This is a genomic window from Rathayibacter sp. VKM Ac-2929, assembly GCF_022815495.1.
GTDB classification, from domain to species: Bacteria; Actinomycetota; Actinomycetes; order Actinomycetales; family Microbacteriaceae; genus Rathayibacter; species Rathayibacter festucae.
This window is the reverse complement of record NZ_JALGRV010000001.1, coordinates 704,175-818,624: the sequence shown is the minus strand read 5'-3', so window position 1 is coordinate 818,624 and position 114,450 is coordinate 704,175. Positions and strand designations below refer to the sequence as shown.

Sequence of the window (114,450 nt, the reverse complement as noted above, 5' to 3'; positions counted from 1 at the left end):
GGTCCGGCCCCGCGCGAGTTCGGCAACACCTTCGTGCTCCCGCCGACGAAGGCGGAGCGGAAGGCGCTCGCGGCCGGTGCCGAGCCGCTTGAGCTGCACGTCCGCGACTACGGCGGGACCGGCGAGAAGATCGCGCTGCTGCTGCACGGTCTCGGCACCGACTCCCGCATCTGGTACGCCCTGGTGCCGACGCTGCACGAGCACGGCTACCGCGTCGTCGCGCCCGACCTCGCCGGGCACGGCGGCTCGCCGAAGTCGCCGGCCTACTCCGTCGAGCACTGGGCGGAGGACGTGCGCGCCTCGGTCCTGCAGTCGCCCGACCTGGTGATCGGGCACGGCCTCGGCGCCGTCGTCGCCGCGCGGCTCGCCCCGGAGTACCGCGCCGAGCGGCTGATCCTGCTCGACCCCGCCTTCTCCGACGCGAAGGGGCTGACCAGTGCCCTGCGCCGCGGCGGCTCGATCGCGCACGTCGAGAAGGGCGACGCCGACGAGCTGCGCCACCGCCACCCGATCTGGACCGACGAGCAGATCGAGCTCGACGTCTCGGCCCACGCGCTCTGGGACCCGGAGTCCGCCTCCGGCCTGACGGCGCGCGGCGCCGCCGAAGCGCCGGACGCCTTCCCGGTGCCGACGCTCGCTGTGCTGCCGGAGGACCCGCTGGGCCACTCCTCGCTCGGTGATGTGCTCGCCGACCACGGCGCGGAGGTCCGCACGATCCCCGGCGCGGGCGCCTCGATCCTCCGCGAGGACCGCGCGGCCCTCATCGCGGCGCTCGCCGACCGCCTCTAGCCTTCGGCGCCCGCAGGACGGAGGCTGAGCGTCCCGAACCAGCGGACCCGCTCGTGTTCGACGCACTCAGCCTTCGTCATGAGGACACCGGCCACCTGTGGAACGGAATCGACGAGTCGATCCGGATTCCGGGTCTCGATACGCCGCTCTGCGGCTGCTCGACCAACATGCCGGGGATGAGCGTCCGCTTCCCCACCGGCCGAGCCGCGCCATGCTGATCGAATAGCGCCCGCCGGGCGCGTATCGAGATCCACCCACCGGACGACCTCGGCCGCGCAGCTCGGGCCGAATCGTTCTCCGGCCTCTCAACCCTCCTCGGGACAGGACCGGGGCCCGTCGAGCGGCGTCGCGAGGACGATCCGCACCAGCGGACCTCCGTCGCGGTCCTCACCGGCGACGCGGAGCCCGATCTTCTCGGCGACGCGCTGAGAGGCGCTGTTCTCGGGATGGACGATCGCCACGAGGCGGTCCGCGAGGCCGCGCCGTCGAGCCGACTCGAGACAGGCGGTCGCGGCCTCCGTGGCGTACCCCCGCCCCTGCAGGGAGGAGCGGACGTGGTAGCCGACCTCCAGCTCGGGGATGCCGTTGACGCTCTGCCAGGTCAGGCCGCAGTCCCCCACGAACTCGCGGTCCATGGTCTCGATGACCCACAGCCCGAAGCCGTCGCGCTCGTAGTTGCGCCGGTTCCAGGCGATCCAATCGGCGGCGTCAGCGCGCGTCTTCGGGGCCGGGTAGTAGCGCATCACCTCGGGATCCCCGAGCAGCTCGGCCAGGAGATCCAGGTCCACCTCGGTCATCTCGCGGAAGCGCAGGCGCGCGGTGTCGAACGGCAGCATCGGCGCCACGCTACCGGTACGGCACGCTCCCGCAGGTCTCGATACGCCGCCGCCTGCGGCTGCTCCGCTCTGCGTCCAGAGGGATCGGAGGGCCGGACCGGGTGGGGGACGCGACCTGGAAGGACACTGTCCGACGTCCGTTCAGTCGTGTCCACCCGGCCCGGTGAAGTCATCCGACCGGATCGCGAGATTTGGAAGGAGACACGACACGGTAACCATCGCCGAGCGGTTCGGACCAGGGGGCGCGGGGATCGGCACGGAGAGCAGCTGCATCACGTCGGTCCTCGATCTCGCCGGTCGAGTCCGGGAGCAGAGCGCGGAGCCGTTGCTTCCCTGTTGATCGAGTAGCCCGCGGAGCGGGCGTATCGAGCGGAGGGGGCGCCTCCGACGCCAGCGCAGAGCGGGGAAGAGACCGACGTCCTTGGGTGGGAGGGTCTCGATACGCCCCTGCGGGGCTACTCGACCAGCATGTCTGCGGGCGACTCTTCCCAGTAGATCCACCGTGGTCAGAAGACGAGTCTGCAGACCCGTCCTGCTGGTGACGGCGGGTCTCGATACGCCCCTGCGGGGCTGCTCGACCAGCATGACGGGGCGCAGCCGCGTCCTCTCCCTCACCACAGAGACGCGAAGCGGCTTCGCTGCTGCGGCTGCTCGATCAGCGTGAGGCGCGAGCCGCGCGCGCGTCCTACTTCTTGGCCTTGGCGGCGGCCTTGGCGGCCTGCTTCGTGGCGCGGACCTTGGCCAGGGACTCGGGGGAGACGATGTCGGCGACCGAGCGGAACGAGTCCTCCTCGCCGTAGGCGCCGGCGGCCTCGCGCCAGCCGTCGCCCTCGAAACCGCGGCGCTTGCCGAGCAGGGCGACGAAGATACGAGCCTTCTGGTCGCCGAAGCCGGGCAGTGCCGTGAGGCGGGCGAGCACCTCGCGGCCGTCGGGGTCGTCGCGGGTCCAGATGGCCGAGGCGTCGCCGTCCCAGTCGTCGACGATCGCACGGCAGAGAGTCTGCACCCGGCCGGCCATGTTCGCCGGGTAGCGGTGGATCGCCGGAGGCGTCCGGGACAGCTCCGAGAAGCGGTCCTCGTCGAAGTCCGCGATCGCGGCCGCGTCGAAGGACGACCCCTCCTCGGCCAGGCGCTGCTCGAGCTTCAGCGGCCCCGAGAACGCCGTCTCCATCGCGACCTGCTGATCCAGCAGCATCCCGATCAGCAGGGCGAGCGGGTCGCGGGTGAGCAGCGCGTCGGCGTCGGCGTCGTCGGTGATGTGCAGGGCGGAGTCGGCGGTCATCCTCCAGGGATACCACGGACACCGGCGTCGCTGCCGAGCAGAGCGCGGACCGTCCGGTCGATCGTGCTCAGCGCGGCGGTCAGCTCGAGATCGCTCGCGCTGCCGTAGCCGAGGACCAGCGCCTCCTCCTCCGCGCGGTCGGCCAGGGCGTAGTCGTCGAGCGGAGCGACGAGGAGCCCCTCCGCCGCGAGTGCCGCGACGACCGCCCTCGCCGTGAGCGGCGCGGGCAGCCCGAGCACGACGTGCAGCCCGCCGTCGAGTCCACGCGCCGAGCCCCAGTCGATCGCCTCGGAGAAGTCGCGGACCAGCCCGCGACGGTGAGCGTAGCGGCGCCGCGAGCGGGTGAGGTGCCGCCGGAAGCCGCCGCCCGCCATGAACGCGGCGAGCGCCTCCTGCGTCGGGCCCGAGACGGAGGCGTCGCGCTCGGCGTCGATCTCCCGCACCGCCCCGTGCAGCCACGACGAGGGCGGCAGCGCCAGGTAGGCCACCCGCAGCCAAGGCGACACCGTCTTCGAGAACGAGCCGACGTGCGCCACTCCCCCGCCGCCGTCGAGCGACGCGAGCGCCGGCAGCGGTGCGCCGACGTAGCGGAACTCGCTGTCGTAGTCGTCCTCGATCACCAGCAGCCGCTCCGTCGCCGCGCGGCGCACCAGCTCGAGCCGGGCGGCGAGCGCCAGGCGCCCTCCGGTCGGGTACTGGTGCGAGGGCGTGACGACCACGACGTCCGCGCCGCTCGTCGCGAGCGCGTCCAGGTCGATGCCGTCCGCGTCGACCGGCACCCCGACGACCTCGTGGCCCTCCGCGCGCAGCCGCCGCCGCACCGCCGGGTAGCCCGGGTCCTCCACCGCGACCCGCACCGGCCGGCCGAGCGCAGCGGCGGCCGCCCGCACCAGCAGTGCGACGGCGTCCGCGGTCCCGCTCGTCACGAGGACGTCCTCCGCCTCGACGTCGATCCCGCGCGAGCGCCGCAGCTGCTCGGCGATCCGCGTCCGCAGACCCGCGTGCCCCGCCGCCGACGGCAGCTCCGAGGGCGGCGCCGAGAGCGCCGGCCGCCAGGCGGCCCGCCACTCCGGCCCGTCCAGATCACGCGTGTCCGGGCGCCCCGGCCGCAGATCCAAGCGGGCCGTCGCCGGCATCACCGCCGGCTCCGCCCGCGCGACCCGGGACCGGATCGGCACGACCACCCCGTCCGCCGCCACCGTCACCGCCGCGCGCGGATGCGCCACGAGGTAGCCCTCGCCGACCAGCTGATCGACCGCCGCGACGACCGACCCGCGCGAGACGCCGAGCTGCTGCGCGAGCACCCGGCTGGAGGGGATGGCGTCCCCCGCCCCGTAGCGGCCGTCCAGCACCGCCGCCCGCAGCGCCTCGGCCAGCCCCGAGCGGACCTCTCCGCGCTCCGGCACCCGCAGCAGCAGCGGCACCTCGAGATCACCGGACGCCATCGACTCCCCCGTTCTGGACCACTCGATCCGTGGCTCCCTGGTATTCTCGCAGATCCAGTGCGGACGCGATCCTCGGACCATGGACACCCTCGACACCACCGACCGCACCCGCGTCACCCGGCTCCGCGACCGCCAGGTCCTCGACCGCGGCGCCCTGGACGCCCTGCTCGACGAAGCGCTGATCGCGCACGTCGCCGTCGTCCGCGACGGAGCCGCGATCGTGCTGCCGATCCTCTTCGCCCGCGACGGCGACGACCTCCTCCTGCACGGCTCGAGCGGCGGCGGCCTCCTGCGCGAGGCGGCGCGCGGCTCGCTGCTCACCGTCGCCGTGACCCTCGTGGACGGCCTCGTCGTCGCCCGCTCCGCCTTCGACAGCTCGATGAACTACCGCTCCGCGATGATCCTCGGTCGAGCCGAGCCCGTCGAGGGCCCCGGCAAGGCCCGTGCCCTCGATCTGCTCACCGAGCGCTTCCTGCCCGGCCGCCCCGCCGAGACCCGCCCGAGCACCGCCCGCGAGATCGCCGCCACCCTCGTCCTCCGCCTGCCCCTCGCCGAGGCGAGCCTCAAGATCCGCGCCGCCGGCCCCTCCGACGACGACGCCCAGACCCCCGGCGTCTGGGCGGGCACCGTCCCCCTGGTCACCCGCACCCTCCCCGCGGCGCCGGCCCCCGGCTCCGCTCCCGAGCCGCCCGCGTCCGTGAACGCCTTCACCAGCACGGTCGACAGCACGGTGCCGCCCTTCCGCTGATCCCGCACCGTCCTGGGAGGACGAGTCTGCAGACCCGCCCCGCTGACGACGCGGGTCTCGATACGCCCCTCCGGGGCTACTCGACCATCATGGTTGCGCCCTTCCAGGGCTGCTCGACCAGCATGCTGGGGCCCTCCGCCGAGCACGAGGCGCGGGTGCGGTGCCTCGTCGCGGCTCCTGGCTCGGGTCTGGCGGGCGCGCCGCAGGCGCGCGGGAAGGAGCCGCGGCGAGGTACCGCACCCGCGCCGTCACGCAGTGACGCGCCCCGAGCCGCCCCCGCGCCGTCGCGAAGCGACGCGCCGAAGTGGACCCTACTTCGTGTCCTGCCTCGGGAACACGACCTTCTGCACCACGATGATCACCGACGCCGCCACGGGGATCGCCACGAGGGCCCCCAGCACGCCCGCGAGCGTGCCGCCCGCGACCGCCGCGATGACGACGACGGCGCCGGGCACGGACACGGCGCGGTTCATGATCCTCGGGCTGAGGACGTACGCCTCGACCTGCATGTAGACGAGGTAGTAGATCGCCGCGACGAGCGCCGTCACCGGCGAGGCGAGCAGGCAGGCGAGCGAGATGATGACGGCGCCCGAGATCGTCCCGACGAGCGGGATCAGCGAGCCGAGGAAGGCCACGCAGGCCAGCAGCGCCGGCACCGGGCCGCCGATGATCAGCAGCAGGATGAAGGTCAGCACGCCGTTGACCGCCGCGAGCGAGACCTGGCCCACGACGTAGCGGCCCACCGCGCCGGTGATCTCCTCGCCGACCTCGCGCGCCTTCGGGCGGTGGGAGGCGGGCGCGAAGCGGTACGCGACCGACTTCATCGAGCGCAGCGAGGCGAGGAAGTAGAGGGTGAGGATCAGCACGATGATCGCGCCGGTCACGCCGCTCGCGATGCCGCTGCCGACCGCGAGGATGCCGCCGCCGAGCGAGAGCAGGTTGTTCGGGTTGCCGATGAAGCTCTGCACGTTGCCGATGAGCGAGTCGACGTCGACGACACCGCTGAGCTGCCGCTCCAGGTCGAGCACCCACGGCTGCGAGGCGATGTCGGAGACGATCCGGGGAGCGCTCGTCACGAAGATGGTGAGCTGCTCGATCAGGATGGGGATGATGTAGAGGAGCAGCCCGGCGAAGATCAGCAGCACCGAGGCCAGCACGATCGTGATCGCCAGCGCGCGCGGAATCCTCTTGCTCTCCAGCCAGGAGACGAGCGGGTCGAGGCCGAGGGCGAAGAACAGGGCGACGAAGACGTAGGTGAGCACCGTGCTCAGCGAGACGACGAGCCCGCCGACCACGAGGGCGACGAGCACGCCGAGACCGCCGAAGAGGCCGATCCGGAACGAGCGGATGGTGAACTGCGGTCGCTCCGGGTCGCTCGACACCACGATGTCGGGTTCGACGACGGGCTGGGCCGGCGCGGCGGCACGCCGGCGGGAGCGGGCGAAGGCGCGCGGGGTGATCATGCGTCGAGCGTAGCGGGGCGCGGACGGCCGCCCGCGCCGCGGGAGAAGGCTTGACGGACGGGCGCCGGAGGGGTGGCCGGCCGTGTGGCCGGCGGCCCGCTCAGTGCTCGGGATCGTGCTCGTCGACGGCGGCGTCGTCGCGGTGCAGCTCGGCGTGCCGGTCCCACTCGGCGAGCAGCTGCTCGATCGCCGCGTGGAAGCGGGCGGTCGCGGCTCCGGGGCTGGTGTCGCCGAAGTAGTGGGCGACCCAGCGCTCGAGGCGCTCGACCGCCGCCTCGTCGTGCTCGACGCTCTCGAGCCGGGCGACGATCGCGGCCGCGTCCTCGGCGCGCAGCCACTCCGCATCGCCGAGGTAGCCGGACTCGTCGACCTCGGCCGCCGGGCTGATCGGCCGGGTGACCAGCAGCGGTCGGCCGGTCGCGAGCCGGTCGTAGACCATGGCCGAGACGTCCAGCACCGCGATGTCGGCGGCGAGCTGCCAGCCGAGCTCGGCGGAGGTGTCGTGCACGTGCCGGGCCGCCGGGTCCGCCGCGTTCGCCGCCGCGATCAGCGCGACGATCTCGCGGTCGGCGGCCCCGTACGCCGGATCGACGGCGCCGCTGCGCGGGTGCGGCCGGTAGACGAGGCGGTAGCGGGAGTCGGCCAGCAGGGCGCGGGTGAGCGCGACGCCGTGGGTGCGGATCGAGCCGTAGCCGGCGGCGGGGCGGTCGCCCTCCCAGGTGGGGGCGTAGAGGACCACCCGACGCCCGTCCTCGGGGTACGGGGTGCGGCCCGAGACGTGGTCCGCCTGCGGGCGGCCGATGGCGAGGGCGCGCTTGTCGAAGTCGAAGTCCCAGAGGACGCGGCGCAGGCGCGCGAGCGCGGCGTCGCCGGCGATGAAGCTGTAGTCGTAGGCCTTGAACTGGTTGGTCGTCATGTACATCTTGTCGCTCTCGCCGTGGTTGACGAAGACGTGCCAGCGGCGCCCGTAGCGCATCATCTGGAAGTTGCGCGCGTTCTGGTTGACGTAGAGGACGATCCGCAGCGGCTGCTCGTCGATGGCGGTCTCGAGGTCGGCGACGGAGCGCACGTGCGCGACCGGGATCGGGCTCTCGCGCAGCAGCGCCCGGGTGGCGGTGGCGTTCCGGGAGAGGAGGACGACCGGATGGGTCTTCGCGAGCTCCTGCAGCGGCGCGTACCACTGGCGCAGCTGGTAGAGGTTGATGTCGCCGTCGGCGAAGTAGACGCCGATCTCGAAGACACCGGGTGTCAGCGGCGCGCGGGCCGCGAGCTCGCGGGCGACGTCGCGGCGGGCCCGCCGCGCGGTCAGCAGGTCGCCGGCCACTCCGCGCGCCAGCGTCGCGTCCCGGAGCAGGCGGGAGAGGACGGCGCGGGGTGCGGGTGTCATCGGACCAGGCTACAAGCCGGGGTTGAGCATGCTGATCGAGTAGCCCGCGCAGCGGGCGTATCGAGATCCACCGTGGCCTGAAGGTCGGCTCTGCACACCGGCGTCCGTGGGACGGTGGGTCTCGATACGCCCCTCCAGGGCCACTCGACCAGCATGGATGGCACCGCGTGCTGACGGACGGTGGGTCTCGATACGCCCCTCCGGGGCTACTCGACCAGCATGATCTTCGGGGCTACTCGACCAGCAGGTGAGGGGCCGGGGTCACGCGCAGCCAGACGAACTGCAGGGGGGCGAGGCGGAAGCCCTCGCGGAGGTCGACGGCGATCTCGGTCACCAGGTCGACCGCCTCGGGGGCGAAGCCGCCGAAGCGCTCCGGCGCGACCTCCTGCGCCTCGTCGGAGACGTTGGCCAGGACGAGCACGGCCTCCCCGTCGCCGGGGCGCTGGTAGCCGAGCACGTGGTCGTTGACCGCGTCGAAGACCGTGAGCGCGTTGCCCGCGAAGAGGTCCGTCCGCTTGCGGATCGCGATCAGGTGCAGGAGCCCGCCGAAGATCTCGGCCGCGTCGGCCCCGGGGGTCTCGCGCTCGGCGTAGCGCTCCGCGGGCCGCCGCGGGCGGTTCACCCAGCGGGAGTCGCCCGCGGTGCTCGGGTCGTCCAGGTAGCCGTGGTCGTTCAGCTGTCCCACCTCGTCACCGAGGTAGAGCAGCGGGAGACCGCCGGTGCTGAGGGCGATGGAGTGCGCGAGCAGCACCCGGTCGATCCCGTACGGATCGCCGGCCTCGACGCCCGCGAGCGAGGCGGTCGTGCCGGACACCCGGCGGTCGCCGGTGCGCGGGTTCTCCTGGAACGGCACGCCCCGGGCGAAGGTCCCCTCGAAGCGGTCGGTGTAGAAGTCGTTGAGGAAGCGCCGGTGCCCGGCCGCGTCGATGCCGAGCTCGGCGGCGTCCTCGTCGGCGAAGGTCCAGCCGATGTCGTCGTGCCCGCGGACGTAGTTGACCCACGCCGTGCCGGCCGGCAGCGCGTGCCGCCGCTCGAGCGCCTGGGCGAGCAGCAGGACGTCGCGGGTCGCGAGCGCCTCCCAAGTCAGCGCCATCTGCAGCGGGTTGTAGGAGAGCTGGCACTCCTCGAGGTCGATGTACTCGATCACCTCGTCCGGGTGCACGATCGCCTCGGACTTGAACAGCAGCGACGGCGCCGCGAGCCGGCAGACCTCGTTGAACGCGCGCAGCAGCAGGTGCGCCTCGGGCTGCGACTCGCAGGTGGTGCCGAGCTCCTTCCAGATGAAGGCGACCGCGTCCATCCGCAGCGCATCGACGCCCTGGTTGGCGAGGAAGAGCATCTCGCCGGCCATCGCGCGGAAGACCTCGGGGTTCGAGTAGTTGAGGTCCCACTGGTAGCGGTGGAAGGTCGCCCACACCCAGCGGCCGTCCTCGAGCTGCACGAAGGAGCCGGGGTGGTCGTCGGGGAAGATCTCGCGAGTGGTGCGCTCGAAGGCGTCCGGCTGCTCGCGGTCGGGGTAGATCCAGTAGTAGTCCTCGTAGCGCTGCTCGCCGGCGAGCGCCTTCTGCGCCCACTCGTGCTCGTTCGAGGTGTGGTTGAAGACGAAGTCGACGACGAGCGCGATGCCGTGCTCGCGCAGCTCGGCCGCGAGCAGGCGGAGGTCGTCCATGTCGCCGAGGTCCGGGCGCACGCGGCGGTAGCTGGACACCGCGTAGCCGCCGTCGGACTCCCCCTCCGGAGCGTCGAAGACCGGCATCAGGTGCAGGTAGTTGAGCCCGATCTGGCGGAAGTACGGGATCTCGGCGCGCAGCCCCGCGAGGTCGCCGGCGAAGCGGTCGACGTAGCAGACGCCGCCGAGGGCCTTGTTCGAGAGGAACCAGTCCGGGTGCTGCCCGCGGGCACGATCGAGCGCGCGCAGGTCCTCCGGACGCTCCTGCCAGGAGGCCGCGGCGAGCTCGACCAGGGCGACGATCTGCTCGACGAGGTCGTCGCGACCCGCGTAGACCGCGGCGAGCAGGTCGACCAGCCGCGGGAGGCGGGCGTCCAGGCGCGACTGGAACTCGGGATCGGCGACCGGTCCGCCGAGGGCGTCCACGCGGGAGCGCACGTCCGCGATCAGGTCGTCGGGGGTGGGCACCGGCTCGTCCAGCACTGCACCGGGCAGAGCTGTCGAGGGGGGCTGCGTCGAATCGAACACCGTCGTCCTTCCGAGGGGCGTCCGCCCGGCGGGGGGCGGATTCCCCGATGCTAGACGATCGGGGGACGCCCGGCGACCGTCATGCGCAGCAGCGTCCGGCCTGCCAGAATGCGGCGCTCCCCGGGGTCGGCGGTCCAGCCCTCGCGCCAGCCGGCGAACCAGGCCCGGAGCGCCGGACGGTCGTTCCGCCAGCGCAGGCACTGGATCGCGGTCCACGAGCCGACGTAGGCGAGCGCCAGCGGAGCCGGCAGCGAGCGGCGGGCGAGCCACACCCGGTTGCGGGCGTTCAGCCGGTAGTAGTCGGCGTGCCGGGTCGGCTGGATCACCGGGTGCTGCGCGACGAGCTCGCCCGCGTACCAGGTGCTGCGCCCGGTGTCCCAGACCCGCCAGGCCAGCTCGATGCCCTCGTGCGCGTAGAAGAAGGGAGCGGCCCAGCCGCCGGTCTGCTCGAAGACGTCGCGGCGCAGCACCACCGCGCCCTCCCAGACCGAGAAGACGGGTCCGGAGCGGCGCGGGTCGCCCTTGAGGATGCGCGGGGTCCAGCGCCGGGGCGCGGGTGCGCCGTCGACGCTGTCGACCCGCGGCTGCACCATGCCGATCCGCCGCGGCGAGGCGAGCAGCGCGATCGCGTCGCGGAGGAAGCTCGGCGAGGGCACGCGCGCGTCGTCGTCGAGGAAGAACAGGTACTCGCCCGCGACGGCCGGCACGCCGGCGTTGCGGCCGGCCGGGATGCCGAGGTTCTCCGGGAGGGCGAGCGCGCGGACGCCCTCGGGCAGTCCCTCGGGCGTCCAGCCGTTGCCGACGCAGACGACGTCGAGCTCGACGCCCTCCTGAGCGAGGACGCTCGCGAGCCCGGCCGCGAGGTCGTCGGGACGCGTGCCCTGGGTCAGGACGACGACGCCGACGCGCGGCAGCCCGCCCGGCTCAGGACCGGACACGCTTGGACGCCATGATCGCGACGAAGTGGCCGACGAGCGCGAGGAGCGCGAGCGGCAGCAGCGCCGACACCAGCACCCGGTCGGCGGTCCCGGCGCCGACGACCAGCCCGACCAGGCTCGCGGCGAAGGCCAGCATGGTCAGCTCGACCGAGTGGTACAGCCGGTGGAACGGCAGGAACCGCGCGGCACGGCGCAGGCGGGCGAGAGCGGAGGAGGACGGCGTCGCCTCCCCCTTCGTGTCCGCGAGCTTCGTCAGCCCGGCGTTCGCCCGGGCGACGTGCACCATGTCGTTGAGCGCCTTGTTCAGCACGATCACCAGCGCGAGCGCGAGGCCGATCGAGGTCCAGAGGAAGTCCTCCGGAGCGTCGAAGGGGATCCCGGCGGCGCGCAGTCCGAGCGCGATCGGGATCAGCGACTCGGTCGTGTAGTGGCCGACCTTGTCGAGGAAGACGCCGGCGGGCGACGAGGTGCGGCGCCAGCGCGCGACCTCGCCGTCGCAGCAGTCGACGAGCATCTGCAGCTGGCCGAGGATCAGCGCGAGGGCGGCGCCGGCGATCCCGGGGATCAGCAGCGCCGCGGCAGCGCTCCAGCCCACGAGGATCATCAGCCCGGTCACGCCGTTGGCCGAGATCGAGGTGCGCAGCAGCTGCATGGTCAGGTACGGCGAGAAGCGGCGCAGGTAGAGCGACGCCGTCCAGTGCTCGGCGTTGCGCCGCCCGCGGACCTCGGGCGGCTGGGCGACCGCGCGGAGCTCGGCGATCGATCGCGGTCTGGCGGTGCTGGTCATGCGTCCCTCGCGGAGTCGGCGGCGGAGTCGGCCGCGGGGTGGTGGCGGTGCGCCGCGATGTTGCTGGTGAGGCCCGCGAAGCCGAGCACGAATCCGGTGCCCCAGGCCACGTGGATGGCGGGGATCACGAGGAGGAACCACAGCATGGCGCGCGGTCCGTCGACGCGGGCGACGGCGATCGTGGCCGCCGCCACGAGGGCGAGGTAGCCGACCGGGACGACGAGGGCGATCAGCAGCCAGGGCGCGGCGCCGAGCAGCGCCTGCAGCACTCCGGCGACCCCGGCGAGCAGGCCGAGGGCGAGCAGCGCCACGAGGACGGGGGGTGCGAAGTAGCGGAGGGACCGCGAGGCCGGGAACAGCCGGGTCAGCTCGCCCCGCCACATCCCGGTGGAGAGGAACTGCCGCAGCAGCGCCCGCATCGACGGCCGGGGCCGGTAGGTGACGGTGAGCCGCGGGGTGAACCAGACGAGGCCGCCCGCCTCGCGCAGCCGGCGGTTGAGCTCCCAGTCCTGGCCGCGCTTGAACCGCTCGTCGAAGAGCCCGGCGCGCTCGAGGGCGGAGCGGCGGAAGACGCCGAGGTACACGGTGTCGGCCGGGCCCTCCTCGCCGCCGACGTGGTGCGGGGTGCCGCCGAGGCCGATCCGCGAGCCGTACGCCCGGGCGACGGCGCGCTGGAACGGCGTCAGCCCCTCGGCCGCCATCACTCCGCCGACGTTCGCGGCGCCCGAGCGCTGCAGCGCCTCGACGGCGATCCGCGCGTAGTCCGGCGGGAGGACGGAGTGCGCGTCGACGCGGACGACGACGGGGTGCCGCGAGGCGCGGATCGCGGCGTTCAGCCCGGCGGGAGTCGAGCCGACGGCATTGGCCACGACGCGGATCCGCTCGTCGGCCGCGCTGAGCTCGGCGACGAGCCGCTCGGTGCCGTCGATGCTGGGCGCGAGCGCGAGGACGACGTCGAAGGGCCCGGTGTAGTCCTGAGCCAGCAGGGAGTCGACCGCCGCCCGCACGTGGGAGACCTCGTTGAGCACGGGCATCACGTAGGAGACGCCGGGCAGATCGGGGAGGTCGTCCGTCGGGGTCTCGGGCTGCATGGGTCCAGTTCGTGAGGCGGGGCCGGGCGTCCTGGCCGGACGCGGGCGCCCCACACTACCAGCGGGTCGCGCACCGCCCCGCGGACGCGGAGCAGCCCCCGGGGACGGATCCTCGGGGGCTGCCGCTCACTGCGGAAGGAGTCAGCTGGTGGCCATGGTGCCGAGCGTGACGTCGACCTCGAAGGTCTTGCCGCTGCGCACGTAGGTCAGCTTCACATCGGCGTTCGCGGCCTGCGCGCGCACCTGGGCGGTGAGGTCCGAGGCGCTCGTGATCGGCGTCCCGGCCACTCCGGTGACGATGTCGCCCGCGGCCAGGCCGGCGGCCTGCGCAGCACCGCCGCTGGTCACCTCCTGGATCTTCGCGCCGAGGACGTCCTGGGTGGAGTCCGAGACGCTCGCGCCGAGCAGGCCGTGCGTGGCGGAGCCGTTCGCGATGATCTCCTTCGCGACGCGCTCGGCGATGGCACTCGGGATCGCGAAGCCGACGCCGATGTTGCCGGACTGCCCGCTCGAGCTCGAGGACTGCCCCGCGCTCGCGATCGCCACGTTGACGCCGATCAGCTCGCCGTCGCTGTCGAGCAGCGCGCCGCCCGAGTTGCCGGGGTTGATCGCCGCGTCCGTCTGGATGACGGGCAGCGAGATGGTGCTCGTGGCCGGCGTCTGCTGGGTCTGGCCGGGGATGTCGAAGTTGAACGGGCTCTCGGTGCTGCCGCTCGAGCTGTCGCCCGAGTCGTCCGGGGCGGCGGAGGAGGCGACCTGGATGCTCCGGTTGAGCGCGCTCACGATGCCGTCGGTGACGGTGCCGGAGAGGCCCAGCGGCGCGCCGATCGCGACGGCGGTGTCGCCGACGTTGACCTCGGTCGAGTCGGCGAAGGTCATCGGGACCAGGTCGGTCGCGTCGGCCAGCTTGATCACGGCGAGATCGAGCGTGGGGTCGGTGCCGACGATGGTCGCGGTGAAGATGCGGCCGTCCTGCGTGGTCACGGTGACCGCGCCGTCCGAGATCTGGCCGTCGAGGGTGACGACGTGGGTGTTGGTGAGGACGTAGCCGTCCTTCGAGAGCACGATGCCCGAGCCGGTGCCGGACGAGGAGCTGCCGGCGACGGCGATCGTCACGACGCTCGGGGTGGCCTTCGCGGCGACGGCGGTCGCGGTGGTCGCGTCCTCGGCGTTGTTCACCGTGATCGTCTGCGAGCCGCTCGAGGAGACGACGCGCGTGCCGGCTCCGTTGGAGGCGGACCAGAGGCCGAAGACGCCGGCCCCGGCGACTCCGCCGACGACCGCGCCGATGGCGAGGGCCGCGACGACGCCGACACCGGCGCGGCGCTTGGTCGCGGTGGGCCCGACCGGGGGCTGGCCGCCGCCGAACGAGCCCTGCTCGCCGACGGGCGGCTGCTCGGTGCTCTGCACGGTGTGCGCGGCGGGAGGGGCGAACTGGCCGTAGCGCGGGGTCGGCGGGACCGGCTCTGCCTGGTTCCCCTCCGCCGAGTTCGACGTGTAGGACGGGAGGGGCTCGGTGGGCCCGGTGGACGACGACGGCGCTCCGGTGCCCAGGGGGGTGGTGGGCTGTCCGGGGGTGTGCTCGCCGGAGATGGGCTGGTTCGCCTCGTGGCGGCGATCCTCCGGCGTGCGGGGATCCTCCGGCTGACGAGGACCGTCGTGACTCTCGGTCATGGGTGGTGCTCCTTCCAAGCGGGGATAGCTTGACCAGGGAACCTGTGCGTTCCTTATGACGCGCCTGCGAGCGGCACGCCAAAGCGCGTGAGCCTGCGGGGGCGCGCCCTCAGCCGCCAGACTGGCGGGGTGAGCATCCCCGGATCCTGGACCCGCGCCGCCGCCGGCGCCGGCCTTCTCGGCCCGAGCGGCGAGGTCGCCGCCACCGTCTTCAGCGAGATGAGCGCCCTCGCCGCGCGGACCGGGGCGATCAACCTCGGCCAGGGCTTCCCGGACGAGGACGGCCCGCAGGAGGTGCTCGAGGCGGCGCGCACGGCGATCTCCGCGGGCCTCAACCAGTACCCGCCGGGGCCGGGCTTCCCGGTGCTCCGCGAGGCCGTCTCGGCGCACCAGCGGCGGTTCTACGGCCTCGCCGTCGACCCGGACGGCGAAGTGCTGGTCACCACCGGCGCCACTGAGGCGCTGGCGGCGACACTGCTCGCGCTCCTGGAGCCCGGCGACGAGGTCGTCACCTTCACTCCGCACTACGACGCCTACGGCGCGCTGATCGCCCTGGCCGGCGGCGTGCACCGCACGGTCCCGCTGCGGGGAACCGACTTCCACGTCGATCACGAGGAGCTGGCGGCCGCCGTCACCGACCGGACCCGGGTCATCCTCGTCAACGACCCGCACAACCCGACCGGCTCCGTGCTGCCCGCTGAGACCCGGGAGCTGATCGTGCGGCTCGCGCACCGGCACGACGCGCTGATCGTCACCGACGAGGTCTACGAGCACCTGCGCTTCGACGGCGGCCACGTGCCGATCGCGACGCTGCCCGGCGCCCGGGAGCGCACGCTCACCGTCTCCTCCGCGGGCAAGACCTTCAGCACCACCGGCTGGAAGATCGGCTGGATCACCGGGCCGCGCGCGCTGATCACCGCGGTGCTCGCGGTGAAGCAGTTCCTCACCTACGTCAGCGGGTCGCCGTTCCAGGGCGCGGTCGCCGTCGGCCTCGGGCTGCCCGACGCGTTCTTCACCGGCATCGCGGCGACCCTGGAGCGCAAGCGCGACGTGCTCTCCGCAGGACTCGCGGCGGCCGGCTTCACGGTGTCGCCGTCGGCGGGGTCGTACTTCGTCGTCGCGGACGCGGCTCCGCTCGGCTGGGACGACGGGGTCGCCTTCTGCCGGGCGCTGCCCGGGCTCGCCGGAGTGGTGGCGGTGCCGGTCTCGGCGTTCTGCAGCGCCGAGGACGCGGACGCCTACCGCTCGCTGGTGCGATTCGCGTTCTGCAAGCGCTTCGAGGTGCTGGACAGCGCGGCGGAGCGGCTAGCGGGACTCGCGCGCCGCGGCTGACCGGCGGCCGGCCCGGACGGGGCGGACCTCGAAGCGCCGCAGCGCGAGCGCGGGGTTCTTCTCCCGGGCCGCGGCGATGCGCTCCTGCGAGAGCCAGGCGACCGCGACGTCCTCGACCTCGCCGAGCGTGGCGATCTCGACACCCATCGGGTCGACGATCATGCTCGTCCCGACGCCGATCGGCGGGGTCTGGTCGGCGGCGACGAGGTAGATCGTGTTCTCCAGCGCGCGGGCGGTGACCAGGGTGCGCCAGTGCGCCTCCTTGAGCGGGCCGCGGACCCACTCGGCGGGGGCGGCGACCACGTCGGCGCCCGCGTCGACGAGCCAGCGGGTCACCTCCGGGAAGCGCAGGTCGTAGCAGGTCTGCAGGCCGACGACGAGGCCGCCCACCTCGAAGGTCTGCGGCACGCCGATCTCGCCGGGCGCGACCCAGTCGGACTCGGTCTGGCCGAAGGCGTCGTAGAGGTGCAGCTTGCGGTAGGTGGCGACGACCGCTCCCCCGGGCTCGACCGCGACGAGGGTGTTGGCGATCCGCTTCCCGTCGTCGACCGACTCGACCATGCCCGCGACGAGGTGGACGCCGAGCTCGCGGGCGATCTCGCCGAGCCCCTGGACGAACGGGCCGTCGAGCGCCTCGCCGGCCGCGACGAGCTCGGGGCCGAGCGGATCGACGAAGAAGGAGCTGTACTCGGGCAGGACCACGACGCTCGCGCCGCGCTGAGCGGCGACGCCGGCGAGGCGGCGGATCACCGCCAGGTTCGCCGCGCGGTCGTCGGTCGGAGCGAACTGCGCGACGGCGAAGCCGACGGCCGCCGCGCTCGCGGGCCGGGCGGCCTTGCGCGTGGAGGCTCTGCGCTGCGCCGCCATCAGCTCGGCGGGTAGAGGAAGAGCGGGACGCTCGAGGCCGGGATCGTCCGCGCGTGGTACGCGTGGTCGTTGCCCCAGTTGTACTCCTCGAGCGAGACGGTGCCATCGCCGTTCACGGACTGCACGTAGGCGACGTGGTTGCCGTTGAACCAGGCGACCGCGCCGGGGACGGGCGTCGTGCTGGTCTCCCAGCCGTGCGAGGCCCACTGGCCGGCCCAGGCGTAGGCGCTGCCGCCGCCCGGGGTCAGGTTGCCCCAGGTCCACTTGAACGGGGCGCCGGTGGAGCCCTGGTCGCGGTTCAGGCGCCAGGCGACGAAGTCGACGCACTCGCGGTAGTAGTAGCGCAGCGGCGAGAGCCCGCCGCCCTGGTCGTCGGTCAGCGCGTCGCGCCAGGGGTAGTCGTCGCCCTCCTCGCGGGGGGTGACGGAGCTGCTGGTGCCGCCCGAGCGGCTCGGGGAGGCGGCGGCCGAGGACGTGCCGGAGGCCTCCTCGGCTGCTGCGGCGGCGGCGGCAGCCGCGGCATCGGCGGCGGCCTTCTCCGCGGCGGCGGCCAGGGCGCGCGCCTGCGCGGCGGCCTCGTCGAGCTGCGCCTGCGTCGGGGCGGTGAAGGAGTCGCGGATGACCTGCTCCTGCACGGCGGTCGACGCGACCGTGAGCTTCTGGTTGCCGAGCGCCTGGATGCGGGCGGCGGCCTCGATCGCGGCCTGCGAGTCGGGCGCGGGGTCGAAGGAGTAGGCGGGCAGCGCCATCACGGCGACCATGCCGGCGATCGCGGCGGCCGCGACCGTGCTGACCGTCGTGCGGAGGACGCGACCGCGGCGGCGGCGGACGGGCGCCACCGTCGCGAGGACGGGTGTGCGCACCGCGACGGGGGCGACGGGCACCGGGCGGGTGCGGGGAGTCGGACGCTGAGCCTGTGCGGCGGATTCGGCGTCCCGCCGGCTCCGGCGGGTGAGGTGGATCCCCTCGCTCGGGGACCCGTCCCGGGTCGCTCCTGCGGTCTCGTCCACCTGTTCGTCGCTCACACCAGCACCCTTCGCATCCCGGACGAGGATAGCGTGCGCCCCGGCCCGACACACCGAGCGACTCGGGGCTCCCGCGGAGCGGGCCCCTCCCGCTGATCGAGTAGCCCGCGGAGCGGGCGTATCGAGATCCACCGGCGTCAGAGCGACGAGTCTGCAGACCCGCCCTGCTGGTGACGGTGGGTCTCGATACGCCCCTGCGGGGCTGCTCGACCAGCACGCAGGGCCTGGCCGCGGACAAACGGTCAGTGGAGCGGCGCTCCGTGTCGAGCAGCCCGCGGAGTGGGCCCCTCATGCTGATCGAGTAGCCCGCAGAGCAGGCGTATCGAGATCCACCCGTCACGGGGCGACATCGACCGCGCGACGTCGACGGGCCTACTAGCGCAGCTCCTTCTGCCAGCGGCGCAGGGCGCGGCTCAGCTGCTCGAACGTCATCGTGAGCACCGCCTCGGCGGCGCGCTCGTCGAGAACGCCGCGGGAGGCGGCGGGGAGCTTGCTCGCGGTGGCGCAGATCGCTTCTGCCGCCTCCCAGACGATCCGTGCCTCCGCAAGCAGGGTGCGGGTGAGCGGGAGGTGCTCCACCAGCAGCTCCCCCTGCTCGAGGCGACGCGCCACGTCCCGCTCCGAGAGGCCCGTCCGCGCTGCGAGCTCTGCACGTATCGAGCGCTCGAGGAGGTCGCGGGTCGTGCCGTGGGCCAGTGCGGGTGAGGCGAGGGCCCTGCGGTGCCCGGTGTGGAGCACCTCGACCGAGGCGAGCCGCAGCGCAGCGGCGGCACGGCCGTGGGCGGCGGCGCTCTCGAGATGGGCGCGCATGGAGGCTCGGAGTTCTTCTGCTGTCTGGTGCTCTGTCATACGAGCACTGAACCAGGCAGGACGACCATCGAGCCGGGGCCGAGGCTTCTCTTGGAGACGTCGGGTGCGAATCAGGGTCTGTGGAGGAGAGGGCGACCGCACCTTCAGCGATGGTGGGTCTCGATACTCCCTGCGGGCTACTCGACCAGCACGCAGTGGGGACGGGACTCCGGCGCTCTCAAATCGAGTAGCCCGCGGAGCGGGCCCACCATGCTGATCGAGTAGGCCGCGCAGCGGGCGTGTCGAGATCCACCGGCGTCAGAACGAGAGTCTGCAGACCCGCCCTGCTGGGGACGGTGGGTCTCGATACGCCCCTGCGGGGCTGCTCGACCAGCATGCTGACGGCGGAGTAGCGTCGCGCGCAGGACGCGGCGACGGCGCTGCGCGGACGGGAGTGCGGTCATGATCAGGAGCGAGCGGGCCTTCAGCGGGTTCAGCGTGCAGGACGTCGAGGCGGCGAGGGCGTTCTACGGCGACGTTCTCGGGCTGGAGGTGTCGGTCAACGCGATGGGGATCCTCGACATCGCCCTGCCCGGCGGCGGGAGCGCCATCGCCTATCCGAAGCCGAGCCACGTGCCGGCGGAGTTCACGATCCTCAACTTCGCCGTCGAGGACGTCGACGCGGCGGTCGCGGCGCTCAACGACTCCGGCGTCGTCACCAAGATCTACTCGGACAGCGAGATGCCGACGGATGAGAACGGCGTGATGCGCGGGCGGGGGCCGACGATCGCCTGGTTCCGCGACCCGTCCGGCAACGTGCTCAGCGTCATCGACGCGGCGTCCTGACCCGTGCACAGCCCGCGTTAACGACGAAAGCCGGCCGCTTCCGCGACCGGCTTTCCTCTTCTTGTTGCGGGGGCAGGATTTGAACCTACGACCTCTGGGTTATGAGCCCAGCGAGCTACCGAACTGCTCCACCCCGCGGCACAAGAAGAGACACTACACGGGGATCAGGAGCGATGCAAATCGAGTGGGCACCCGGAGCAGGCAGTGCCGTGCTCGGCGGCTCAGACGGGCTTCGTCGCCGTCCAGGCGACACCGTCGAGGGCGCTCGCGGCGACCTCGAGACCGGTCGCCCGGAGGGCCTCCGCGACGTCCTCGCCCGAGCGCTCCCAGGTGCGCACCGCCGGGTCGTCGACGCGCGGTCGCGCCTGCGCGCCGATCACCGCGGTCCCACCCGGTGCGACGAACCACTCGACGACACGCGCCCACTCCTCGAGGTCGGGGAGCCAGGCGACCGCGTCCAGGGTCGTCACGACGGCGTCGAAGGCGTCGGGCTCGGGCAGCATGTGCCGCAGCTCGTAGACGTTGGCGCAGACGAAGCGGGTCCGCTCGGCGAGACCGCGCTCGCGGGCGGCCTCGCGTGCCAGCCGGATCGCCGGCATCGAGAAGTCGACGCCGATGACGTCCTCGCCCCGCTCGGCGAGCGGGAGCGCGTCGCCCCCGGCGCCGCACTGCAGGTGCAGGACCCGCGCCCCGGCCGGCACCGCCGCCCCGAACGCCCGGAGGGGCGCGCCGTCACCGGCACGCCCCTCCCAGTACTCCCGGTTCGGATCGAGCCACTCCCCTGCGCGCAGGTGCTCGCCACGATCGACCTGGACCATCGGCCTACTGCTGCCCCTCGGCCGCCAGCGCCCGCTGGAGCGCCTCGGTGAGCTGCTCGTCCGCCGCCGCGAAGGCGGTCAGGTCGCCGGCCTTCAGGGCGGTCTCGCGGGCGGCGAGAGCCGTGCTCGCGTCGCTCAGAGCGGCCTGGAGCTCGGTCTGGTCGCCCGTCGGAGCCGTCCCGCCGGTGCCCGCGTCGCCGGTCCCGGTGTCGCCCGTGCCCGGATCCGCCGTGTCGGTCGGCGTCGGGGTCGGAGTGACCACCGTGCCGGTGTCACCGGCGTCCGCTCCCGAGTCGCCGCCGAAGAGGCTGTCGAGGGCGGCGTCGAGGGTGTCCTCGAAGGCGATGTCGTCACCGAAGGCGACGAGCACCTTCTGCAGGAGCGGGAAGCTCGTGTCGCCGTTCGAGCTGACGTAGATCGGCTGCACGTAGAGCAGACCGCCGCCGACGGGCAGGGTGAGCAGGTTACCCCGGGTCACTGTCGTGTCGCCGCGCTGGAGCAGTGCCAGCTGGTTCGCGACCGTCGGGTCGGTGTTGAACGCGTTCTGGACCTGACCCGGGCCGGGCACCGTGTCGTCGCTCGGCAGCTCGAGCAGCCGGAGCGTGCCGTAGCCGTCGGCCACCGCGCCCTCCGTGGAGCCCGCATCCGAGTCGGCGACGAGGTAGCCGGTGAGCACGTTGCGGCTCGCCGCGCTGCCGGGTGTGCTCGCCGGGATGTACGTGGAGTACAGCGAGTACGACGGCGTCTCGACGTCGGGCGTCTGGAGCGTCAGGTAGTACGGCGGCTGCAGCGTGTCCCCGCCGCCGACGGCGGCCGTGCTCGCTCCACCCGAGGTCGGGTCGTTCGGCGTGGACCAGGCGGCCTCGCGCGAGTAGAACGAGCCGGCGTCGGTCACGTGGTAGGTGCCGAGCACGGCGCGCTGCACCTTGAAGAGGTCCTCCGGGTAGCGGACGTGGCTGAGCAGGCCGGCCGACATCTCGCTGATCGGCTCGACGGTGCTCGGGAAGATCTTCTGCCAGGTCTGCAAGATCGGGTCTTCGGTGTCCCAGGCGTAGAGCGTCACGCTGCCGTCGTAGGCGTCGACCGTGGCCTTGACCGAGTTGCGGATGTAGTTGACGTCGTCGGTCGGGAACTGCTGCTGCGTGTTGGTGTCGGCGATGGCCTGCGACAGGCTCTGCACCTCCGAGTACGGGTAGTCCGCGGAGGTGGTGTAGCCGTCGACCACCCAGACGACGCGGCCGTCGACGACGGTCGGGTAGGCGTCCGAGTCGAGCGTCAGGTACGGGGCGACCTTCTGGACGCGCTGCACCGGGTCGCGGTCGTAGAGGATCTGCGACTGGTCGTTGACGCCGTCCGACAGGAAGATCTGCTCGGACTGGAACTTGATCGCGTAGACGAGCTTCTTGAAGACGTTGTCGAGCGAGGGGCCGCCGTTGCCGTCGAAGGTCGTGTAAGTCTGCTGCTCGCCCTCGGTGCCCGAGGGGTAGTCGAGCTCGATGTTGCGGTCGCCGTCGCCGCCGACGATCGAGTAGCCGGGCGAGTTCTCGCCGAAGTAGATCCGCGGCTCGTAGTCGCCGAGGTCACCGGTCGTCGGGACGCCGGACTCGATGAAGACCGGCTCGCCGTCGGACGAGCGCTGGTTGCCGTACGCGGCGACCAGGCCGTAGCCGTGGGTGTAGACGAGGGTCTGGTTGTACCAGGTCTGGTTGGTGCCGAGGCCGTTGAGGTTCAGCTCGCGGACGCCGACGACGGCGTCCTGCGTCGAGCCGTCGATCGAGTAGCGGTCGACGTCGAGCGCGTTCTGCTGGTCGCCGAAGGAGTAGTACTGGCGGAACTGCTGCAGCTGCGAGAACGCGTCGGTCACGACGGCGGGGTCGAGGATGCGGATGTTCGCCGTGGTCTCCGCGTCGGAGCGCAGGGCGCCCGGCTCGGCGTCGGTGGTCGCGTCGTACGGGATGACCTCGACGTCGGAGACGCCGTAGGCCTGCCGCGTCATGTCGATGTTGTCCTGGATGTACGTCGACTCGAGCGTGCGCTCGTTCGGCTCGACCTGGAACTTCTGGACGACCCACGGGTAGAGCGACCCGACGAGCAGGCTCGCGACGATGAGGAGCGCGGTGCCGATGACGGGCAGGCGCCAGCGGCCGATGAAGGCCGTGATGATGAAGAGGACGGCGATCAGCGCGGAGATGGCGGCGAGGATCTGCAGGCCGGGGATCGTCGCGTTCACGGAGGCGTAGGTCGCGCCGGTGATCCGGGTGCCCTGGCGGCTGAGGGTCGCGTACTGGTCGAGCCAGAGGCTGACCGCCTGCACGAGCAGGTAGAGCGCCGCGATGATCGCGAGCTGGATGCGCGAGGACTTCGAGATGCGGATCTCGCGGCCGTTGATCCGGATCGCGCCGTAGAGGTAGCCGGTGGCGAGAGTGGCGAGCGCCGAGATGATGAGCACGGCCGAGGCGAAGCCGACGATGCTCTGGTAGAAGGGCAGCTCGAAGAGGTAGAACGACGTGTCGAGGCCGAACAGCGGATCGACGTCGCCCGAGGGCGTGCGGTTCCAGAAGGTCAGGCTCGTCTGCCACCGGGTGGAGGAGGAGACGCCGGCGAAGAGGCCGAGGACCGCCGGGATGCCGAAGGTGGCCAGGCGCCGGAGCGGCTCGACGACCTGCTGGTAGCGGTCGATCTGCGAGTTGAGCTTCGCGTAGACCGGGCGCAGCCGGTAGGCGAGCGTCAGGCTCACGAACACGGGGACGGCCATCGCGACGAAGCCGATGACGAAGAGCCCGCCCGCGGCGAACCACTGCGTCGTGAGCACCGAGAGGAACCCGAGCTGGTCGTACCAGAGGATGTCGGTGTAGAGACCGGCGAAGACGAAGAACGCCACCACCAGCACGGCGACCACCACGACCGTGACGGCGAGAACGCTCCGTCTCTTGCGTGGCGGGGCTTCGGTTGCTGCAGAACTCACGGATAAGCCTCTTGATGTGGAGATGTGACGGGAGGCTCCCCATGGTAGGCGACGACCAGCGAGGGGACCTGAGCGTCGCCCTCAGGGAGCGGCCCCGCCGCTCCGCCCTGAGCGGACAGGGCGGCTCGGGCCGGCGGTGGATCTCGATGGCCCGCTGCGCGGGCTACTCGATCAGCATGCCGCGGTCGTTCGGCGACTCGGTGGCCGCACTTGCTGGTCGAGTAGCCCCGCAGGGGCGTATCGAGACCCGCCGCCGTCAGTTGATGGGGGTCGCGCCGTCGCAGGTCGGCAGGGCGTCGGTGTCGCCCGCGGCGACGCCCTTCAGGGCGGCGAGGGAGTCGTCGAGGGTGGCGACGCTGAAGACCTGGAGGCCGTCGGGCACGTGGCCGACGACCTCGTTGCAGTTGTCGGCGGGCGCGAGGAAGTACTGCGCGCCCGCGTCGACCGCGCCGAACATCTTCTGCCGGATGCCGCCGATCGCGCCGACCTCGCCCGCGGCGTCGATGGTGCCGGTTCCGGCGACGGAGGCGCCGCCGTTCAGCGCGCCCTCGGTGAGCTTGTCGATGATCCCGAGCGCGAACATCATCCCGGCGCTCGGCCCGCCGACGTCGTCCAGCTGGATGTCGACCTCGAACGGGAAGTCGAATGCCGCTCCGGCGACGATGCCGATCACGGCCGCTCCGTCGTTGTCGACCGGGGTGACCTGCACGTCCTGCTCGGCCCCGTCCCGCTCGACGGTGAGGGTGACCGGCTGCTGGGTGCCCGAGGCCTGGACGGCGGCGCGGAGCGCGGTCACATCGGCGACCGGCTCCCCCGCGACGGCGACGATCTCGTCGCCGGTCTCGAGCGCGCCGGCGGCGGGAGAGTCGTCCGGGATCTGCACGACCGAGACGCGCTGCCCGATCGGGTAGCCGAGCTCGGTCAGCGCCGCGGCGATCGCCTCCTGCTGCGAGTCGGTCATCTCGGCCTGGTTCGCCTGGTCCCGCTCCTCGACCGTGGAGGACGGCGGGAAGATCTGCGCGACGGGCACGACGGCCTTGGTGCGGTCGAACCAGGCGCTCGCGACCTCGATCCAGGTCGGCAGGCTCTGCGGGTTGCCGACGACCGAGACGGTCAGCATGTCGAGAGTGCCCTCGGTGGGATAGGTCGTCTCGTCCGGGATGGAGATCAGCGGCACGTCCTCACCGCTCGTGCCGAGGGTGTCGAAGACGGGGCCCGGCTGCTCGATCACGTAGGGGGCGGGGGTGACGCCGAGCCCGACGACGAGCGCGACGCCGGAGAAGAGGACCGCGGGCCCGACCCAGGCGCGCCGGCCGCGCGAGGAGGAGGGGCGCGGGTCGACGGAGAACAGCAAACGGGGGCCTCTCTGGGGACGTGCGGGGCGGCGGCGCCGGCGTGTTCGCGGCGGGCGGAAGCGGGTCGGGGCCGGGCGGTCGACTTCACGTCGTGGCTCCGGACGCTCGGGCTAACGTAGCTTGCACGACTGGGAGTCGTGTCACGATCCGTCGCCCGAACCGGGTGTGCAGAGGCCGGCTCCGTGCGATGAGAGAGGGCTCCCCGAATGGCCGAAGGCGACAACGCGGACCGACCGGGCGGCGGCTCGGAGGACGAGTTCCGCGACATGCTCCGGCAGTTCCTCTCGGGGAACGGCCCGATCGACCCGAGCCAGCTCGCGGGCGCCGCGGGTCTGCCGAACGATCCGGTCGCGCTGCAGAACCTGCTCTCGCAGCTGCAGAGCGCGATGCAGCAGTCGGGCGGCGGGATCAACTGGTCGCTCGCGCTCGAGCAGGCGAAGCAGCTGGCGCGCGCCGAGTCGGTCCCGGTGACCGACGCCGTGCGTGCCCCGCTCGACGGCGCCTTCGGCGTCGCGGCGCTCTGGCTCGACGAGGTCGCGTACGTCTCCGAACTGAGCCGTCCGCCGCGCACCATCAGCCGGCTCGAGTGGATCTCGCTCACGATGCCGGTCTGGACGCAGCTCGCCGAGCCGGTCGCCCTCAGCATCTCCGACGCGCTCACCGGCGTCATGCGCGACCAGGCGCCCGAGGAGATGAAGGCGATGATCGCCGGCGCCGAGGACATGATGCGCGGCATCGGCGGCACTCTCTTCGCCCTCCAGCTCGGCCAGGTGGTCGGCCAGCTGGCCGCCGAGGTCGTCTCCGGCGGCGACATCGGCATCCCGCTGCTCGAGGAGAACGACGCGGCGATCCTGCCGCAGAACGTCGCCACGTTCGGCGAGGGCCTCGACATACCGATCGACCAGGTGCAGATCTACCTCGCGGTGCGCGAGCTCGCCCACGCGCGGCTCTTCCGGCACGGCAAGTGGGTCCGGCTCGCCCTGATCTCGCAGATCACCGACTTCGCCCGGGGCATCACGATCGACACCACCCGCCTCGAGGAGCTGGCCGAGAACTTCGACCCGTCCAACCCCGAGGAGCTGCGCGACGCGATGACCTCCGGCGCGCTGATCCCGCCGAAGACCGAGGAGCAGCTCGCGGCGCACGGCCGCCTCGAGACGATGCTCGCCCTGATCGAGGGCTGGGTGGACGTGGTCACCGCCGCGGCGACCACCCGCCTGCCCAGCGCCGGTGCGATCGCCGAGACCGTCCGCCGCCGTCGCGCGTCCGGCGGGCCCGCCGAGTCGGCCTTCGCCACGCTCGTCGGCCTGGAGTTGCGGCCGCGCCGCCTCCGCGAGGCCGCCGCGATGTGGCAGGCCGTCACCGACGCGGTCGGTCCCGAGGCGCGCGACGCGCTCTGGTCGCACCCCGACGTGCTGCCCGGCTCGGACGACCTCGACGACCCGACAGCCCTCGTCGCGCGACTGAGCGCCGAGGCCCGCGGCGAGACCCCGGAGCCCGACGAGATGGACCGCGCGCTCGAGGAGCTGCTGAACGGGTCGACGCCCGCGGCGCCGGCGGGCGAGCAGCCCGAGGCCGGCACCGACGGCGGCCGTCCGGACGACGACGGCACCGCTCCCACCGGCGACCGACCGGTCTGATCCTCGCGCGGGAGGGGTCCACGACCTGTGGACAACTCCCGCGCCGCCCGGCCGCTCTCGGCCATGATCTCCCGATGGTCCTCCGGCTCGATCCCCGCTTCCCCCTCGTCTGGCGCTCCGCGACCGCGATGCAGGTCGGACTCGACCACCCGCGGGTCGTGCTGGAGGGCGTCGGCTACGCCGAGGAGCTGCTGGTGCACGCGCTGCGGGTGGGCACCAGCGCGGGCACGGCGCGGCTGATCGCGACGCGCGCCGGCGCCTCGGACGCGCGCGTCGACGAGCTGCTCGCCACGCTGCGCCCGGTGCTGCTGCGGAGCATCGACCCGGATCCGCCCGCGCCGCCGCGGGTGGTCGTCGAGGGCGTCGGCTCGGCGGCCGACGCCCTGCGCAGCCTGCTCCGCGGCGAGGGCTGCGAGCTGGTCGGCGAGGATGCGGTGCCCGCTCTCGCGGTGCTCGTCGCCGACTACGCCGTCGCTCCGGCGCGCGCCGCGCACTGGCTCTCGAGCGACGTGCCGCATCTGGCCGTGGTCTTCGGCGACGAGGCGGTCCGCATCGGCCCCCTCGTCGAGCCGGGCGGCGGGCCCTGCCTGCACTGCGCCTACCGCGACCGGATCGACCTCGACCCGGAGTGGCCGCGGCTGGTGATCCAGGTCCTCGGCACCACCGCATCGACGCGCACCGCCCTCTCCAGTGCCGCGATCGCGGTCGCGGCGGCCGACGCGGCGCTCCGGCGGCTGCACGCCGGCTGGACCGGGCTGCGCAGTGTCGAGCGCACCTACTCCGACGCCTCCGGTGCATTCAGCGAGCGGCGGCTGGAGCCGCACCGCGGGTGCGCGTGCCGATCTCTGCAAGGAAGCGCGACGGCTCCCGCCGCGTGACCCGGCCCACGGTGGACTGGGACCAGGAGAGCCGCAGCCGCTGACGCGCGCGGGTGATGCCGACGTAGAGCAGCCGGCGCTCCTCGTCGATCGCCTCGAGGCCGCTCGCGTAGGAGATCGGCAGCAGGCCCTCGGTCAGGCCCATCAGGTGCACCGACTCCCACTCGAGTCCCTTGGCAGAGTGGAAGGTCGCGAGCGTGACGGCCGCGCGGTCCGGCTCGTGATGCACCTGCTGGCGGGCGAGGAGGTCGTCGGTGAACTGCTTGAACGTCCAGCCGGCGGGCGCCTCGTCGACCAGCCGGGCGAGGGTGTCCAGCGACTCCCAGCGCTCGCGCACGGCGCCCGGTGCCGACGGCGGCTCGGCGCTCCACCCGAGCGAGCGGAGGACGTCGCTGACCGACTTGAACAGCGGCTCGCCCGAGATGGAGACCGAGGCCGCGCGCAGCTGCATCACCGCCTGCTTCACCTCCGGCAGGTCGAAGAAGCGCTTGCCGCCGCGCAGGTGCGCCGCGACGCCGCGCTCGTGCAGCGCGCGCTCGAGGATCGCCGACTGCGAGTTGGTGCGGAAGAGGATCGCGATGGCGGAGGGGCGCACGCCCGCCTCGATGTCGGCGGCGACGCGGGCCGCCACTCCCCTGGCCTCCGCGACGTCGTCGGGGTAGGCGTCGATCGCCGGCTCCGGGCTCTCGGCGGCGGCGGGGGCACTCGCGACGGAGTGCAGCACGAGGGCGCCGGGCCGGCCGCGCATCAGCCGGTTCGCGGTCTGCACGATCGGCGGTGCCGAGCGGTAGTTCTCCTCGAGGCGGACGACCGTCGCGGCCGGCCAGCGCGAGCCGAAGTCGAGCAGGTAGTCGGCGCGGGCGCCGGCGAAGGAGTAGATGGTCTGGCTCGCGTCGCCGACCACGCAGAGGTCGCTGCGGTCACCGAGCCAGAGCTCGAGCAGCCGCTGCTGGAGCGGGTTCACGTCCTGGTACTCGTCGACGACGAAGAAGCGGTACTGCTCCCGGACCTGCATCGCCATCGCCGGCTCGGACTCGAGCATCCCCGCGGTGACCAGGAGGACGTCCTCGAAGTCGATCTGCCGGCGCTGGTCCTTCAGCCCCTCGTACTCGTCGACCATCGCGACGGTCTGCTCGAGGGTGAGCCGTCCGGGCAGCGCACGGGTCCGCGCGGCCACCGCGTACTGCTCGAGCGAGAGGGCGGACACCTTCCGCCACTCGATCTCGGCGGAGAGGTCGCGCAGGGTCGCGGTGTCCAGCTTCAGCCGGAGCCGCTCCGCCGCGTGGCCGAGCAGCCGCGCCTTGCCGTCGAGCAGCTGCGGCATCGTGCCGCCTACCAGCTGCGGCCAGAAGAAGCCGAGCTGCGAGAGCGCGGCGGCGTGGAACGTCCGGGCCATGACGCCGCCCGCCCCCAGGACGCGGAGCCGGGAGCGCAGCTCGGCGGCGGAGCGGCTGGTGAAGGTCAGCGCCATCACGCGGGCCGGCGTGTAGACGCCGGTCGCGACGCCGTGCGCGATCCGATGGGTGATGGTCCGCGTCTTGCCGGTGCCCGCGCCGGCCAGGACGCAGACCGGGCCGAGCAGCGCCTCCGCCGCCTCGCGCTGCCCCTCGTCGAGTCCGTCGAGCAGGGTCACGCGACGATGGGGCCGTTCTCGAGCGCTCCCCCGTACCAGTCCTCGATCATCGCGCGGGCGATCGACGAGCGGCCGGGCAGCAGCACCGACTCGAGCGAGTCGTGCAGCTGCTGGCGGGTGAACCAGCGCAGCGCGACGATCTCCTCGCCGTCCGGGAGCAGATCGGCGGGGGCCTGGTCCTCGGCGAGGCGGGCGGTGAAGCCGATCATCAGCGAGGCGGGGAACGGCCAGGGCTGCGAGCCGAGGTACTGCGGGTCGACGACGCGCATCCCGGACTCCTCGAAGATCTCGCGGACGACCGCCGCCTCGAGCGACTCCCCCGGCTCGACGAAGCCGGCCAGCAGCGAGAAGCGGCCGGTGCCCCACATCGCGTTCGAGCCGAGCAGCAGGCGGTCGTCGGCGTCGAGGACGCAGACGATGATCGCCGGGTCGGTGCGCGGGAAGACCTGGCTGCCGTCGGCGGGCGAGCGGCGGACCCAGCCGCCCTGCTCGATCACGGTGGCCTCGCCGTTGCGCGGCGAGAAGCCGTGCGAAGCGTGCCAGTTGACCATCGCGAGCGCCTCGGTGAACAGGCCGGCGTCGCGGTCGCTGAGGTGCTCGGCCAAGGTGCGCAGGGCGCCCCAGGCGGCGTCGTCGGGCTCGAGGGCGCTCGCCTGCTCGTCCGTGAGCACGGCGGCGACGACGGGAGTGCCGGCGGGCTCGCCCTCGGCGTCGACGGTGGTGCGACCGAGGTAGAGGCGGAGGGCGCCGGCCGGCACATCGGCCGCGGGGCGCAGGGCGAGGCGCTCGCCGTCGACCAGGGCGCGGTCGCCGCGGAGCAGCACGACCCGGGTGGCCGCGTCGGCGTCGAGCTCGTCGAAGAGCTCGGGACGCGCGCGGGCGAGGTAGTCCCGGTCGACCGCCTGACGGGCGAGCGGGAGGCGGTCGGAGAAGGACGGGATCATGCGGGCTCATTTCGAAGCGGTGCCGGGGGGACGGCCGGTGCGGGGCCGAGGAGGTGGCGGGCCGGGCGGCGGCCGGGAGGAGCGCGGCTCCTCGACGGCATCGGCTGGTCAGCGCGTGGCGACCGGCCGGTCGGGCGCCCGGCGACCTACCCTGGTGAGCATGGCCAGATCCCATCTCACTCTAGCCGCGCTGGCCACTTCGGCCGTCGAGGGCCTCGACGTCCGGACCGCGCGCGAATTCACGCACTCGACGCACGGGGACTTCGACTCCGCTCTGCTGACCACGCGCGACGGCGCCCGCCTGGTGGTGCGCGTGCCGACCTCGCCGCTGGCCGAGCAGGAGCAGCTCGGCGACCTCGTCGCCCTGCGCGCGCTCACCGCCGGCATCCGCAGCCGCCTGCCGTTCGATCTGCAGGAGAGCATCGGGCAGACGCCGTTCGACGGCACCCGCGGCGTCGTCTACGAGTACCTCGAGGGCGACCGCGTGCTGATCGACGACGTCGAGGCCTCCAGCGGTCTCGCGGACTCGGTCGGGCGCGCGATCGGCGCGATCCACTCGCTGCCGGCGTCGTTCGTGCAGGAGGCGGGGCTGCCCGTCGCCTCGGCCCGCGACAGCGTCAACGAGACGGTCGCCGTCATCGAGCGCGCCGCCGACACCGGCCACGTGCCCGCCGCGCTCGTCGCGCGCTGGGAGTCGGCCTCCTCCGACGAGGCGCTCTGGCAGTTCGACCCCACGGTCGTGAACGGCTCGATGACCTCCGACTCCTTCCTCCGCTCGGGCGACTCCGTCAGCGCCGTGCTCGGCTGGGCGGCGCTGCGGGTGGGCGACCCGGCCCGCGATCTGCACTGGCTGCTCAGCGCCCCGGGGGCCGGCACGGCGTTCGCCGCGTACTCGCGGATGCGCGCCGGCGCGGTCGACCGCACCCTCCGCCAGCGCGCTCAGCTCTACGCCGAGCTCGAGCTGGCCCGCTGGCTGCTGCACGGTACCGAGACCGAGGACTCGGCGATCATCGACGACGCGGTCGGGATGCTCGACCTCCTGGTCGACAGCGTCCTCGGCGATCTGTCCGCGCCGCTGTCCACCGACACCGGACCGGTGCTCGAGGTCTCCGAGGTCGAGGAGCTGCTGAACCGCACGCCCGGCGCGCGGACCGGCTCCTCCGCTCACGGCCGCGGGCTCGCCCCCGTCGCCGAGGAGAGCGACTCCGAGAGCTCGCGCTCCGAGTAGAAGCGCTCGGGCCGCAGCACGAGGTCGTCGGCGACGAAGTAGAACACCGCGTCGACGCTCTCGAGCGGCACGCCCTTCCAGCGCGAGTAGGCGAGGCGGTACAGCGCGAGCTGGAACTGCTTGAGCTCGAGGTCGGCCGCGTCCTTCGGGGCGCGGCCGGTCTTCCAGTCCACGATCTGGAAGCCGTCCTCCGTCCGGTAGACCGCGTCGAGCTTGCAGACGACGACGTGCCCGGCCAGCTGGAGGTGGATCTCGATCTCGACCGCCTCGGGGCGGCGGTCGGCCCACTCCGAGCGCTCGAACGTCTCGATCAGACGGGCGAGCTGCTCGCCCTCCGCTCCGGCCGCGGTCGCCCCGCCGTCGTCGAGCTCGTCCGGGAAGGTGTCCACCGACTCCGCCTCGCCCTGGATGCCGAAGCGGTTCTCCACCCAGGAGTGGAACGTGGTGCCGAGCCGGGTCTGCCGGTACGGCCGCTCGGGCATCGGCCGGCGCAGCTGCGCGACGACCTCGGCGGGCGTGCTGACGATGTCCTTGAACCGCGAGGCCGGGATGCGGGTCGGCAGGCCGACGCGCTCGCCGCCCGCGAGGCGCACGGCGCGCTCGGCGAGCAGCAGCCGGATGTCCGCTCCGCGGGCGCCGAGCAGCGCCGGCTCGGCGACGCGCACGCGCTCGGCCGCCGCGCGCACCCGGTCGCCGCGGGCGCCGAGCGGGTCGTGCGGCCAGTGGAAGGTGCGCGGCGCCTGCTCGAGCGGGTTCTCGAGGTTCGACGGCTCGACCGGCAGCTCCGGGAGGGTGCGTGCCTCGGCGAGGTCGCGGAGGAAGACGCCGGGTCCGCGCGGCTTCGCCTGCCCCGCCCACCACGAGCCGCTGAGCAGCAGGTGGTGCCGGGCCCGGGTCACCGCGACGTAGGCGAGCCGGCGCTCCTCGGACTCGTTGCGCTCGCGCAGGGTGTCGCCGAAGTCGGCGATCGCGTCGACGACCTCCTTCTGCGTCGCGCAGCCGCGCCAGGCGAGGTCCGGCAGCTCGGCGGCGTCGCCGCGGAAGGCGTAGGGCATCGCGCCGAGGCGCACCCAGCCGCGGAAGCCCTCGACCGGAGTGCCGGGCAGCTCGCCGTCGACCATCCGCGGCACGGCGACCAGGTCCCACTCCAGGCCCTTCGAGCCGTGGATCGTCAGCAGCTGGACGGTGCCGGGCTCCGGGTCCTCGGGCCGAGGCGCGAGGCCGTCGCGCTTGTCCGCCAGCACGAGCCAGCGGAGGAAGCCGCGGAGCGACGAGCCGGTGCCCGCGCCGCGGTCGTCGGTCTGCAGGTAGCCGGACACCGCCTCGCGGAACGCCTCGAGGTTGGCGCGGCCGTCGCTGCGCGACTCGTTGGCCTCCACCTCGATGTCGAGGCCGAGCTCCTGCTCGACCAGCGTGACGAAGTCGAGGAGGTCCAGGCCGGCCCGGGCTCGGAGGCGCGCGAAGAGCGTGCCGGCGTCGTGCAGGCGGCGCAGGCCCTCCTCGCTGAACGAGGACAGCGCGGAGTGGTCGAGCCGGCCGTCCTCGCCGGGGCGTCGCGAGGCGATGAAGTCGAGGGCCTCGATGATCGAGCCGCCCTCGCCCTCGGTGACCGAGGCGCGCATCCGCTCGCGCACCTCCTCGGGCAGCAGCCGGTGCGCGTGGTCGCGCGAGGCGAGCCAGGAGGCGAGATCGCGGAGCGCGCGCAGGTCGCGGACGCCGAGGCGCCAGCGCGCGCCGGCCAGGAGGCGGACCAGCTCGCTGCCCGCCGCCGGGTCCTCCACCACGGTCAGCGCGGCGACGAGGTCGGCGATCTCGGGCTGCCGCAGCAGGCCGCCGATGCCGAGGATGTGGTACCGGACGCCGTGCCGGGAGAGCGCGGCGGCGAAGCGGTCCATGTGCGCGCGGACGCGGAAGAGCGCCGCGGCCGACGGCGGCGCCTCCCCGCGCTCGGCGTTCTCGGCGAGGCGGCCGGCGAACCAGCGCGCGACGTCGTCGGCCTCGTCCTCGATCGTCTCGGGGAAGGTGAGCTCGACGGCGTGGTCGGACGCGCCCGGCCCGGCGGCGAGGCGGTCGACCGGGACGGCGCTGCCCGCGGTCAGCGGCGCGACGACGGCGTTCGCCGCGGCCAGCACGCCGTGGCCGTTCCGCCAGCTGGTCGACAGCGAGAACCGGGCCGCGGAGCCGAAGTCGAGGGCGAAGCGGCCGAGGCCCTCCGCGCTCGCGCCGCGCCAGCCGTAGATCGACTGGTGCGGGTCGCCCACGGCCATCACGCCCTGCTCGGCGAAGAGCCGGGCGAGCAGGCGGGTCTGCAGCACGGAGGTGTCCTGGTACTCGTCGAGCAGCACGACCCGGTAGCGGGCGCGGTGCTCGTCGACGACGCGCGGCACGCGCTCGATGATCCGCAGCGCCAGCGCCACCTGGTCCGAGAACTCGACGAAGCCGCGCTCGGCCTTCGCCTCCTGGAACCGCTCGGCGAGCGCCGTCAGCACCGGCAGCGCGCCGACGGCCTGCAGCGCCTTCTCGAGCTCGCGGTAGAGACCGGAGCCGCTGGAGCCGCGGGGCAGCTCGCCGAGGCGGAGGAAGTCCTCCGCGAAGCCGGCCACCTCGGCCGGGTCGGCGAGGTTGTCGGCGAGGTCGTGCGCGAGCGCGACGGTGAGGTCGGTCAGGCGGTCGATGCTCGCCTCGACCTCGAGGATGCGCGGGTCGGCGGTGTCGGCGACGACCCCACGCGCCAGGTGCCAGGCGGAGGCCTCCGAGAGCACGGTCGCGTCGCCCTCGCGCCCGATCAGCGCGGCGTTGTCGCGGAAGATCGTGTTCGCGAAGGCGTTGTAGGTGGAGACGGTGGCGGCCTCGAACGGGTCGGGCTCGGTCTGGCCCTCGCGCAGCGGCAGCAGGCCCGCGGCTCCCAGCTGGTCGATGCGGCGGCCGATCCGCTCGCCGAGCTCGGCGGCGGCCTTGCGGGTGAAGGTGAGGCCGAGGACCTCGGAGGGAGCGGCGAGCCCGTTGGCGAGCAGCCAGAGCACGCGGTTCGCCATCGTCTCGGTCTTGCCGCTACCGGCGCCCGCGACGACGAGGGCCGGGGCGAGCGGCGCCTCGATGACGGCGCGCTGCTCGACGGTGGGCGGGCGGAGGTCGAGGGCCTCGGCGATGGTCAGGGCGTCGATCACGGGCGGGGCCCTTCCTCGGGGGTCGCGGCGGAGTCGGGAGCGGGGTCGGCGGCCCGAGCGGGGTCGGCAGCGGGATCGGAGTCGGCGGCGGGATCCGGGTCGGCGGCGTCCAGGGACGAGTCCTCGGGCACCGCAGTCTCCTCCTCGTCCGTCTCGACCTCGTCGAGCGCCAGCCGGCCGTCCCCCGAGACCTCCGGCACAGCATGGATCCGGTACCGCAGGGCGTCGCCCGGGGAGAAGGGGACAGCGTCGAGCAGCCCCGAGAAGCCGGCCGAGGCCATCCCCCGCGCGGCGGCGCGGACCCGCTCGCGCAGCGCCTCGAGCTCCTCCTCGCCGAAGCGGGGCTGGACCACCTCGCGGTAGAGCGACCCGCGGACGCCCTTCGCGACGAAGAGCAGCTTCGCGCCGCCGCCCTCGTCCGCGCCGGCCGCCTCGATCGCGCCGCTCGCGACGGCGAGCTGGTAGCTGCCGAGCTGCGCGTGCTCGGCGATGTCGGCCTGGCGCGGAGTGCTCCGGCCGGTCTTGAGGTCGACGATGACGACCGAGCCGTCCGGCGCGCGCTCGACCCGGTCGATCGAGCCGCGGATCCGGGCGGGCGGCACGTCGATCTCGAACTGCTGCTCGCGGCCGAGCACCGCTCCCCCGCCCCGCTCGAAGTCGGCGAGGTACGCCGCGAGGCCCTCGACCAGGCGCCGGGTCACCCGCAGCTGCCGCTCGCCGAGCCAGGGCGACTCGAAGACCAGCTCGGGCCAGCGCGACTCCAGCTCGGCCCAGAGCGCCTCCGGCTCGGTGCTCGCCGCGTTCTCGAGCACCCAGTGCACGAGCGTGCCGACCCCCATCGCGGTGCTAGTGGTCGAGCCCGACACGGCGTCGACGAACCAGTCGAGCGGCGACCGCTCGAACGCCTCGAGCCGGCTGGGCGAGACCGAGACGGGCCGCTCCGGGTCGTCGAGGTCGAAGAGCGGCTCGGTGGTGGAGGGCTCGAGGACGCCGTACCAGGAGGCCGGGTCGGCACCCGGCACCTCGGCCAGCGTGAGTGCGCGCAGCCCGCGGATCGCGCCGGGCGCCTCGGCCGAGTTCGGCGTCGTCGCGGTCCGGCGGAGCCCCGCGACCGCCCCGCGCAGGGTCAGCGGCACGGCCGAGGCCGCGTCGAGCCGGGGTGCGTCGGGCGGCGTGAGCCGGAAGAAGAGGGACGGCGTCTCGTCCTCGCCCGCGACGGCGCTGAGCACGAGCTGGCGGCGGGCCCGGGAGGCGGCGAGCGCGAACATCCGCAGCTCGTCGTCGAGGGTGGCCTTCCGGCTGTCGAGCGGCAGGTCGCCCTCGCCGCGCGCGTGCCGGATCAGCCCGTCGGGGTCGAGCAGCGAGCCGCGCTGGCGCAGGTTCGGCCAGACGCCGTCCTGCAGCCTCGCGACCACGACCACGTCGAACTCGAGGCCGACGACGGAGGAGGGCGTGCCTATCAGCACCGCGTCCTCGACCGAGCGCGGCGCGAGCGTGTCCTCCGGCACCTCCGCCTCGAGGATCTCGGTGACGAAGCCGATCGCCGAGTGACCGGGCGCCCGCTCGACGAAGCGCCGCGCCGCGCTGAAGAGCGCGACGACGCCGTCGAGGTTGCGGTTCGCCTCGGCCGCGGTGAGACCGGTGCCGAGCGCCAGCTCGCGCCAGGAGGACGCGACGCGGCTCAACTCCCAGGCCGACCAGAGCAGCTCCTCGATCGAGCCCTGCTCGGCGTGCAGCCGGCGGACCCGGTCGATCGTGACGGCGAGGCGCTCGGCCTGGCGCGCCGGGCCGGAGTCGATCGTGGCGAACCGTCCTGGTGCCTCCAGAGCCTCCACCAGCAGCGGATCGCTCGCGCGGATGCCCCCGCCCGCGAGCTCCTCCGCGCGCAGAGCGAGCCGCAGCCGTCGCAGGCCGAGCCGGTCGACCCCGCCGAACGGGCCCAGCAGCAGCTCGGCCGCCAGCTCCGCGTCCAGCGGGCGCTCGCCCACTGCGACGCCGATCAGCACGAGCAGCGCCCGGGCGGCGTGGTCGTCGCGCAGGGCACGGCCGGCCAGCACGGAGCGCGTGGGCACCTCGGCGACGGCGAGCGCCTTCAGCAGCGGCTGCACGGCCGCGCCGGAGCGGACGACGACGGCCATCCGGCGCCACGGCACGTCGTCGCGGAGCCGCCGCTCGCGCAGCAGTCGCGCCACCGTCGCCGCCTCACGCGCCGCCGTCGGGGCGTGCAGCACCAGCAGCGGGGCGGGCGCCCCCTCCTCGTCGGCGGGAGCCCCGGCCGCGCGCTGGCGCCCGGCCGCCGCGGTCCCGATCCGCTGGGTGGCCGCGGAGACGAGGGCCCGCAGGGCCGTACCGTGCCGGTGCACGCGGCCGAGGACCAGCGTCTCGGCGTCGCGCACGCCGATCGCCGGGCCGAAGCGGCCCAGGGTGTCGGAGGCGGCGCCGCGGTAGGCGCTCGTCGCGACGTCCGGGTCGCCGAACGCGAGCACGGTGACGCCGCGCGCGGCGAGGGCTCGCAGCAGCACGACCGTCGACTCGCTCGCCTCCTGCATGTCGTCGACGACGACGAGGCGGAGCGCCCGGATCCGCTCGCCCCCGCCGCCGTCGCGGATCGTCTCGGCCGCGAAGGCCGCGAACTCGGCGGCGTCGAGCTTCGTCCCCGCCTGCGGGGCCATCCAGTCGACGACGTCGCGGAACTCCTCGAGCACGGCGGCGGCGGCCGACCACTCGCCGCGGTCCGCGTCCACGGCGAGCCGGCGGATCGCGGCGGTGTCGAGGCCGTGCTCGGTGGCCCGCATCCCGAACTCGCGCAGCTCGGTGCGGAAGGTGCGCAGCCGCAGCACCTCGGGGCTGAACTCGTCGGGCCAGCGCGGCCCGGTGCCCTCCTCGAGGTGCCCCTCGAGCAGCTCGGAGAGGATGACGTCCTGCTCGCCGCCGGTGAGGAGGGTCGGCCGGTCGATCCCGAGCTCCTTGGCGGCGGCGGTCACGGCCTCGAAGGCCAGCGAGGTGGCGGTCCGCGCCAGCGGCCCCCGCGTCGGGACGCCGAGCCGCAGGGCGAGCACGTCGCGCAGTGCCGTCGCGGCCGTGCGGCTGGCGGCGAGCACGGCGATCGACTCCGGCTCGTAGCCGCGCTCGAGCACGCGCTCGGCGACGAGCTCGACGATCGTGCGGGTCTTGCCCGAGCCGGGGGCGCCGAGCACCGCGGCGCTGCGGCCGTCCGGCAGGGCGAGGACGGCGCGCTGCGACGCATCGAGGACGAGCCCCTCGCCGGCCGAGCCGTCGCGAGCGGGAGCCTCGTCGGAGGCGGGTGCCGGGGTTCGAGGAGCGCTCACGCGACCACGCTAACGAAGACCGCCGACACTGCCGCGCGCCCTCGGGCGGCCCCTCCCGAGCCGGGTCCGCTCAGCGCGAAACCGGCGTCGGCCGCGCCGCCCGGTCCCGTATCCTGACAGCCACGTCCCCTCCCGAAAGGCACTGCTGGTGGAAATCCGTATCGGAATCGTCAACACCCCGCGCGAGCTCAACTTCGAGTCCTCGCTGTCCGTGGCCGAGGTCGAGAAGACGGTGACCACCGCGCTCGAGGCGGGCGCCAAGGTCCTCCGCCTGCGCGACGAGAAGGGCAAGATCTACATCGTCCCCACCGAGACCATCGCCTTCGTCGAGGTCGGCTCCGAGGAGTCGCGCCGCGTCGGATTCGTCGCCTAGCCCCTCCCGCACGGTCACGTCGTGGAGCTCCTCTTCGTCACGCTCGGCGGGATCCTCCTGGGCCTCGCCGCCCGCTACGGACTGCCGCACCGGCACCTGCACGGATCGGTCCTGGTCCCGGCGCTCGGCGGCGTCGTCGCCGCCGTCGTCTGGGTCGCGCTGACCTGGGCCGGTCTGCCCTGGGACGGCGGACTGATCTGGATCCTCGCGCTCGGCCTCGCGGCCGTCGCGGTCCTCGCGACCGACGTCGCGCTGGGCCGGACGCGCACCCGCCGCGACGACGCCGCCCTCGAAGCGATGCTCGCCGGCCGGGTCGCCCCGGACCGCGTCGCTCCCTGAGCGCCGCTCACCACCACGCGAAGGCGCGGGAGTCCCGGACTCCCGCGCCTTCGTCGTTCCCGGGGCCGCCTCCTCAGGCGGGCAGCGCCCCGACCGGGGTCGTCGCGGCGAGCGCCTCCGCCACCGCCGCGCGGATCGGCTCCACGATCGGCAGCACCCCGGCGAACTCCGCGGCCAGCCGCTCGGCCGCCGCGCTGAGCGGCCCGCCGCCGATGATCACCGCCTCCGCCCCGGCCGCCTGCGCCCGCCGCACCGCGGCGTGCAGCTCGCCGTGCAGCCGGTCCGGGTCCTCGAGCTCCTCCGCCGGCGACGCCGTGAGGAAGCAGCCCGCGTAGGCGCCGAGGCCCCCCGCATCCGCGACGAGCGCCCGGAGCACCGGCTCGAGCCGACCGGTCGTCGTCGCGATCGCGAACCGCCGGCCGCCCGCGCTCGCCGCGCGCACGGCCGCGGCTCCGATGCCCACGACCGGCAGCCCCGTGGCCTCCGCCGCCTCGGCGGCACCCGGATCGCCGAACGCGGCGACCACGATCGCGTCGGGCGCGTGCAGCAGCACCGCGCGTCGAGCCGCGGTCACCACATGCGCCGCCGCGGCGGAGAGAGCGGACGGCGTCGTGATGATCGAGGGCCCCCGCGCCACCGTCTCCCCCACGATCCGGACGTCCTCCCCGCGCACCGCATCGCGGGCGACCGCGACGAGGAGCCGGGTGGTCGCGACCGAGGTGTTCGGATTCACGACGACGACCGTGCGCTGCACGCTCAGTCCTCCGCCATCGGACGGCCGACGGTCTCGCGCGGGAACTGCACGGCGATCGCGCAGACCGCGAACAGCCCGGCGAGGAGGGCGAACATCCCGCCGACCCCCGAGGCGTCGAGCACGGCGCCGGCGAGGAGCGGGAACAGCCCGCCGGAGAGCGAGCCGAGGGCGAGGATCACCGAGGTGCCGAGGCCGCGGATCCGCGTGGGGTACTGCTCCGGAGCGAACAGCCAGATGGTGGTGTTGAGCACGATCACCGAGAAGTTGAAGAGGAAGCCGAAGACGAGCACCAGCGCCACGGTGGTGCCGAGGAAGCCGAAGCCGAGACCGGCGCCGATCCCGAGCAGGGCCGCGACCGTGAGCGTGAGCTTGCGCGGCAGCCGGCGGGCGGCGAGGGCCGCGACCAGCGCTCCGACCAGGGAGCCCGACTGCATGACGAGGGTATACCAGAGCGCACTGGTGATGTCGAAGCCGCGGGAGGTGAGGATCAGCGGGATCAGGGTGAGCATCGAGATCTGCGCGGCGTAGGACATGCAGACCGCGACGCCCAGGGCGATCGTGGTGCGGCGGTGGCGGCGGCCGAAGAGCTCGGTCCAGCGCGGGGTGCTCGCGGCGGCCACGGGCCGGTCGGCGGCACCGCCCAGGTAGTCGACCTCGTCGGTCACGGGCCGGTGCAGCCGGCCCTGCGCGAGCCGGTTGATGACGGTGTTCGCCTCGGCGACGCGGCCGCGGGCGGCGAGGTAGCGGGGAGTCTCCGGCAGCGCGCGCCGGTAGACCACGACCGCGAGGGCGGGGATCACCAGGATCCCGAAGAGCCAGCGCCAGCGGTCGTCGCCGGTGAAGACCGAGAAGACGATGACGCCGAAGAGCGGGGCGAGCATGTTGCCGAGTCCGGCCGCGGCGACGTTGATCAAGCCGACGGCGGTGCCGCGGTGCTTGGCGGAGAAGAACTCGGCGAGCATGATGACCGCCGTCGCGATCTCGCCGCCGAGGCCGAGGCCGACCAGGAAGCGCGCCGCGACCAGGATCTCGTAGCTGGGCGCGAAGGCGCAGAGCAGCGAGCCGACGGCGAAGATCATCAGGTTCGCGCCGAGGAGGGTGCGCCGCCCGATCCGGTCCATCACCACTCCGGCGAGGACCCGGCCGAGCGCGACCGCCGTGAAGGTCGCCGTGTTGAGCAGGCCGATCTGCGCGCCGGCGAGTCCCCAGTCGGCGGCGAGGATCGGGCCGGCGACGCCGACCGTGTTCTGCTCGATCGCGTCGAAGAAGACGCCGAAGAGGATCATCGCGACGATGCCCAGGTGGGCGCTCGTGACTCCGATGCGCGAGTAGGCGGCCTCGATGCGGTCGCCCATCGTCGTGGCGGGGGGCGGATTCGTGACGGTGCTCATGGGCGGGTCCTTCCGGCGGAGTGGCGAGGGAGGCGCTCGGTATACCGAGGCACGTCGATCACGGTAGATCCGATCCGGTGCGCGGGTGTTTCGGGCAGATGAAGACGGCGTTACAAGGGCCGACGGGTCTCTCCTGCACCGCCCGCTACCCTTCGAGGACGGAGAACGGGTAGACCGACAGGAGCACCGATGCCGACGAAGAGTCCCGCGCAGACGATGTCGCAGCGGGTGTACGAGGAGCTGCGCGCGCGCATCCTCGACGGCCGGCTGCCGGCGGGCGAGCCGATCCGCGAACGGGATCTCGCCACCGAGCTCGCCGTCTCGCGCGTCCCGATCCGCGAGGCGCTGCCCTGGCTCGAGCTGGCCGGCCTGGTCACGGTGCGCCCGCGCAGCACCGCCGTCGTCTCGATCGTCCGGCGGCGCGACGTCGAGGAGCTCTACGACATCCGCTCGGCGCTCGAGCCGCTCGTGGCCCGCAAGGCCGCGGAGGCGGTGGCCCGCGGCGCCGACGCCTCGGCCCTGACCGCCGTCGTCGCCGACGCGAGCGCCGCCCTCGCCGACGGCGACCTCGCGCGCTTCCACTCCGAGAGCGGCCGCATCCACGGCGCGATCGAGGCGATCGCGGGCAACCGGCTCCTGATCACCACGATGCAGCCGCTCGACGAGCGCAGCAACCGTCTCAACATCGCCAACATCCAGGCCGAGCCGGGCGTCCGGCACGACGAGCACGTGCGGCTCGCGGAGGCGATCGCCGCCGGCGACGCCCCGCTCGCCGTCTCCGTCGCGCACGCCCACGTCGAGTGGGGCCGCGCCCGAACCGTCGCCACCCTGGCCCACGTCCCGGGCTTCATCGACGACTGACGCAGCGGGCAGACCATGCCGATCGAGTAGCCCGCGAAGCGGGCGTATCGAGATCCACCACCGTCAGCAGGACGACTCCTTAGCCGCGCCGGGGCCTCAGGCCGTCAGGCCGAGCGCGTCCATCCGCCGGGTGTGCGAGGCGATGAGCTCGGTGAAGACCGGCTCGATCCGGGACTCGTCGGAGTCGGGGTTGCCCGAGCCCATCAGCGCCGAGCGCGCGACGAGCAGCGTGTCGCCGACCAGGCGGCGGCCCCAGACCGCGAGGCGGGAGCCGAGGCGCTCGTCTGCGGCGATCTCGCGGCGGAGGATCGCGACCAGGCCGTCGACGCCGGTGTCGGCACCGAGCGTCTGCGCCATCCGCGGGCCGACGTCGTTCGGCAGCCCGCCGGTGAGCCGGATGAAGAAGTCGTCAAGCAGTCCGGCGGTGATGTAGGCCGACAGCAGCGTCTCGTGCAGATCGGCGCCGCGGGTGAGGTGCTCGAAGGTGTCGATGGCCGGCCGGAACGGTGCCATGGCCTCGCTCGGCTCGACGTCGCGCCGGCGCAGCTCGGCGACGACCGCGTGGTGCTTCGCCAGCGCGGTGCCGGCGGCGGCCGAGATCGCCTCCTTGTCGGCGAGGTCGTCCGTGCCCGCCACCCCGCGGGCCAGCGCCTCGAAGACGGCGAGCTGGAGGTAGGCCACCTGCCCGAGGTAGGGCAGCAGCTGGGGGCTCAGGTCGGCCAGATCGACGCGATCGCGCTTGCTCGTCGACTCTCCGCGCGGGGTCAGTCGGGGGGCTTCGCCGAGCGGACGTCGACGTCGGAACCAGGCTGCCATCCGATCAGTGTAGAGCGCGCGCCGCCCGCGGTTCCGGGCCCGAGGACCCCTGTGGCGGTAGACTCGCCGGGATGTCACCGGCGCTGGATCGGTGACCCTGCGCCCGAGTCGTACAGGGGCGTGGACCGTTCGACACGACAGGCGCTTCACTCCGTGACTTTCTCCGACCTCAACATCGACGACGACATCGTCGCCGCACTCGCCGCCAAGGGCATCCTCGAGCCGTTCCCCATCCAGGAGCAGACCATCCCGCTGGCCCTGCAGAAGCAGGACATCATCGGGCAGGCCAAGACCGGCACCGGCAAGACCTTCGGCTTCGGCCTCCCCCTCATCCAGGCCCTCGGCAACGACCCCGAGCCCGGCGTCAAGGCACTGATCGTGGTGCCGACCCGTGAGCTGGCCGTGCAGGTCACCGAGGACATCGAGCTCGCCGCCTCGAACCGGCCGACCAAGATCGTCTCGATCTACGGCGGCAAGGCCTACGAGGGTCAGATCGAGCAGCTCAAGGCCGGCGCGCAGATCGTCGTCGGCACCCCGGGCCGCCTGCTCGACCTCGCCGGTCAGCGTCTGCTCTCGCTCGCGAGCGTGCAGACGATGGTCCTCGACGAGGCCGACAAGATGCTCGACCTCGGCTTCCTCTCCGACATCGAGAAGCTCTTCGCGCAGACCCCGGCCACCCGCCACACGATGCTCTTCTCGGCGACGATGCCCGGCGCGATCGTCGCCCTCGCCCGCCGCTTCATGAACAAGCCGATCCACATCCGCGCGACGGACCCCGACGAGGGCATCACGCAGGCGAACATCAAGCACATCGTCTACCGGGCGCACTCGCTCGACAAGGACGAGGTCATCGCCCGCATCCTGCAGGCCGAGGGCCGCGGCAAGACCGTCATCTTCACCCGCACCAAGCGCGCGGCCGCCCGCATCGTCGAGGAGCTCAACGACCGGGGCTTCAACGCCGCCGCCGTGCACGGCGACCTCAACCAGGAGCAGCGCGAGCGCGCGATGGCCGCGTTCAAGGCCGGCAAGAAGGACATCCTGATCGCGACCGACGTCGCCGCCCGCGGCATCGACGTCAACGATGTCACCCACGTGATCAACCACACGATCCCGGACGACGACCAGACCTACCTGCACCGCGTCGGCCGCACCGGCCGCGCCGGCAAGACCGGCATCGCCGTCACCTTCGTCGACTGGGAGGACCTGCACAAGTGGGCCCTCATCAACCGCGCGCTCGAGTTCGGCCAGCCCGACCCGGTCGAGACCTACTCCTCGTCGCCGCACCTCTACGAGGACCTCGCGATCCCCGTCGGGACGAAGGGCCGGCTGAAGCCGACCCCGATCCCCGCCGAGGCGAAGGCGGACGCCCGCCCCGACCGTGCTCCCCGTCAGCGCGAGCCGCGGGAGCCGCGCGAGGGCGGCCGCGAGCCGCGCCGCCGCAGCCGCGGTGATGCCGCCGAGACCGCTCCCGCCGCGACCGAGGGCGAGCCGGTGCAGACCGGCCAGGCCCCCTCGAGCGAGAGCAAGGAGCACCACGACGGCAACAGCGAGCCCCGCCGCCGCACCCGCCAGCGCCGCCGCAGCCCCCGCCCGGACGGCTCGGCGTAGCAGCCGCTTCATGGTGGTCGAGTAGCTCCGCAGGAGCGTATCGAGACCCGGCCTCGAGCAGCGCAAGCTTCTGACGCCGGTGGATCTCGATACGCCCGCTCCGCGGGCTACTCGATCAGCATGGAGGACCGCTCCGCGGGCTGATAGACCGGCGTGAGAAGCATGCTGGTCGAGTAGCCGCGCAGCGGCGTATCGAGACCCGCCCCGCCGCGCCGTCGTCTCGGCTCAGCCCGCCCGCGCCGCCCGGCGGATCGCGTCGACGGTCGCGCGCTCCGTCGTGTTCTCGCCGAGCCGGTTCGGCTTGCCGGTGCCGTGGTAGTCGCTCGACCCGGTGGTGACGAGGGAGTACCGCGCGGCCAGCTCGCGCAGCCGCCGCTTGCCCGCGGCGGTGTTCTCCCGGTGCTCGACCTCGAGGCCGAAGAGCCCCGCGTCGACCAGCTCCGGCAGCATCGACTCGATCGCGATGCCGCGGGTGCTCGTCGCGGGGTGCGCGATCACGGGCACGCCGCCCGCGGCCCGCACGAGCCGCACCGCCTCGACCGGATCCGGGGCGTAGTGCGGCTGGAAGTAGCCCCCACGCCAGTCGAGGATCCCCGCGAACGCCGCCGAGCGGTCGGTCGCGAGCCCGCGGGCGACCAGGGCGTCGGCGATGTGCGGGCGTCCGATCGTGGTGCCGGGGCTGGTCTGCGCCAGCACGTCGTCCCAGGTGAGGTCGTAGTCGGCCGCGATCGCCGCGACGATGGCCTGCGCGCGATGCGAGCGCTGCGAGCGGATCCGCGAGGTCTCGGCCACGAGGCCGGGGTCCTCCGGATCGGGGAGGTACGCGAGCACGTGCACGCTCGCCCAGCCGACCCTCGAGGAGAGCTCCATCCCGGGGAGCAGATCGATGCCCGCCTCCTCGGCCGCGGTGATCGCCGCCGCCCAGCCGCGGGTGGTGTCGTGGTCGGTCAGCGCGACGCCGCCGAGACCTGCCGAGGCGGCCGCGCGGACGAGCACCTCGGGCGGCTCGGTGCCGTCGGAGACGAGCGAATGGGTGTGGAGGTCGTACCCGCCTCCGGGGACATGCATCCGGCCATCGTAGACGCGCGTCCTGCGGACTCCCCGGGACCGATGCCCTAGCCTGGGCCGGGATGGGGACACGACTGGTCAAGTTCGCGGTGGCGCTCGCAGTGGCGATCGTGCTGCTGGTGGTCGCGGCACCCGGCTTCTTCGGCCTCGCCGGTCAGACGCCCTTCGCGCAGCTGGTCTCGTTCCGCGCCGCCACCGCCCTGGCCGCGGTCGCCGGAGCCGTCGTCCTCGTCGTCGTCGCGGTGCTCGTCGAGCCCGTGCGCCGGCTCGCCCTCGTCCTCGGCGCCCTCGGGGTCGCCCTCGCGCTCGTGCTCGGCGGCCTGCAGGCGGTCCGCGGCAACGACTCCGCCCCGCCCCGCGCGCACCGCCTCGGCGATCTGCGCGTCCTGAGCTGGAACCTCCTGCACGACGGCGTCCCCGCGGAGACGGTCGCCGCGCTCGCGAACGCGAACGCCGCCGACGCGGTCGCGCTGCTCGAGGTGTCCCAGGAGCGCGCCCAGCAGGTCGTCGACGTGCTCGCCGCCGCCGGCCGGCCGATGACCCTCCACCTCGTCGCGGGCTCCGGTCCGAGCGACGGCACCGCCCTCCTCCTCTCGCCCACCCTCGGCGGCTACTCGGTCGACGCCGCGAGCACGCCGACCGCGACCAGCGCGTCCCTCGTGGCCCGCCCCGACACCCCGGACCGCCCGGTGATCGCCGCCGTGCACACCACCGCTCCCCTGCCCGCGCAGGCGACCGAGTGGCGCAGCGACCTGGCCAGGCTCGCCGACCTCTGCACCGCCGAGGAGGACCTCGTCGTCCTGGGCGACCTCAACTCCACGCTCGACCACTGGTCCGCTCTCCCCGGCGACTCCGACCTCGGCGGCTGCGCGGACGCCGGCCGGCTCGCGAACGCCGCGGCGGTCGGCAGCTGGCCGACGAGCCTGCCGCCGGCCCTCGCCGCCCCGATCGACCACGTGCTGTTCTCCGGTCGCTGGGACGTCTCCGGCTTCGACGTGCTCAACGACCAGGACGACGCCGGCAGCGACCACCGCCCGGTGATCGCGCAGCTCTCGGTCCGCGGGATGGTCAAGGAGTCGTCCTGACCGCTGCCCCGGTCGGCTGACCCCGCCCCCGGTCGCCGTGTCAGGCGCAGGGAGGAGAATGGCGGCATGACGAACACGGACGAGCAGACCACCACCGCCGCACCGGAGACCGTCGCCGCCGCCCCCGCGCCGCGCGCGACCACGAACCGCTCCACGACCCCCGGCTCCGACCGGTTCCGCGACTTCATCGCGTCCGGCTGGGCCGAGCGCGAGGAGACCCTCCCCGAGCCGCGCGAGCAGGCCGCCTTCGCCGCGCGCCGCCGCGAGCGCCTCTCGGCCCTGCACACCGGCGTCCGGCTGATCGTGCCGGCCGGGCGGCTGAAACAGCGCGCCAACGACACCGACTACCCCTTCCGCGCGCACTCCGCCTTCACCTGGCTGACCGGCTGGGGCTCGGACTCGGAGCCCGGCGCCGTGCTCGTGCTCGAGCCCGCGGGCGAGGGCCACACCGCGACGCTCTACTTCCGCGAGCGCGCCGGCCGCGACTCCGACGAGTTCTACGCCAACTCCGAGATCGGCGAGTTCTGGATCGGCCCGCGCCCCTCGCTCGCGCAGGTCGCGGCCGACCTCGGACTCGAGACCCGGGGCATCGCGGAGCTCGACGCCGTCCTGGACGCCGGCGATGCGCCGGTCGCGGTCCTCCGCGAGGCGGACCCCGTGGTCACCGCGCGCGTGACCGCGCAGTCACCCGATGCGGAGACCGACGGCGACGCCCTCGAGCGCGACCTCTCCGAGCTGCGCCTGGTCAAGGACGAGTACGAGATCGCCGAGCTGCGCGCGGCCGTCGACGCCACCGCCCGCGGCTTCGAGGACGTCCTCGCCGACCTGCCCCGCATCGTCCGGCACGAGCGCGGCGAGCGCCTCATCGAGGGCGTCTTCAACGGCCGCGCCCGCGCCGACGGCAACGCGGTCGGCTACGACACCATCGCCGCCGCCGGCGCGCACGCCTGCATCCTGCACTGGACCCGCAACGACGGGCCGGTGCGCCCCGGCGACCTGGTGCTCCTCGACGCCGGCGTGGAGCAGGAGAGCTACTACACAGCCGACATCACCCGCACCTTCCCCGTCGACGGCCGCTACACGGAGGCGCAGCGCCGCGTGCACGAGACGGTGCGGGAGGCGGCCGACGCCGCGTTCGCGATCGTCCGGCCCGGCATCCGCTTCCGCGAGATGCACGCCGCCGCGATGGCCGTCATCGCCAGGCGCACCGCCGAGTGGGGACTGCTGCCGGTGAGCGCCGAGGAGGCGCTCGAGGCCGACAACCAGCAGCACCGCCGCTACATGGTGCACGGCACCAGCCACCACCTCGGCCTCGACGTGCACGACTGCGCGAAGGCCCGCCGCGAGATGTACCTGGACGGGATCGTCGAGGCCGGCATGGTCTTCACGATCGAGCCGGGGCTCTACTTCCAGCCCGACGACCTCACCGTGCCCGCCGAGCTGCGCGGCATCGGCGTCCGGATCGAGGACGACGTCCTCGTGACCGCGGACGGCGCCGAGAACCTCTCGGCCGGCATCCCCCGCTCGGCCGACGAGATCGAGGCCTGGATGGCGCGGCTGGCCGGCTGAGGCCCTACCCGGACGGATCCGGGTCGGCGTCGGCGTCGCTCAGGCGGCGACGGCCTCGACCGGGTTCTGCCGGGCAACGGCGCGCGCGAGCCCCTCGAGCAGGACGGCGAGCTGCCCGGCGGGGGCCGCCGGATCCTCGGGGTGCCACTGCACGCCGACGATCGGCGCGTCCCGGTGCTCCAGCGCCTCGACGACGCCGTCCTCCGCCCGGGCGACGACCCGGAGGCCGGGAGCGAGCGCGTCGACCGCCTGGTGGTGCGCGCTCTGCACGGCGAGCGCCTCCGCGCCGAAGAGGCCGCCGAGGGTCGAGTCCGCGGCGAGCACCACGTCGTGGCGGTGCATGCGCTCGTGCACCGGTGCATCGGCGTTGAGGTGCGCGGCCTCCGGGCCGAGGTCCGGGACGAGCGTGCCGCCGAGGGCGACGTTGACGATCTGGAGTCCGCGGCAGATGCCGAGCAGCGGGGTGCGGCGGGTCAGCGCCCGGCGCACCAGAGCGATCTGGGCGGCGTCGGCCTGCTCCGCGTGCGGGCCCTCGCCGGTGTAGCCGCGCGCGACGCCGTAGCGCTCGGGGGCGATGTCCTCGCCGCCGGCCAGCACGATCGCGTCGGCGCCGAGGGTCCGCTCGAGCAGCCGCGCGGTGCCGAGGTCCTCCGCGGCGAAGCGCTCCGCCTCCCAGCCGAGCTCGCGGGCGAGGCCCAGGATGCGGCCGTTGAGCATCTGCACGTAGGCGTGGTACTCGTCGCGTCCGGGGCGCGCCGAGGCGACTTCGACGATGGCGAGCGTTCCTGGCATGCCTCCATCCTGGGCGGGCTCGCGCGGCGGGTCGAGCCGCGACGACACGGTCGGTAACACAGGCCCCGTACGATCACGGAGTGACCTCGCCGCCCCCGTCCCTCCCCGAGCGGCTGCACCGATCCCGCGCCGATGTCTCCGTCCTCGCGGGCACCACCTCCGAGCGCCAGGTGCGCCCCCTCCGCGAGGCGATCGAGGCGGCCGGAGAGCGCGACGACGCCGCCGCGGCTGCGATGCTCGACGCCGTCGAGGCGCAGACGGCGCTGCTCGAGCGCGCCGAGACCCAGCTGAGCGCGCTGGAGCGCTCGGTGCGGGACGACCTCGACCGCGCAGCCACCCTGACCGGCGTCCGGACCACCGCGCAGCTCGCCTCCGCCGCCGACGTCGCGACCGCCTGCGCCGCCGCGACCGGCCTGCTGCTCAGCGCCGACGACGCGCGCGCCTCGGACGTCCGCCACGACCCCTCCTCCGTGCTCGCCCTGCTGCTGGAGGCCGACGCCGCGCTGGACGCCGTGGTGGCGGGCTACCGCGAGCCGCGGGCGCAGGCCGAGCGGCAGCTGCTCCTGGTCGAGGGCGCGCGCACGGTCGCCCTGCTCGGGGCCGACGCGGTCGCCCTGCTGGCGGCCGTGCACGGCGAGCGGATCACCGCCGCACCGCGGATCCTCGCCGAGGAGACCCGCTCCCAACTGGACGCCGCCCTGCACCTCACGGCGGCCGATCCCGCCGCAGCGCTCGAGCAGGCGAGGGCGGCCGACGACCGCGCCCGCTCCGCGCTGGACGAGGCGCTGCTCGACCTCGACGGCCCCGAGGCGCCGTCCGCGGATCCGCTCGCGGGCGCGCCAGGCGAGCTCCCCGCGGCCTGATCGGGCGGAGCCTCGGGCCCCGCGAGCCGCGTGCCATAGTGAGAGCCATGGCCTCCTTCCTCGTCGTCCCCCAGTGGCAGGGGTCCGCCTCGACGCGGGCCATGCGCCTCGTCGACGGAGCCGAGGCGATCCGCGGCGATCTGCCCTCCTCCGCCACGGTCGTCGTCGACGTCCCTCCGGAGGCGGGCGACGCGCAGGACACCGGAGTCCGTCGCTACGCGTCCGTCGCCGTGACCGCCGAGCGGGTCCGCGAGGCGCTGGCCGGCCGTCCCGGGCCGATCGTGACGATCGGCGGCGACTGCGGCGTGGAGTTCGCGGCGATCGGGCACGCGGTCCGCTCCTCCCCCGGTCCGGTCGCCCTGGTCTGGCTCGACGCGCACCCCGATGCGAACACGCCGGAGACCTCGCCGAGCGGCGCGTTCTGCGGCATGGTGCTGTCGGCCGTCCTCGGCCGCGGCGTCGGACTGCTCAGCGCGTCCGTCGCGGACCGGATCGCGGACGAGCACGTCGTGCTCGCCGGCGTCCGCGCCTCGGACCCGGGCGAGCTCGAGGGACTGCTCGAGCGCGGCGCCACCCACCTCGGCGTCGATGCGCTCGATCCGGAGGCGCTCGTCGCCGCCGTCGAGGCGACCGGTGCCGGCTCGATCTACGTGCACATCGACCTCGACGTCCTCGACCCGGCCGAGGTCGCCGGTCTCTTCGACCCCGTGCCGTTCGGCGTCCCCGCCTCGCGGCTGGTCGAGTGCCTCGCCGCGCTGCGGGCCCGGTTCCCGCTCGCGGGCGCGGGCCTCACCTCCTTCGCGCCCTCCTCGCCGACCGCCGCGGTCGACGACCTGCCGACGATCCTCCGCCTGGTCGGCGCCACGACCCGCGGCGTCTGAGCACTCCGCGGCCCGGGCCCGCGCGGGCCTGAGCGGCGACTCCGAATCGGCGCCCCGCCGCGACCCGGTGTCGGCGGCACCGGGCAAGATGGACGGACGCGACCCGAGCGGAGGACCGATGAGCGACGACCGGCGACGTGTGCGCACCGAACGGCGCGGGCACGTGCTCGAGATCGTCCTCGACCGGCCCGAGAAGCGGAACGCCGCCGACTTCCGGCTGCTGAGCGAGCTGGCCGCCGCCTACGGCGAGCTCGACCGCGATCCGGAGCTGCGCGCGGGCGTCGTCCTCGCCGAGGGCGTGCACTTCACCGCCGGCCTCGACCTGGCCGACATCGGGCCGCGGCTGGGCGGCGGCGGCCTCGACTTCGTGCCCGAGGGCGGCCTCGACCCGTGGGCGATCCGCACCCGAGCGGTGGCCAAGCCCGTCGTGATCGGCCTGCAGGGCACCTGCCTCACCCTCGGCATCGAGCTGGCGCTCGCGAGCGACGTCGTCCTCGCCGAGGAGTCGGCCCGCTTCGGCCAGATCGAGGTCGCGCGCGGCATCCTCCCCTTCGGCGGTGCCACGCTGCGCTTCCCGCGCGCGGCCGGCTGGGGCGACGCGATGCGCTGGATCCTCACCGGCGACGAGTTCGACGCCCGCGAGGCGCACCGGATCGGCCTGGTCCAGGAGGTGGTGCCCGACGGCACCGTCGCCGAGGCGGCGCGGACGCTCGCCGAGCGGATCGCCGCACAGGCCCCGCTGGCCGTCCAGGCGGCGCTCGCGAGCGCCCGGCTCGCCGTCGCCTCCTCCGACGCCGAGGCCGCCGCCGCGCTGCCCGCCGAGCTGGCGCGCCTCGCCGCCTCCGACGACGCGCGGATCGGCATGCAGGCCTTCCTCTCCCGCACCCGAGCGGAGTTCACCGGCCGATGAGCGAGCAGGCACCCGTGACCACGTCCGTCCCCACCACCACCGCCACCGCCGATCCCGCGGCCCGGCAGCTGTCCGTCCTCGAGGCCCAGCGCGAGCGCGCGGCCCAGCAGCTCGAGGTCCGCCTGCGCTACGGCGACCAGGTCTGGGAGCTGCGCGAGGTCGACCACTTCGCCGTCTTCTCCCGACGCTCGAGGGCGCGCCGGGCCGGGCGGGCGCTCGTCGCCTCCGGCTTCGAGATCGCGATCTCGCGCCTGCGGCTGCGCCTCGTGCTGGTCGCGAGCCACCACGCCGCAGTGGACGAGGAGGCGACGACCGCCTTCCTCCGCCAGGTGATCGAGGTCGTCGAGCGCGAAGGCGGGCGCTACGACGGCTGGCGGGCCGAGATCGTGCCCGCGCACTGAGAACGTCCTCCGGGCCGCACGGCGCCGGAGTCCAGGACAGAACGGGCGAACCGCCCTCGAGAACGATCCGGAGAGACCATGACCACGCCGAGCACCGACGCCGCGACCGAGACCGCAGCGACCGACACCTTCGATCTGATCGTCATCGGCGCAGGGCCGGTCGGCGAGAACATCGCCGACCGCGCCGTGCAGGGCGGGCTCACCGCCGCCATCGTCGAGAGCGAGCTGGTGGGCGGCGAGTGCTCCTACTGGGCCTGCATGCCGTCCAAGGCGCTGCTGCGCGCGCCGATGGCGCTGCGAGCCGCCCGCGACCTCCCGGGAGCGGCGCAGGCCGTCACGGGCGGCGTCGACATCGCCGCGCTCCTTGCGCACCGCGACTCCGTCACCAGCGGCTTCGACGACCACGGCCAGGTCCAGTGGCTCGAGGGCGCCGGCATCGAGCTCGTCCGCGGCCACGGCCGGCTCAGCGGTGTGCGCGAGGTCAGCGTCACCGCCCCCGACGGCTCCGTCCGCGTCCTGCACGCCCGGAGCGCCGTCGCCGTGGCGACCGGCACCAGCGCCGTCGTCCCCGACATCCCGGGGCTGCGCGCCGCCTCGCCGTGGACCAGCCGCGAGGCGACCAGCGCCGAGATCGTCCCCGACCGCCTCGTCGTCATCGGCGGCGGCGTCGTCGCCTGCGAGATGGCGACGGCCTACGCCGGCATGGGCGCCACCGTGACGCTGCTCGCCCGGAGCGGGCTGCTCGCCCCGTTCGAGCCGTTCGCCGGCGAGCTGGTCGGCGACGCCCTCCGCGAGCTGGGCGTCGACGTGCGGATCGGCGGCTCCCCTGCGTCCGTCGAGCGCCGCGCCGACGGCACCGTCGCCGTGACCCTGGAGGGCGGCGACGTCGTCGAGGCCGACGAGATCCTGGCCGCCACCGGCCGCGCCCCGCAGACCCGCGACATCGGCCTCGAGGTCGTCGGCCTCGAGCCGGGCGACTCTCTGAAGGTCGACGACACGATGCTCGTGCTCGGCGAGGACGGCTCCCCGGTCGGCTCCGGCACGCCCTGGCTGTACGGCGTCGGCGACGTCAACCACCGCGCGCTGCTCACCCACCAGGGCAAGTACCAAGCCCGCGCCGCCGGCGACGTGATCGTCGCCCGCAGCACCGGCGTCGAGGTGAAGGACGCGCCCTGGGGCGCCCACGTCGCCACGGCGGACCACGAGGCCGTGCCGCAGGTCGTCTTCACCGATCCGGAGGTCGCCTCCGTCGGCCTCACCGCCGCCGCGGCCGAGAAGGCCGGCTACCGCACCCGGGTCGTCGACTACGAGATCGGCTCCGTCGCCGGCGCCTCGCTCGCCGCCGTGGGCTACAAGGGAACAGCCCGGATGGTCGTCGACGAGGACCGCAAGGTGCTGCTCGGCGTCACGTTCGTCGGCAAGGAGGTCGGCGAGCTCGTGCACTCCGCGACGATCGCCGTCGTCGGCGAGGTCCCGCTGTCCCGCCTCTGGCACGCGGTTCCCTCCTACCCGACGATCAGCGAGGTCTGGCTGCGCCTGCTCGAGACCTACGGGCGCGACAGCGCGTGAGCGCCCTGCGGCGCGCGGTCGCGGTCGTCGCCCTCGACCCGGCGATCACCCGGCCCGGCTACCTCTTCGCCTGCGCGGTCGGGCTGGCCTGGGGCGCGCTCTGGAGCACGGGCCCGATCGAGCGCCGCAACGGGCTCGTCGTCTTCACCGGCCTGCCCTCCTGGGCTTTCGGCCGCGGCGGCTCCTGCGTCGGCACGAGCTACCTGACGGACAGCAACGTCTCCGACCGCGTGCTCGAGCACGAGGCCGTGCACAAGGAGCAGTGGCGCACCTTCGGCATGTGGTTCCCGCTGATGTACTTCGTCGCCGGCCGTGACCCGCTGCGGAACCGCTTCGAGATCGAGGCCGGCCTCGAGAAGGGCGGCTACGTCCGTGGTCGCTGATCAGACGGGGCGCGTCGTCGTCCTCACCGGGGCGAGCTCCGGCATCGGACGGGTCGCCGCCGGCGCGCTGGCCTCGGCCGGCGCCCGGGTGGCCGTCGTCGGCAGGAACCCGGAGCGGACCCGCGCGGTCGCGGCGGAGATCGGCGGCGATCCGTTCCTCGCCGACTTCGACCGTCTCGACGACGTCCGCGACCTCGCCGCGGCGCTGCTCGCCCGCTACGACGGCATCGACGTGCTCGCGAACAACGCCGGCGGGCTCGTCTCGCACCGCGGCGAGACGGCCGACGGGCACGAGCGGACGATCCAGAGCAACCACCTGGCCCCGTTCCTGCTGACGCGGCTCCTGCTCCCCCGCCTGATCGAGACCGGGCGCGAGCGCCCCGGTGCCCGCGTGGTCTCCACCGCGAGCGCCGCCAACCGGATCGGCCGGCTCTCCCTCGACGACCTCGACCGCCGGCGGGGCCCGTGGCTGGGCGGCTGGCGCGCCTACGGCACCTCGAAGCTCGCCACGATCCTCTTCGTCCGCGAGCTGGCCGAGCGCCTGCTGCCGACCGCCGTCGACGCCTACTCGTTCCACCCGGGCGTCGTCGCGACCGGCTTCGGCGCCGATTCGCGGCTGATGTCGCTGCTGTCGCTGAGCGGGTCGCCGGGCATCTCCGCCGAGGCGGGCGCCGTCCCGCTGATCACGCTGGCGTCCGAGCCCGACGTCGGCGCGGCGAGCGGCAGCTACTTCGACGGACTCCGCCCCGGCGGCTCCGTGGCGGCGCAGGCCCGCGACCGTCAGCTCGGCCGCGATCTCTGGACGCTCTCCAGCCGCCTGGTCGGCGTCCCCGCCGCACTCTGAGGGCGGAGGGGACGCGGCGCGAGGCTAGTTGGCCTCGGAGCGGCCCGTCCGCCAGTAGCCCATGAAGGCGACGCGCGTCCGGTCGACGCCGAGCTCGGTGACGAGGCAGCGGCGGATGAGCTTGATCGCGCCCGCCTCGCCGGCGATCCAGGCGTAGAGGCCGGGGTCGGTGCGCTCCGCGGGCACCTCCCAGAGGATCTCGCTGTCGACGTCGACATCGGACACCTCGACCCCGCGGTGATGCGCCGTGAGGAAGCGGGTCGCCCAGCCGCGGACGGAGTCGCCGAGCTGCGCTCCCGGCGTCGTCCCGGTGCGCACGAGCCAGTGCACGCGGACTCCGGCGGGGTGCTGGAGCGGCAGGACGTCCGCCGCGCTCGGCACCTCGAGGAAGGCGGCCCCCGTCGCCGAGGCGGGGAGGCTCTCGAGGATCGCGCTGATAGCGGGGACCGCGGTCTCGTCGCCCGCCATCAGGAGCGTCGTCGCCGCACCCGGGTGCCACTCGACGCCGCCGCCGGCCAGCTCCGAGCGGGTATCGGGCGCGATGATGACGACCTGCGCGCCGACGCGGGCCGACTCGACCCACGCGGAGGCGGGGCCGGTGTCGCCGTGCGCGACGAAGTCGACGTCGACCTCGGCCAGCTCGGGGCGGGTCGCACGGATCGTGTAGGTGCGCAGCGGGTTCCGCAGCGCGTCCGGCAGCTCCCGCCAGCGGGTGTACCAGTCGGGAGCGAGGCCGTCCGGTCCGCTCTCGTCCGCGACCGAGCCCATGAAGTCGTGCGCGCTCGAGGTCGGCGTCGGCACGACCAGCTTGATCCGCTGGTCCGGGCCGGTGCAGCCGACCGAGCCGAGATCGTCACCGGTCAGCGTGATCCGGATGAAGTGCGGCGCGATCCGGGTCGCACGAGCAACGGTCGCGAGATACGGCCGGTAGGCCGGGCGGGCGGGGGCTTCGGTCAACGGAGGCACCTGTCCAGTCTCGCAGAGAAGGTAAGCCTTACCTAATCCTGAGTGGCTCTCAGCGAGCCGCGTGCTCGGCGGACACCCGCAGGCGGGCTTCGACATCGGCGGCGAGCTCCGCGACGACGGCGCCCTCTCCGCCGATCCAGGCGCAGAAGTCGTGCCGGTCGTCCGCCCACGGGTAGTCGCCGTCGACGACGGACATCTCGCCCATCCAGGCGCGCACCGCGCGGTCGAGCGCGACGCCGCGCGCACAGGCGAGACCGGTGCCGGGAGCGCCGGACCGCTGCGCGCGGCCGAGCCAGGTGACGCAGACGCGGCCGGGCGCCGAGAGCGGCGGCAGGCCGCGGGCGTCGTCGACCTCGACGAAGACCTGGCCCCGGGCGTTCGCGGGGAGCGCGTCGAGCATGCTCTGAATCCAGGGCACGACGGTCTCGTCACCCGCGATCAGGAACTGCTTGACGTCGACCGGCTCCGAGCCGTCTCGTCCCTCGAACATGCACATCGGAAGTAAGTATAGGCATGCCTAACCTGACCGGCCAAGGGTGCGGAGCTGCCCGTTCGCCGGGTGTCGGCGGCGCCCGGCTCCTCGGGCCTCACCACTGCGGCGGGTGCCGCCGCTGCCAGCGCGCCCGGCGCTCCAGCTGCGCGCCGATCGACAGCAGCACCGCCTCGCCGCCGGGGCGCCCGATCAGCTGGATCCCCATCGGCAGGCCGTCCGCCGTGACGCTCAGCGGCAGCGCGATCGCGGGCAGGCCGCTCACGTTCACGAACGAGGTGTACGGCGTGTAGCGCACCTGCTGCTCGAAGTTGCGCTCCGGATCCTCGGCGTCGTACCAGCCGACCGGCCGCGGCGTCATCGTCATCGACGGGGTGAGGATCGCGTCGAACGGCGAGAAGGCGGCGATCACCGCGCGCTCGTAGGCGGACAGCACCCCCGCGGCCTCGACGATCTCGCGCGCCGAGCGCTTCCGCCCCTCGCGGATCAGCCACTGCGTGAGCGGCTCGAGCAGCTCGAGCTCGTCGCCCTCGATCGGGAGCGTCGACGCCCCGCCCTGCCAGAGCAGCCGGAAGGCGTCGGGATAGGCGGCGGACGGCGGCAGGACCGCGTCGTCGAGCCCGTGGCCGAGCGCCGAGAGCGCGGCGATGCCCTCCTCGAGCGCGGCGCGCGCCTCCGGAGCGAGCCCGATGTCGTACTCCTCGTCCCAGGGCGAGGCCGTCAGCACGCCGATCTGGAACCGGCCCTCGCCGCGCACAGCGGCACCGAGGAAGGAGCCGTCGCCGTCCCCCGGCGCGGACAGCGCCGTGCGTTGCGGGACGACGCCGTTGCGACGCTCGAGCATCCCCTCCAGCAGCATCCCGGCGTCCGCCACCGAGCGCGTCAGCGGACCGGCGACGACGAGGCCGCCCACTCCCCCCACTCCGGACAGCGCCGGCACCCGGCCGCGGGAGGGCTTGAGACCGACCAGACCGCAGGCGGCGGCGGGGATGCGGATCGAGCCGCCGCCGTCGGAGCCGGGTGCGAACGGGAGCAGTCCCGCCGCGACCGCGCTCGCCGCGCCGCCGCTGGACCCGCCCGCGCCGCGCGAGGTGTCCCAGGGCGTGACCGTCGGCGGTCCGACGAGGTTCTCGGTGTAGGAGGGCATGCCGAACTCGGGCGCAGCCGTCTTGCCGAGGCTGATCGCTCCCGCCGCGTCGAGCACCTGGACGATCTCGTCGGAGGCGTCGGGGACGAACGACTCGCGCAGCCGCGAGCCGAAGGTGGTCCGGACGCCGGCCCGGCGCCAGAGGTCCTTGTCGCCGCTCGGCAGCCCCCAGAGCAGCGCGGTGCGCGGCACCGAGTCGATCGCGGCCGCCCGGGCCCGCGCCGCGTCCGCGGTCACGGTGGTGAAGGCGCCGAGCTCCCCGTTCCAGCGCTCGATCCGGGCGAGGTAGTGCTCGGTCAGCTCGAGCGGGGTGATCTCGCCGCGCTGCAGCCAGTCCCACTGCTCCTGAGCGCTGAGGTGATGGAGTTCGAACATGGAACGACCCTATTCCGCCGCCTCGGTGCTGCTCTGGGAGCGCCGAGGTCGGGCGGAACAGGGTCGTGGGGTCGTGCGGGCCTACGCGGCGCGGCGGCCGATCTCGCGGACGCCGTCGTCGGTGCCGAACCGGCTGCCCGGGGTGATGACCGTGTCGCGGTCGACCCGCGCGCCGGTCGCGACGACGGCCGAGCCGCCGATCCGCGAGTAGCTGCCGATGCGGGCACCGGGGCCGATGATGGCCTCCGGGCCGACGTGGACGTTCGCGCCGATGAAGGCGCTGTGCCCGATCATCGCGTCGCGGTCGACCCAGCTGCCGGCGCCGATCCACGCCCGCTCCCCGACGGTGGCGCCGGGTTCGACGTAGGCGCCGGTCTCGACGTACGCCGACGCGGAGACGCGCGATCCCGGAGCGACCATGCCGCGTCCGTTCGCGTGACGGCGGTAGACGATCTCCTCGTCGGCGCCGCGCACTCCCCGTCCCTTGCTCATTCCTGTTCCTGCCATCTGCCTCGAGCTCCTCCGAGCGATCCGATGGGCGAGGCACTCGGGCCCCACCCCGCTATCGAGGACAACAGCGCGCGGGGGTCGTGCATTCCCCGTGCGGGGGGCACTCAGGCTCGGGGCTCGACGACGTCCGCGACGGCGGTGACCACGGTGCGGAACCGCTCCGGCGCGTCCCGGATCCGGCGTCGGGCCAGCACCCCCGCGAGTGCGGACGAGGCTCCCGACGCGACCAGCTCGCACTCGACCCGCGATCCCTCCTCGTCCGCCAGCACCCGCCACTGCTCGAGGCCGACGACCGGCAGCCGCCGCTCGAGCCCGTCCGCCGAGCGCTCGAACGCCGGCCCGTCGTCGGCGGCGAGAACGTCGGCGAGCGCGGCGAGCACCACGGCGGGCTCCGCGTGCAGGATCGAGGCGAGGGCGAGAAGGCTGCGCATCGCGGCAGTCTCCCACGCCGGACCGGCCCCCCTGCTGCTCGAGCGGCCTCGCAGTCCCGCCTCATGCTGGCCGAGCACCCCTGCAGGGCCACTCCATGCTCGTCGAGCAGCCCCGACTCATGCTGGTCGAGTAGCCCCGAAGGGGCGTATCGAGACCCACCGTCCCCAGCAGGGCGGGTCTGCAGACTCAGGTTCGGACGGTGGTGGATCTCGATACGCCCGCTCCGCGGGCTACTCGATCAGCATGCGGCCCATGCCGGTCGAGCAGCCCCGCAGGGGCGTATCGAGACCCGCAGGCGGTCGCCGTCAGGAGCGCTCGTCGAGCACGCGCCGCAGCCAGTCGAACGAGGCCTTCGGCACGCGGTCGCGGCTGCGGGAGTCCAGCGCCACCAGCCCGTGCGGCCGGGTGTAGCCGTGCTGCCACTCGAAGGCGTCCACCAGCGTCCACAGCTGGACGGCCTCCAGCGGCAGGCCCTCGTGCACGGCCTCGGCGAGCGCCCCGAGGTGCGCGCCCAGCCAGCGGATCCGCTCCGTGTCGACGATCGCGCCCTGCCGGTCCGGCAGATCCGGATAGCTCGCGCCGAGCTCCGTCAGCACCAGCGGCGGCAGCGCATCCCCGTAGCGCTCGACGAGGCTCCGCAGCACCGCCACCGGCGCCCACGGCGCGAACGGCGAGCCGTCACCGGTCCGGTCGAGCTCCGGCCACGGGCGGGCGTGGAACGGCAGAGCGGGCGGAGCACCCGGCCCGGTCGGCAGCGCCGGGTCGCGTCCGGCGGCGATCCGCTGCGGGGCCAGCGGCGCGACCCCGTAGAAGTCGAGCGGGGCACTGATGCGGGCGAGATCCACCGGATCGACCCCCGCGAGCGGCGCGAGGAACGGCGGCAGCTCCTCCGGCCCCGACGGATAGACGCCGGTGAGCACGGCCTCGGCGACGAGCCGGTTCTGCAGGACGTCGGCGAGCGCCGCCCACGCGCCGTCCCGCTCCGACTCGCTCGCCGGCTCGACCACGGCCTGCGCGTCGACGAGCCCGATGCGCCCGGCGAGGTCGGCGGAGCGGAGCGCCTCGACCGCGATCGCGTGCCCGAGCAGCTGGTGGTGCAGCGCGGGCAGCGCGCTGAACAGCCGCCCGGCCGCCGGCGCCTGGTTCTTCAGCGCGTAGCCCTCGAGGAACACGGTCGACGGCTGATCCAGGGTGATCCAGTCCGCCACCCGGTCGCCGAGCCGCGAGCCGATCTCGAAGGCGACGTCGCCGAAGCGGAAGGCCGTGTCGCGATTCATCCAGCCCCCGCTGAGCGCGGAAGGGGTGTCTCGGTGCTGCAGGGTGAGCGCGATCCGCAGCCCGGCCCCGGCGAGCTCGTCGAGGAGGCGGTCGTAGAAGCCGAGGCCGCCGCGGTCGATCGGTCCGCGCCCGTCCGGCTGCAGCCGGGTCCAGGAGATCGAGAGCCGCAGCTCTTCGACGCCGAGGTCGACGAGCAGGGCGAGGTCCTCGCGCCAGCGCAGGACGAAGTCGGTGGCGAACTCGGGCGTCGCCTCCTCGGCGATCGTGCCGCGCCGCAGGGCGAAGTCGTCCCAGACGGAGCGGCCGCGACCGCCGGCCTCGAGCGAGCCCTCCGTCTGGAAGGCGCTCTGCGCGAGTCCGATCCGCAGTCCCGGAGGCAGCAGCCGCCCGAGCTCCCGCGGGTCGTCGAAGCGCGCGGTCTCGGCGCGCACCTGCTGCCGATCGCGTCCGCGTGCTGCGTCCTCGCTCATCTTTCCTCCGACTCGTCGATGGGTATATTGTCGCGGAAGCGCTCTCCCGCTCCGACCAGCCGCTCCCCCGGGCGGAGGAGGCCGATCCGCCCTTCGGTGTACATCCGGCAACGGGGGCGCGCCGCGCTTGACACCACCCGTGCGCCCCCGTGCAATGGACGCACCGTGATTCCGAGTGTCGCCGCGTCTGTTCCGGGGGGTTCCGCGACGAGGGGTCCGTCGGCCGTGCCGACGGGTCGCCTCCGCCGCTCCCCCCGTTCGTCGCGCCGCCGTCCGGCCGCCCTCCTGCTCGTGCTGCTCGTCGCGCTGGGCGCCGCCGCCGGCCTGACCGCGCCGAGCGCGCTGGCCGCCGCACCCCTCACGATCACCTCCCCGGCCTCCGGCACCGTGCTGCCGAGCGGCGCGGTCACCGCGACCGGCACCGGCACGGCCGGCGATCAGATCCAGATCGGCCTCACCGGCAGCAGCGAGCCGCTCTGCATCACCACCGTCGAGGCCGACGACACCTGGAGCTGCCTGCTCGACCTCGACGACGGCCGGATCCGCCTGACCGCCGTCGAGCTCCTCGCCGCCGGCGGCACCACCTCGGCCCGCACCGAGGTCGCCGTGCTCAGCGCTCCCGTCATCGAGTCGGTCGATGGCTCGGCGACGTCGGCCGGATCGGTGAGCGGCACCGCCTACCCGGGAGCGAGCGTCGCGGTCACCTCCGACGGCGGCGCCTCCTGCCTCGCCACCGCCGACGGCGCGGGCCGCTGGTTCTGCCAGCTCGCGCCCACCCCCGCCCCCGGCAGCTACCGCGTCACCGCCACCCAGTCCGCCTCCTTCGCCGGGAGCACCGTCTCGCCCGCCAGCGCGGCCGTCTCGCTGGTCGTGGACACCGCCGCGCCGGTCGCGCCCGTCCTCGCCTCCCCCGGCCCGGGTGCCGCGCTGCCGCTCTCCGGAGCCGTCTACTCCGGCACGGCCACCGAGGGCACGCGGGTCTACGTCTACGTCGACCTCGTCAACACCTGCGACGCGCCGATCACCGGCGGCGCCTGGAGCTGCACCGGCGGCACGGTGACGGCCGGAGCGCACCGCGTGTCGGCGATCGCCGGCGACGCGGCCGGCAACTACAGCTCGCGCAGCCCGTGGATCGACGCCACCTTCTCGGCGGCGACCACGACGCCCTCCGCCACTCCCTCGGCGACAGCTCCCGGCACGAGCACGGCGACCCCCGGCGGCGGCACGCCGACCACCGCGCCCGGCTCGCCGACCGCGCGGCCGACGACGCCGGGAAGCACCGCGACGCCCTCCCCGGCGCGCCCGGGCCAGACGGCGCCCGTGCCCGAGGCGGCCCCGTCCGACGGCGCCACCGCTGCACCGGCGCCGGGAGCCGCTCCGAGCGACCCGCCCCCCACCGCTCCCGCTCCCGCGCCCGCCGACGGCGGCTCCGCGCCCGGTGGCTGGAGCGCGGCCACCGGGATGACCACGGCGCTCTCCTCCGGCGCTCCGATCGGCACGATGGCCGACTGGATGCGCTCGCTCGCGCTGGCGGTCGCCTCCCTCGCCCTGCTCGTCGTCCCCGCCCGCCTCGCCGTCGCTGGCCGGGTGCCGCGCGAGCCGCGCACCTGGCGCCTGACCGGCCGCAACCGCGCGAGCGTGGAGTACGACGACCGGCCCGACCCCGCGCCCGTCTCCGCGCGGACGATGGTGGTCGGCATGATCGGCTGCGCAGCCGGCCTCGTGCTGCTCTCCGGCCGGGTCGACGGGCAGCCCGCGTACCTCCGTCTGCTGATCGCGGTGATCGTCGCGGTCGCCGTGGTGAACGCCGTCGCCGCAGGGGTCCCCGCCCTGGTCGGGCGCCGGATCGGCCTGCCGGGCATCCGCATCGTCGCCTCGCCCCGCGCACTGCTGCTGGTGGCCGGCGCCGCACTGCTCTCGCGGTTCGCGGGCCTCGACCCGGCCTTCCTCTTCGGAGTGGTGATCGGGCTCGTCCTGCCCGAGGGCGCCTCGGCCGTGGCGCGCGCCAAGCTCGCGACCGTGCGGGTCGTCTCCCTGCTCGGCCTCGCCGCCGTCGCCTGGGGAGCCTCCGCAGCCGTCCCCGCCGACGGCTCCTTCGCCGCCGTCCTGACCGCCGAGATCCTCAGCGCGACGACGCTGATCTCGGTCGGCTCGAGCGTCGTGCTGCTCTTCCCGGTCGGCCGGCCCGCGGGGCAGAGCATCCTGCGCTGGTCGCCCGTGCTCTGGCTCGGGCTGTCGCTGCTGGCGAGCACCGTGCTCTTCCTGCTCCTCACGCCGACGATCGCCGCCTGGGCGACCGACGGCGGCGGCGGGCCGGCGCTCTTCGCCGTGATCGCCTTCACGGCCGTCTGCACGTCGATCTGGGCCTGGCGGCGCTTCGTCGACGTCGGCGAGTAGCGCCGGGGCGGTACCAAGCCCGGCGGCCCGGGTGCGAGCTCAGCCGATCGCGGCGAGCTCGCGCACGTCGTCGTCCGGCAGCACGTCGACCACGGCGCCGACGGTCATGTCGGTCAGCGTCGCGATGCCGTCGTAGACGCTGAGGAACGCCGTGTCCGCCGCGTCGCGGCCGGTGGCGATCCGCACCAGGCTCGAGCGCGGCGCCAGCGTGGTCGCGTCGACCACCCGCCAGGAGCCCTCGATCCAGGCCTCGGCGACCGCGTGGAAGTCCATCGGCGCGAGTCCCGGCGCGTAGACCGCGACCAGCCGGGCCGGCACGTCGAGCGCACGCAGCAGCGCCACCACGAGGTGGGCGAAGTCGCGGCAGACCCCGCGACGGGCGAGCAGCGTCCGCTCCGCACCGTCGGTGGGGAGGCTCGAGCCGGTCACGTAGGCGAGCCGGGTGCCGACCCAGGAGCTGACCGACGCGAGCAGCGCCGCGCCCTCGAGGCCCGCGAACTCGGCGCGCGCGGTCGCCCAGAGGATGTCCGACTCGGCGTAGCGGCTCGGCCGCAGGTAGCGCAGGCGGTCGACCTCCTCGCCGGGCAGCGGCTCCAGCACGCCGTCGACGCTCGCGGTGTAGTCGACGACGAGGCGTCCGACGCCCGCCTCGAGGACGTGCAGGCGGGTGCCGTGCTGGTCGAGCACCTCGCGGGCGGCGACCTCGCGCCCGTCCAGCTCGAGGGACAGCCGCTCCGGAGCCCCGTAGGCCCCCGCGACCGCGATCGAGAAGACGAGCGTCGCGGGTCGCGCGACGTCGAGGGTCAGCCGGGCGGAGACGTCGCGCTTCACGCGCCCTGCTCGCCCTTCGGCGGCGGGGTGGGAGCGGCGTCCGGCTCCTGCACGAGCTGCAGCCCGCCGGAGGAGTTCGCGGAGACCGTCAGCAGGTCGATCCAGGTGCGGTTGATCGACGGCACCCGGCCGCCGAAGTACTTGAAGTAGAGCGGGACCGACGGGTCGAGCCAGATGCTGGAGCGGCCGTCGCCGACCGCCGGGTCGTCGCGCCAGGAGAAGAAGAAGCTCTCGCGGCGGCGCAGCTTGTTGGCGATGACGATCTGGACGTGCGTGAGCGTGCGGTCGTCGAACTCGATCTCGACACCCGAGGCTCCGTAGAGCAGCTTCCCCATGGAGGCCTCCCGACCACCCGTCGCCGGGTGATGCATGACAGTGCCCGAGGGCACGAGAAGAAGGAGACGCCACGAGGCGCCACCGGGCCGCCCGCCCCCCGGGACGGCGGCGCGAGCGCTCCGTCCGGGCGAGGACCGCCCGGCGACGACTCTATGCGAGGGCGGGCGCCGGCGTAGCGATTGACAGGAACGGACACGGCCGGATGGCCCGGATCGGAACTCTCGCACTCCCGCGCGACTCACCGTCCGCGCGTCACGGCGATGTCGGAGGTCGGACGTACGGTACCCGCATGATCGAATGCGGAAGCTGCGGAACCGATGCCGTCGTCCTGGACCGCTCCGGCGGCGAGGACTCCGAGGGTGTGAGCTCCGAGGAGCTCGTCGTCCTCTGCGCCGAGTGCGCCCCCGGCGAGATCACCGCCGCCCTCGAGGCGGCCCTGTTCGACGGGGCAGGACGCGAAGGGGCGCTGCCTGCTGCGGCGCTCGAGAAGGCTGCGCACGCGCGCGCCGCGTAGCAGCCGCCGAGAGAGTGCCCCCACTGGGACTCGAACCCAGACTGAGACGATTTTAAGTCGTCTGCCTCTGCCGATTGGGCTATGGGGGCGACCACCGGGCGGCGCGCTCTCGCGCACCACCCGACGGTGCTGTCAGGCCTTGGCGGGCTCGCCGCCCACGGTCACCGGCGCGCCGGCCGGGCCGGGGGTGCCGGCCGGAGCCGACTCGGCGGCCGGAGCGGCCGGACGGGGGCGCGACGCGTAGGTCTCGAAGGAGCCGCGCGGGTACTCGCGGGCCTCGATCGAGGCGATGTCGCGGCCGAGCCAGAGGTTGTTCCACCAGCCCCAGACCACGCGGAACTTGCGCTCCCACGAGGGCATGGCGAGCCCGTGGTAGCCGCGGTGCATGACCCAGGCCGGGAAGCCCTTGATCGCGATCCTGCCGGACTGGAAGACGCCAATGCCGATGCCGAGACCGGCGACCGCTCCCGCGTTCTTGTGGAAGTAGTCCTTGGGCGCCTCGCCGCGGAGGACCGCGATGATGTTGGTCGCCATGAGCTTGCCCTGGCGGACGGCGTGCTGGGCGTTCGGCACGCAGAAGCCGCCGACGCCGCCGCCGGTGACGTCGGGGACGGCCGACACGTCGCCGGCGCCCCAGGCGCCCTCGACGATGACGTCGTCGTGGCCCACGCGGAGGTCGGCGCGCACGCGCAGACGGCCGCGCTCCTCGATCGGGAGGTCAGAGTTCTTGATCGACGGGTTCGCCATGACGCCCGCGGTCCAGATGATCAGGTCGGACTCGAAGGTCTCGCCCGTCGACAGCTCGATGACGCCGCCCTCGGCGGACTTCAGCTGCGTGTCGAGGTGCACGGTGGCGCCGCGCTGGTCGAGGTTCTTGAGGACCCAGTGGCTCGTCTCGAGCGCGACCTCGGGCATGATCCGCCCCATCGCCTCGACGAGGTGGAACTTGGTCTCCTCGAAGTCGATCTCGGGGTAGCGCTTGAGCAGCGCGCTCGCGAACGAGCGCAGCTCGGCGAAGACCTCGATGCCGGCGAAGCCGCCGCCGACGACCGTGACCGTCAGCAGGCGCGAGCGCTCGGGGCCGGCCGGCAGGGTCGCGGCCTTGTCGAAGTTGGTGAGGATGCGGTCGCGGATCGCGGTCGCCTCCTCGATCGTCTTGAGGCCGATCGCGTTGTCGGCGACGCCCGGGATCGGGAAGGTGCGCGAGACGGAGCCCGCGGTGACGACGATCTGGTCGTAGACGAACTCGTAGGGCTCGCCGACCGTGGGGGTGATCGTCGCGGTCTTGGACGCGTGGTCGATCTTGGTGACCTTCGCGGCGAGGATCGCGGTCTTCTTGAGGTGGCGGCGCAGCGAGACGATCGCGTGGCGCGGCTCGATGGAGCCCGCGGCGACCTCGGGGAGGAAGGGCAGGTACGCCATGTAGGGCAGCGGGTCGACGATCGTGACCTCGGCCTCGTTGGCGCGAAGGTACTTCTCCAGCTTCCACGCGGTGTAGAAGCCGGCGTAGCCGCCTCCGACGATCAGGATTTTGGGCACGGTGAACACTCCAGAGGGATGGACAATGCGAACACCCTGCTACTCGCGAAGTGCCCGCTCTCGATGCGGGTGGCAGCACTGACCCCGACTGGGAATCAGCCTAGCGAACCGCGCGTCGAATCGCGTCGACCCGCCGGTCCGCGGAGTCTGTCAGACCTCGAGCGGCCGGCACTCGCAGCGCTCGGGCGACCAGTCGGCGCGGGCGAGCGCGAGGTCGCCGATCGGGTTCACTCCGGGACCCGCGGCGAGCGCGTGGCCGGCGAGGGCGTGCAGGCACTTCACGCGGGTCGGCATTCCGCCGGAGGAGATGCCGGCGATCTCGGGCACGACGGCGATGCTCTCGCGGTCGGCGAGGAAGGCGCGGTGGGCCGCCGCGTGCGCGTCGCGCAGCGCCTCGTCCTCGGCCAGGAGCGCGTTGAACTCGACCATGACCTGGGTCGCCTCGAGCTGCGAGATCGCGGCGGTCGCGGCGGGGTGGGTCAGGTAGTAGAAGGTGGGGAACGGCGTACCGTCGCTCAGCCGCGGGCTGGTGGAGACCACCGTCGGGTTGCCGCAGACGCAGCGCGCGCTGATGCCGACCACGTCGCGGGCGGGGCGGCCCAGCTGGGCGGAGACGACGGCGATGTCGTGCTCGGTGGGCGGGTCGAACGGGGGCGTGGTCACGGAGGACTCCAGGGGGCGCAGGGACCGGAGGGACCGGAGGGAACTCTCCAGTGTAGGCGGCGGCCGGGGTAGGGGCCGGGGTCAGGGAGTGGGGGTGAGCTCCGCCGTCGTCGGGTCGCCGAGGCCGGAGACCGCGATCGAGGAGAGCAGCGAGCCCGCCCAGTCGCTCGGGGTCTTCTGCACCGAGTTCGAGGCCGGCTGCGCGGCCTGCTGCGCGACGGCGATGTCGTCGAGGACGAGGTAGCTGACCTCGCCCGGCATCACGAAGTACAGGCGCTCACGGGCCTGGGCGCGGATGAAGGCGGGGTCGGACCAGCGCACGCGCTGCTCGTCGAGGTTCTGCGACTGGGTCTTCGCCGCATCGACGGAGCGCTGCAGCTCGGCGATCTCGGCGCGCTGCTCGACGAAGTTCTTCACGCTGGGCGCGAGGACGACGACGGCCAGGATCATGATGCCCATCACGAGCAGCGTGAAGCCGGAGCCGCGGACGCCCGCGACCCAGGCGGAGGACGGCGTGACGGGGGGTTGCTTCGCGCGCGGGGTGCGCGAGGCCTTCGGGGCCGACGCGGCGGGCTTCACGCCGGGGCGCTTCGACGCGGCGGACGTCGCGCCGGCGGGCTTGGACGCCGGCTTCTTCGAGGCGGACGGCTTCGAGGCGCCCCGCTTCGAGGCGCTCGGCGTCGCGGCGGCGGGCTTCGACGCGGCGGGCTTCGCGGCGGCGGGCTTCGAGGCGGCGGGCTTCGAGGCGGGCGAGTCCGGAGTCTCGGCAGCGGCCGGGCGGCGGGGCGCGCTCCCGGGTGCGGAGGGCCGGCGGGGCGGTCGGGCCATGGGCGGGTGCCTCCTCGAGCGGTGGAACGGATGAGGGCGGAACAGGAGCGGCCCCGGTGCCCGCACCGAGGTGCTGGGCTCCGGGGCCGCTCCGGCGGGGAGAGACTACGCGGTGAAGCGCGGGAAGGCGGAGCGACCCGCGTACGTCGCGGCGCCTCCCAGGATCTCCTCGATGCGCAGCAGCTGGTTGTACTTCGCGACGCGGTCCGAGCGCGCCGGGGCACCGGTCTTGATCTGGCCGCCGTCCACCGCGACCGCCAGGTCGGCGATGGTGGTGTCCTCGGTCTCGCCGGAGCGGTGCGAGAGGATCGCGGTCATGCCGCTGCGCTGGGCGAGGGCCACCGCGTCGAGCGTCTCGGTGAGCGTGCCGATCTGGTTCACCTTGACCAGGATCGAGTTGCCGGCCTTCTCGGCGATGCCGCGGGCCAGGCGCACCGGGTTGGTGACGTAGAGGTCGTCGCCGACGAGCTGCACCTTGTCGCCGATCTCGGCGGTGAGGTGGGTCCAGCCGGCCCAGTCGTCCTCGTCCAGCGGGTCCTCGATGGAGACCAGCGGGTAGTTGGCGACGAGGTCGGCGTAGTAGGCGGAGAGCTCCTCGGCCGAGAGCTTCTTGCCCTCGAAGGTGTACTTGCCGTCCTCGTAGAACTCGGAGGAGGCGACGTCGAGCGCGAGGCCGATGTCCTTGCCGGGGGTGAAGCCGGCGGCCTCGACGGCCTTGAGGATGAAGTCGAGCGCCTCGCGGTTGGTGGGCAGGTCGGGGGCGAAGCCGCCCTCGTCGCCCAGGCCAGTGGCGAAGCCGGCCTTCTTCAGCTGCGCCTTGAGCGCGTGGTAGATCTCGACGCCCCAGCGCAGGCCCTCGGAGAAGGACTCGGCGCCCAGCGGGACGGCCATGAACTCCTGGATGTCGACGCCGGTGTCGGCGTGCGCGCCGCCGTTGATGATGTTCATCAGCGGGACGGGCAGGGTGTGCGCGTTGGGGCCGCCGACGTAGCGGAAGAGGTCGAGGTCGGCCGACTGCGCGGCGGCCTTGGCGACCGCGAGGCTGACGCCGAGGATCGCGTTCGCGCCCAGGCGCGACTTGTTCTCGGTGCCGTCGAGCTCGATCAGCTCGGCGTCGACGAGGCGCTGGTCGGTGGCGTCGAAGCCCTCGATGGCCGGGCCGATCTCGTCGATGACGGCGTCGACGGCCTTCTGCACGCCCTTGCCGAGGTAGCGCTCGGCGTCGCCGTCGCGCAGCTCGTAGGCCTCGAAGGCGCCGGTGGAGGCACCGGAGGGGACGGCCGCTCGCGAGGACGCGCCGTCCTCGAGCAGGACCTCGACCTCGACCGTGGGGTTGCCACGGGAGTCCAGAATTTCTCGGGCGACGACTGCCTCGATAAGGGCCACAACTATCTCCTCTTGACGGGTGGGCTCCCGGAGGGCGGGAGCGGTCGGGAAGGAGTCTACTGACCGCCTCGGAACGGGAGGCGTCCGCGAGGCGTCGGTAGACTCCCAGGGCCCTGACGGCAGCCGCGCCGCACGGCCGCCGATCCGCTCCCGCCCCACCGGAGGACCCCGTGACCAGCACCGCCGCCGCCCTCGTCGAGCGCCTCACCGAGGTCGTCCCCGACTTCCCGAAGCCCGGCATCCTCTTCCGCGACCTCACGCCGGTCTTCGGCGACGGCGAGGCGCTGCGCGCGGTCGCCGACGCGCTGATCGAGCCGTACCGCGGCCGGATCGACGCGATCGCCGGGGTCGAGGCGCGCGGCTTCCTCCTCGCCGCGGCCGCCGCCTACTCCGCGGGCCTGGGAGTCGTGACGATCCGCAAGCCCGGCAAGCTGCCGCGGACCGTGCTGAGCGAGCAGGCCACGCTCGAGTACGGCAGCACTCAGCTCGAAGTGCACGAGGACGCGGTGCCGAAGGGCGCGCGCCTGCTGCTCGTCGACGACGTGCTCGCCACCGGCGGCACCCTCGACGCGAGCTGCCGCCTGATCGAGCGCGCCGGCTGGTCCCTCGAGGGCATCGCCGTGGTGATGGAGCTCGACGGCCTCGGCGGCCGCGACCTGCTGTCCCCGCGCCGCATCGACGCGATCGTGACCGTCTGACCCGTCCCTCCCCCATCCCGCGAGATGCCACTTGTGCACGCGACACGCCGTGTCGGGCGTGCACAAGTGGCATCTCGCGGAGGGGAGCAGACGTGCGTCAGGAGAGGGAGAGGGACATCCGGGACAGGACGAAGGTCTCGATGACCTGGACGACCATGTAGAGGATCAGCGAGACGCCGGTCACGAGGACGACGGCCGACCAGATGTCGTCGAAGCGGGCCTGCGCGGTCCAGCCGGCGATGCCGCCGCCGATGCCGTCGCCGGTGGAGAGCCACTCGGCCAGCAGCGCGCCGGTGATCGCTCCGGGGACGGAGACGCGGATCGCCGCGAAGAGCGAGGGCAGCGCGCCGGGGATGGCGACCTTGCGGATCGCCGTGAGCGTGGAGCCGCCGTAGACCGAGACGACGTCGAGCATCTGCGGCGAGGCGTTGTTCAGGCCGAACGCGATCGTGACCAGCGCCGGGAAGAGCACGACGATGCCGCCGACCACGGCGACCGAGGCGACCGTCCCCTGGCCGAAGACCAGGATGATCAGCGGCGTCATCGCGATCAGCGGGACCGAGCGCAGCAGCAGCGCGAACGGCATCAGTGCGTGCTCGACGCCCTTGGACAACCGGAAGAGGATCGCGACCAGGATCGCGACGATCAGGCCGGCCGCGAAGCCGATGAACGAGTCGACCATGGTGACGGCGAAGAGCCCGCCCAGCTCGGCGCGGTTCTCGGCCGCCGACTCGTCGGTGACCAGGTGCGCCCAGACGTCCCACGGCCCCTTGATCACGTACGGCGAGACGCCGCTGAAGAGGATCACGCCGATCCAGATCGCGAGGACGATCGCGACGGTCGACAGCGCGATCAGGAGGCTCTTGCGCAGGCTCTTCAGCGTGGCGCCGAGGGCGGCGCTGCGCAGCTGACGGCGGAGCTCGTCGACCGCGATGATCTGCGTCGGGCTCGACTGCTCGGTGCGGTCGGGGATCGTGGAGGTCATGTCATGCCCGCTTTCCGGAGGACCACGGGGCGACGAGGCGCCCGATCAGGCCGACGAGGCCGTAGCCGATCAGCGCCACGGCCGCGCAGAGGAGGAAGAGCGCCCAGACGCGCGGCGAGTTCAGCGAGACCTGCGCCGCGACCAGGATCGGCCCGACCCCGGTCTCGATCTTGCCGAAGTACTCCCCCAGGATCGCGCCCAGGAACGCCGCGGGAACGGCGATCTGCAGTGCGGAGAGGATGTTCGGCAGCGCCGCGATGGCGCGGACCTTCCGGAGCTGGGTGAACTTCGTGCCGCCGTAGACGGTGACGACGTCGAGCGAGGCCTTGTCGGCCGCCTTGAGGCCGAGCAGGCTGCCGACGACGGTGGTGAAGAAGACCGAGAGCCCGGCGAGGAAGATCGCGGTGTCGCTCGGCCGCCCCGGCGCGTCGGAGCCGCCGAGGATGAGGAGCACGAGCGTCCCGATCGCGACGATCGGCACGCAGTAGGTGACGACCGCGAGCTGGGAGACGATCCCCTCCAGCCACGGCACGATCAGGACGAGCGCGGAGAGCACCAGGGCGATGAGGTTGCCCCAGAAGTAGCCGACCGCGGCCTCGCCGATCGTCACCGAGAAGTTGGCCCAGTAGAACGCAGGCCCGTCCTCGGCGATCGTCTGCGCGACCTGGATCGGCGTGGGGACTGGGGCGTAGGTCGTGCCGCCGGTGGGGGCGGTGACCAGGGCGATCAGCCACCAGACGGCGATGATGCCGACGATGCCGATCAGCCCGGAGGCCCAGGGCGGGAGGGAGCGCGAGCGGCGCTCGGTCGGCGGGACGGGAGCGGGGAGCAGGGTGGCCACGGGGCGCCTCAGTGGTCGTCGGCGGCCGCGCCGCCGTCGCCGAACAGCAGCTCGGACGCCTGGTCGACGTAGGCGTGGAACTCGGGGGTGCGCTGCATCTCCGGCGTGCGCGGGCGGGGCAGGTCGATCTCGATGATCTCCTTGACCCGGCCGGGCCGCGGGCTCATCACGGCGACCTGGTCCGAGAGGAAGATCGCCTCCGAGATGCCGTGGGTGACGAGGAGGGTCGTGGCCGGCTTCTCGGTCCAGATCCGCAGCAGCTCGAGGTTGAGCTTCTGCCGCGTCATGTCGTCGAGCGCACCGAACGGCTCGTCCAGCAGCAGCACCTCGGGCTTGAGGATGAGGCAGCGGGCGATCGAGACGCGCTGGCGCATGCCGCCGGAGAGCTGCGCCGGCTTGGCCTTCTCGAAGCCGCGCAGGCCCACGAGGTCGATCAGCTCGTCGATGTAGGACTGGTCCACCGACTTGCCCGCGATCTCGAACGGGAGGCGGATGTTCGACATCACGCTGCGCCAGGGCAGGAGCGCGTGGTCCTGGAAGGCGATGCCGAGCTTGTTGTCGCGGCGCAGCTCCTTGGGCGTGCGGCCGTCCACCCGGATGGAGCCCGAGGTGGGCTCCTCCAGCCCCGCGAGGATCCGCAGGATGGTGGACTTGCCGCAGCCCGAGGGGCCGAGGAGCGCGAGGAAGCTGCCCTGGTCGGTGTGCAGATCGGTGTCCTGCAGCGCGGTGACGCTGCGAGAGCCCATCCGGAACGTCTTCGACAGGCCGTGGATCTGGATGCCGGTGCCGCCGGCACCCTGCTCGCGCAGAGTGCCGGCGTCGGTCGTGTCGGTCACGAGTGGTGCCCTCCGTGGTGCTGCATGTGTGGTGGAGCTGTTCCGGTCGCCGCGGTCAGGCGGCGTACTTGACGAGGTCGGGGTTCTCCTCGTAGACCTCGGCGAGGAGGCTCATGTCGAAGAGGTCGGCGGCGTCGACCTCGATGCCGGCGCCCGAGAGCGACGCGAGCGTCTCCTCCTGGAGGCTGTCCGAGATCGTGAAGAGGCCGTTCGCGACGGTCTCGTCCGAGACGACGAGCTCCTCGGACTGGATGGTGGAGCCCTTCTTGGAGGACTCCTCGTCGAGGCCGAGGTCCTTGCCGTAGGTCTCGAGGGCGAGCATCGCGCCGGCCTCCGGGTCGTTGACCGCGTCGGTCCAGCCCTTGATCTCGGCGACGAGGAACGCCTTGAGCGCTTCGCGCTTCTCGGAGATGGCCTGGTCGGTGACGGTGAAGGTCTCGGCGACGAACGGGAGGCCGTTGTCGGCGAAGGGCAGGTTGACGACCTCGTAGCCCTCGGCGGCGACGGTGATCGCCTCGTTGGTCAGGTAGGCGATGAAGCCGTCGACGGTGCCGTTGATCAGGACCGAGGGGTCGTACTCGACCGGGACGACGGTGACGTCGGACTCGGCGAGGCCGTTCGCCTTCAGCAGCGCCTGGAAGAGCGAGGTGTTCGACGCCTGGACGCCGATCTTCTTGCCAGCGAGGTCGGCGGGGGTGGCGATGTTGCCGGCGGTCGCGATCGAGAGGACCGTGAACGGGTTCTTCTGGTAGGTCGCGCCGATGATCTTGAGCGGCGCCTTCTCGTTGGCGACGACGGTGCCGACCGAGACGGCGTCGCTGAGCGCGACGTCGGCCGAGCCGGACAGCAGCTCGGCGGTGCCGGTCGAGGGGCCCGCGGTCAGCGTGACGCCGGAGAGGCCGGCCTCGGTGTAGTAGCCCTTGGAGTCGGCGAAGAACTCGCCCGCGAACTCCTCGTTCTTGATCCAGGAGAGCTGGACCTTCAGGGTGCCGAGGTCGCCGCCGTCCTCGGCCGAGGCGCCGGAGGAGTCGGAGGCGCAGGAGGCGAGGACGGAGACGCCGCCGAGGGCGAGACCGGCGACGCCGGCCATGCGCAGGACGCTGCGGCGGTCGAAGGTCTGCGAGGTGCGGAAGGGCGACAGGGGCAAGGGGGACTCCTCGGGTAAGGCGGTGGAAGCTGCTGTGGTGCGCGGTTGGCGACGGGTGCCCCACGGGGCGCGCCAAGCCGCGCCGATCGGGGTGCCTCGACGCTATCCTCGGGAGATTTCTCCGGTGTGTCCGCAGATTTCGCGGGTATTAAGGGTCTCACGGATCCGACAACGATCCGACCGCTCCGCCCGTCCCTCCCGGCGGATCGGCTGAGGCCCCTCTCAGCTCAGCCGAGCGGCTTGAAGGCGAGATCCGCGGCCGCTGCGGCGTCGCGTGGCACGAGTGCGAAGCGCGTGAATCCGGCGGCGGCGGCCCGGTCGAGCAGCGGCGTGAGGTTCTTCGCGCGGCGCTCCAAGCGCACGCGGGAGCCGCCGGCGATCAGCTCCTGCTTGAGCGCGAGCAGCACCTCCGGGGCCGCGTCGCGCTCGTGCACGAGGACGACCGCGTCCGGCCGCTCGTCCAGCGGCACGTCGATCAGCTCGACGATCCGCTCGAAGCCGATGGAGAAGCCGCAGGCCGGCACGTCCTGGCCGAGGAAGCGCCCGATCATGCCGTCGTAGCGTCCGCCGCCGCCGACGGACGAGCCGGAGGAGGGGTGCGCGATCTCGAAGATGGTGCCGGTGTAGTAGCCCATCCCGCGCACGAGCGTGGGGTCGAAGCGGAGCGAGACGCCGGTCGGCAGTGAGCGCAGCGACCGGGCGAGCGTCTCGAGCGCGAGGACCGCCTCCGGGTCGATGCCCTCGGGCAGCACGCCGAGGATCGCGGACTGCTCGAGCGCCACTCCCCCGGCGGCGACGGCCGCCTCGATGCGGGCGAGGTAGCCGCCGAGCACGGCCGCGGCGTCCGGTCCGTCGGCCTCGAGCTCGGCGACGACTCCGCTCGCCCCGATCTTGTCGAGCTTGTCGATCGAGATCAGGGCCGGGCCGAAGCGCTCGGGAGCGAAGCCGCAGTGCTCGAGGATGCCGGTGAGGATGCGGCGGTCGTTGATCCGGATCGTGCACTCGCGCAGGCCCAGGGTGTCGAGGGCGGCGGCCGTCGCGGTGATCAGCTCGACCTCGGCGAGCTGCCCCTGCTCGCCGATGATGTCGATGTCGCATTGGACGAACTGGCGGTAGCGGCCCTTCTGCGGGCGCTCCGCGCGCCAGACCGGCGCGATCTGGACCGAGCGGAAGACGGTCGGCAGCTCGGCGCGGTGGCTGGCGTAGAAGCGGGCGAGCGGGACGGTGAGGTCGAAGCGGAGGCCGAGGTCGGCGAGGCCCGAGGCGTCGTCCGCCGCGGCCGCCGCGGCGAGGTCGTCGTGCGAGAGCCCGCGGCGCAGCACGCTGAAGGCGAGCTTCTCGTTGTCGCCGCCGAGGCCGGAGTGCAGGCGCTCGAAGTCCTCGACCACCGGGGTCTCGATCTCGTCGAAGCCGTGCGCCGCGTAGACCCGGCGGATCACTCCGAGCGCGTGCTCGCGCTTCGCCTTGTCGGCCGGGAGGAAGTCGCGCATGCCGCGGGGCGGGGTGATCGCAGAAGCCATGCGGCGATTCTCCCAGACCGTCGACCGGTGTTCTCCGGCCCTCCGCGCCGCCGGCGTCCGGCCGGTCGGGGGTGTCGGCTAGGCTCGCGGCGCTCGCGCGGTCAGGGGGATCGCCGCGGACCGACGAGGGGGACTCGATGGACACGCACGCTGATGCCGGCATCGTCGCGGAGGGGGTGTCGCGAGCGTTCGGGCCGGTGCACGCCGTGCGCGACGCCAGCTTCGAGGCCCGGCCCGGGGAGGTCACCGCGCTGATCGGTCCCAACGGCGCGGGCAAGACGACGCTGATGCTGCTGCTCGCGACGCTGCTGCGCCCCGACGCGGGGCGGCTCCGCGTCGCCGGGCACGACCCGGTCGAGGAGCCCGCCGCGGTGCGGGCCGCGCTCGGCTGGATGCCCGACGTCCTCGGCTCCTGGGCGAGCCTGACCTGCCGGGAGACCCTCCTGACGACGGGGCAGCTGTACGGGCTGCCGCGCCCGGACGCCGAGGCCCGGGCGGATGAGCTGCTCGGGCTCGTGGATCTGGTCGAGTTCGGCGACCGGCCCACCCGGGTGCTCTCGCGCGGGCAGAAGCAGCGGCTGAGCCTCGCCCGGGCGCTCGTGCACGACCCGTCGGTGCTGGTGCTCGACGAGCCGGCCTCGGGGCTCGATCCCGGGGCGCGGATCGCGCTGCGCGACCTCGTGCTGCGGCTCGCCGGCGAGGGGCGCACGGTGCTGGTCTCGAGTCACGTGCTCTCCGAGCTCGACGAGATGGCGACCGCGGCGGTCTACCTCGACGGCGGGGTGACGGCCTCGCAGGAGGCGGTCGCGCGCGCGTCGCGGGCACTGCGGGCCTGGCGGATCGACGCGGTGCGGCCGCGCGGGGCGGAGCTCGCCGAGGTCGTCGAGCGGCTGACGGGCGTGCCGGTCCGAGTGGAGCGCGACGCGGCCCTCGTGCCGGTCGTCGACGATGCGGCGGCGGCCGAGCTGCTCTCGCGGCTGGTGTCGGCCGGGGTCGCGGTCAGCCGCTTCGCGCCGGCGGTGGGCGAGCTGGAGCACACCTTCTCGGATCTGACCCGCTCGGCCGGGGAGCCGGGGAGTGCCGCGGGGCCTGGCCGGCCCGCGGAACCGAGCACCGAGAACGAGGAGGACGCCCGATGAGCACCGAGACCACCGCCCGGCCGCTGCCCTTCCTGCAGGGCGTCGGCATCGTCCTCCGCCTCGAGCTCGCCCAGCGGGTGCGCGGGACCTCGTCCTTCGTCCTGCTCGGGCTGTTCTTCCTGCTGGTCGGCGCGGTCACCGGGCTGCTGGTGGTCGCGACCGGCGTCTTCTCGGGCAGCGGCGCCGTCGTGGGCGGCTTCCTCTACTCGACCCTCGTCTACTTCGTGCTGCTGCTGGGCAGCCTGGTGACGCCCGCGCTCTCCGGCACGGCCGTGAACGGCGACCGCGACGCGGGGACCCTCGCGACGACGCAGGTCACCCTCGTGACCACGGCGCAGCTCGTGCTCGGCAAGTTCGTCTCGGCCTGGCTGGTCGCGCTGGCGTTCCTCGCGAGCACCGTGCCGTTCCTGCTCGTCGCCGTCGGGGTCGGCGGGGTGTCGCTCGCCTCCGCGTCGGTCTCGGTGCTCGTGCTCGCGGTGCAGCTGGGCGTCGTCGCGGCGATCGGAGTGGGTCTCAGCGGGATCCTCGACCGGCCGCTGATGTCGGTCGTCACCACCTACCTGGTGGTCGCGGCGATGAGCGTCGGGTCGCTGATCGCGTTCGGGCTGCTGACGGCGGTCACGACCACGGAGCAGCAGACCGTCTTCGTCGACGACGAGGAGGGGATCTGCGGACCGGACTACGAGACGCAGGTGGCGCGGGCCGACTACTACTGGGGGCTGCTCGCGCTGAACCCGTTCGTGGTGCTGGCCGACGCCGTTCCGCCGCACCTCGACGAGTACGGCTCGCCGGAGGACCTGTTCACCGGGCTCTCGCTGCTGGTTCGGCAGGCGCAGATCGCTCCGGAGCCGGTCGTCGAGCTCTCCTGCTCCGGCTACACCGGCTCGACGCGGCCGAGCACTCCGGAGGAGGTCTTCGACGCGACCGTCCCGTCCTGGTTCGTCGGTCTGACGCTGCAGCTGGTGCTCGCGGTCGGCCTGCTGCTCGGCGCGATCCGCCGGACGGCGACGCCGGCGGCGCGCCTGCCCCGCGGGCGCCGCGTCGCCTGACCGACGGCCTTCCTGCTGATCGGGCGGCCCGCGCAGCGGGCCAGCCATGCTGATCGAGTAGCCCGCGCAGCGGGCGTATCGAGATCCACCGCTCTGGGGACGTGGGGTCTCGATACGCCGCTCCGCGGCTACTCGACCAACATGAAAGGGCGCACGCGCGTCGAGCCGCACGCGCTCCCTGCTGATCGAGCGGCCCTCGCCTCATGCTGATCGAGTAGCCCGCGGAGCGGGCCTATCGAGATCCCCGTGATCAGCACTCGAGGCGACAGCTACCCCTCCTGGCGCTCCCGCTCCGCCGCACGGATCTCGTCCTGCAGGTCGCGCGTCGCCGTCCGCAGCGCGCGCTCGGCGTCGAGCCCCTGCGCCCGGGCCGACGCGACGATCGCGAGCAGCAGCGGGCCGAGGTCCTCCTCCGACTCGATCGGCAGCGGCCCCTCCCCCGCGTCGACGATGCCGAGCGTGGTGGCCTTGCCGATCACCTTGTCGGCCAGCGCGAGAGCCGGCATGCCCTGCGGGATCCCGTCGAGCACGCTCGTCCGGTGCGGCTTCTCGGTCTTCTTCAGCTCGTCCCAGACGGCGATGACGTCGTCGGCGGTCTCCGCGGTCGCGTCGCCGAAGACGTGCGGGTGGCGGCCGATCATCTTCGCGTTCATGTGCGCCGCGACGTCCTCGATCGTGAACGGCTCCGGGCCGTCGGCGGCCAGATCGGAGTGGAAGAGCACCTGGTAGAGCACGTCGCCGAGCTCCTCGATCAGGTCGGCCCGGTCACCGGCCTCGATCGCGTCGACCAGCTCGTGCGACTCCTCGATCAGGTAGCGCACGAGCGACTCGTGGGTCTGCTCGGCGTCCCACGGACAGCCGCCCGGGGCGCGGAGGACGTGGACGGTGCGGATGAGCTCGTCGAGCCGGGGATGCGCGGTCACCCGGCCATCCTCTCATCCGCTCGGCGGGCGGAGGCCGGGAGGCTCAGGCGCGAGCGAGACGCCGGCGGGCGATCAGGAGGCAGCCGGCCGCGACGACCGGGACCGCCGCGAGCAGGCCCGGAGCCGACGCGACTCCCACCGCCGCGGCACCCGTCACCAGCACGCCGGCGAGGTTCCACAGCAGCACCGCGGCGCCGGCGCCGTCCCCGATCGGCAGCGGGATCGGCCCGAGCAGCGAGGGCGGGAGCGGGCCGCGGGCCGCGTCCATCGCCCGGGCGGCCACCGCGACCACCGCGACCGCGACGGCGGGCCACGCGGGCCCGGCGGCGACAGCGCAGGCCGCGACGACGATCCCCACGGCGAGCAGCAGCGGCAGGATCCCGTGCAGCAGCAGCAGCTCGAACGGCGCAGGCACGAGCAGCGCCGGCTGGCCCGCGGTCGCGGCGGCGTGGCGGAGGCCGTCGCTCCAGACCCCGGCGCCGCAGTAGGCGAGGACGCCGGCCAGCGCGGCGGGGAGAGCGAGGAGCGAGGGCGGCGCGACGGCCGCGACGGCGAGGGCCAGCCCCGCGGAGGCCAGCGCGGCGACTCCGGCGACGGAGCGGCCGGGCGTGCGCAGCGCGCCGATCGCGTCGCGGAGCGGCACGGCGAGGGCGAACGGGGCGACGCGGACGGCGTCGACGCGGCGGAAGCGGCCGGGCCGGGCGCGGTAGCCCTCGAGCGCGTCGGCGACCTCGCCGATCGCTCCCCTGCTCCGGGCCGACCGCCACTGCCGCGACTGCGCGACCACGACGACGCCGCGGACCGTGTCGAGCAGGCGCGGGACGACGGCGAGCGCGAGTGCGGCCAGGGCGGTCAGCACCGCGGTGCCGGGCAGGGCCGATGGGTCGGCCGTCGCCAGCGCGCGGCCGAGGAGGGCACCCGGACCGGCCGGGAGCGCTGCTGCGGCGACCAGCACCCCGGTGAGCAGGGCCGCTCCTCGGCCGGGGAGGCACTGGCCGGCGAGCCAGGCGACGGCGAGGAGGACTGCGAAGGCGGCTCCGGCACCGACGGCGACGAGCGGTGCGCCGCCCACGGCGACGGCGATGAGCAGGGCGGCCGCGACGCTCGCGAGCACAGCGGCCGTCCCCGCGACCGTCACGGGCCGGCGCAGCACGAGGCGGCGAGGCAGGTCAGTGGCGAGCAGCACGGCGGTGGTGTGCGGTTCGCCGACCGCCGGACCGCGGACGCGGCCGAGCAGCACGGCGGCGGGCAGGAGCAGCCCGGCGGCGAGGCCGACGACGGTCGTCGGGTCGAGGGCGGCGAGGGTGGGGTCGGGCTCCGCGGCGAGCAGGACGACGGCCCGGAGCACGGGCAGGACGACCACCAGGAGGGTCATCGCCGCGAGGTAGCCGGCGTAGGCGCCACCGCGCTGCTCGGCCGCAGCGCGGGACCGGTGCAGAGCGCGGACGGCTGGACCCGCTCGCTCGGGCCGCCGACCCGGAGGCGCCTGACACCGACGCGGCCGGCCCTCATCGGCCGCTCAGCTCGAGGACGCGGGTGGCCAGTGCGCTCGTCAGCAGCGGGTTGTGGGTCGCGATCAGCACCGCTCGACCGCGGGCGGCCTCGCGGAGGACCTCGATGACGAGTGGCACGCGGTCGACGTCGAGCCGCTGCTCCGGCTCGTCGAGCAGCAGCACCTCGCCGGGCCGGGCGAGCACGAGCGCGAGGGAGAGGAGCTGGGTCTGCCCGGAGGACAGCTCGTGCGGGAACCGGCTCGCGAGGGCGCCGAGGCCGAGCGCGTCCAGACTTGCGACGGCCGTGCGGCGTGCCTCGGCGAGCGGCGCTCCCCAGGACAGGGCGACCATCGCGAGGTGCTCCGCGAGCGTGAGGTCGCGCTCGAAGGGCGGGGTGCCGACGAGGGCGGCGACCCGGCGCCGATGCAGGCGGTCTCGCTCCGAGACCGAGCGGCCGGCGATCTCGACGGTGCCGGAGCTCGGCGGCGTCAGGCCGGCGACCAGGCGCAGCAGCGTCGTCTTGCCGCTGCCGTTCGGACCGGTGACCGCCACGATCTCGCCGGGCTCGACCTCGAGCGAGATCGGGGCGAGCAGCTGTGTCTCCCCCGCCCGGACGGCCGCCTCACGCAGTCGGACCAGCGGCGCAGGGCCCGGCTCGGATGCGGGACGGCGGCGGGGAGCGAGCAACGGCATGCCCTCATCCTCCCAGCGGGTGCGCGGGTGCGCGGGTGCGCGGGCGACGGTCGGCGGCGCGCGGTCTCGGCCGGGCGGGCGGGCGCCGTCGCGGGCCGCACATCCGCCGGTCATCGGCGCGTAACACGCGCCGACTACGGTGACCGCGGGGCGCGACCGCGGCCCGGAACAGGAACGCCACCGTGACCCTCACGTCTCCCGCCACCGGCACCGCCCTCGATCGCGGAGCGCCGCCGAGCGCCGAGCTGCACATCCACATCGAGGGCACGATCGAGCCCGAGCTTATCGTCGAGATGGCGCGCCGCAACGGCATCGCACTGCCGACCGAGGATCTGGACGCCCTGCGCGCGCGCTACGCCTTCGAGGACCTCGCCTCGTTCCTCGAGCTGCACTACTCGAACCTCACGGTCCTGAAGACGGAGCGCGACTTCTTCGAGCTGGCCACCGGCTATCTCGATCGCGCGAAGCTCGCGAACGTCCGCCGCGCGGAGATCTTCTTCGATCCGCAGACGCACTTGGGCAACGGCGTGCCGCTCGACGTCGTGATGGCCGGGCTCACCAGCGCGCTGGGGCGGAGCGAGGAGACGCACGGCATCTCGACCGACCTGATCATGTGCTTCCTGCGCGACCTCGGCGCCGACGCGGCGGACGAGATGCTGACCGCGATCCTCCCCTACCGCGAGCACATCATCGGGGTCGGGCTCGACTCGAACGAGGTCGGCTTCGGGCCGGAGCTCTTCATCGACGTCTATGCGCGGGCCGCGGCGGAGGGCCTGCACCTCGTCGCGCACGCGGGCGAGGAGGGCGGCCCGGAGACGGTCGCCGAGACGCTCGAGCTGCTGAAGGTGGAGCGGATCGACCACGGCATCCGCGCGATGGAGGACCCGGCGGTCGTCGCGATGCTCCGCGTGCAGGGCGTGCCGATCACGGTCTGCCCGCTCTCGAACGTGGCGCTCCGCGCCGTCGACACGATGAAGGACCACCCGCTGCCGGCGATGCTCGACGCGGGGCTGATCGTCACGGTCTCCAGCGACGACCCGCCCTACTTCGGCGGCTACGTCGACGCGAACTACCGCGCGCTGGTCGAGGAGCTCGGGATGGACGACGCGCAACTGGAGCGCCTCGCCCTCAACTCCTTCGACGCGGCCTTCATCTCCGACGAGGACCGCACCCGCTGGCAGGCCGAGGTCCGCGCCCACTTCGCGTCCTGATCCCCGCCGCGAGATGCCACTTGTGCACGCGACACGCCGTGAAAGGCGTGCACAAGTGGCATCTCGCGGGGAGGGCTAGCCCTCGGGGTGCGGGGCGAGGTCGGGGGTCGCGCGGTCGAGGTCGGCGGCCTCCTCCTCGGGGCGCGGGGCGATCGTCTCGTCCTCCTCGAGCTCGGGGATGCTCGGCTCGTCGGGGCCGGGGATGCGCGGCGGGACGGAGTGCTCGTCGGAGGCGGTCATGATCGTCCTTCGTTCGGGGTTCGGTGTCGTCGGGGGTCGGTGTCGTCGGGATCGATGTCGTCGGGCGGCGTCCGGAACGGTGGCGCCGCCCGACCGAGAGGGTTCCGGCGGTCAGCTCGCGACGGCGGCGGGCTCGGGGAAGAGCGCGTCGAGCAGGTTCGCGACCCAGTCGATCAGCGCGCGGTCGCCGAGCGGGACGCCGTCGTGCACCGGCATCGGCACGACCACGGCGTTCGCCTGCTGCAGGTACTTCGCGGTCGGGTACATCCGGCGCAGTCGCACCTGGATCGAGTCGGCGAGGTGCGCCGGCGCGACGCGGACGTTCGAGCCCATCGCGACCACGTCGCTGAGGCCGGCGCGCTGCGCCCGCATCCGCAGCCGCGAGACCAGGACGAGGTTCTCCACCGCCTCGGGCAGCTCGCCGTAGCGGTCGGTCAGCTCCTCGACCACGAGGTCGACGCTGCCCTCCTTCGCGGTCGGCGAGGTCGCCGCGGACAGCTTCTGGTACGCCTCCAGGCGCAGCCGTTCGCTGTCGACGTACTCCTCCGGGATCCGCGCGTCGACCGGCAGCTCGAGCCGCAGCTCGGTCTGGCCCTCCGCCACCTCGCCCCGGAAGCCGTCGACGGCCTCGCCGATCATCCGCAGGTAGAGGTCGAAGCCGACGCCCTGGATGTGGCCGGACTGCTCGCCACCGAGCAGGTTGCCCGCGCCGCGGATCTCGAGGTCCTTCAGCGCGATCTGCATGCCGCCGCCGAGGTCGGAGTTGGCGGCGAGCGTCTGCAGGCGGTCGTGCGCGGTCTCCGACAGCGGCTTCATCTCGTCGTAGAGGAGGTAGGCGTAGGCCCGCTCGCGGCCGCGGCCGACCCGCCCGCGCAGCTGGTGCAGCTGCGAGAGGCCGTACTTGTCGGCGCGGTCGACGATCAGCGTGTTCGCGTTCGGGATGTCGAGGCCGGTCTCGACGATGGTCGTCGAGACGAGCACGTCGAACTTGCGCTCCCAGAAGTCGACGATGATCCGTTCGAGCTGCGACTCGCTGAGCTTGCCGTGCGCGACGGCGATGCGCGCCTCCGGCACCAGCTCGGCGAGCTGCGCAGCGACCCGGTTGATCGTCGAGACGCGGTTGTGCACGAAGAACACCTGGCCCTCGCGCAGCAGCTCTCGCCGGATCGCGGCCGAGACCTGCTTCTCCGAGTACGGGCCGACGAAGGTGAGGATCGGGTGGCGCTCCTCCGGCGGCGTCGCCAGCGTCGACATCTCGCGGATGCCGGTGACCGCCATCTCGAGCGTGCGCGGGATGGGCGTCGCGCTCATCGAGAGGATGTCGACGTTCTTCTTCAGCGCCTTCAGCTTCTCCTTGTGCTCGACGCCGAAGCGCTGCTCCTCGTCGATCACGAGGAGGCCGAGGTCCTTGAAGATGATGTTGTCGCTGAGGAGGCGGTGCGTCGCGATGACCATGTCGACGGTGCCGTCGGCGAGGCCCTCGATCGTCTCCTTCGACTCCTTCGCGCTCTGGAAGCGGCTGAGGGCGCGCAGGTGCACCGGGAAGCCGGCGAAGCGCTCCTGGAACGTCTCGAGGTGCTGGCGCACGAGCAGGGTGGTCGGCACGAGCATCGCGACCTGCTTGCCGTCCTGGATCGCCTTGAACGCGGCGCGCACGGCGACCTCGGTCTTGCCGAAGCCCACGTCACCGGAGAGCAGGCGGTCCATCGGGATCGGCCGCTCCATGTCTGCCTTGACCTCGTCGATCACGGTCAGCTGGTCGGGCGTCTCCGCGAACGGGAACGCCTCCTCCAGCTCGCGCTGCCACGGGGTGTCCGGCGGGAACGAGTGCCCACGCGAGGCCATCCGGGCGGAGTAGAGCTTCACCAGCTCGACCGCGATGTCGCGGACCGCGCGGCGCGCCTTGCTCTTCGCCTGCGCCCAGTCGCTGCCGCCCATCTTGCTCAGCGCGGGGGCCTCGCCGCCGACGTACCGGGAGAGGAGGTCGAGCTGGTCGGTCGGGACCAGCAGCTTGTCGCCCGGGAAGCCGCGCTTGCTGGGCGCGTACTCGAGGACGAGGTACTCGCGCCGGGTCTTCACGGCGTTGCGCCCGCCGCTGGAGACCTCGCGCTGCGAGAGCTCGACGAAGCGGCCGATGCCGTGCGTGGCGTGCACGACGAAGTCGCCGGGGCTGAGCTGCAGCGGGTCGACGACGTTCTTCCGGCGCGAGGCGAGCTTCTTCACGGCGCGGGAGTCGTAGCCGACGGTGCGGCCGTAGAACTCCGTGTCGGTGAGCAGCGCGACCTTGGCGCCGTCGACCTCGAAGCCGTGGTCGACGTTGGCCTGGAGCACGTAGGCGAGGCCGGGCTCGAGCTCGGCCGGCAGGTCGGGGACGATGCGCGCGGCGACCTCGTGCTCGGCGAGCACCTGGTCGGTGCGCTCGACGGTGCCTGTGCCGGGGGCGGTCAGCACCACGCTCCAGCCGTCCGCCAGGCGGGCGCGCACGTGCGCGAGGGCGCCCTCGACCGCGCCGCCGAAGCCGGGCACGGGCTCGCCGTCGACGCGGACAGCGAGGATCTCGTCGATCCCGAGGTCCTCCGGCAGCACCGCGGCCTCGCCGGCGGCGGGACCCTGGCGGAAGGTGCTCATCGTCCACCACGGGTGGTCGGGGGTCTCGGCGCCGGGGGCGCTGAACTTCACGGCGTCGCGGAGGGCGCCGAGCGAGATGAACTCGCCGGACGCCAGGTCGATCGGGGCCTCGGCGCCGGCGGTCGCGGCGCTCCACGCGGCCTGGAGGAACTCGCGGTTCGTCTCGGCGAGGCTGATCGCGCGCGTGGCGACCCGCTCGGGGGCGAGCACGGCCACCGCGGCGCCGGCCGGGAGGTAGTGCGAGATCGGGACGAGGCGCTCCAGCAGCGCGGGGGCGAGCGACTCCATCCCCTCCACCGGGATGCCCTCGGCGATCTTCGCGAGCATCGCGGAGAGGCTCGGGAACTCGTGCAGCATCTCCCGGGCGCGCTGCCGGACGGCCGGCACGAGCAGCAGCTCGCGGCTCGGCGGCAGCACGACGGAGTCGGCCTCCCCCGGCAGCGAGCGCTGGTCGGCGACGGAGAAGCCGCGGATCGAGTCGACCTCGTCGCCGAAGAAGTCGATGCGGCTCGGGTGCTCGGCCACAGCCGGGAAGACGTCGAGGATGCCGCCGCGGACCGCGAACTCTCCGCGCCGGGTGACCATGTCGACCCGCGAGTAGGCGAGGTCGACCAGCTCGGACGAGATCCGGCCGAGGTCGTAGCCGCGGCCGCCCTTGACCAGGCGGATCGGCGCGATGTCGGCGAGGTTGTCGGCGACCGGCTGCAGCGCGGCGCGCACCGAGGCGACGACGACGAGCGGCTTCTCACCGGACCAGGTCTTCATCCGGCGCAGGGCGTCGAGGCGGCGGCCGACGATCTCGGCGCTCGGGCTGAGGCGCTCGTGCGGCAGCGTCTCCCACGCCGGGAACTCGACGACCTCGGCGTCCGGCAGGACGCAGCTGAGAGAGGCGCGGACGTTCTCGGAGTCGCGGCCGGTCGCGGTGACGACGAGCGCGGCCTGCGGACGGTCGGCCTCGGCGCGGCGCTCCAGCAGGCCCGCCAGCAGGGGGACGCGGAGGCCGTCGGCCACGGAGAAATCGGCGTCGCGGATCGCGAACGCGAGAGCGTCGTCGAACGTGGAGGCGCGCGCGAGCGCCGAGATGATCCGGTTGAGAGGCACCGGAGGAGTTTACTGCCGACCTCCGACACCGGCCTCGGCCGGTGTCGGACGTCGGTCCACGCCGGTCCCTGCCCGGCGCGGCGCGGTCGGGTCGGGCGCGGGGTGCGTTCCGCAGAGCGTCCTGCGATCGGCTCTTCGAAATCGCTTGGCACGCGATTTCGAAATCGCCTTCGCGGCGATCGGCTGGTCTGCCGGGTGCTGCATCTTGATCCGTCAGGGGTGGTTGTCCGGGAGCGGCTGAGGCGACCGTTCTTGACGGATGGGTCCGCGTTCAGGACAGGGGCGACGCTCGGAGGGCGCGTCGCCGTCTGCCGGGCGCCCACTGCATGCTGATCGAGTAGGGCGCGCAGCGGCCGTATCGAGATCCTCCGGGCTGAGGACGCCGGGTCTCGATACGCCCCTGCGGGGCTACTCGACCAGCATGATCCGCGCAGCGGCCCGTAGCGGGATCCGGCGCTACGGGGTCGTGTGGACCTTCAGCTGGGCGGCCTGGAGGCCGGCGTCGGCGATGAGCTCGACGGCGTCGGCGGCGTCGGCGATCAGGATCGGCAGGTTCTCGCGCTCGGGGCCCGCGAAGTCCTTGAGGACGAAGTCGGCGGCGGGCTGGCGGCCGGGCGGGCGGCCGATGCCGACGCGCACGCGGAGGAAGTCGGCGCCGTCGGTCGCGGCGAGGATGTCGCGGATGCCGTTGTGGCCGCCGTGGCCGCCGCCGTTCTTGAGGCGCAGGGTGTCGAAGGGGATGTCGAGCTCGTCGTGCACGACGATCAGGCGCTCGGGCGCGAGGGAGTAGAAGTCGAGCAGCTGCGCGGTCGGGCCGCCCGAGAGGTTCATGAAGCTGTTCGGCTTGCCGAGGATCAGCTTCGGTCCGCCGGGGCGGAGGAAGCCCTCGGCGACCACGGCGTTCGCGCGGTTGTGCCGGCGGAACGAGCCGCCGATCCGGGTCGCGAGCTCGTCGAGCACCATCTGCCCCACGTTGTGCCGGTTGCGCGCGTACTGCGCGCCCGGGTTGCCCAGTCCGACGACCAGCCAGGTCTCGCCCATCTCGTTCCCTCTTCTCGATGCGCTCAGCAGCGACGTCTTCCGCGGGGCGCAGCCCCCGGACGCGGAACGGGCCCGCTCGCGATCGCGGCGGGCCCGTTCGTGCGGGTGGTGCTCCGACTACTCGGCGGCCTCGGTGGGCTCGGCCGGCGTGGTGGGCTCGCCCTCCTCGCCCAGGTCCTGCTCGACCTCCTCGGTGACGTTCACGATGAGCGCCTCGGGGTCGGTGAGCAGCGTGGCGCCCTCGGGGAGGGTGACGTCGGCGGCGGTGATCTGCGTGCCGGCCTCGAGTCCCTCGACCGAGACGACGACGTTCTGCGGGATCTTCGTGGCGTCGACCTCGAGCGAGAGCGTGTTCGCCTCGGTGGAGACGAGCGTGCCGGGAGCGGCCTCGCCCTCGACGTGCACGGGGATGTCGACCGAGACCTTCTCGCCGAGACGGATGACCGCGAGGTCGATGTGCTCGATGATCTGGCGGACCGGGTCGCGCTGGATGTCCTTGACCAGCGACGTCTGGGCGACGCCCTCGATGTCGAGCTCGAGGATCGCGTTCGCCTTGCGGGTCAGCAGGAGGATCTGGTGGCCGGGCAGCGTGACGTGCACGGGCTCGGTGCCGTGGCCGTAGAGGACCGCGGGGATCTTGTTCTGGGCGCGGATCTTGCGGGCCGCTCCCTTGCCGAACGAGGTGCGGACCTCGGCGACGACCTTGTTGGTGAGTTCTGCCATGGTGTTCTCCTGGACGGCGCCGTGCGCCGCCTGCTCGGGTCCCGGCCTGGGGCCGCGGACGGGGTTTCGACTCGAACGCGTGTCTGCGTGAGGAAAGGTCCGCGGCGCTCCTTCCGGAGCTCCACCTGGTTCCACCGCGTCGATCACGGATGCACGGGGCATCCCTCGCCGAAGTTCAGCTGCCCACCCTACCGGCCGCGCGGCCGAGCCGCCACCCGCGGGCGCCCCTACCGCGCCCCCAGCCGGGCTGGCTAGCGTGCGGGCATGACTTCTGACGACTTCGGCTCCTACGTCGAGAAGAACGGCTTCCACCGCGACACCAACTACATCCCGACCCGCATCACCGCGGACGGCCGCGACGGCTACCCCGTCGAGGCGGGCCGCTACCGGCTCGTCGTCTCGCGCGCCTGCCCGTGGGCGAACCGCGCCGTGATCGTCCGCCGCCTGCTCGGCCTCGAGGACGCGCTGTCGATGGGCATCTGCGGCCCGACGCACGACAAGCGCAGCTGGACCTTCGACCTCGACCCGGGCGGCGTCGACCCGGTGCTCGGCATCCCGCGCCTGCAGGACGCGTTCCTCGCCCGCTTCCCCGACTACCCGCGCGGCATCACCGTGCCGGCGATCGTCGACATCCCCACCGGCCAGGTCGTCACCAACGACTACCCGGTGATGACGCTCGACTTCTCGCGGGAGTGGACGCAGTTCCACCGCGACGGAGCCCCGGACCTGTACCCGGAGGAGCACCGCGACGAGATCGACGAGGTCGCGGAGCTGGTCTTCCAGGACGTCAACAACGGCGTCTACAAGTGCGGCTTCGCGGGCTCGCAGAAGTCGTACGAGCGGGCCTACGACGCACTCTGGGCGCGACTCGACTGGCTGGAGGAGCGGCTCAGCACGCAGCGCTACCTCGTCGGCGACACGATCACCGAGGCCGACGTCCGTCTCTTCACGACGCTCGCCCGCTTCGACGCCGTCTACTACAGCCACTTCAAGGCCAACCGGAACCTGCTCTCGGCGATGCCGGCCCTCTGGGGCTACGCCCGCGACCTGTTCGCGACCCCGGGGTTCGGCGACACGATCGACTTCACGCACATCAAGTCGCACTACTACGAGGTGCAGCGCGACATCAACCCGACCGGCGTCGTGCCGAAGGGCCCGGACCTGTCCGGCTGGCTCGTCCCCTCGCACCGCGAGGAGCTCGGCGGCCGCCCGTTCGGCGACGGCACTCCGCCCGGCCCGCCGATCCCCGCCGAGGTCGTCCCCGAGGGCCACGGCGCCTGAGGTCTGAACGGCCGTGCGGCGGAGGGAGGACCTCCGTGCACGGCCGCTCCCGGCTGCGCGTCCGACCCCGGCGCTAGCCTGGATCCGTCAACCCTGAACGTGTACGTCGAGGAGAACCGTGTCTGACCAGCCCACCGCCACAGCCAACATCGGAGTCGTCGGTCTGGCGGTGATGGGCTCGAACCTGGCCCGCAATCTCGCCAGCCGCGAGGGCAACACCGTCGCCGTCTACAACCGCTCCTCCGGGCGCACCGAGACGCTGATCACCGAGCACCCCGAGGCCGGCTTCGTCGCCTCGGAGACCATCGAGGCCTTCGCCGCCTCACTGAAGACCCCGCGCACGGCGATCATCATGGTCCAGGCCGGCCGCGGCACCGACGCCGTGATCGAGCAGCTGACCGCCGCGTTCGAGCCCGGCGACATCATCGTCGACGGCGGCAACGCGCTGTTCACCGACACCATCCGCCGCGAGAAGACCGTCCGCGAGACCGGCATCCACTTCGTCGGCACCGGCATCTCCGGCGGCGAGGAGGGCGCGCTCAAGGGACCGTCGATCATGCCCGGCGGCTCGGTCGAGTCGTACAAGACCCTCGGCCCGATCCTCGCCTCGATCGCGGCGGTCGCCGAGGGCGAGCCCTGCGTCACCCACATCGGCACCGACGGCGCCGGCCACTTCGTCAAGATGATCCACAACGGCATCGAGTACGCCGACATGCAGCTCATCGCCGAGGCCTACGACCTGCTCCGCACGGTCGGCGGCCACGAGCCCGCCGCGATCGCCGACGTCTTCGACGCCTGGAACAAGGGCGACCTCGAGTCGTACCTCATCGAGATCACCGCCGAGGTGCTCCGCCAGGTCGACGCCGACACCGGCAAGCCCTTCCTCGACATCGTGCTCGACCAGGCCGGCTCCAAGGGCACCGGAGTCTGGACCGTGCAGAACGCGCTCGACCTGGGCGTGCCCGTCGGCGGCATCGCCGAGGCGGTCTTCGCCCGCGCCGTCTCCTCGAAGCCCGCGCAGCGCGCCGCCGTGCAGAAGCGCGTCACCTCGCGCCCCACGCCCGTCGCCCTCTACGACGGCTTCGAGGACGACGTCCGCGCCGCCCTCTACGCCTCCAAGGTCGTCGCCTACTCGCAGGGCTTCGACGCGATCATCGCCGGCGCCGAGAAGTACGGCTGGGAGATCGACAAGGGCGCCGTCGCGAAGATCTGGCGCGCGGGATGCATCATCCGCGCCCAGTTCCTCAACCGCATCGTCGACGCCTACGCCGAGAACGCGGAGATCACGACGCTGCTCGAGGACCCGTACTTCGCCGAGGCCGTCGCCAACGGCGAGGCCGCCTGGCGCCGCATCGTCTCCACCGCCGCGCTCTCGGGCGTGCCGATCCCCGGCTTCGGCGCCGCGCTGTCGTACTACGACTCGCTCGCCTCCGAGCGACTGCCCGCCGCCCTCGTGCAGGGCCAGCGCGACTTCTTCGGCGCGCACACCTACCAGCGCGTCGACAAGGAGGGCACCTTCCACACGCTGTGGTCGGGCGACCGCTCCGAGGTCGAGCAGGACCCGTCCACGCACTGACCCGCGGCAGCACCGCCTGGCAGCAGGCCTGCAGAAGGCGCCCCCGCCCGTCGGATCCTCGGATCCCGCGGGCGGGGGCGCCTTCGTCGTGCGGAGCGACGGGTCGCCGGGTCGCCGGTCAGCGCAGCCAGACCGTCGTGGCCGGCGGCAGCAGGCGCCCCTCGAGCGGGGCGCTCGCGAGCAGCACCTCGCCCTCGGGGAGCGCGACCGGCTCCTCGCCGAGGTTGGTCACCGAGTGCCAGCCGTTCGGGCGCGCGAAGTGCAGCACGCCGGGCTGCGCGTCCCGCCACTCCAGGCTCTCGTCGGTCTGCAGCTCGTGCCGGAGCGCGAGGGCGCTGCGGTAGAGCGCGAGCGTCGAGTCCTCGGCGAGCTCCTCCGCCTCGACGGAGGAGTCGGCGAACCAGGCGGGCTGGGGCAGGTGCGCGCCACCGGGGCCGAAGCCGAAGGAGTCGCCGGTCGCCTCCCAGGGCAGTGGGACGCGGCAGCCGTCGCGGCCGACGTCGGTGCCGCCGCTGCGGAAGAACGTCGGGTCCTGACGGTCGGCGTCCGGGATGCAGGCCACCTCGTGCAGGCCGAGCTCCTCGCCCTGGTACAGGTAGGCCGAGCCCGGCAGGGCCAGCAGCAGGAGAGTGGCGGCGCGGGCGCGGCGGAGCCCCAGAGCGCGGTCGAGCACCGGCTCCGCTCCCCCGCTGAGCAGCCACTGCTTCGCGGGGGCGGTCTCGGCCGCGCCCTTCTGCGGGAGCCCGTAGCGGGTCGCGTGCCGGACGACGTCGTGGTTGGAGAGCACCCAGGTCGTCGACGAACCCGACTCCGCGGCCAGCTCGAGGTTGAAGGTGATCAGCCGGCGGAACTCCTCCGCGTCGAGGTCGGCCTCGAGCAGGTCGAAGTTGAAGGCCTGGCCGAGCCCCTCGGGGCTCGCGTAGCGGGCGCGGCGGGAGGCGTCGACCCAGGCCTCCGCGACGGCGGTGCGCGGCGGGTCGTAGGAGTCGAAGAGGGCGCGCCACTCGGCGTAGACCTCGTGCACCTCGTCGCGGTCCCAGAACGGGTGGCTGCCGTCGATCCGCTGGCCGTCGATCTCGGCGGCCGCGGGGAGCGGCTCGGTGAGGTCCTTGACCAGCGAGTGCGCCACGTCGATCCGGAAGCCGTCGACGCCGCGGTCGGACCAGAAGCGGAGGGTCTCGAGGAAGTCGTCGCGGATCTCGCGGTTCGCCCAGTTCCAGTCGGGCTGCTCCTTCGCGAAGAGGTGCAGGTACCACTGGCCGTCGCCGACCGGCTCCCAGGCGGGGCCGCCGAAGACGGACTCCCAGTCGCTCGGCCGCAGGGCGCCGTCCTCACCGCGGCCGTCGCGGAAGACGTAGCGCTCCCGGGCGGGCGAGCCCTTCGGGGCGGCTAGCGCCTCCTGGAACCACGGATGCAGGTCGGAGGAGTGGTTGGGCACGATGTCGACGATCACGCGGATGCCGCTCTCGTGCAGGCGGGCGGTCAGCTCGTCGAACTCGGCCAGGGTGCCGATCCGCGGGTCGACGTCGCGGTAGTCGGCCACGTCGTAGCCGCCGTCGGCCAGCGCCGACGGGTAGAACGGGCTGAGCCAGACGGCGTCGATCCCGAGCTCCCGCAGGTACGGGATCCGCTCGAGGATGCCGGCGAGGTCGCCGATCCCGTCGCCGTTCGCGTCCGCGAAGCTCCGCGGGTAGATCTGGTAGACGGCCGCCTGCCGCCACCACTGGGCGTCCTCGGTCGTTCCGCTCCTGCTGAGTACCGTGTCCGTCACGGGTGTCCTTCCGTTCGTCGTGGTGTGTGGTCTGGTCTGTCGTCGGCCGCGGCCGGCATCTCCGCTCACCGAGCTGCGCGCAGCCTTCGCTGATCGAGCAGCCCGCGCAGCGGGCGTATCGAGATCCGCCTCGCCAGGGCTGCTGCTTCGAGGCCGGCCTCTCGATGACGTGGGTCTCGATACGCCCCTCCGGGGCTACTCGACCAGCAAGAAGAGGGAGCGGCAGCGCGTCAGCGCGTCATTTGATGGCGCCTTGAGTCACTCCGGACATGACCCAGCGCTGGGTGAACAGGTAGACGATGATCGCCGGGGCCATCGCCATCAGGTAGGAGGCGAAGGCGACGTTGTAGTCGTTGCTGAACTGGGTCTGGAAGATCTTCTGCAGCACCGGGAGCGTCTGCAGCGACGGGTCCGAAGTGATCAGCGACGGCATCATGAAGTCGTTCCAGGAGGCGAGGAAGGCGAAGATGCCGACCGTCGCGCTCATCGGGGCGAGCAGCGGGAAGACGAGCCGCCAGAAGACCTGATTGGTGGTCGCGCCGTCGAGCCGGGCGCTCTCCTCGAGCTCCTCGGGCAGCGAGCGCAGGAACGCGGTGAAGAGCATCACGCTGAAGCTGAGCTGGAACATCACGTGCAGGATCGCGACGCCGAGCGGGTTGTCGAGTCCGACGAGTCCGGTGAGCGAGACCTGCGACAGCGCGAGCACCGGGAACGGCAGGAACATCGCCGCGAGCAGGTAGAAGAACGACCAGCGGTAGAAGCGCTTGCTCCAGTTGCGCGAGATCGCGAACGCGGCGAGGGCCGAGAGGACGATGGTGCCGCCGACCGTGATCGCCGAGACGAAGACCGAGACGGCGAAGCCGCGCGGGAAGTCGGTGAGGTTCCAGGCCTGGACGAAGCCGTCGACCGAGAACGGCAGCGGGATCGAGAAGGCGTTGCCGTCCACCGCCTGGGCGCCGGTCTTGAAGGCCATGGTCAGCGTCACCCACAGGGGGCCGATCACCGAGAGGGCGCAGACCACGAGGACGAGGGTGAGCAGGAGGCTCGAGCGCCGCCGCTTCCCCCCGCGACGGGCGTCGGCGTCGACGGCGGCGCGGGTGCCGGGGAGGGACGGGGCGAGGGGGACCTGGCTGGTCATCAGAAGGCCGCCTTTCCGCGCGAGACGCGCAGCTGTACGAGCGCGATCACGAGCGCGATGAGGAAGAAGATCGTGGCGTTGGCCATCTGGTAGGCGTAGTCGCCGCTGGTGAAGCCGGAGAAGATCGTCATCGCGACGCTGCGGGTCGAGGTCCCGGGGCCGCCGTCGGTCAGGCCGACGATGATGTCGTAGGAGTTGAGGAAGTTCTTGAAGCCGATCACGAGGTTGATCACGACGTAGCCCGCGACCAGCGGCAGCGTGATCGAGCGCAGCTGCCCCCAGCTGGACGCGCCGTCGAGCGAGGCGGCCTCGTAGACGTCGCCGGGGATCGAGAGCACGCCGGCGATGTAGATCAGCAGTGCGGAGGGCACGGCCTGCCAGGCGGTCACGATCACGATCGCGAGCCAGGCGAGATTCGGGTCCGCGAGGATGCTGCTGGCCAGCGGCGTCGCTCCGACCGACTGCGCGAAGGCGGGCAGCGAGTTGGAGAAGAGGAAGTTGAAGACGAACGCGATGATGATGCCCGAGACGACCATCGGCAGCACGAACACGGCCCGCAGCGCGACCTTGCCGCGGATCTGCGAGGTGAGCGCGATCGCCAGGAGGAACGCGATCACGTTGACCGCGAGCACCGTGACCAGCGCGAGCCCCACGGTGAAGCCGTAGGAGGCGAGGATCGCCGGGTCGGAGAACAGCGCGACGTAGTTCGTGAGACCGATGAAGCTCCACTCGCCGAAGCCGATCGAGTCGGTGAAGCTGAAGAAGATCCCCATCAGCGCGGGCAGGGTGATCGCGAGCGTGAAGAGCACGAGCGCGGGGAGCAGGTAGAGCAGGAAGGTGCGGTCGGTGCGCGGCTTCCGTCGCGGGGCGACGGCGGCGCGGGGAGTCGCGACGGTGCGCTCCTCCGGGCGGGCGGGGGCGGAGAGGGCCATGGTGTCTCGTCTCTGAGAGGTGGTCGGGGAGGTCTAGGAGCGGAACGCGATGCGCGCCCAGTCGGCGTCGATCGTGCGGAGCGTCGCGGCGGGGTCGGAGCCGAGGGCGACGCCCTGGACGTAGTTCTGCAGCGGGATGTTCTGCGGCACGAGCTGCGAGGCGCCGAGGCTGAACGCCGCCCGGTCGTAGAACTCCTGGAGCTCGACGAGGGTGGGCTGGGTGACGGCGGGGGCGTCGGTGGTGACGCCGAAGGCGTTGTTGTCGGCGTTGTAGGCGTCGATGATCTCGGGCTGCATCAGGAAGGAGAGGAACTCGCGCGCCGCCGCCTTCTTGGTCGAGGCCTCCGGGATCCACAGCGCGAGGTCGACGTTCACCCGCACGCGGCGCTCGTCGGGGTCGTCCGTCATCGGCAGCGGGAAGGCGCCGATCGAGAGGTCCGGGGCGGTCTTCGCGATCTCGCTCAGCGCCCACGGGCCCTGGAAGTACATCGCCGCCTCGCCGTTCGAGAAGGCGAGGTTGCCGTCGCCGTACGCGCGGCTGGCGGCGTTCGGCTGCGCGTAGCCGGCGAGCTGCACCATCTGCTCGACGGGAGCGGCGAAGTCCTTCTCGAACGAGACCGGCGAGGAGGGGCCGACGTCGGCGCCCTGCTCCTTCAGCTGCGAGAAGAAGGACTCGAGGTCGACGGTGCCGCCGACGGAGTAGTCGAACAGCCCCTGCGCGACGGTCCACGGGTCCTTGTAGGTGCCGTAGATCGGGGTGATTCCCGCCGCGGTCAGTGCGTCGCAGACCGCGAGGAACTCGGTCCAGGTGGTCGGCACCTCGAGGTTCTGCGCGGCGAAGATCTCGCGGTTGTAGAGCACCGCCGACATCATCAGCGAGTAGGGCAGCACGCTGGTGCGGCCCGGGTAGGACGCGGTCTGCTCGATCAGCGGCTGCAGGTCGGGATTGATCCGCTTCGCCTCGGCCATGTCGGACAGGTCGCTCAGGGCGCCTCGCTCGACGAACCGCGCGACCTCGAAGTTGTAGTTCAGGCAGCCGAGGTCCGGCGGGTTGGTGCGGACGAAGCCGGCCGAGAGGTTCGAGGAGAAGTCGTGCACGACCCGCACCCGCGACTGCGCGGCGTGGAAGCGGTCGATGACCTCGTCGAAGTAGCCGATCACCTCGGGCTTGGACTGGAAGAAGGTGATCTCGGTGACCCCGCCCGAACCGGAAGGGGAGGCGCAGGCGGCGAGGCCGAGCGCGGCGGCGCCGGCACCCGCCGCGGTGAGCAGAGTGCGCCGGCTGAGGGCGGTGGTGGTGAGGGGCACTTCGTCGTCTCCCGGGTTGCGGATAAGTTGCTTCGGTGACTAAATCTAGGTAGTAGATCTAGTACGCGATGTACTGTTGCAGCCGATCCGGCCGAGGTCAAGGGGAAGGGGGACTCGATGTCCGAGAGCAGGCTCTCCGTGAGCACCGGCTCGTTCCAGCGCCGGCGCAGCGCGCTCGACGTGCTCGAGTGCGCCTGGACCGGCGAGGCGGTGACCGCCTCCGCTCTGATCGAGCGCACCGGCCTCACCCGCTCCACCGTCATCGCCGTCTGCGATGACCTGATCGAGCTCGGCTGGCTGGAGGAGCTGGAGAATCAGCGCGCCGCCGGCGACTACGTCAAGGGCCGGCCTGCGCGCCGGTACGCACTCCGCCGCCGCGCGGGCGTCGTCGTGGGCGTCGACGCCGGGCAGCACAGCGTCGGCGTCTTCGTCGCCGACCTGCTCGGCGAGACCCTCGTGCGGCACGTCGAGCCCGTCGATCACGAGCGAGTCGAGGACCTTCCGCACGAGCGCCGCGTCGCCGACATCGACCGGGTCCTCGACCGCGCCCTCCTCCTCGCCGGCGTGACCGACGACGAGGTCCTCGCGCTCACCCTCGGCGTCCCGGCTCCCGTCGACGCGCTCGGCCACTCCCCCGCGGGCGACAACGGCTTCTGGGGTGCGATGAACCCCGGGCTCGTGGACCACTACTCCGGCCGCGGCTGGTCGCCGGTGGTCGACAACGACGCGAACCTCGCCGCGCTGGCCGAGGGCTGGCGCGGCGCGGCGATCGGCTGCGACGACTACCTGGCGCTGCTCTCCGGCGAGCGGCTCGGCGGCGGGATCGTGCTCGGCGGCTCGCTGCTGCGCGGCGCCCGCGGGCTCACCGGCGAGATGCGCTACCTCGACCTGGTCGAGGGCGTCGGCTCGGCGGAGGGCATCGCCGCCCTCGCACGGACCTGGGCCCGCGAGGCGCTGGCCGTGGCGGGCCGGCCGGCGTCGCTCCTCGACGCCGTGGCGCAGCCCGGGGCCGCCGAGGTGCTGGCCGCGGCCGACGCGGGCGATCCGCTGGCCTCCGCCGTCGTCGCACGGCTGATCGACCGCCTCACCGCCATCACCGCGACCGTCGCCAACCTGCTCGACGTCTCCCTGATCGTCGTCGGCGGGGCGCTGGCCGCCTCGGCCGGCCCGCTGCTCGCAGCGGTCTCCGAGCGCCTGGTGGGCGAGGTGCACGCCCCGGCGCCGCGGATCCTGCCGTCGACGCTCGGCGATCAGGCGGTCGCGCTCGGCGCGGTCCGCTCGGGGCTCGGGCGGGTGCGGGCGGATCCGCTCGCGCTGCAGCTGCCGAGCCGGCCGGTCGAGACCGCCGCGCTCGCCTAGGGGCCGCTAGCGCCGGAAGGCGCGGACGATGAGCAGCAGCGCGAGCAGGACGGCGACCGCGGCGGCCGTCGCCGAGGGCAGCGCGAGCAGGAGGACGAGCGCGCCCGCCGCGGAGACGATCGCGGGCCAGCGCGCGCCGGCGACTCCGCGGTCCAGCCGGCGCAGGATCAGCGCGATCAGCGAGGCCGCGACCGCGAAGGCGAGCAGGGCGTCGGCGTCGAGGACGACCACCGCGAGCACCGACACGAGGCAGACGGCGAGCTGACCGGCCGCGGGCACGCCCGTGCGGCGGTTGCGGTGGGCGAAGGGGCCGGGGATCTCGCCCGCGTCCGCGAGCCGGACGAGCGCCGAGGCGTCGCGCCGCGTCAGGGCGACGAGCGCGAGAAGGGCGGCGAGCACGGCGGCGATGCCGACGAGGGCGGCGGCGGGGGTCCCTGCTGCGACCGCGGAGAGCGAGGCCGGGACATCGGCGAGCTCCTGCGGACCGACGAGCAGCAGCAGCCCGACGCCGATCACGGCCGCCACGACGGTCGTGATGCCAGTCCCGAGCAGCGAGCGGCCGAGCGTCGGCGTCTCGCCGGGCGAGGCGGGAGCGAAGAGGACGAGCAGCAGGGCGGCCGCCGTTCCGGCACCCTCCGCACCGCCGATCACCGTCTCCGACGGCGCCGCGACCGGGTCCGCGAGGGCGACGATCACGGCGGACGCCAGCAGGAGGAGCAGCACGAGCCCCAGGAGCAGGCGCGCGAGCCCGGGCGGGACGGCACCGCCGCGGAGCACGAAGAGGGTGGTGCCGACGATCAGGAGCACGGCGACCGGGCGCGCGCTCGCGCCGACGATCGAGTCGGCGGCGGTCAGTGCGAGGGCGGACGCCGCGAGGGCGCGGCCGGCGAGCCCGAGCCACTCCCCCGTCGGTCCGTCGTGCACCTCGCGGCCGGAGTCGGCGACTGCGCCGACGACGGCCATCGCCGCCGCGAGCCCGAGACCGAGCAGCAGCCACCAGCCGGACTCGTGCGCGGCGGGCGACCAGACCAGGAAGAGCGCGGCTACGGCGATCGACGCCCGCGACAGCTCGGAGGCGCGCAGCAGACCCCCCGTCCGGGTCTGATCACCATGCATGCGCATTCACTCATGCTAGGGCGTCGGACGCTCCCCCGAGCGAGCCGAAGGCCGCCGACCGCGGACGCTCGTGCTGATCGAGCAGCCCGCGCAGCGGGCGTCTCGAGATCCACCACCGTCAGACGCGGGTCTGCAGACCACCCCGCGGGCGACGGCGGGTCTCGATACGCCGCTCCGCGGCTACTCGACCAGCATGTGGCGCGCGGAGCGCGGACGTCTCCGGTCTCGGCCTACGCGTCGCCGTCGAACATGGAGGTGACGGAGCCGTCGTCGAAGACCTCGTGGATCGCGCGGGCGAGCAGCGGGGCGATCGGCAGGATCGTCAGGCGGTCCCACTTCTTCTCCTCCGGCAGCGGCAGGGTGTCGGTGACGACGACCGAGTCGATGAACTCGGAGCTGAGCAGCTCGCGGGCCGGGTCGGAGAAGACGGCGTGGGTCGCGGCGACGACGACGCCGATGGCGCCGGCGGCCTTGAGGGCCTCGGCGGCCTTGGCGATGGTGCGGCCGGTGTCGATCAGGTCGTCGACGAGGAGGCAGACGCGGCCGCTGACCTCTCCGACGATCTCGTGCACCGAGACCTGGTTCGCGACCTTGGGGTCGCGGCGCTTGTGGATGATCGCGAGCGGCACGCCGAGCTTGTCGCTCCAGATGTCGGCGACGCGGACGCGGCCCATGTCCGGCGAGACGACGGTGAGGGTCGAGGGGTCGAGCTTCTCGCGGAAGTGCTCGAGCAGCACCGGCATCGCGAAAAGGTGGTCGACGGGGCCGTCGAAGAAGCCCTGGATCTGCGCGGCGTGCAGGTCGACCGACATGATGCGGTCGGCGCCGGCGGCCTTGAACAGGTCGGCGACCAGGCGGGCCGAGATCGGCTCGCGGCCGCGGCCCTTCTTGTCCTGGCGCGCGTAGGGGTAGAACGGGGCGACCACGGTGATCCGCTTGGCCGAGGCGCGCTTGAGCGCATCGACCATGATCAGCTGCTCCATGAGCCACTCGTTGATCGGCGAGGTGTGCGACTGCAGGACGAAGACGTCCCCGCCGCGGACCGACTCGCCGTAGCGGACGTAGAGCTCGCCGTTCGCGAAGGTGCGCCCCTCGGTGGTGACCAGCTCGGTGCCCAGCTCGTCGGCGACCGCTTCCGCCAGTGCCGGATGCGCCCTCCCCGAGACCAGGACCAGGCTCTTCTTGTTGCTGGCGGTGATGCCCGTCACTGTGCTCCGCTTCCTCCGGTCGCGCGGTCGGTGCCCTCGGGCTCCGACGCCTGGGCGGCCTCGGCGGCGGCGGCCGACGCGGTTCCCGGACGATGGGTCTGCACCCATCCGGCCATGTTGCGCTGCGGAGCGACGGTGATGCCGAGGGCTCCGGCGGGGATGTCCTTGCGGATGACCGTGCCGGCGCCCGTGTACGCTCCGTCACCGATTCTAACGGGGGCGACGAAGACGTTGTGCGACCCGGCGCGCACGTGCGACCCCACGACGGAGGACGCCTTGTTCACCCCGTCGTAGTTGGCGAAGATCGAGCCGGCGCCGATGTTCGACTCCTCGCCGATCGTCGCGTCGCCGACGTAGGAGAGGTGCGGCACCTTCGAGCCGGCGCCGATTGTCGCGTTCTTGGTCTCGACGTAGGTGCCGATCTTGCCGCGCTCGCCGAGCACGGTGCCCGGGCGCAGGAACGAGAACGGGCCGACCTGCGCCTGCGCGCCGATCACCGCGAGTGTCGCGTCCGAGCGCTTGATCACCGCGTCCTCGCCGACCTCGCAGGAGTCGAGGGTCGTGTCCGGCCCGATGATCGCCCCGGAGGCGATGACCGTCGGCCCCTTGATCTGCGTGCCGGGGAGGATCTCGACGTCGGGCGAGAGCACCGCGTCGACGTCGATCCAGGTGGTGGCCGGGTCCTGGATCGTGACGCCCTCCAGCTGCCAGCGGCGGACGATGCGGGCGTTGAGCTCGAGGGCCGCGTCGGCGAGCTGGGCGCGGTCGTTGATGCCGGCGACGAGCCAGCGGTCCTGCACGGGGACGGCCTCGATGGCGCGGCCGGCGGCCTTGAGCGCGGCGGCGGCGTCGGTGAGGTACTTCTCCTGCTGCGCGTTGTCGGTGCCGATCGCGCCGATCACCGCGCGCAGGGCGGCGGCCTCGAAGGCGTAGACGCCGGCATTGGTCTCGGTGAGCGCGAGCTCGGCGTCACTCGCGTCCTTCTGCTCCACGATCGAGGCGAAGCCGCCGTCGACGCCGCGGACGATGCGGCCGAAGCCGGTCGGGTCCTCGAGCACGCAGGACAGCATCGTCAGGGCGTTCGCCGCGCCGAGGTGCTCGTCGACCAGGCGGCGCAGGGTCGGCGCGTCGAGGAGGGGGACGTCGGCGCTGAGCACCACGACGGTCCCGTCGAAGTCGTCCGGCAGCGCGGCGAGGCCGAGCTCCACGGCGCGGCCGGTGCCGGGCACCTCGTCCTGATCGACGACGAGGGCCGCGGGCGTGTGGTCCAGGACCGCGGCGGCGACCCGCTCGCGCTCGTGCCGGACGACGGTGACGACGTGGCCGGCGTCGAGCGAGGCGGCCGTGTCGAGGACGTGCCCCAGCAGCGGGCGCCCGGCGAGACGGTGCAGGACCTTGGGGGTGCGGGACTTCATCCGGGTGCCCTGACCGGCGGCCAGGATCACCACCGCGAGCGTGCTGTCGACCATGGTGCGCGTGCTCCTCCGTCCGGCACCGGTGCTCGGTGCTCGAGCTCCGCCACCAGGATTCGAACCTGGACCGGACAGCTCCAAAGGCTGCCGTGCTGCCGTTACACCATGGCGGACCGCGCTCTCGCGCGCCGTCCATCCTGCCATCCGCCCGCACCCGCCGTCGCCGTGGCGTCCCCGCCGGGCGGCTCCCGGCGACTCCCGGGGCGCGCACCCGCCAGAATGGACGGGTGAGCGCGAATGACGAGGTGGACGGCATCGTCGACGCCTGGGTGCGCGAGCGGCCCGACCTCGACTTCACTCCCCTGCAGGTCTTCTCCCGGATGCGCCGGCTCGCCAAGCAGCTCGAGCGGGCTCGCGGCAGTGCGTTCGGCCGCTCGGAGCTCGAGACCTGGGAGTTCGACGTCCTCTCCGCCCTCCGCCGCGCGGGGGCGCCCTACCGGATGAGCCCTAAGCAGCTGCTCCAGGCGACGATGGTCACCAGCGGCACGATGACCAACCGCATCGACCGGCTGGTCGAGCGCGACCTGGTCGAGCGCCTCGACGATCCGAACGACGGCCGCGGCGTGCTGGTGCAGATGACGCCGTCGGGCCTGTCCCGGGTGGATGCGGCGATCACCCGGCTCGTCGACGCCGAGCAGGAGCTGCTCGGAGCCCTCACGCACGCGCAGCAGGAGCGGCTGGCGCAGCTGCTCCGCAAGCTCTCGCTCGACTTCGGCTGACGCCGCTGCAGAACATCAGCTGAGACAGGGGTCCCTCCCCCCACAGCGGAGGCACACCCTTCTCAGCTGATGTTCTGCGCCGCTCTCAGCCCTCGAGCAGCTCCGACAGCTCCAGCCAGCGCAGCTCGAGCCCGGCCGCCTCGTCCTGGTGCTCGCGCAGCTTCGCGTTCAGGCCCAGGATGCCGTCGTAGTCGTCCGGGTCGTGGGTGGCCATCTTCTCGTGCACCGCGGCGGAGAGCTGCGTGAGCTTGTGCAGGCGCCGGTCGATCGCCGACACCTCCTTCTCGGCGGTGCGCCGCTCGGCGCCGCCGAGGCCGGACGGAGCCGGAGCGGAGGCCCCCGTCGAGCCACCCGCGGGCGCGCCCTTCTCCAGCGCGCGGCGCAGGTCGAGGTACTGCTCCACCCCGCCGGGCAGGTGGCGGAACGCGCCGTCCATCACGGCGTACTGCTGGTCGGTGACGCGCTCGAGCAGGTAGCGGTCGTGCGAGACGACGAGGAGCGTGCCGGGCCAGGAGTCGAGCAGGTCCTCGATCGCGGCGAGCATGTCGGTGTCGAGGTCGTTGGTGGGCTCGTCGAGGATCAGCACGTTGGGCTCGCTGAGCAGGATCAGCAGCAGCTGCAGCCGGCGGCGCTGGCCACCGGAGAGGTCCTTCACCGGCGTCGAGAGCTGCGCGCTGGAGAAGCCGAGGCGCTCGAGCAGCTGCCCGGGCGTCATCTCCTTGCCGCCGATCGAGTAGCTGGTGCGCTGCTCGGCGATGATCTCGCGGACCGGCTGGTGCTGCACCTCGGTCAGCTCGCGCAGCTGCTGGTCCAGGATCGCGACGCGGACCGTGGTGCCGCGCTTGACCTTGCCGCTGGTCGGCTGCACGCTGCCGGCCACGAGACCCAGGAGCGTCGACTTGCCGGCGCCGTTCACGCCGAGGACGCCGGTGCGCTCGCCGGGAGCGATCCGCCACTCGATCCGGTTGAGCACGGTCCGCTCGCCGTAGCGGACGGTGACGTCGAGCAGGTCGACGACATCCTTGCCGAGCCGCGAGACGGCGAGCTGCGACAGCGAGACGGAGTCGCGCACGGGCGGCTCGTTCTCGATCAGCTGGTTCGCCGCGTCGATGCGGAACTTGGGCTTGGCCGTGCGGGCCGGAGCGCCGCGGCGGAGCCAGGCCAGCTCCTTCTTCATCAGGTTCTGCCGCTTCGACTCCATGGTGGAGGCCATCCGGTCACGCTCGACGCGCTGCAGGATGTACGCCGCGTAGCCGCCCTCGAAGGGCTCGACCAGGCGGTCGTGCACCTCCCAGGTCGCGGTGCAGATCTCGTCGAGGAACCACCGGTCGTGGGTGACGACCGCGAGGCCGCCCGAGGTCGCGGCCCAGCGGCGCTTGAGGTGCTCGGCGAGCCAGGCGATTCCCTCGACATCGAGGTGGTTGGTGGGCTCGTCGAGGAAGACGACGTCCCAGTCGCCGACGAGCAGCTTGGCCAGCGCGACGCGGCGGCGCTGGCCGCCCGAGAGCGCGCCGACGACGCCGTCCCAGGGGACGTCGCGCAGCAGCCCGGCGATGACGTCGCGGGTTCGCGCGTCCCCGGCCCACTCGTGCTCCTCGAGGCCGCCGACGACGGCCTGGGCGACGGTGAGCTCCTCGTCGACGGTGTCGGCCTGGTCGAGCATGCCGAGCGTGACGCCGCGGCGGTGGGTGACCCGGCCGCCGTCCGGCTCGATGCGCTGGGCGAGCAGGCGGAGGAGGGTGGACTTGCCGTCGCCGTTCCGGCCGACGATGCCGATGCGGTCGCCCTCCTCGATACCGAGGGAGACGTCGTCGAAGATGACCCGCGTGGGGTACTCGAGGCGGAGCGACTCAGCGCCCAGGAGATGTGCCATAGGGGCCGAGTTTACCGGGGGCCGCCTCCGCGGATCCCCACGGGCGGACGCGGTGCGCTCAGGCGACCGTCACGGTGCGCATGTGCCAGCCGGTCGCGCCGTCGGGGGCGGGCGGCGCCTCGTCCTGCGTCTGCACCAGGCCCTCGGAGTCGGTGGCGCGGACCAGGACGACGTGGTCGCCGGCGATCGCGTCCCACTCGTAGACCCACTGGATCCAGGTGTCGGCGGTGACGGCCTCGGCCAGGCGCGCGGACTGCCAGGCGCCGCCGTCGATCTGGACCTCGACCTTCGAGATGCCGGTGTGCGGCGCCCAGGCGACGCCCGCGACCGCGACCGTGCCGGCCGGAACGGCCTGGCCCTGGCGGGGGACGTCGATCCGGGACTCGACCTTGATCGGGCCCCGCTCGGTCCAGCCGCGGGTCGACCAGTAAGCGACGTCGTCCTCGAAGGTGGTGACCTTGAGCTCGGTGACCCACTTCGTCGCCGAGACGTAGCCGTAGAGGCCCGGGACGACCATCCGCACCGGGAAGCCGTGCTCGACCGGGAGCGGCTGGCCGTTCATGCCGACCGCCAGGAGGCTGGCGCGACCCTCGTCGGTCAGCACCTCGAGCGGGCTGGAGGCGGTGAAGCCGTCGATGCTGCGGGAGAGCACCATGTCGGCGCCGGCGGTCGGGCGAGCACGGGCGAGCAGCTCGCGGATCGGGTAGCCGAGCCAGAGCGCGGTGCCGATCAGGTCGCCGCCGACCTCGTTCGAGACGCAGGAGAGGGTGACGAGGTGCTCCTCGAGCGGGAGGGCGAGGAGCTCGTCCCAGGTGAGGGTGATCTCCTCCTCGACCATGCCGGTGATCTTCAGCGACCAGTCCGCCGGGTCGACGCTGGGCACGGAGAGCGCGGTGTCGATCCGGTAGAAGTCGTCGTTGGAGGTGACGTAGGAGCTGATGCCCTCGATGCTGTCGAGGACGCCGGTCGCGGGGATCGGCGCGGCGGTGGCGGCGGGGGTCGGCAGCACGACGGCCTCGCGGACCGCGGTGACGGCGGAGGCGGCGGCGGTGACGACGCGCGCGCCCACGCCCGCGACGACGGCGGCGGCACCGGCGATGCCGACCAGGCGGAGGAAGGAGCGGCGGTCGGTCGAGCCCTGAGCGGGCTCCTCGTCCCAGGCGCGCAAGCGGGCGGAGGCGGCGCGCAGCACCATCGCGCCGGCGACCATGCCGACCACGCTCGGCGCGGCGTCGATGCCGGAGGCGCCCTCCCGACTGACGGCCGCGAGGGCTCCGAGGCCGGCGACGGCGGCGAGGACCAGGACGCCGAGCGGCGTCTTGCGGTACTCGAGCAGTCCGGCGGCGATGGCGAGCAGGGCGACCGCGATACCGAGGGAGACGAGGAGGACGAGCTTGTCACCGGTGCCGAACAGGGCGATGACCGTGTCCTTGACGCCGGGCGGGACGATGTCGATCACGAAGCCGCCGACCGCGACGAGAGGGCTGCCGCCGGCGCCCGTGAAGACGGCGACGAGCTCGGCGGTGGCGAGGGTGACGGCGGCCGAGACGAGCCCGGTGAGGATCGCGAACAGTGCTACTCGTCTGGGGGCCATGAGCGGCACTCTAGGCCACGAGATCGAGCGTTCTCTGCGGACGCCGGGTGGGTCTCGATACGCCGCTGCGCGGCTACTCGACCAGCATGGTGAAGGCCGGTTCCCCACTCATGCTGATCGAGTAGCCCTCGCAGAGGGCGTATCGAGATCCACCGTGTCCAGCAGGGCGGGTCTCGATACGCCGCTCCGCGGCTACTCGACCAGCATGGGTGGGCCGCTGCGCCGCTACTCGACCAGCATGCCCCGACGGCATGCCTCAGGTGGAGAGGAGGCGGGCGCCGTGGACCGGGCCGGAGACGCGGACGGCGCGCAGGCGGGCGGACGTCAGCTCGAGCTGCAGGTCGAGCGCGGCGTCGGCGTCGGGCAGGAGGAAGGCGACCGTCGGGCCGGAGCCGGAGACGAGGCCGCCGAGGGCGCCGCTCTCCTCGCCGCGCTCGAGGATCCGCGCGAGGCCGGGCTGCAGGTGCAGGGCGGGCGCCTGGAGGTCGTTGTGCATCGCATCGGCGAGCATCGCGGCATCGCCCGCCCGGAGAGCCTGCAGCACGTTCGGCTCGATGCTCGGCGTCGCGGAGATCGGCCGGAAGTCGTGCAGGTGGCGCTCGCGGTGGCGATCCAGCTCGCGGTAGACCTCGGGGGTCGACAGGCCCTGCTCCGAGAGCACGAGCACCCACTCGAAGCGGCCCTTCGCGAGCGCGGGGCTCAGCTCGTCGCCGCGGCCGACGCCGATCGCGGTGCCGCCGGTGAAGGAGAACGGCACGTCCGCGCCGAGCCCGGCGGCGATCCCGAGCAGCTGCTCGCGGGTGCAGGCGGTGCCCCAGAGCGCGTCGCAGGCCAGCAGCGTCGCGGCGGCGTCGGCCGAGCCGCCGCCCATGCCGCCCGCGATCGGCACGTTCTTCTCGATCTCGAGGTGCACGCCGCCGCGGTAGCCGGTCGCCCGGGCGAGGGCCCGCGCCGCCTTGATCGCGAGGTTCGACCCGTCGACGGCGAGGCCGCGGGTGTCGATCGAGCCGGAGAACTCGACCGAGAAGTCGGGGGCGTCGCTCGCGCGGACGTCCTCGTAGAGCGACAGCGACTGGAAGGCCGTCGCGAGCTCGTGGTAGCCGTCCTCGCGGACGGCGCCGACCTTCAGGTAGACGTTGATCTTGCCTGGCGCTCGCGCGTGGACCCGGTTCGACGTCGTCGCGCGATGGGCCATGCGACCACGCTACAGGGTGGCGGAGCCGCGCTCGTCCGCGGCGGGAGCGCTCTCGTCGACGGCCTCGTCGGCATCCTCGTCGGCGCTCTCGCCGTCGTCCTCGGCCCCCGTCGCGGCTGGCACCGCGCCGCCGCGCACCGGCGCCCGCGCCGGGTCGAGCGCCCGGCCGAGGGCGGTGAACGCCGCGACGTCGAGCTCCTCGCCGCGGGCCGTCTGCGGCACGCCGGCCGATTCGAGGGCGGCGATCGCGGCGGTGCTGTCGCCGAAGAGCGCGGCGAGCGACTGGCGGAGCATCTTCCGCCGCTGCGCGAACGCCGCGTCGACCACCGCGAAGACGGCGCGACGCAGGGTCTCGTCGCCCGGCTCCTCGCCGCGCTCGAACGACACGAGGACGCTGTCGACGTTGGGCACCGGCCAGAAGATCTGCCGGGACACGGTGCCGCCGGTCGTGAACGAGCCGAACCAGGACGCCTTGACGCTCGGGCCGCCGTAGATCTTCGAGCCCGGGCCGGCCGCGAGGCGGAGGCCGACCTCGGACTGCACCATCACCACGCCGGAGCGGATGCTCGGGAAGTGCTCGAGGAAGTGCAGCAGCACCGGCACCGAGATGTTGTACGGGAGGTTCGCGACGAGCCGCACGGGCTCGCCCGGCAGCTCGAGCACCTTCATCGCGTCCGCGCGGATCACGGTGAGGTCGGCGGCGGGCGCCATCAGCTGGACCGTGCGGGGCAGCTGCTCCGCGAGCCGGCCGTCGATCTCGACGGCGACGACCCCGGCGCCGGCCTCGAGGAGGCCGAGGGTGAGCGAGCCGAGCCCCGGGCCGATCTCGACGACGCTCTCGCCCCGCTCCACGCGGGCGAGCTTGACGATGCGGCGGACGGTGTTCGCGTCGTGCACGAAGTTCTGGCCGAGCTTCTTCGTCGGCGTGACGTCGAGCAGCTGAGCGAGATCGCGGATCTCGGCGGGTCCGAGCAGCTTCGGGACGGCGACCTCCTCGGCCGCCGCCTCCGCCGCGTGCCGGCCGGTCATGCCAGCTGTCCGACCGGCTCCGACGGCTCCGAGCCGACCTCGCCGCCCCACTCGCCGTAGACCTGCTCCGTGTTCGACGCGATCGTGGCGGCCAGGTGACCGACGTCGGTCTCCAGCGTCGCGGCCATCGAGCGGAGGGTGTGCGGGATCAGGTAGGGCGCGTTCGGGCGGCCGCGGAACGGCTCCGGAGTGAGGTACGGCGCGTCGGTCTCGACGAGGATCAGGTGCCGCGGAGTGGCGACCAGCGCCTCGCGCAGCGACTCGGCGTTCTTGAACGAGACGGTGCCCGCGAAGGAGAGGTACCAGCCCTCCTCCGCGCACATCCGCGCCATCTCGGCGTCGCCGGAGAAGCAGTGGAAGACGGTGCGCTCGGGGGCGCCGACGCGGCGGAGGGTCTCCATCACCTCGCGGTGCGCGTCGCGGTCGTGGATCTGCAGCGCGATCCCGGTCTCCTTCGCGATGCGGATGTGCTCCTCGAACGAGCGGAACTGGGCGGCGCGGCCGCTCTCGCCGGTGCGGAAGAAGTCGAGGCCGGTCTCGCCCACGGCGCGGACGCGCGGCTGGGTGGCCAGCTCGGCGATGACGGCGAGGGCGTCGTCGAGCTCGCCGCGCTCCTCGAGCGCGGGCGCCTCGTTGGGGTGGATCGCGACGGCGGCGAGCATGCGCGGCTCGGACGCGGCGCGCTCGGCCGACCAGCGGCTGGTCTCGACGTCGGTGCCGACCTGCACGACGCCGCGGACGCCGACCGTGGAGGCCCGGTCGAGCTGCTCCCGGTAGTCCAGGGGCTCGAGGCCGTCGCTGATCTCGAGGTGCGTGTGGTTGTCGTAGACGGGGACGACGAGCGCCTCGGGCAGCGGCGGGTACGTCAGGTCACGGCCGGACGTGTTCTCACGGGCGCGGACGTGCTGGCTGTCGGTCATGCGTCCAGGCTACCGGGGCGGGGCGGCGGAGCCTCGGCGGGCGGATGGAGAACCCGCGCCTGCACACGGTGGATCTCGATACGCCCGCGGCGCGGGCTACTCGATCAACATATCGGCGCCCGCGCAGCGGGCTCCTCCAGCATGAAGGCGCCCGCGGAGCGGGCTCCGCGATCAACGGCCCGGACGGGTCAGGACTCCGGGACCTCGATGCGGGGGAAGAGCGGGGCGAGGGTGCCGGCGGTGGTGCCGACGGGCAGCTGCCCCCACTCCCCCGCCGCGCGCAGCGGCTGGGCGGTGAGTGCGCCGAGCGCGTCCTGCACGCCGAGCGCCTCCCAGAGCGCCGTGGTCGCGCGGGGCACGACCGGCGAGAGCAGCACGGCCAGGGCGCGCAGCCCCTCCGACGCCGTGTAGAGCACGGTGCCGAGGCGCTCGCGCGCGTCCTTCTTGGCCAGGGCCCACGGCTCCTGCTCGGTGATGTAGCCGTTGAGCTCGTCGACGATCGTCCAGACGGCGGTGATCGCGTCGTGGATCGCGAGGGTCTCGATCGAGCGGTCAGCCGCGGCCGCCGCCTCCGCGACCGTCGCCTGCACGCGCTCCTCCGCCTCGGTCAGTGCCGAGGGCTCGGGCACGACGCCGTCGTAGTAGCGGTGCAGCATCGCGATGACCCGCGAGGCGAGGTTGCCGAAGCCGTTGGCGAGCTCGGCCTGGTACCGCGCCGCGAGGTCCTCCCAGGAGAAGGAGCCGTCCTGGCCGAAGGTGATCGCCCTCATGAAGTAGTAGCGGAACGCGTCCGAGCCGAAGGTGTCGGTGATCTGCTCCGGTGCGATGCCGGTGAGCTTCGACTTCGACATCTTCTCGCCGCCGACCAGCAGCCAGCCGTGGCCGAAGACCTGCTTGGGGACGTCGAGCCCGGCGGCCATCAGCATCGCGGGCCAGATCACCGCGTGGAAGCGGAGGATGTCCTTGCCGACGATGTGGGTCGCCGGCCAGCGGCGCTCGAACTCCGCCTCGTCCTGGCCGTAGCCCACGGCGGTGATGTAGTTCAGCAGCGCGTCGAACCAGACGTAGACGACGTGCGAGTCGTCCCAGGGCACCTTGACGCCCCAGTCGAAGCTCGAGCGCGAGATCGAGAGGTCGGCGAGGCCCTGGCGCACGAAGCTGACGACCTCGTTGCGCGCCGACTCGGGCTGCACGAAGTCGGGGCGCTCCTCGTAGAGCGCGAGCAGGCGCTCGGTGTACTCGCTCATCTTGAAGAAGTAGTTCTTCTCCTTGAGCAGCTCGACCGGCTTCGAGTGGATCTTGCAGACGTACTGGCCCTCGTACTCGCCGGTGCCCTCGTCGAGGTCGGAGAGCTGCTTGTACTCCTCGCAGCCCACGCAGTAGTAGCCCTCGTACTCGCCGGTGTAGATCGCGTCCTCGTCGTAGAGCTTCTGCAGGAACTTCTGCACGTTGACCTCGTGGCGCTGCTCCGTGGTCCGGATGAAGTCGTCGTTGGCGATGTCGATCGTCGACAGCAGCGGCTTCCACGAGTTCTGCACGAGCCGGTCGGCCCACTCCTGCGGGGTCGTCCCGTTCGCGGTGGCGGTGCGCAGGATCTTCTGGCCGTGCTCGTCGGTCCCGGTCAGCAGCCACGTGTCGTCGCCCGCCTGGCGGTGCCAGCGGGTGAGGACGTCGGCGGCGACCTCGGTGTACGCGTGCCCGATGTGGGGGACGTCGTTCACGTAGAAGATCGGGGTCGTGAGATAGAAGGAGGCGCCGTCGGACATGGCGACCATCCTAGGGTTCGCCGCCGGGGCCTCCCGCTGTGTGACGGAGCGGTGCCGGACGCGACCAGGGCTCGGGCTCAGCCGCGACGGGACGCGAGGGCCGCCTCGTAGAGCGCGCGCTTGGACAGGCCGGTGATCTCCGCGACCTCGGCCGACGCCTCCTTGAGCCGCGCGCCCGCCGCGACCCGCTCGAGCACGTCGGCGAGCCCGTCCTCGAGGGAGGACTCGCGCTCGGGAGCGCCCTCGACCACCAGGCAGATCTCGCCGCGGAGGCCGTCGGCCGCCCACTCGGCGAGCTCGGCCGCCGTACCGCGGCGGACCTCCTCGAACATCTTCGTCAGCTCGCGGCAGACCACGACCCGTCGCTCGGGCCCCATCGCCTCGACGAGATCGGCGAGGGAGTCGCCGATGCGGTGCGGCGACTCGAAGAAGACCATCGTCCGGCGCTCGTCGACGAGCGAGCGGAACAGCGTGACCCGCTCGCCGTGCTTGCGCGGCAGGAAGCCCTCGAAGCTGAAGCGGTCGGTCGGCAGACCGGAGACGGCGAGCGCCATCAGCACGGCCGACGGGCCGGGCAGAGCGGTCACGCGGACACCGGCGGCGACGGCGGTCTCGACGAGGTGGTAGCCCGGGTCCGAGACGGTCGGCATGCCGGCGTCGCTGAGGACGAGGAGGTCCTCCTCGCGGGCGAGCTCGACCAGCTCGGCGGAGCGCTCGCGCTCGTTGTGGTCGTGCAGGGCGTAGAGCTGCGGGCGGTTCTCGATCCCGAGGGCGCGGAGCAGCTGGATGGTGACGCGGGTGTCCTCGGCGGCGATGTGCCGGGTGCTCTCGAGCGCCTCGACGAGCCTCCGCGTCGCGTCGCCGAGATTGCCGATGGGCGTGCCGGCCAGGATGATCATCCGTCCATCCTCCCAGTCGGCGCGCGTCGGCGGCCGAACACGGCCCGGCGGCGGATCCGCGCGCCGTTAGCATGGCCGGGTGACGGACCGACCGCAGCGCGACTTCGACGACCTGCTCCTCGACTCCGCGGGGGCCTCGCGCGCCGTGCCGGTCGGGCCCGCGGACGGGAGCACCGCCGGCGTCACTGCCGCGAGCACCGCCGAGAGCGCCCCGACGACGCGCGTGCGCGAGAGCGCGCCGGATCTGCCCCGCGGCTCCTGGTTCGACGACGTGCACGACCGCCTCGTCGCGACCACCGCGCGCCGCCGGCTCTGGGAGCTGGGGCTGCCGATCCTCGTCGTCGTGGTCGCCGCCGTGCTCCGCCTCTGGAACCTCGGGCACCCGCGCTCGCTGGTCTTCGACGAGACCTTCTACGTCAAGGACGCCTGGACCCTCTGGAACCTCGGCTTCGAGGGCGCCTGGCCGGAGAACCCCGACCCGGGCTTCGCCACCGGCGCCGTCGACGTCTTCACCGGAGCGCCGTCCTTCGTGGTGCACCCGCCGCTGGGCAAGTGGATCATCGGGCTCGGGATGGGCCTGCTCGGCGCGGACGACAGCGTCGGCTGGCGCCTCGCCACCGCGATCGTCGGCATCCTCGCGGTCGCCCTCGTGATCGTGATCGGGAAGCTGCTCTTCCGCTCCACCTTCCTCGCCTCGCTCGCCGGCCTGCTGCTCGCGATCGACGGCCACGCGATCGTGATGTCGCGGGTCTCGCTGCTCGACGGCATCCTGATGTTCGTCGCCCTCTGCGGTGTCGCCGCGATCCTGCTCGACCGGCGCTGGGCCGAGGAGCGGATGGCCGTGAAGGTCGCCGCGGGCGACCTGCCGAGCTGGGGACCGGTGCTCTGGTGGCGGCCCTGGCTGCTGACCGCCGGTCTGATCTTCGGCCTCGCGGCGGGCGTGAAGTGGACGGGCATCTACTTCCTCGCCGCCTACGGCGTCTACGCGGTCGTCGTCGACGCGCTGCTGCGCCGGCGCGCGGGCGTGCCGTTCTGGGTCAGCGGCGCGATCCTCAAGCAGGGGCCGGTCACCTTCCTCCTGGTCGTGCCGATCGCGCTGATCGCCTACCTCGGCACCTGGCTCGGCTGGCTGCGCACCTCGGGCGGCTGGGCGCGGCAGTGGGCGACGGAGGCGCCGGGCAACGCCTGGACCGGCGCGCTCGCCTGGGTGCCGGACTGGGCGCAGAGCCTCTGGCACTACCACGTGCAGATGTACGACTACTCGATCAATCTGCGCGCCACGCACCCCTACGAGGCGAACCCGCTGACCTGGCTGCTGATGCTGCGGCCGACGAGCATGTACTTCGTCGACCAGGCGACCGGGGTCGACGGCTGCGCGGCGGTGCGCTGCGACGAGGCGATCACCTCGGTCGCGAATCCACTGATCTGGTACGCCGGCGTGCTCGCGCTGGTCTACCTGCTCTACCGGCTCGCGCGCTACCGGGAGTGGCGCGCCGGCTTCGTGCTGATGGGCATCGTCGCCGGGTACCTGCCCTGGATGCTGTACCTGGACCGCACCGTCTTCCAGTTCTACTGCGTCGTCTTCGAGCCCTACATGATGCTGGCGCTCGCCCTGACGGCCGGGGTGGTGATCGGGAAGCGCGGTGACGAGCGCGGCAGACGCACGCGCGGCATCGTGATCGTGCTGATCTTCGTGGTGCTCGCGGCGGCCCTGACCGCCTACTTCTACCCGCTGTGGACCGGGCAGCAGACGTCCTTCTCGTTCTGGCAGGCGCACATGTGGCTGCCCTCATGGGTCTGATCGCCCGGATCGGGCCCGGACTCGCGGCCTGCGCGGCCGCCGCGGTCCTGGCCTTCGCGGTGCACCTGGCGGTCCCCGCCGTGCCGATGCTGACGGCCGCCGTGGCGCTCGGGATCCTGGTCGCGCAGCTGCCGGCCGCCCGCCCGCTGCTCAGCGGTCGGCTGGCCCCGGGCCTGAAGTTCTCCTCGCGCACGCTGATGCGCACGGGCATCGTCCTGCTGGGGCTCAAGCTCTCGCTCGTCGACATCGCCGCGCTCGGGTGGGGAGCGATCCTGATCGTCGTCGCGATCGTGCTCGCGACGTTCGGGCTGACCTACGGCCTCGGGCGCGCACTGCGCCTGCCAGGCCGCGAGCCGCTGCTGCTCGCCGCCGGCTTCTCGATCTGCGGGGCCTCGGCCATCGGTGCGATGGCGGGCGCCACCCGGGCGAAGGAGGAGGAGCAGGCGGTGCCGGTCGCGCTGGTCACCCTCTGCGGCACCCTCGCGATCGCGGTGCTGCCGGCACTGCGCTACCCGCTCGGCCTCACGGACGTGCAGTTCGGGCACTGGGTCGGCGCGTCGGTGCACGACGTCGGCCAGGTGGTGGCGACGGCGCAGGTCGCAGGGGCGTCGGCCCTCGCGATCGCAGTGGTCGTGAAGCTGACCCGCGTGGTGATGCTCGCGCCGATGGTGGCGGTCGCCGCTGCCGTGACGCGACGCGGCGGAGACGAGGGTGGACCGCGCCCCGCGATCGTGCCGCTGTTCGTGGTCGGCTTCCTCGCGGCCGTGCTGCTGCGGACGCTCCTGCCGCTGCCGGAGGGCGTGCTGGTCGCGGCGGACACGGCGCAGACCTGCCTGCTGGCGGCGGCGCTGTTCGCGCTCGGGAGCGGAGTGCGGCTGCGGGCGCTGCTCACCACGGGTTGGCGGGCGCTGGTCGTCGCGCTCGCCTCGTGGTTCGCGATCGCGGTGATGTCGCTGGCGGCGGTGCACGCGACGCTGTGACGCTCGTCGAGGCGCGACGCTTCGAGTGCTCGGAGCCTGGGACTGTTACGGGATGCGTCGCTCCGGCGGCCCGGTGTCGGCGGCGCCCGCTAGCGTCGATCGCATGGCAGATCGCGAGTACGGCTTCAAAACGCGGGCAATCCACGCCGGCAACATCCCCGACCCGGTGACGGGCGCGCGAGCGCTGCCGATCTACCAGACGAGCGCGTTCGTCTTCGACGACACCTCCGACGCGGCGGCCCGGTTCGCGCTGCAGAAGTACGGGAACATCTACTCCCGGCTCTCCAACCCCACCGTCGCCTCGTTCGAGGAGCGGGTCGCGAGCCTCGAGGGCGGCCTCGGCGCCGTCGCGACCGCCTCCGGCCTGTCGGCGCAGTTCATCACCTTCGCGGCGCTGGTCGGCGCGGGCGACCACGTCGTCTCCTCCGCCAACCTCTACGGCGGCTCGATCACCCAGCTCGACGTCACGCTGCGGCGCTTCGGAGTCGAGACCACCTTCGTCCAGTCGAGCGACCCGGCGGACTACGCCGCCGCGATCACCGAGAAGACCAAGGTCCTCTACGCCGAGACGATCGCGAACCCCTCCGGCGAGATCGCCGACATCGAGGGCCTGGCCGCCGTCGCGCACGCCGCCGGCATCCCGCTGATCATCGACTCGACCGTCGCCACGCCGTACCTCGTCCGCCCGATCGAGTGGGGCGCCGACATCGTCATCCACTCGGCCACCAAGTTCCTCGGCGGGCACGGCACCACGCTCGGCGGCGTCGTCGTCGAGTCGGGGCGCTTCCACTACTCGCAGGAGAAGTTCCCGCTGCTGCACGACGCCGTCGCGTCCTACGGCGGTCTCTCCTGGGACGGCAACTTCGGCGAGTACGGCTTCCTCACGCGCCTCCGCGCCGAGCAGCTGCGCGACATCGGCCCGGTCCTCGCCCCGCACTCGGCCTTCCTGCTCGCGCAGGGCGTCGAGACGCTGCCCTACCGGATCCAGGCGCACGTCGACAACGCCCGCCGCGTCGCGGAGTGGCTCGACGCCGACCCGCGGATCGAGGAGGTCTACTGGGCCGGCCTGCCCGCGCACCCCCACCACGAGCGCGCGCAGAAGTACCTGCCCCAGGGCCCCGGCTCGGTCTTCAGCTTCGTGGTCAAGGGCGGTCGCGCCGTCGGCCAGACCTTCATCGAGTCGGTCGACCTCGCCAGCCACCTCGCCAACATCGGCGACGCGAAGACGCTGGTGATCCACCCCGCCTCGACGACGCACGCGCAGCTCACGGAGCAGCAGCTGCTGCACGCCGGGGTGCTGCCGGGCCTCGTCCGGCTCTCGGTCGGCATCGAGGACGCGGACGACATCATCTACGACCTCGATCAGGCGCTCACCCGCGCGGTCGAGGAGCACGGCACGCCGGACGCACCGACCGAGCTGCCCGACGACGTCTCGGTGACCATCGACTCCCCGACCGTGGAGGTCTGACCATGAGCGACACCGCCATCGCTGCCGACACCGCCGCGACCACCGAGGCCGACGACACCGTCGTCGCGCACCTGTCGAACGGGCTCAGCTGCTCCGTGCCGACGAATTCGCCCCTGGCGAAGCTGCTCAAGTCGCAGCGCACCTGGGTCGGGCCGGACGCGAAGAAGCGGCTGGACATCCTCCGCCGCGCGAAGACCGTCGCGATCGTCGGCGCCTCGCCGAACCCGGCGCGCTCCTCCTACTTCGTGTCGACCTATCTGCAGCAGTCGAGCGACTACGAGCTGTACTTTGTGAACCCGAACGCGGAGGAGATCCTGGGGCAGCCGGTCTACAAGAGCCTCGCGGACCTCCCGGTGGTTCCGGACATCGTCGACGTCTTCCGCAAGGCGAGCGACATCCCCTCGGTCATCGACGACGTCGTCGCCATCGGCGCGCCGACGGTGTGGGTGCAGCTCGGCATCTGGAACCAGGAGGCCGCCGAGTACGGCGAGTCGAAGGGCCTCACCGTGGTGATGGACCGCTGCCTCAAGGTCGAGCACGCCCGCTTCCACGGCGGCCTGCACCTCCTCGGCTTCGACACCGGCCAGATCACCTCCCGCAAGACCCTGCGCTGACGCGCCCCTCCTCCCCCCCGGGGGGGGGGGGGGGGGGGGGG

The 114,450-nt window shown here is 73.3% G+C and carries 98 protein-coding genes and 3 tRNA genes (1 of these 101 cut by a window edge); 35 read left to right on the top strand and 66 right to left on the bottom strand.

Annotated elements, in window-relative coordinates:
• Together MT355_RS03600 and MT355_RS03595 are read left to right on the top strand one after the other, a co-directional pair.
• Window positions 1-789 carry the 3' portion of an alpha/beta fold hydrolase gene (locus MT355_RS03600; protein WP_243598556.1) on the top strand. 699 nt of this gene lie to the left of the window's left edge, so only the last 789 of its 1,488 coding nucleotides appear in the window; its start codon lies off the left edge, out of view; the stop codon is at window positions 787-789.
• Window positions 790-842: 53 nt separating this feature from the next.
• Window positions 843-1,007, top strand: coding sequence for a hypothetical protein (locus tag MT355_RS03595; protein WP_243598555.1), 165 nt, complete (start codon window positions 843-845; stop codon window positions 1,005-1,007).
• Between the two features lie 87 nt (window positions 1,008-1,094).
• Here the strand turns inward: MT355_RS03595 and MT355_RS03590 are convergent, their stop codons facing one another.
• From MT355_RS03590 to MT355_RS03580, 3 genes are all read right to left on the bottom strand, one after another.
• Window positions 1,095-1,625: a GNAT family N-acetyltransferase gene (locus tag MT355_RS03590; protein ID WP_243598554.1), complete on the bottom strand. Its 531-nt coding sequence runs from the start codon at window positions 1,623-1,625 to the stop codon at window positions 1,095-1,097.
• A 685-nt stretch (window positions 1,626-2,310) separates the two neighbouring features.
• Window positions 2,311-2,907 (bottom strand): HhH-GPD-type base excision DNA repair protein, encoded by a 597-nt coding sequence (locus MT355_RS03585; RefSeq protein WP_243598553.1) that lies wholly within the window; start codon window positions 2,905-2,907, stop codon window positions 2,311-2,313.
• On the bottom strand, window positions 2,904-4,352 hold the full coding sequence (locus tag MT355_RS03580) for a PLP-dependent aminotransferase family protein (protein ID WP_243598552.1): 1,449 nt from the start codon (window positions 4,350-4,352) through the stop codon (window positions 2,904-2,906). The genes MT355_RS03585 and MT355_RS03580 overlap by 4 nt, the downstream gene beginning before the upstream one ends.
• A 79-nt stretch (window positions 4,353-4,431) precedes the next feature.
• Here MT355_RS03580 and MT355_RS03575 point away from each other — a divergent pair, with 79 nt between their 5' ends.
• On the top strand, window positions 4,432-5,100 hold the full coding sequence (locus MT355_RS03575) for a pyridoxamine 5'-phosphate oxidase family protein (protein WP_243598551.1): 669 nt from the start codon (window positions 4,432-4,434) through the stop codon (window positions 5,098-5,100).
• Window positions 5,101-5,411: 311 nt separating this feature from the next.
• Here the strand turns inward: MT355_RS03575 and MT355_RS03570 are convergent, their stop codons facing one another.
• From MT355_RS03570 to MT355_RS03540, 7 genes are all read right to left on the bottom strand, one after another.
• Window positions 5,412-6,563: an AI-2E family transporter gene (locus tag MT355_RS03570; protein ID WP_123705088.1), complete on the bottom strand. Its 1,152-nt coding sequence runs from the start codon at window positions 6,561-6,563 to the stop codon at window positions 5,412-5,414.
• A 100-nt stretch (window positions 6,564-6,663) separates the two neighbouring features.
• Window positions 6,664-7,950: a hypothetical protein gene (locus tag MT355_RS03565; protein ID WP_243598550.1), complete on the bottom strand. Its 1,287-nt coding sequence runs from the start codon at window positions 7,948-7,950 to the stop codon at window positions 6,664-6,666.
• A gap of 232 nt (window positions 7,951-8,182) precedes the next feature.
• Entirely contained in the window at window positions 8,183-10,087 is a 1,905-nt protein-coding gene (locus MT355_RS03560) for an amylosucrase (RefSeq protein WP_374204628.1), read from the bottom strand.
• Between the two features lie 110 nt (window positions 10,088-10,197).
• Window positions 10,198-11,085, bottom strand: coding sequence for a glycosyltransferase family 2 protein (locus MT355_RS03555; RefSeq protein ID WP_243598549.1), 888 nt, complete (start codon window positions 11,083-11,085; stop codon window positions 10,198-10,200).
• Window positions 11,072-11,872, bottom strand: coding sequence for a CDP-alcohol phosphatidyltransferase family protein (locus MT355_RS03550; protein ID WP_132437764.1), 801 nt, complete (start codon window positions 11,870-11,872; stop codon window positions 11,072-11,074). The genes MT355_RS03555 and MT355_RS03550 overlap by 14 nt, the downstream gene beginning before the upstream one ends.
• The gene (locus MT355_RS03545; protein WP_243598548.1) at window positions 11,869-12,963 is read right to left on the bottom strand and encodes a glycosyltransferase family 2 protein; all 1,095 of its coding nucleotides are present in this window, start codon (window positions 12,961-12,963) and stop codon (window positions 11,869-11,871) included. The genes MT355_RS03550 and MT355_RS03545 overlap by 4 nt, the downstream gene beginning before the upstream one ends.
• 141 nt (window positions 12,964-13,104) lie before the next feature.
• On the bottom strand, window positions 13,105-14,637 hold the full coding sequence (locus MT355_RS03540) for a S1C family serine protease (protein WP_243598547.1): 1,533 nt from the start codon (window positions 14,635-14,637) through the stop codon (window positions 13,105-13,107).
• A 129-nt stretch (window positions 14,638-14,766) separates the two neighbouring features.
• Here MT355_RS03540 and MT355_RS03535 point away from each other — a divergent pair, with 129 nt between their 5' ends.
• Window positions 14,767-15,969: a pyridoxal phosphate-dependent aminotransferase gene (locus tag MT355_RS03535; protein ID WP_243598546.1), complete on the top strand. Its 1,203-nt coding sequence runs from the start codon at window positions 14,767-14,769 to the stop codon at window positions 15,967-15,969.
• Here the strand turns inward: MT355_RS03535 and MT355_RS03530 are convergent.
• The 3 genes from MT355_RS03530 to MT355_RS03520 all read right to left on the bottom strand — a co-directional run bounded on the left by MT355_RS03530 (window position 15,943) and on the right by MT355_RS03520 (window position 18,671).
• A complete protein-coding gene (locus tag MT355_RS03530) occupies window positions 15,943-16,836 on the bottom strand; it encodes a carbon-nitrogen hydrolase family protein (RefSeq protein ID WP_243598545.1) in 894 nt (297 codons plus the stop codon). The two genes, MT355_RS03535 and MT355_RS03530, sit on opposite strands and share 27 nt — an antisense overlap.
• Window positions 16,836-17,861 (bottom strand): CHAP domain-containing protein, encoded by a 1,026-nt coding sequence (locus MT355_RS03525; protein ID WP_243598544.1) that lies wholly within the window; start codon window positions 17,859-17,861, stop codon window positions 16,836-16,838. Before MT355_RS03525 ends, MT355_RS03530 begins: the two co-directional genes overlap by 1 nt.
• Window positions 17,862-18,236: 375 nt before the next feature.
• Window positions 18,237-18,671, bottom strand: coding sequence for a hypothetical protein (locus tag MT355_RS03520; protein WP_243598543.1), 435 nt, complete (start codon window positions 18,669-18,671; stop codon window positions 18,237-18,239).
• A gap of 441 nt (window positions 18,672-19,112) precedes the next feature.
• Between MT355_RS03520 and MT355_RS03515 the strand changes: the two genes are divergently transcribed.
• Complete coding sequence (locus tag MT355_RS03515; protein WP_243583063.1) at window positions 19,113-19,496, top strand: VOC family protein; 384 nt, start codon at window positions 19,113-19,115, stop codon at window positions 19,494-19,496.
• A 64-nt stretch (window positions 19,497-19,560) separates the two neighbouring features.
• Here MT355_RS03515 and MT355_RS03510 read toward each other — a convergent pair.
• The 4 genes from MT355_RS03510 to MT355_RS03495 form a co-directional block, all read right to left on the bottom strand.
• A tRNA-Met gene (locus tag MT355_RS03510) sits at window positions 19,561-19,634 on the bottom strand.
• Window positions 19,635-19,717: 83 nt separating this feature from the next.
• Window positions 19,718-20,314 carry a bifunctional 2-polyprenyl-6-hydroxyphenol methylase/3-demethylubiquinol 3-O-methyltransferase UbiG gene (locus MT355_RS03505; RefSeq protein WP_243598542.1) on the bottom strand — a complete coding sequence of 199 codons (597 nt, stop codon included), beginning with the start codon at window positions 20,312-20,314 and terminating at the stop codon, window positions 19,718-19,720.
• Between the two features lie 4 nt (window positions 20,315-20,318).
• Window positions 20,319-23,279, bottom strand: a complete 2,961-nt coding sequence (locus MT355_RS03500) for a UPF0182 family protein (protein WP_243598541.1) — start codon at window positions 23,277-23,279, stop codon at window positions 20,319-20,321.
• Window positions 23,280-23,535: 256 nt separating this feature from the next.
• On the bottom strand, window positions 23,536-24,633 hold the full coding sequence (locus tag MT355_RS03495) for a PDZ domain-containing protein (RefSeq protein WP_243598540.1): 1,098 nt from the start codon (window positions 24,631-24,633) through the stop codon (window positions 23,536-23,538).
• 207 nt (window positions 24,634-24,840) lie between these two features.
• Between MT355_RS03495 and MT355_RS03490 the strand changes: the two genes are divergently transcribed.
• A complete protein-coding gene (locus tag MT355_RS03490) occupies window positions 24,841-26,274 on the top strand; it encodes a zinc-dependent metalloprotease (protein ID WP_243598539.1) in 1,434 nt (477 codons plus the stop codon).
• Between the two features lie 74 nt (window positions 26,275-26,348).
• Window positions 26,349-27,152 carry a hypothetical protein gene (locus tag MT355_RS03485; RefSeq protein ID WP_243598538.1) on the top strand — a complete coding sequence of 268 codons (804 nt, stop codon included), beginning with the start codon at window positions 26,349-26,351 and terminating at the stop codon, window positions 27,150-27,152.
• Here MT355_RS03485 and MT355_RS03480 read toward each other — a convergent pair.
• Together MT355_RS03480 and nudC are read right to left on the bottom strand one after the other, a co-directional pair.
• Window positions 27,073-28,785: an ATP-dependent helicase gene (locus MT355_RS03480; RefSeq protein WP_123447581.1), complete on the bottom strand. Its 1,713-nt coding sequence runs from the start codon at window positions 28,783-28,785 to the stop codon at window positions 27,073-27,075. The two genes, MT355_RS03485 and MT355_RS03480, sit on opposite strands and share 80 nt — an antisense overlap.
• Entirely contained in the window at window positions 28,782-29,729 is a 948-nt protein-coding gene (gene nudC / locus MT355_RS03475; protein WP_123705101.1) for an NAD(+) diphosphatase, read from the bottom strand. The genes MT355_RS03480 and nudC overlap by 4 nt, the downstream gene beginning before the upstream one ends.
• A gap of 160 nt (window positions 29,730-29,889) precedes the next feature.
• On the opposite strand from nudC, the gene MT355_RS03470 reads away from it, so the two are divergent.
• Entirely contained in the window at window positions 29,890-30,957 is a 1,068-nt protein-coding gene (locus MT355_RS03470) for a phosphotransferase (protein ID WP_243598537.1), read from the top strand.
• Here MT355_RS03470 and MT355_RS03465 read toward each other — a convergent pair.
• Window positions 30,894-34,124, bottom strand: a complete 3,231-nt coding sequence (locus tag MT355_RS03465; protein ID WP_243598536.1) for a UvrD-helicase domain-containing protein — start codon at window positions 34,122-34,124, stop codon at window positions 30,894-30,896. The genes MT355_RS03470 and MT355_RS03465 overlap by 64 nt on opposite strands.
• Window positions 34,121-37,453 (bottom strand): ATP-dependent DNA helicase, encoded by a 3,333-nt coding sequence (locus MT355_RS21525; protein WP_243598535.1) that lies wholly within the window; start codon window positions 37,451-37,453, stop codon window positions 34,121-34,123. The genes MT355_RS03465 and MT355_RS21525 overlap by 4 nt, the downstream gene beginning before the upstream one ends.
• Before the next feature lie 148 nt (window positions 37,454-37,601).
• On the opposite strand from MT355_RS21525, the gene MT355_RS03455 reads away from it, so the two are divergent.
• Complete coding sequence (locus MT355_RS03455; protein WP_123447586.1) at window positions 37,602-37,826, top strand: DUF3107 domain-containing protein; 225 nt, start codon at window positions 37,602-37,604, stop codon at window positions 37,824-37,826.
• A gap of 21 nt (window positions 37,827-37,847) precedes the next feature.
• A complete protein-coding gene (locus tag MT355_RS03450; RefSeq protein ID WP_243598534.1) occupies window positions 37,848-38,165 on the top strand; it encodes a hypothetical protein in 318 nt (105 codons plus the stop codon).
• 73 nt (window positions 38,166-38,238) lie between these two features.
• On the opposite strand, the gene MT355_RS03445 is transcribed toward MT355_RS03450, so the two are convergent.
• Together MT355_RS03445 and MT355_RS03440 are read right to left on the bottom strand one after the other, a co-directional pair.
• On the bottom strand, window positions 38,239-38,919 hold the full coding sequence (locus MT355_RS03445) for an aspartate/glutamate racemase family protein (protein WP_243598533.1): 681 nt from the start codon (window positions 38,917-38,919) through the stop codon (window positions 38,239-38,241).
• Between the two features lie 2 nt (window positions 38,920-38,921).
• A complete protein-coding gene (locus tag MT355_RS03440) occupies window positions 38,922-40,310 on the bottom strand; it encodes an MFS transporter (RefSeq protein ID WP_243598532.1) in 1,389 nt (462 codons plus the stop codon).
• A 189-nt stretch (window positions 40,311-40,499) separates the two neighbouring features.
• Here MT355_RS03440 and MT355_RS03435 point away from each other — a divergent pair, with 189 nt between their 5' ends.
• Complete coding sequence (locus tag MT355_RS03435; RefSeq protein ID WP_243598531.1) at window positions 40,500-41,171, top strand: GntR family transcriptional regulator; 672 nt, start codon at window positions 40,500-40,502, stop codon at window positions 41,169-41,171.
• 96 nt (window positions 41,172-41,267) lie between these two features.
• Here MT355_RS03435 and MT355_RS03430 read toward each other — a convergent pair whose 3' ends face one another.
• Window positions 41,268-41,987, bottom strand: coding sequence for a ferritin-like fold-containing protein (locus MT355_RS03430; protein WP_123447589.1), 720 nt, complete (start codon window positions 41,985-41,987; stop codon window positions 41,268-41,270).
• Window positions 41,988-42,140: 153 nt separating this feature from the next.
• Between MT355_RS03430 and MT355_RS03425 the strand changes: the two genes are divergently transcribed.
• Window positions 42,141-43,595 (top strand): DEAD/DEAH box helicase, encoded by a 1,455-nt coding sequence (locus tag MT355_RS03425; protein WP_243598530.1) that lies wholly within the window; start codon window positions 42,141-42,143, stop codon window positions 43,593-43,595.
• Window positions 43,596-43,820: 225 nt separating this feature from the next.
• Here the strand turns inward: MT355_RS03425 and MT355_RS03420 are convergent, their stop codons facing one another.
• Window positions 43,821-44,663 carry a PHP domain-containing protein gene (locus tag MT355_RS03420; protein WP_243598529.1) on the bottom strand — a complete coding sequence of 281 codons (843 nt, stop codon included), beginning with the start codon at window positions 44,661-44,663 and terminating at the stop codon, window positions 43,821-43,823.
• A 62-nt stretch (window positions 44,664-44,725) separates the two neighbouring features.
• Between MT355_RS03420 and MT355_RS03415 the strand changes: the two genes are divergently transcribed.
• Both MT355_RS03415 and MT355_RS03410 read left to right on the top strand, forming a co-directional pair.
• The gene (locus tag MT355_RS03415) at window positions 44,726-45,748 is read left to right on the top strand and encodes an endonuclease/exonuclease/phosphatase family protein (RefSeq protein ID WP_243582203.1); all 1,023 of its coding nucleotides are present in this window, start codon (window positions 44,726-44,728) and stop codon (window positions 45,746-45,748) included.
• A gap of 66 nt (window positions 45,749-45,814) precedes the next feature.
• Window positions 45,815-47,317, top strand: coding sequence for an aminopeptidase P family protein (locus MT355_RS03410; protein ID WP_243598528.1), 1,503 nt, complete (start codon window positions 45,815-45,817; stop codon window positions 47,315-47,317).
• 39 nt (window positions 47,318-47,356) lie between these two features.
• On the opposite strand, the gene MT355_RS03405 is transcribed toward MT355_RS03410, so the two are convergent.
• Entirely contained in the window at window positions 47,357-48,109 is a 753-nt protein-coding gene (locus MT355_RS03405; protein ID WP_243598527.1) for a gamma-glutamyl-gamma-aminobutyrate hydrolase family protein, read from the bottom strand.
• A gap of 80 nt (window positions 48,110-48,189) precedes the next feature.
• On the opposite strand from MT355_RS03405, the gene MT355_RS03400 reads away from it, so the two are divergent.
• The 7 genes from MT355_RS03400 (at window position 48,190) to MT355_RS03370 (ending at window position 53,960) form a co-directional block, all read left to right on the top strand.
• Complete coding sequence (locus tag MT355_RS03400) at window positions 48,190-48,972, top strand: hypothetical protein (protein WP_243598526.1); 783 nt, start codon at window positions 48,190-48,192, stop codon at window positions 48,970-48,972.
• A gap of 47 nt (window positions 48,973-49,019) precedes the next feature.
• Window positions 49,020-49,853 carry an arginase family protein gene (locus tag MT355_RS03395; RefSeq protein ID WP_243598525.1) on the top strand — a complete coding sequence of 278 codons (834 nt, stop codon included), beginning with the start codon at window positions 49,020-49,022 and terminating at the stop codon, window positions 49,851-49,853.
• A gap of 118 nt (window positions 49,854-49,971) precedes the next feature.
• Window positions 49,972-50,763 (top strand): crotonase/enoyl-CoA hydratase family protein, encoded by a 792-nt coding sequence (locus tag MT355_RS03390; RefSeq protein ID WP_243598524.1) that lies wholly within the window; start codon window positions 49,972-49,974, stop codon window positions 50,761-50,763.
• Between the two features lie 14 nt (window positions 50,764-50,777).
• Window positions 50,778-51,164, top strand: a complete 387-nt coding sequence (locus MT355_RS03385; RefSeq protein WP_243598523.1) for a ribonuclease E inhibitor RraB — start codon at window positions 50,778-50,780, stop codon at window positions 51,162-51,164.
• Between the two features lie 78 nt (window positions 51,165-51,242).
• Window positions 51,243-52,733: an NAD(P)/FAD-dependent oxidoreductase gene (locus tag MT355_RS03380; protein ID WP_243598522.1), complete on the top strand. Its 1,491-nt coding sequence runs from the start codon at window positions 51,243-51,245 to the stop codon at window positions 52,731-52,733.
• A complete protein-coding gene (locus MT355_RS03375; RefSeq protein WP_123705115.1) occupies window positions 52,730-53,116 on the top strand; it encodes a Fe-S oxidoreductase in 387 nt (128 codons plus the stop codon). The genes MT355_RS03380 and MT355_RS03375 overlap by 4 nt, the downstream gene beginning before the upstream one ends.
• The gene (locus tag MT355_RS03370) at window positions 53,106-53,960 is read left to right on the top strand and encodes an SDR family NAD(P)-dependent oxidoreductase (protein WP_243598521.1); all 855 of its coding nucleotides are present in this window, start codon (window positions 53,106-53,108) and stop codon (window positions 53,958-53,960) included. The genes MT355_RS03375 and MT355_RS03370 overlap by 11 nt, the downstream gene beginning before the upstream one ends.
• Window positions 53,961-53,984: 24 nt before the next feature.
• On the opposite strand, the gene MT355_RS03365 is transcribed toward MT355_RS03370, so the two are convergent.
• The 6 genes from MT355_RS03365 to MT355_RS03340 form a co-directional block, all read right to left on the bottom strand.
• The gene (locus tag MT355_RS03365) at window positions 53,985-54,926 is read right to left on the bottom strand and encodes a siderophore-interacting protein (protein ID WP_308197294.1); all 942 of its coding nucleotides are present in this window, start codon (window positions 54,924-54,926) and stop codon (window positions 53,985-53,987) included.
• Between the two features lie 49 nt (window positions 54,927-54,975).
• Window positions 54,976-55,416, bottom strand: a complete 441-nt coding sequence (locus MT355_RS03360) for an SIP domain-containing protein (RefSeq protein WP_243598519.1) — start codon at window positions 55,414-55,416, stop codon at window positions 54,976-54,978.
• Window positions 55,417-55,513: 97 nt separating this feature from the next.
• The gene (locus MT355_RS03355; RefSeq protein ID WP_243598518.1) at window positions 55,514-56,938 is read right to left on the bottom strand and encodes an amidase; all 1,425 of its coding nucleotides are present in this window, start codon (window positions 56,936-56,938) and stop codon (window positions 55,514-55,516) included.
• 81 nt (window positions 56,939-57,019) lie between these two features.
• Complete coding sequence (locus MT355_RS03350; RefSeq protein ID WP_133963110.1) at window positions 57,020-57,430, bottom strand: transferase; 411 nt, start codon at window positions 57,428-57,430, stop codon at window positions 57,020-57,022.
• A 122-nt stretch (window positions 57,431-57,552) separates the two neighbouring features.
• Entirely contained in the window at window positions 57,553-57,879 is a 327-nt protein-coding gene (locus MT355_RS03345; RefSeq protein WP_243598517.1) for a hypothetical protein, read from the bottom strand.
• A 306-nt stretch (window positions 57,880-58,185) separates the two neighbouring features.
• Window positions 58,186-59,628, bottom strand: coding sequence for a glycoside hydrolase family 1 protein (locus MT355_RS03340; RefSeq protein WP_243598516.1), 1,443 nt, complete (start codon window positions 59,626-59,628; stop codon window positions 58,186-58,188).
• A 225-nt stretch (window positions 59,629-59,853) separates the two neighbouring features.
• Here MT355_RS03340 and MT355_RS03335 point away from each other — a divergent pair, with 225 nt between their 5' ends.
• On the top strand, window positions 59,854-62,025 hold the full coding sequence (locus MT355_RS03335; RefSeq protein ID WP_243598515.1) for a hypothetical protein: 2,172 nt from the start codon (window positions 59,854-59,856) through the stop codon (window positions 62,023-62,025).
• A 39-nt stretch (window positions 62,026-62,064) separates the two neighbouring features.
• Here MT355_RS03335 and MT355_RS03330 read toward each other — a convergent pair whose 3' ends face one another.
• Window positions 62,065-62,856 carry a transglutaminase family protein gene (locus tag MT355_RS03330; protein ID WP_243598514.1) on the bottom strand — a complete coding sequence of 264 codons (792 nt, stop codon included), beginning with the start codon at window positions 62,854-62,856 and terminating at the stop codon, window positions 62,065-62,067.
• A complete protein-coding gene (locus tag MT355_RS03325; RefSeq protein WP_068211888.1) occupies window positions 62,853-63,191 on the bottom strand; it encodes an ATP-dependent DNA ligase in 339 nt (112 codons plus the stop codon). The genes MT355_RS03330 and MT355_RS03325 overlap by 4 nt, the downstream gene beginning before the upstream one ends.
• A 290-nt stretch (window positions 63,192-63,481) precedes the next feature.
• On the opposite strand from MT355_RS03325, the gene MT355_RS03320 reads away from it, so the two are divergent.
• Complete coding sequence (locus MT355_RS03320) at window positions 63,482-63,706, top strand: hypothetical protein (protein WP_243598513.1); 225 nt, start codon at window positions 63,482-63,484, stop codon at window positions 63,704-63,706.
• 15 nt (window positions 63,707-63,721) lie between these two features.
• On the opposite strand, the gene MT355_RS03315 is transcribed toward MT355_RS03320, so the two are convergent.
• From MT355_RS03315 to eno, 5 genes are all read right to left on the bottom strand, one after another.
• Window positions 63,722-63,795 (bottom strand) — tRNA-Leu (locus MT355_RS03315).
• Between the two features lie 43 nt (window positions 63,796-63,838).
• On the bottom strand, window positions 63,839-65,245 hold the full coding sequence (locus MT355_RS03310) for an NAD(P)/FAD-dependent oxidoreductase (protein WP_243598512.1): 1,407 nt from the start codon (window positions 65,243-65,245) through the stop codon (window positions 63,839-63,841).
• Between the two features lie 150 nt (window positions 65,246-65,395).
• Window positions 65,396-65,908, bottom strand: a complete 513-nt coding sequence (locus tag MT355_RS03305; protein ID WP_243598511.1) for a DUF501 domain-containing protein — start codon at window positions 65,906-65,908, stop codon at window positions 65,396-65,398.
• 81 nt (window positions 65,909-65,989) lie between these two features.
• Window positions 65,990-66,736: a septum formation initiator family protein gene (locus tag MT355_RS03300; protein WP_243598510.1), complete on the bottom strand. Its 747-nt coding sequence runs from the start codon at window positions 66,734-66,736 to the stop codon at window positions 65,990-65,992.
• Window positions 66,737-66,841: 105 nt separating this feature from the next.
• Window positions 66,842-68,122 carry a phosphopyruvate hydratase gene (eno, locus tag MT355_RS03295; RefSeq protein WP_123447613.1) on the bottom strand — a complete coding sequence of 427 codons (1,281 nt, stop codon included), beginning with the start codon at window positions 68,120-68,122 and terminating at the stop codon, window positions 66,842-66,844.
• 170 nt (window positions 68,123-68,292) lie between these two features.
• On the opposite strand from eno, the gene MT355_RS03290 reads away from it, so the two are divergent.
• The gene (locus tag MT355_RS03290; protein WP_132437731.1) at window positions 68,293-68,820 is read left to right on the top strand and encodes an adenine phosphoribosyltransferase; all 528 of its coding nucleotides are present in this window, start codon (window positions 68,293-68,295) and stop codon (window positions 68,818-68,820) included.
• Window positions 68,821-68,917: 97 nt separating this feature from the next.
• On the opposite strand, the gene MT355_RS03285 is transcribed toward MT355_RS03290, so the two are convergent.
• From MT355_RS03285 to hisS, 5 genes are all read right to left on the bottom strand, one after another.
• Window positions 68,918-69,805 (bottom strand): ABC transporter permease, encoded by an 888-nt coding sequence (locus tag MT355_RS03285; protein ID WP_208110631.1) that lies wholly within the window; start codon window positions 69,803-69,805, stop codon window positions 68,918-68,920.
• A 1-nt stretch (window position 69,806) separates the two neighbouring features.
• Window positions 69,807-70,646, bottom strand: a complete 840-nt coding sequence (locus MT355_RS03280; protein WP_243582213.1) for an ABC transporter permease — start codon at window positions 70,644-70,646, stop codon at window positions 69,807-69,809.
• Between the two features lie 8 nt (window positions 70,647-70,654).
• The gene (locus MT355_RS03275; RefSeq protein WP_123705595.1) at window positions 70,655-71,392 is read right to left on the bottom strand and encodes an ABC transporter ATP-binding protein; all 738 of its coding nucleotides are present in this window, start codon (window positions 71,390-71,392) and stop codon (window positions 70,655-70,657) included.
• Between the two features lie 145 nt (window positions 71,393-71,537).
• The gene (locus MT355_RS03270) at window positions 71,538-72,629 is read right to left on the bottom strand and encodes an ABC transporter substrate-binding protein (protein WP_243598509.1); all 1,092 of its coding nucleotides are present in this window, start codon (window positions 72,627-72,629) and stop codon (window positions 71,538-71,540) included.
• 227 nt (window positions 72,630-72,856) lie between these two features.
• On the bottom strand, window positions 72,857-74,149 hold the full coding sequence (gene hisS / locus MT355_RS03265) for a histidine--tRNA ligase (protein ID WP_243598508.1): 1,293 nt from the start codon (window positions 74,147-74,149) through the stop codon (window positions 72,857-72,859).
• Window positions 74,150-74,286: 137 nt separating this feature from the next.
• Here hisS and MT355_RS03260 point away from each other — a divergent pair, with 137 nt between their 5' ends.
• Window positions 74,287-75,288: an ABC transporter ATP-binding protein gene (locus tag MT355_RS03260; protein WP_243598507.1), complete on the top strand. Its 1,002-nt coding sequence runs from the start codon at window positions 74,287-74,289 to the stop codon at window positions 75,286-75,288.
• Window positions 75,285-76,337, top strand: coding sequence for an ABC transporter permease (locus MT355_RS03255; RefSeq protein ID WP_243598506.1), 1,053 nt, complete (start codon window positions 75,285-75,287; stop codon window positions 76,335-76,337). Before MT355_RS03260 ends, MT355_RS03255 begins: the two co-directional genes overlap by 4 nt.
• 269 nt (window positions 76,338-76,606) lie before the next feature.
• On the opposite strand, the gene MT355_RS03250 is transcribed toward MT355_RS03255, so the two are convergent.
• The 3 genes from MT355_RS03250 to MT355_RS03240 form a co-directional block, all read right to left on the bottom strand.
• Window positions 76,607-77,260, bottom strand: coding sequence for a MazG family protein (locus tag MT355_RS03250; protein WP_243598505.1), 654 nt, complete (start codon window positions 77,258-77,260; stop codon window positions 76,607-76,609).
• A gap of 43 nt (window positions 77,261-77,303) precedes the next feature.
• Window positions 77,304-78,635, bottom strand: coding sequence for a hypothetical protein (locus tag MT355_RS03245; protein WP_243598504.1), 1,332 nt, complete (start codon window positions 78,633-78,635; stop codon window positions 77,304-77,306).
• 133 nt (window positions 78,636-78,768) lie between these two features.
• Window positions 78,769-79,446, bottom strand: coding sequence for an ABC transporter ATP-binding protein (locus MT355_RS03240; protein ID WP_243598503.1), 678 nt, complete (start codon window positions 79,444-79,446; stop codon window positions 78,769-78,771).
• Window positions 79,447-79,628: 182 nt separating this feature from the next.
• Here MT355_RS03240 and MT355_RS03235 point away from each other — a divergent pair, with 182 nt between their 5' ends.
• Window positions 79,629-80,657 (top strand): adenosine deaminase, encoded by a 1,029-nt coding sequence (locus MT355_RS03235; RefSeq protein ID WP_243598502.1) that lies wholly within the window; start codon window positions 79,629-79,631, stop codon window positions 80,655-80,657.
• A gap of 75 nt (window positions 80,658-80,732) precedes the next feature.
• Here the strand turns inward: MT355_RS03235 and MT355_RS03230 are convergent, their stop codons facing one another.
• The 4 genes from MT355_RS03230 to MT355_RS03215 all read right to left on the bottom strand — a co-directional run bounded on the left by MT355_RS03230 (window position 80,733) and on the right by MT355_RS03215 (window position 86,390).
• The gene (locus tag MT355_RS03230) at window positions 80,733-80,897 is read right to left on the bottom strand and encodes a hypothetical protein (protein WP_159422277.1); all 165 of its coding nucleotides are present in this window, start codon (window positions 80,895-80,897) and stop codon (window positions 80,733-80,735) included.
• 111 nt (window positions 80,898-81,008) lie between these two features.
• A complete protein-coding gene (mfd, locus tag MT355_RS03225; RefSeq protein WP_243598501.1) occupies window positions 81,009-84,626 on the bottom strand; it encodes a transcription-repair coupling factor in 3,618 nt (1,205 codons plus the stop codon).
• Window positions 84,627-85,082: 456 nt separating this feature from the next.
• Window positions 85,083-85,667: an aminoacyl-tRNA hydrolase gene (gene pth, locus MT355_RS03220; protein WP_123737724.1), complete on the bottom strand. Its 585-nt coding sequence runs from the start codon at window positions 85,665-85,667 to the stop codon at window positions 85,083-85,085.
• A gap of 117 nt (window positions 85,668-85,784) precedes the next feature.
• Window positions 85,785-86,390: a 50S ribosomal protein L25/general stress protein Ctc gene (locus MT355_RS03215; protein ID WP_123447622.1), complete on the bottom strand. Its 606-nt coding sequence runs from the start codon at window positions 86,388-86,390 to the stop codon at window positions 85,785-85,787.
• A gap of 264 nt (window positions 86,391-86,654) precedes the next feature.
• Between MT355_RS03215 and MT355_RS03210 the strand changes: the two genes are divergently transcribed.
• Window positions 86,655-87,671, top strand: a complete 1,017-nt coding sequence (locus tag MT355_RS03210; RefSeq protein ID WP_243598500.1) for a glutathione S-transferase family protein — start codon at window positions 86,655-86,657, stop codon at window positions 87,669-87,671.
• Between the two features lie 118 nt (window positions 87,672-87,789).
• Window positions 87,790-89,247 (top strand): NADP-dependent phosphogluconate dehydrogenase, encoded by a 1,458-nt coding sequence (gene gndA, locus MT355_RS03205; RefSeq protein WP_308197292.1) that lies wholly within the window; start codon window positions 87,790-87,792, stop codon window positions 89,245-89,247.
• A gap of 118 nt (window positions 89,248-89,365) precedes the next feature.
• Here gndA and MT355_RS03200 read toward each other — a convergent pair whose 3' ends face one another.
• The 4 genes from MT355_RS03200 to MT355_RS03185 form a co-directional block, all read right to left on the bottom strand.
• Window positions 89,366-91,018 (bottom strand): alpha-amylase family glycosyl hydrolase, encoded by a 1,653-nt coding sequence (locus tag MT355_RS03200; protein ID WP_243598499.1) that lies wholly within the window; start codon window positions 91,016-91,018, stop codon window positions 89,366-89,368.
• 238 nt (window positions 91,019-91,256) lie between these two features.
• Window positions 91,257-92,156 carry a carbohydrate ABC transporter permease gene (locus tag MT355_RS03195; RefSeq protein ID WP_123705141.1) on the bottom strand — a complete coding sequence of 300 codons (900 nt, stop codon included), beginning with the start codon at window positions 92,154-92,156 and terminating at the stop codon, window positions 91,257-91,259.
• A complete protein-coding gene (locus tag MT355_RS03190) occupies window positions 92,156-93,088 on the bottom strand; it encodes a carbohydrate ABC transporter permease (RefSeq protein WP_123447627.1) in 933 nt (310 codons plus the stop codon). The genes MT355_RS03195 and MT355_RS03190 overlap by 1 nt, the downstream gene beginning before the upstream one ends.
• A gap of 33 nt (window positions 93,089-93,121) precedes the next feature.
• Window positions 93,122-94,396: an ABC transporter substrate-binding protein gene (locus MT355_RS03185; protein ID WP_123705143.1), complete on the bottom strand. Its 1,275-nt coding sequence runs from the start codon at window positions 94,394-94,396 to the stop codon at window positions 93,122-93,124.
• Window positions 94,397-94,513: 117 nt separating this feature from the next.
• Between MT355_RS03185 and MT355_RS03180 the strand changes: the two genes are divergently transcribed.
• Window positions 94,514-95,755, top strand: coding sequence for an ROK family protein (locus MT355_RS03180; protein WP_243598498.1), 1,242 nt, complete (start codon window positions 94,514-94,516; stop codon window positions 95,753-95,755).
• 6 nt (window positions 95,756-95,761) lie between these two features.
• Here the strand turns inward: MT355_RS03180 and MT355_RS03175 are convergent, their stop codons facing one another.
• The 4 genes from MT355_RS03175 to MT355_RS03160 form a co-directional block, all read right to left on the bottom strand.
• On the bottom strand, window positions 95,762-96,877 hold the full coding sequence (locus MT355_RS03175; RefSeq protein WP_243598497.1) for a hypothetical protein: 1,116 nt from the start codon (window positions 96,875-96,877) through the stop codon (window positions 95,762-95,764).
• A gap of 224 nt (window positions 96,878-97,101) precedes the next feature.
• The gene (locus tag MT355_RS03170; protein ID WP_123447631.1) at window positions 97,102-98,079 is read right to left on the bottom strand and encodes a ribose-phosphate diphosphokinase; all 978 of its coding nucleotides are present in this window, start codon (window positions 98,077-98,079) and stop codon (window positions 97,102-97,104) included.
• Window positions 98,076-99,548, bottom strand: a complete 1,473-nt coding sequence (gene glmU / locus MT355_RS03165) for a bifunctional UDP-N-acetylglucosamine diphosphorylase/glucosamine-1-phosphate N-acetyltransferase GlmU (protein WP_243598496.1) — start codon at window positions 99,546-99,548, stop codon at window positions 98,076-98,078. Before glmU ends, MT355_RS03170 begins: the two co-directional genes overlap by 4 nt.
• A 44-nt stretch (window positions 99,549-99,592) precedes the next feature.
• A tRNA-Gln gene (locus MT355_RS03160) sits at window positions 99,593-99,664 on the bottom strand.
• Between the two features lie 114 nt (window positions 99,665-99,778).
• Here MT355_RS03160 and MT355_RS03155 point away from each other — a divergent pair.
• Window positions 99,779-100,270: a MarR family winged helix-turn-helix transcriptional regulator gene (locus MT355_RS03155; protein ID WP_123447633.1), complete on the top strand. Its 492-nt coding sequence runs from the start codon at window positions 99,779-99,781 to the stop codon at window positions 100,268-100,270.
• An 85-nt stretch (window positions 100,271-100,355) separates the two neighbouring features.
• On the opposite strand, the gene MT355_RS03150 is transcribed toward MT355_RS03155, so the two are convergent.
• The 7 genes from MT355_RS03150 to rsmI form a co-directional block, all read right to left on the bottom strand.
• Complete coding sequence (locus MT355_RS03150) at window positions 100,356-102,143, bottom strand: ABC-F family ATP-binding cassette domain-containing protein (protein ID WP_123447634.1); 1,788 nt, start codon at window positions 102,141-102,143, stop codon at window positions 100,356-100,358.
• A 58-nt stretch (window positions 102,144-102,201) separates the two neighbouring features.
• Window positions 102,202-103,737 carry a molybdopterin-dependent oxidoreductase gene (locus tag MT355_RS03145; protein WP_243598495.1) on the bottom strand — a complete coding sequence of 512 codons (1,536 nt, stop codon included), beginning with the start codon at window positions 103,735-103,737 and terminating at the stop codon, window positions 102,202-102,204.
• Between the two features lie 256 nt (window positions 103,738-103,993).
• Complete coding sequence (locus MT355_RS03140; protein ID WP_123705149.1) at window positions 103,994-104,932, bottom strand: 4-(cytidine 5'-diphospho)-2-C-methyl-D-erythritol kinase; 939 nt, start codon at window positions 104,930-104,932, stop codon at window positions 103,994-103,996.
• A 9-nt stretch (window positions 104,933-104,941) separates the two neighbouring features.
• Window positions 104,942-105,961: a 16S rRNA (adenine(1518)-N(6)/adenine(1519)-N(6))-dimethyltransferase RsmA gene (gene rsmA, locus MT355_RS03135; protein ID WP_243598494.1), complete on the bottom strand. Its 1,020-nt coding sequence runs from the start codon at window positions 105,959-105,961 to the stop codon at window positions 104,942-104,944.
• Window positions 105,958-106,881, bottom strand: a complete 924-nt coding sequence (locus MT355_RS03130) for a TatD family hydrolase (protein WP_243598493.1) — start codon at window positions 106,879-106,881, stop codon at window positions 105,958-105,960. Before MT355_RS03130 ends, rsmA begins: the two co-directional genes overlap by 4 nt.
• A 188-nt stretch (window positions 106,882-107,069) precedes the next feature.
• Window positions 107,070-108,647: a methionine--tRNA ligase gene (gene metG, locus MT355_RS03125; RefSeq protein WP_243598492.1), complete on the bottom strand. Its 1,578-nt coding sequence runs from the start codon at window positions 108,645-108,647 to the stop codon at window positions 107,070-107,072.
• A gap of 77 nt (window positions 108,648-108,724) precedes the next feature.
• The gene (rsmI, locus tag MT355_RS03120; protein ID WP_243598491.1) at window positions 108,725-109,546 is read right to left on the bottom strand and encodes a 16S rRNA (cytidine(1402)-2'-O)-methyltransferase; all 822 of its coding nucleotides are present in this window, start codon (window positions 109,544-109,546) and stop codon (window positions 108,725-108,727) included.
• Between the two features lie 79 nt (window positions 109,547-109,625).
• On the opposite strand from rsmI, the gene MT355_RS03115 reads away from it, so the two are divergent.
• From MT355_RS03115 to MT355_RS03100, 4 genes are all read left to right on the top strand, one after another.
• Window positions 109,626-111,347, top strand: coding sequence for a dolichyl-phosphate-mannose--protein mannosyltransferase (locus MT355_RS03115; RefSeq protein ID WP_243598490.1), 1,722 nt, complete (start codon window positions 109,626-109,628; stop codon window positions 111,345-111,347).
• On the top strand, window positions 111,338-112,327 hold the full coding sequence (locus MT355_RS03110) for a YeiH family protein (RefSeq protein WP_243598704.1): 990 nt from the start codon (window positions 111,338-111,340) through the stop codon (window positions 112,325-112,327). Before MT355_RS03115 ends, MT355_RS03110 begins: the two co-directional genes overlap by 10 nt.
• Before the next feature lie 103 nt (window positions 112,328-112,430).
• Entirely contained in the window at window positions 112,431-113,795 is a 1,365-nt protein-coding gene (locus MT355_RS03105) for an O-acetylhomoserine aminocarboxypropyltransferase/cysteine synthase family protein (protein WP_243598489.1), read from the top strand.
• Window positions 113,796-113,797: 2 nt separating this feature from the next.
• Complete coding sequence (locus MT355_RS03100) at window positions 113,798-114,409, top strand: CoA-binding protein (protein ID WP_243598488.1); 612 nt, start codon at window positions 113,798-113,800, stop codon at window positions 114,407-114,409.
• The last annotated feature ends 41 nt before the right edge of the window (window positions 114,410-114,450 follow it).

Coding starts and splice junctions, on each gene's coding strand:
- MT355_RS03590 (WP_243598554.1), bottom strand. CDS start 1,625: ATGCTGCCGTTCGACACCGCGCGCCTGCGCTTCCGCGAGATGACCGAG.
- MT355_RS03585 (WP_243598553.1), bottom strand. CDS start 2,907: ATGACCGCCGACTCCGCCCTGCACATCACCGACGACGCCGACGCCGAC.
- MT355_RS03580 (WP_243598552.1), bottom strand. CDS start 4,352: ATGGCGTCCGGTGATCTCGAGGTGCCGCTGCTGCTGCGGGTGCCGGAG.
- MT355_RS03575 (WP_243598551.1), top strand. CDS start 4,432: ATGGACACCCTCGACACCACCGACCGCACCCGCGTCACCCGGCTCCGC.
- MT355_RS03570 (WP_123705088.1), bottom strand. CDS start 6,563: ATGATCACCCCGCGCGCCTTCGCCCGCTCCCGCCGGCGTGCCGCCGCG.
- MT355_RS03565 (WP_243598550.1), bottom strand. CDS start 7,950: ATGACACCCGCACCCCGCGCCGTCCTCTCCCGCCTGCTCCGGGACGCG.
- MT355_RS03550 (WP_132437764.1), bottom strand. CDS start 11,872: ATGACCAGCACCGCCAGACCGCGATCGATCGCCGAGCTCCGCGCGGTC.
- MT355_RS03545 (WP_243598548.1), bottom strand. CDS start 12,963: ATGCAGCCCGAGACCCCGACGGACGACCTCCCCGATCTGCCCGGCGTC.
- MT355_RS03540 (WP_243598547.1), bottom strand. CDS start 14,637: ATGACCGAGAGTCACGACGGTCCTCGTCAGCCGGAGGATCCCCGCACG.
- MT355_RS03530 (WP_243598545.1), bottom strand. CDS start 16,836: ATGGCGGCGCAGCGCAGAGCCTCCACGCGCAAGGCCGCCCGGCCCGCG.
- MT355_RS03520 (WP_243598543.1), bottom strand. CDS start 18,671: ATGCGCGCCCATCTCGAGAGCGCCGCCGCCCACGGCCGTGCCGCCGCT.
- MT355_RS03515 (WP_243583063.1), top strand. CDS start 19,113: ATGATCAGGAGCGAGCGGGCCTTCAGCGGGTTCAGCGTGCAGGACGTC.
- MT355_RS03505 (WP_243598542.1), bottom strand. CDS start 20,314: ATGGTCCAGGTCGATCGTGGCGAGCACCTGCGCGCAGGGGAGTGGCTC.
- MT355_RS03490 (WP_243598539.1), top strand. CDS start 24,841: ATGGCCGAAGGCGACAACGCGGACCGACCGGGCGGCGGCTCGGAGGAC.
- MT355_RS03485 (WP_243598538.1), top strand. CDS start 26,349: ATGGTCCTCCGGCTCGATCCCCGCTTCCCCCTCGTCTGGCGCTCCGCG.
- nudC (WP_123705101.1), bottom strand. CDS start 29,729: ATGATCCCGTCCTTCTCCGACCGCCTCCCGCTCGCCCGTCAGGCGGTC.
- MT355_RS03470 (WP_243598537.1), top strand. CDS start 29,890: ATGGCCAGATCCCATCTCACTCTAGCCGCGCTGGCCACTTCGGCCGTC.
- MT355_RS03440 (WP_243598532.1), bottom strand. CDS start 40,310: ATGAGCACCGTCACGAATCCGCCCCCCGCCACGACGATGGGCGACCGC.
- MT355_RS03435 (WP_243598531.1), top strand. CDS start 40,500: ATGCCGACGAAGAGTCCCGCGCAGACGATGTCGCAGCGGGTGTACGAG.
- MT355_RS03430 (WP_123447589.1), bottom strand. CDS start 41,987: ATGGCAGCCTGGTTCCGACGTCGACGTCCGCTCGGCGAAGCCCCCCGA.
- MT355_RS03420 (WP_243598529.1), bottom strand. CDS start 44,663: ATGCATGTCCCCGGAGGCGGGTACGACCTCCACACCCATTCGCTCGTC.
- MT355_RS03415 (WP_243582203.1), top strand. CDS start 44,726: ATGGGGACACGACTGGTCAAGTTCGCGGTGGCGCTCGCAGTGGCGATC.
- MT355_RS03410 (WP_243598528.1), top strand. CDS start 45,815: ATGACGAACACGGACGAGCAGACCACCACCGCCGCACCGGAGACCGTC.
- MT355_RS03405 (WP_243598527.1), bottom strand. CDS start 48,109: ATGCCAGGAACGCTCGCCATCGTCGAAGTCGCCTCGGCGCGCCCCGGA.
- MT355_RS03395 (WP_243598525.1), top strand. CDS start 49,020: ATGGCCTCCTTCCTCGTCGTCCCCCAGTGGCAGGGGTCCGCCTCGACG.
- MT355_RS03390 (WP_243598524.1), top strand. CDS start 49,972: ATGAGCGACGACCGGCGACGTGTGCGCACCGAACGGCGCGGGCACGTG.
- MT355_RS03380 (WP_243598522.1), top strand. CDS start 51,243: ATGACCACGCCGAGCACCGACGCCGCGACCGAGACCGCAGCGACCGAC.
- MT355_RS03360 (WP_243598519.1), bottom strand. CDS start 55,416: ATGTTCGAGGGACGAGACGGCTCGGAGCCGGTCGACGTCAAGCAGTTC.
- MT355_RS03355 (WP_243598518.1), bottom strand. CDS start 56,938: ATGTTCGAACTCCATCACCTCAGCGCTCAGGAGCAGTGGGACTGGCTG.
- MT355_RS03350 (WP_133963110.1), bottom strand. CDS start 57,430: ATGAGCAAGGGACGGGGAGTGCGCGGCGCCGACGAGGAGATCGTCTAC.
- MT355_RS03345 (WP_243598517.1), bottom strand. CDS start 57,879: ATGCGCAGCCTTCTCGCCCTCGCCTCGATCCTGCACGCGGAGCCCGCC.
- MT355_RS03340 (WP_243598516.1), bottom strand. CDS start 59,628: ATGAGCGAGGACGCAGCACGCGGACGCGATCGGCAGCAGGTGCGCGCC.
- MT355_RS03325 (WP_068211888.1), bottom strand. CDS start 63,191: ATGGGGAAGCTGCTCTACGGAGCCTCGGGTGTCGAGATCGAGTTCGAC.
- MT355_RS03320 (WP_243598513.1), top strand. CDS start 63,482: ATGATCGAATGCGGAAGCTGCGGAACCGATGCCGTCGTCCTGGACCGC.
- MT355_RS03300 (WP_243598510.1), bottom strand. CDS start 66,736: ATGGCCCGACCGCCCCGCCGGCCCTCCGCACCCGGGAGCGCGCCCCGC.
- MT355_RS03285 (WP_208110631.1), bottom strand. CDS start 69,805: ATGACCTCCACGATCCCCGACCGCACCGAGCAGTCGAGCCCGACGCAG.
- MT355_RS03275 (WP_123705595.1), bottom strand. CDS start 71,392: ATGGGCTCTCGCAGCGTCACCGCGCTGCAGGACACCGATCTGCACACC.
- hisS (WP_243598508.1), bottom strand. CDS start 74,149: ATGGCTTCTGCGATCACCCCGCCCCGCGGCATGCGCGACTTCCTCCCG.
- MT355_RS03260 (WP_243598507.1), top strand. CDS start 74,287: ATGGACACGCACGCTGATGCCGGCATCGTCGCGGAGGGGGTGTCGCGA.
- MT355_RS03255 (WP_243598506.1), top strand. CDS start 75,285: ATGAGCACCGAGACCACCGCCCGGCCGCTGCCCTTCCTGCAGGGCGTC.
- MT355_RS03245 (WP_243598504.1), bottom strand. CDS start 78,635: ATGACCCTCCTGGTGGTCGTCCTGCCCGTGCTCCGGGCCGTCGTCCTG.
- MT355_RS03240 (WP_243598503.1), bottom strand. CDS start 79,446: ATGCCGTTGCTCGCTCCCCGCCGCCGTCCCGCATCCGAGCCGGGCCCT.
- MT355_RS03230 (WP_159422277.1), bottom strand. CDS start 80,897: ATGACCGCCTCCGACGAGCACTCCGTCCCGCCGCGCATCCCCGGCCCC.
- pth (WP_123737724.1), bottom strand. CDS start 85,667: ATGGGCGAGACCTGGCTGGTCGTCGGACTGGGCAACCCGGGCGCGCAG.
- MT355_RS03215 (WP_123447622.1), bottom strand. CDS start 86,390: ATGGCAGAACTCACCAACAAGGTCGTCGCCGAGGTCCGCACCTCGTTC.
- MT355_RS03210 (WP_243598500.1), top strand. CDS start 86,655: ATGACTTCTGACGACTTCGGCTCCTACGTCGAGAAGAACGGCTTCCAC.
- MT355_RS03195 (WP_123705141.1), bottom strand. CDS start 92,156: ATGACCAGCCAGGTCCCCCTCGCCCCGTCCCTCCCCGGCACCCGCGCC.
- MT355_RS03190 (WP_123447627.1), bottom strand. CDS start 93,088: ATGGCCCTCTCCGCCCCCGCCCGCCCGGAGGAGCGCACCGTCGCGACT.
- MT355_RS03180 (WP_243598498.1), top strand. CDS start 94,514: ATGTCCGAGAGCAGGCTCTCCGTGAGCACCGGCTCGTTCCAGCGCCGG.
- MT355_RS03175 (WP_243598497.1), bottom strand. CDS start 96,877: ATGCGCATGCATGGTGATCAGACCCGGACGGGGGGTCTGCTGCGCGCC.
- glmU (WP_243598496.1), bottom strand. CDS start 99,548: ATGGTCGACAGCACGCTCGCGGTGGTGATCCTGGCCGCCGGTCAGGGC.
- MT355_RS03150 (WP_123447634.1), bottom strand. CDS start 102,143: ATGGCACATCTCCTGGGCGCTGAGTCGCTCCGCCTCGAGTACCCCACG.
- MT355_RS03145 (WP_243598495.1), bottom strand. CDS start 103,737: ATGGCCCCCAGACGAGTAGCACTGTTCGCGATCCTCACCGGGCTCGTC.
- MT355_RS03140 (WP_123705149.1), bottom strand. CDS start 104,932: ATGGCCCATCGCGCGACGACGTCGAACCGGGTCCACGCGCGAGCGCCA.
- rsmA (WP_243598494.1), bottom strand. CDS start 105,961: ATGACCGGCCGGCACGCGGCGGAGGCGGCGGCCGAGGAGGTCGCCGTC.
- MT355_RS03130 (WP_243598493.1), bottom strand. CDS start 106,881: ATGACCGACAGCCAGCACGTCCGCGCCCGTGAGAACACGTCCGGCCGT.
- metG (WP_243598492.1), bottom strand. CDS start 108,647: ATGTCCGACGGCGCCTCCTTCTATCTCACGACCCCGATCTTCTACGTG.
- rsmI (WP_243598491.1), bottom strand. CDS start 109,546: ATGATCATCCTGGCCGGCACGCCCATCGGCAATCTCGGCGACGCGACG.
- MT355_RS03110 (WP_243598704.1), top strand. CDS start 111,338: ATGGGTCTGATCGCCCGGATCGGGCCCGGACTCGCGGCCTGCGCGGCC.
- MT355_RS03105 (WP_243598489.1), top strand. CDS start 112,431: ATGGCAGATCGCGAGTACGGCTTCAAAACGCGGGCAATCCACGCCGGC.
- MT355_RS03100 (WP_243598488.1), top strand. CDS start 113,798: ATGAGCGACACCGCCATCGCTGCCGACACCGCCGCGACCACCGAGGCC.